Genomic DNA, 115,343 nt, shown 5'->3' on the forward strand with positions numbered 1-115,343 from the left:
CTATGATAATTTTTAAATCTCGACTATATTTTGACATAAAAAGACCCCCAGTTAGTGGTTGTCCAACTATTGGGGGTCACTTCAATACGCGCTTTTTATTATTAACGTAATGGCATTTCTGATTGAACTACTTTAATCGGTTTGCTTCTGGTTTTAGATTGAGAAGTTCTCACATGGTTTGTGATCCACAATTTATGGTGAGGTTGACATTGAGGACCTAAATAGATCTTTTCAAGATAATCTTCTATTTTGCCATAATTAACAAATAGACTATTTGCATAAGCATAATCTTTCGGTGCTTGTATTAACTCATCAGCAATATTGGTAATATAAAACATCCGACATTCATCTTCATCCTCAAAGGCGGCATGCTTGACTAAGCATGAGATAGGCATCAATGCTAAAGCAATCAATTGATCCAAATTAGTTATTTTTTCGATTATCTCTTTTTGCTTAGGTTCTTCAGGATTTTTCAAAGAATGAATAATTTCTTCAATTTGCTGTAATTTTTTTCTAACTGTATTTATTTTTGCTTCTTCATTTAGCGAGTCTAAATAATTATTCCACTTAGCATCAATATTTTCAGCAGAATCACTTTGATGTTCTAAATAAAAGGAGTACTTGTTACGTTTAGCAATACTAATGTAACCATTTTTTGGATCAAAATAGAGACAACGGAATAATGGCAAAGAACCAACAGAAGATGTAATATTTTTTTCAGTAACAATTTCAGAGTTTTTTAGGTCTGAATTTTCGTTTAAATTATTCTCGGTTTTATCGTTCTTATGATTCAAATTATCATTTGAATTATCTAATCCCATAGTTGCCACTACGCTTTTAGCTGAATCATTTATTGGTAAACCTAAAGCAGTATTATTGAACAAATGATTAATACTCTCAGGATTAATACTTCTATTAATATCATCACCAAAAAACTTTTTATTAAAAACCAAACTAACACTTGAACCGACAATATTGTTTTCATTACCATAAAGCCTGAATTGATTTAATGAATTATGATTAAATGAAAAACTAGATAAAAAAGTTTTGATTTCATTATCTTTTTCAGTCTTAACACCTAACGAGTCAGTTAAAACTTTGTTTTCAGTTGGATCATTCATAAAATCCACCACATTTAAACGAAAATCACTTGGTTTATTTTTATTTTTTAAAAGGTTAAATAACACTTCTGGTTTTGTATAATGAGCCACTTGCCGTTCAAATATTAGTCCATCATTATTTTCAGATTCATTTAAATTAAACTCTACAAGTAGTTCTTTTTGTATGTGAAGTGTTAATTCTCTAATATCACAAATTTTAGCAACAAGATTATCCCTTTGTTTTTTTTCAAATATTGATGAATCTTTATTGCTAATCACAGATAACATCATTTGAGCAACAATATAAATTCCAAAAATATCATCATAATAAACCACATTTTGATAATACTCTTCCGCTGATTTTAATTTAACTTTTGTTTTGTTAAAGAAAACATTATCACCTAATATCCATTGTACATAAGAATATATTATTGGATTATTTTGCTTTCCAATATTCAAATAACAGCGTTCGGCCTTCTCAATATTATGTTGATTTTGGTAAATATCACCTAAATAAAATTGTGCAAATTCATATATCCCTGGATTATCCTCCTTTTCAACATTAAAATAAAAATATTCAGCTAGTTCAATATGTTGTTTATTTTGATAAATAACACCTAAATTAAATTGTGCCACAGCATATGCCACTGAATTATCTTGCTTTTCAATACTTGAATAATATTCTTCCGCCCGATTATAATTATTATATTCATATTGGTAAATAATCCCTAAATATAATTGTGCTTGAGCATATGCCTTTGGATTGTCTTTCTTTTTAACATTTATATAATATTGTTCAGCTTTCTCAATATTATTGTTTTCATTCTGGCAAATAATACCTAGATTCAATTGTGCTTGAGCATATGCCTCTGGATTATCTTGCTTTTCAACATTTATATAACATTGTTCAGCCTTCTCAATGTTATTGTTTTCATTCTGGCAAATAATACCTAGATTCAATTGTGCTTGAGCATATGCCTCTGGATTATCATCCTTTTTAACCTTTAAATAATAGTGCTCAGCCTGCTTAATGTTATGTTTTTCTTTTCGGTAAATATCACCTAATTTACATTGTGCTTGAGCATATAACTTAGGATTATCTTGCTTTTTAACATTTAAATAACATTGTTCAGCCATCTCAATGTTATACTTTACTGTTTGGTAGATAACACCTAATTTACATTGTGCTTGAGCATATACCTTAGGATTATCTTCCTTTTTAACATTTAAATAACATTGTTCAGCCATCTCAATGTTAAATTTTGCTTCTAGATAGATAAAACCTAAATTCAATTGTGCATTAGCATATATTTCTGGATTATCCGCCTGTTTAATATTTAAAAGATGTTTTATCGCTTGCTGCCAATCTTTTTTATATTCGTAATAAATTGTACCCAATTCAAATTGAGCTTGTGCATATTCCTCATCACCATCTTGACCATCTTTCCGAGTAATTTTTTTGAGTTGTTCAATTTCCTGTTCAATTTCTGCTTCTGTTTTTTGTTGTTCCATTCCAATTCCTTTTTTTATTATTTTTATAGTCAATTAATAGTATTTAAGGTGTTACACTGTTAATAACATTAGGTATACTTTTTGTATCATTTGATTTTATCAATAGTTAAATAAAATACGAAAACATTTTGTTAATAGGTTTTATTTTAAACAATTTTGTTATAAATATGTTTATAAGAAGAATCAATGCAAGAAGCTATTTTAATTTCATACAGTTATGTAAACTAATAATTTGTCAAAGTACCTTATAGCGATTAAAATGATTTACACTTTTAAATTATCCCTAAAAACCAGAGAATTTAACTTATGCCTATATTTTATCTTCTTATTGTAGTGATTGTTTTACTTGCTGTAGTAACTGTTTTTAAAGCCATTACCATTGTGCCACAAGGATACCAATATACTATTGAGCGTTTTGGTAAATATACTCACACTCTTGAACCGGGTTTAAATATTATTATTCCTTTTATGGATGGTGTAGGTCGTAAAATCAATATGATGGAACAAGTGCTTGATATTCCATCTCAAGAAGTCATTTCTAAAGATAATGCTAATGTGCAAATTGATGCAGTTTGCTTTATTCAAGTCCAAGATGCCGCAAGAGCCGCTTATCAAGTCAATCAACTTGAACGTGCAGTAATTAATCTTATGATGACCAACATTCGTACCGTACTTGGTAGTATGGAGCTTGATGAGATGTTATCACAACGTGATCACATTAACTCAAAATTACTGAGTATTGTTGATGATGCAACCAGTCCTTGGGGCATTAAAATTACCCGTATTGAAATCCGAGATGTGCGCCCACCGGCAGAATTGATTGCAGCCATGAATGCACAAATGAAAGCTGAACGTAATAAGCGTGCTGAAATTCTAGAAGCTGAGGGGATCCGACAAGCTGCTATTTTACGTTCCGAGGGTGAAAAACAGTCAGAAATTTTAAAAGCCGAGGGTGAAAAGCAAGCCGCATTTTTACAAGCTGAGGCTCGTGAACGTGCCGCAGAAGCGGAAGCAAAAGCAACACAAATGGTTTCGGATGCGATTGCCGCTGGTAATATTAATGCAATTAACTATTTTGTTGCCCAAAAATATACTGAGGCATTACAACAGATCGGCGCTTCAGATAACAGTAAAGTGGTAATGATGCCACTTGACGCTTCATCGCTGATGGGAAGCATTGGCGGTATTGCGGAATTAATTAAAAATTCTAAATAATCCGTATTAAAGTAAGGTTAAGTAACATAAATTTCCTAGCTGATAACCAATTAGCTAGGGGATAATTGAAAAATATATTTCAATCAATAAATGAAAGGTAAAACCAATGTCTGATTTTTTAATGGTTATTTATGATTCTCCTCACTGGGTATTTATTGCTTTAGGCGGTCTTTTGCTGATTGCTGAACTATTAGGAACGGGCGGATATGCACTCTGGAGTGGAATTGCAGCCATTGCTGTTGGTTTAATCGCTTGGATTTTACCTTTATCTTGGCCTATTTTATGGATCCTTTTTTCTATTTTCACTCTTACTTCAGCTTATATTTGGTGGGTTGTATTAAAAAAACGAGATCACAATCAATCACGAAAAAATCAGATCAATCAACCTCAACAGGAGTTAATTGGCATTAAAACGGTTGTTACCGATGCGATTATTAATGGTTCAGGGCGAGTTAAAATTAAAGATGGGACTTGGTCAGCAAGATGTGATAAAGATCTCGATGTTGGTCAATCAGTTGAGGTTATTTCAATTAATGGTTTAACTTTGCATGTAAAACCATTAAATCATGAGTGATACTGTATTGGTTGAATTAATCAGAAACAATTTAATTACAATACGCGTCATTGACGCGTTTTTTTATGGTCATAATCGCAAAATACTCAATAATTAAAACGAGTATTTGTTCGGTAAAATTCTCTTAATTCATACATTCGAAACTAAATATTATTATGTTATTTTGATAATTAAATCCCGATGCCCTAGACAAGAATATCCTCATTAATTGCCTAAGATGAAGCCTAGTGTTTTAAATTATTAGACTAAAAATGATATTTTTTATAACGAATAATTTAAAACTGATATATAAATTTATCTTTGGGTTTGGGTCACTAAAAAATTGGTATTGGTATTGGTATTGGTATTTTAAGTAGTCGATTCCGTTAAAAGTTGTTCTAATATTTCATAAACAAGTAATACCCGTTTAGGGGTAATTGTTTGATTTGGCCTGTAAAGATAAAATGACCATATTTCATTTTCGTAATTATCGAACACAACGACCAGCTCTCCTGAGTCAAGATAATGCTGGCAATCTTGGCGAGCAATCGGCGCAAAAATTCGACCTGCTAATGTAGCTTGCAGTAAGCTCTTTAAATCGGTAGTAACGACACAAGGATTGACCAGAGGTATTGGCAAATCACCTATAATCCAATCCCATGCTTTACCAGTACTTGAATTAAAAATATTCCCTACAGGAAATTTTTGTGCCAATTCAAATATATCTTTTGGCAAACCTGTTTGGGTGATAAGTTTAGGTGATACAACAATCGGCTCTTGCATAACATAGATTTTTCTAGCAATCCAATGTTCGTTGGGCGTTTTACTAATGCGAATACCGATATCGATTTGGTCGTCTACAGCTTTAAGAATTTCAAAATCCGTCCGCCATTCGATATTAATCTGTGGATATGGAGCCAGTGCGGTCAATAATTGGTATAGAATTCGGTCGAAATATGGATACGGTGGTAAAGTGATTCGAACTGTACCACGTAATTCATCTTTTGCATTTTTGGGCAAACCAAATAACTGCTCTTCTTCCTGCAAAAAATGCACCGCTTTAGGTATAAACTTCTCGGCAAAATCAGTCAACGTAATGCTTCGGGTATTTCGCTTAAATAGTGGTTCGCCCAAATCATTTTCTAATTCGGCAATCATTCGGGTGATCACCTGTGGTGAAACAGAAAATTGCGCAGCGGTTTTTTTAAAACTCAATACTTCTGCCGCTACTACAAAATATTTCAACGCATCTAAACGATTCAATTCATGATCTCATTTTTTGGAATTGTGTTTTCTTATTTTAGTCATTTTAAGAGATCATTCAGTAGATTACAATGTAATCGATAGCTTTATAAAAAAGGTGAATTGCTAATAAAACATAATGGATAAGGATTCAATTATGAACACATTAATTTCTCGACGTAATTTTTTAAAATTGTCTGCCACTGTCGGAGTAGGTATGGTGTCTGCTCATACTGCCTCAATTATCCCAACCGCCCAAATGAAATATCATTACACAGGCGGTAATGTAAAAACAAAAGCCTACGCCGCTTTTGATGAATCGGGAGAACTGCGTCCATGGGAGTTTGAACGTCGCCCTGTAGGAGATAATGATATATTAATCGAAATCAAATACGCTAGCATTTGTCATTCAGATATTCATCAAGAAAAAGGCGACTGGGGCAAAATGACCTATCCGCAAGTACCGGGTCATGAGATCGTGGGCATTGTTGTTGCCGTAGGGAAAAATGTGACCAAATTTAAAATAGGTGATCGTGCAGGTGTGGGCTGCATGGTTGATTCTTGTTTAGAATGTGAAAGCTGTAAAAATGGTTTAGAACAACATTGTGACAATGATCAAACGCTATTCACCTATGGCAATCCAGACAACCGTGAGCCAACCTCAATCACTCAAGGCGGTTATTCCAGTCACATTGTAGTACGCGATCATTTTGCGGTACATATTCCTGAAAACATTAAACTACAAGAAGCCGCACCATTATTGTGTGCTGGCATAACAACATATTCGCCATTGATGAAATACAAAATTAATAAGGGTGATAAAGTCGGCGTTGTCGGCATTGGAGGTTTAGGGCACTTAGCTGTGAAAATTGCTATTGCCAAAGGAGCCAAAGTCTATGCCTTTACTACGACGGCTGAAAAAGAACAAGATATCCGTAAACTTGGTGTGGAAGAAGTGATTGTAGTTGATGATCTTAGTAAATTACAACCTTATAAAGGCAAATTAGATTATATGATTGCTACCGTGCCAGAACAGTTTGATGCAGCACAATACGCGGCAACTGTGAAACCATTTGGCTATTTTACCGTGGTCGGAATGGGGAAAAATTTTATGCTTGATATTAATAATATTGTATTGTCACAGTCACGGGTAAATTTTAATGCTTCAATGATTGGCGGTATTGCTGAAACTCAAGAGCTTTTGGAGTTCTGTTCTCAAACAGGAGTGCGCCCACAAATTCAAATGATCAGTGCAAATCAAATTAATCAAGCGTGGAAAGATGTGGTAGCGAAAAAAGCACGCTTCCGTTATGTGATTGATGCCGCCACCATTTAGATTAAATTAGTAAATTAAAGGTAAAACGTATCATCAAACATCATTAGAACCAAAAGTCGTATTAAATGAACGGCTTTTGGTTTGAGGATACAAAGATACTGCTTTCCGATAGTATAAAGCTTCACGAAAAAAGCAAGAAAAGTTCACATCATTGGCAAGATTTTTGATGTTGCCTTTATCCTGATGAGTTAATAATCATTAAATCAAAAATTGACGATATCTTTCTAAAAAATAGAGCTGTCTCTATTACATGCAAGATAGGATTAGGTAACGAGCAAAAGCTGTCAACATGGAAATCTTTCCAATAAAACCAAATTAGGGAAAAGTAAATAGCAATCTATTTTTCAATCCGTAAATTTATTTATAAAAAATGCTCATCAACCGATATTGATTGATGAGCATAAAATGAAAATTAATTATTTATCACTACCATTAGGATGCCTGATTAATAGAACATCCTAATGATGATTAACTAATGTGACATAGACGTTTTTACACCACCTTCTGGAATAGGTACATAAGCGGTTTCTTTATCGGTTCTATGTTTGTTATTACGAACTTTTAAAGCTGTCTTAATACCAAAGAAGATAATGCTATAAACAACAACCAAGAATAGAATGCTTAAGCCTGCATTAGTATAATTGTTGATTACAATATGGTGCATGTTATCAATTTGCTGTTGCGTTAATGAACCGCCCTCAGCGATACGACGTTTATACTCGCTTGCTAAATAGAAGAATCCTTCTAATTGCGGATCATTGCTGAATAATTTCAATGCTAATGCCCATGTTGTACAAATTAATAACCATATTGCTGGAATAACTGTTACCCAGACATATTGGGCTCGTTTCATCTTAATTAATACAACAGTTGCAAGCACAAGCGCAACAGCCGCTAACATTTGGTTAGAGATACCAAATAATGGCCATAAGCTCTTAACACCACCTAATGGATCGACAACGCCTTGATAGAGTAAATAACCCCATAAACCAACACAACCTAATGTACCAATAAAGCCTGCTACAAGTGAATCTGTTTTTTTCAAGAATGGTACAAAGTTACCTAATAAGTCTTGTAACATGAAGCGACCAGATCGCGTACCTGCATCTAATGCAGTAAGGATAAACAGTGCTTCAAATAAGATCCCAAAATGATACCAAAAGCCCATATTGGCACCCGGAAGAATTTGATGGAATACATGAGCAATCCCCACTGCTAACGTTGGTGCACCACCAGCACGATTTAACACAGATGGTTCACCAATATCTTTTGCCGTTTGTAGGATTTCTTCAGGTGAAATAACAAATCCCCAAGAACTTACCGTTGCAGCAGCATGTGTTGTGACATCCTTTAATTGTGCCAAAATCACTGGTGCTTCATCAGTCCCAAGTTTATGCAAATCTGGCATGGTGATACCTAACGCCGCTGGCGGAGTATTCATTGCAAAATAGAGGCCCGGTTCAATAATTGATGCTGCAACTAAAGCCATCATTGCCACGAAAGATTCCATTAACATTGCACCATAACCAATAAAACGTGCGTCGTTTTCATTAGCCAATAATTTCGGCGTAGTACCTGATGAAATCAGTGCATGGAATCCCGAAACCGCACCACAAGCTATGGTAATAAATAAGAATGGAAACAACGAACCTTTCCAAACAGGACCCATGCCATCGACATATTGAGTAACATCTGGCATTTTTAAATTAGGATTTAAAATAACAATACCTATTGCTAGACCAACAATTACTCCAATTTTTAAGAAAGTCGCTAAATAATCGCGCGGTGCTAAAATTAACCATACAGGTAACATGGCAGAAACTAAAGCATAACCCACAAGAACAAAGGTGATAGTGGTCGCCTTGAAGGTTAATGCCGGTCCCCAATAAGGATCACTAGCAATAACGCCACCAAACCATATTGATAAGATTAATAACACAATACCAATAACTGAAACTTCTAGAACTCGTCCCGGCCTTAGGAATCGCATATAAATACCCATAAATAAGGCAATTGGTACAGTTGAACAGACGGTAAACACCCCCCAAGGACTTTCAGCTAATGCATTAACAACAATTAATGCTAATACGGCTAGTATAATTAACATAATTAAAAAACAACCAAACAAAGCAATGGTTCCCGGAAAAGGCCCCATCTCTTCTTTAATCATTTCACCCAATGATGAACCATTACGGCGTGAAGATAAGAATAGAACCATAAAGTCTTGCACCGCACCAGCAAAAACGACCCCAGCAAGTAGCCAAAGTGTTCCCGGTAAATAACCTACTTGTGCAGCAAGAACAGGACCGACAAGAGGACCGGCACCTGCAATAGCAGCGAAATGGTGACCAAACAAGACATATTTATTCGTTGGCACAAAGTTTAAACCATCATTATTAATAACTGCCGGAGTTGCGCGAGTCGGATCGAGTTGCATGACTTTTGAGGCGATATACAAACTGTAATAACGATATGCAACAAGGTAAATTGATACCGAAGCGGCAACAATCCAAAGTGCACTAACATGTTCACCACGCCTTAAGGCAACAACAGCAAGGCAACATGCTCCAATAAGGGCCAAGATTAGCCATGGAATATGCTTAAAGACTTTATTATTCATAATAATTCTCTTTATAAGTTTAAAATTAATTAGTTTGATACTTTAGTCCATCAAAACAGATGCTATTTAACGATTGTTACGAATGATTAATAAAAAATTTTTAACATTACTCAAAGATTAAATCCACATAATTTCAATGGATTAATATATCAACTAACGGTCCATTTACGTTCGAGAATATAGTAATTTTTAACTTGTAAAAATAGTAATAATATTTAAGTTTCAGGTTAGATTAAGACTATGAGTGGTCAAAATTAGACACTAAGCGGTAAAACATTTTTGGCAAAACATCTACCCGTGAAATATGCTTATATCCAATTGTTATAGACCTAACTTTTCTTTAAGGCATTTTAAATAACGGCGACTGACAGGAACAGATATATCATTGATAAAAATGACATCCACACCGCCTGCATCATTAAAACGGATTTCTTTCAGTTTTTTTAAATTAACTAGGTATTGCCGATGACAACGTATTAAAGGTGTTTTGTCTTCAAGTGTTTTTAAGGTTAACTCAGTAAAATATTCATTATTGGATTGATTAAAAACATAAATTCCGCTGATTTTCGATGAAACATAAAAGACATCCTCCAAATTTAACAAGTAAATTCGATTATGACCAACACATGGAATGTATTTTAAACCCTGATTCACTTCTTTTAATTGGTTTGTATTTCCTAATAAACATTGGTGATGTAAACGATATAGAGTTTTATTTAATCTTTCTTGTTCAACTGGTTTAAGTAAATAATCAAAAGCTTGTTCCTCAAATGCTTTGATAGCAAATTCGCCATAAGCTGTTAAAAATACGATCCTAGGCTTTGTTTGTGGATCAAGCATAGATAACATTTCAAAACCGTTTATTTTGGGCATTTGAATATCCAAAAAAACAACATCTGGTTGCAGCCGATGAATTTCACGAATTGCTTCCATAGCATTATTACATTCAGCAATAATAGATATTTCAGGATCAGTTTCTAATAAGCAACGTAAATTTTCGCGTGCGGGTAATTCATCATCGACAATAATAACTTTTAACATTGAACATTCGTATCCTTTTGCAAAGGCAAGGTTAACATTACTTTAGTATACTTATCTGGTTCACATTCTATATTGATACCATATTTTTCACCATAACGAATCTTAATTCGTTTATCGACAAGATTAAGTCCTAATCCTTTATTATCTTTTTTATTTTCACAGTAATTACCAGCATTATCAATTACTTCTAATATTATCGATTGGCTGTAGGCGTGAGCGCGAATAATTACTTTACCTATACCTATCAATTGTGAAGTACCATGTTTTATCGCATTTTCAACAATGGGTTGTAGTGAAAATGCCGGCAATTGTACAAATTCTAATTCGGCTGGAATATCAAATTCGATAGTCAACTGCTCCATAAATCGCATTTTTTCAATTTGTAAGTAAGCATTAACATGCTCAAGTTCATCTTTTAAAGAGGCTATCTCTTCAGTTCTTTTTAAGTTTTTTCTAAAAAAAGTAGACAGATTTTGAACTAATTGCGAGGCCTGCGTTTTGTCACGACGTATGACGGCAAGCAAAGTATTTAACGCATTAAATAAAAAGTGAGGATTCACTTGCGCATGCAGTAATTTAATTTCAGTTTTAGACAGCAGTTGTTTATAGTGTTCATTTTGACCAGCTAAAATTTGTGCGGACAGCAGGCTAGCGATACCTTCGCCAAGCGTTCGATTGATTGAACTAAATAAGGTATTTTTTGCCTCATACAATTTAATTGTACCAACAACGGTATTGTTTTCACCTCGAAGTGGTATAACCAAAGTTGAGCCTAAACGACAATTTTTACTTATTGAACATTGATAAGGTTGATGAACCCCATCAAGATATTGTACTTCATTTTTTTCAATCGCCTCTAAAGTGCTATTGGATGTTATTAACGTGCCAGGTTTATGATGATCATCTCCAATACCAATAAAAGCTAATATTTTTTCTCGATCGGTGATCGACACCGCGCCTATATCAAGTTGTTGATAAATAATTTCAGCAACTTTGGTACTATTATGTTGATTAAAACCATCACGTAATAAACCTTCGGTGCTGACAGCAATTTTTAATGCTTTAGCTGAGAAAGCCGAAGTATATCTTTCAAATATTGCCCGTCTATCTAATAAAATCCGCATAAACATCGCAGCGCCAATACTGTTGGCAACAATCATGGGAGCCGCAATACTTCTGATAGCGTGCGAAACAACATCAAAAGGTCGAGAGATGACAAGCACTAACACCATTTCAAGTGATTCTACCAATAATCCTAAAATACCCACTATAAAAGGATTATAAATAAGATCCACCCGTCCTTTTTTCATTAATACATAGTGGAGCAGACCACTTAATAGACCCGTTAAAATTGTTGATAACATACAACTTTCGGCAGTAATGCCACCCATCAAATAGCGATGGAATCCACCAGTGATGCCCACAAGAAACCCAACTATAGGCCCACCAAGGAGTCCACCCAAAATAGCGCCTATAGCACGGGTATTAGCAATCGTATCTTCAATATGTAAGCCGAAATAGCTTCCCATAATACAAAATAAAGAAAAGATAAAATAGCAAACTAATTTGTGAGGTAAATGCACAGTAACTTGCATAAGAGGAATAACAATAGGTGTTTTACTTAGTAAATAAGCAATCACTAAGTAAACACACATTTGTTGTAGTAGCTGTAATACAAGATCAAATTCAAACATAATATTGCTACCAAATCGAAACCATCAAAAATTTCGATAAAAAATTACTGACTTATTTGTCTAATAAAGTAAACGTCTTTTTATTATGAGTTGTCGAGTCAGAGCCAATGAACACATTAAATTTACCAAGTTCGGCAACATATTGCATTTTATCATGTTATATTTAATTACAAATTTTATTTGTCCTTTTTCATGCGGTTTTAAAGTAATATTTTCAAAACCAACAAGTTGTTTGACTAGACGGCTCACCGACGCCGTTATGTCTTGTAGATACAATTGTACGGTTTGGATTCCTAGTTTATCAACAATGTTTTCAATATTAGCGGTTACAACTATTTCACTGTTCTTTGTCATCTCTGTGCTGGATAGAACAAAATCAATGTTGAAATCGGTGTAACTCAAACCAAAACCAAATGGAAATAATGGTTCGTTAGAGCTGTCAAAGTAGGAAGTTGTATATTTACCCATGTTTTTAGTCCCCCTTGGTCGCCCAGTGTTTGAATGGCTGTAATAAACGGGGATCTGTTCAATATTATAAGGAAAAGACATAGGTAATTGACCTGAAGGATTATAATCACCAAACAATACATCCGTGATAGCATTACCGCCTTCTGCGCTTAAATATCAAGTATAGCATAAGCTTGGTATATTCGTTGAATAAAATCTTATTCTATACCGAGTTGATTTTCATATTTAAGGCGCTTTAACTATAATTATTTTAATTTTTCATACTAAAACGTAGTGTTAACCTCAAACTTTTTGACAATAATAAATTGAATAGTTTAAAGGTTAACTTTGCCGACTAATGTCGACAAAAATAGATGTTAATTTTGATTAATCCCTAAAATTAGTAAACTGGAATGGTTGTCCAAATTCTCCATTTCGAACTAAAGCCATAGTGGCTTGTAAATCATCTCGAGATTTACCTGTAACACGAACTTGCTCACCTTGTACTTGAGCCTGCACTTTTATTTTACTATCTTTGATAGCCTTTACAATTTTCTTAGCTAACTCTTTATCAATCCCTTGTTTAAGCTTGACAGTAATGCTGTATAATTTTCCACTGTGTTCCATCTCCTCTGGGATTTCTAAAGCACCACCATCAATACCACGCTTGGCTAACTTATCACGTAAAATATCCAGCAACTGTTGTACTTGGAAGTCAGATTGACTCGTTGCCTTGATCGTTTCATTTTTTTCATTTAATTCAAACGATGCTTCAACGTTTTTGAAATCCCAACGGGTTGCCAACTCTCGCGTAGCATTTTCGACACCGTTTTTAACCTCAGGCATTTGGATTTCAGAGACAATATCAAAAGAAGGCATAGACTCTCCTCTTAGAGTGATTATAAATATGATTAAATTTAAGAATGAATAAAATATTTGCCGCCTTTCTAATGAGGCGGCATATAAAGACGATGGCAGCTAAATTAATCGATGGTACGTAGTAGCTCGTTAATACCTACTTTACCTAAAGTTTTTGCATCAACTTTTTTAACAATTACTGCACAATATAAGCTATATTTGCCATCTTTGGTTGGTAAGTTACCGGATACCACCACTGAACCAGCTGGTACGCGACCGTAATGGACTTCGCCTGTTGCACGATCATAGATTTTAGTGCTTTGACCAATAAATACGCCCATTGAAATTACGCTACCTTCTTCAACTATTACACCTTCAACGATTTCACTACGAGCACCGATAAAACAGTTATCTTCAATAATTGTTGGGTTAGCTTGTAATGGTTCTAACACACCACCGATACCTACACCACCAGATAAATGAACATTTTTACCAATTTGCGCACAAGATCCAACGGTTACCCATGTATCAACCATTGTGCCTTCATCAACGTATGCACCAATGTTGACATAAGAGGGCATTAACACGGTATTGCGTGCCACATAAGCACCTTTACGCGCAATCGCGGATGGTACAACACGAAAACCTTCTTGTTGGAATCGCGCTTCATCATATTCAGCAAATTTTAACGGTACCTTGTCGTAATAGTTGGTTGCGCCACCATCAATAAGTTGGTTTTCATTAATACGGAAAGAGAGCAACACCGCTTTTTTTAACCATTGATGAGTCACCCAATCACCATTAATTTTTTCTGCAACACGCATTTTACCGCTGTCTAATAAAGCGATACATTGATTAATTGCGTCACGTGTTACTGTATCAACATTTGAAGGAGTGATTTCCGCGCGGCGTTCAAAGGCTGCGTCGATAATAGTTTGTAATTGTTGCATCTCGAATTTCCTTTACTTATAAGTCCGTTAGTAAATATAAAATGGATAAACAGTATAATATAATCTGTCTTGCTTTTTAAGTGGTTTGTCAACACGAGTAAGCTCAGCAAGAAAAAAATAAACTTTATTTGGAATAAATTACACAAAATTTTCCTAACTAAAAAACATTTGTTGAGTAAATTGTAGAATCATCCATATCCATTTTAAGCACAAAACTATTATGCATACTCAAGGATTTTCATTACTCGAACTTTTGATAATTATAGGTATTAGCTCAATTGTTGCAACGGTGGGAATTCATCATTGGAAAGCAATTGCACTTCGTAATGAATTAGTTTCAACAACACAACAATTAGCTTACTTTTTAAATGAAGTTCAAGTTAAAGCTTATACTGAAAATCAAAATTATAAACTTTTTGTTTTTTCATCCCCGTGGTGTTTAACAATTACCTCAGAAGAACGCCCTGCATCATGTAAACAAGGTGAATTACATTTTATCAAACCGAATAATTCTGTAGAAATTACTGGATTAACTGAGAAAAAACTTATTTACTTTTGGGGAAGACGCAATATGGCACAATCATTTTCCTTAGAACTCTCTAATGAGATTGGTAAAAGTAAGGTTTTTGTTTCCTACCGTGGACGCATTCGATTTTGCCAGTTGAACAGTTATTTACCTAGTTTACCACCATGTTAAAAGAGTTAGGATTTTCATTACTTGAAATGCTAATCAGCATTACTTTAACAAGCTTGATTATTATTAGTGCAACCTCTTTTTATTATCAATTACAACAAAATACATTGTATTATTATCAAATAACGCATTTACAACAAGCTGTTGAGCAAGCATTAATTGGTTTATCAAAAGACATCAAACGAGCGGGATTTATCGCCGATGATCCGCATAAAATGAAAAATAATGCCCTAGAGATTGTGAACGCTCAAAATTGTATGATTATCCGATATGACAGTGAAATCCGCCATGATTGGGTCTACGATCCTTGGAACTTGAACAATTCTGATATTTTTACCTATCGCTTTAAAAATAATAATGTTGAATACAGAACAGGCGCAGTGAATTGCAAAGAAACTAAGTGGGAAAAATTATTTGACCCTGCTGAAATTAAAGTTACGAAATTCGACATTAAACACAAAAATAACACCATTGAATTATCGATAGGAGCAGAATTAAAAAAACAGAAACACATTAAATATCAGGTGACTAAAATAATCAAAAATGAAAACCTATCTAATACTGAATCAAAATAATGAAAACGGATTTAGCGCGATTATAATGGTCGTTATTTTAATGGTCATTGGATTACTATTATTAACTGGTTTTAATCAACTATTGATTTCCTGGCATAAAACTATTGCTATGGAAACTCGCTATTACAAACGATTCAATCAAGCCTGTTCGGCATTAAATTGGGCGTTAACGCAAGATTGGCAAACACCAACTGATCAGTGGCAATGCTTAAAAGACACAAAATACCAATTAAAAGCTTGTGTAAAAAAATCACAATTAAAAGTGGATAATTATCAACTTTTGCGAGGCGAGGCTGACGATTTCTTTTTATATTCTCTTGCACATTTTAAGGGGACAAAACTGGTTGTAGAAAAAGGTCATTGGTTAGATTACTGTCCAGAAAAAAGGAGTGGTGATTGTGAATAATAAAAATAGTATGGGTTTTAGTTTAATTGAATTAATGATAGCAAGTTTACTATTTTCAATAATTATTCTTGGTTTTACAGGTTTCCAAAAAACACTTATTCATCAGCATCATTATCTTTCTAATCGGTTACAAGCAGAACAAATAGCGTTTGAACTCCTTGAAAGTTATCCGGATATTGCTAACCATATCATTCCAAATGGTTGGCAATATACGCTACAAAGTGATCCATACAATAGTAGATGCAAAATGGTTTTAGTTACTGTTACACCGAACAATCTTAAATCAGTAAAACAAAAACGGCTATTTTGTAATTAATTATCGATATTAAATACTGAAAATATTGAAATTATACATCATCAGATGAGCAATTTAACCAATCATGTAGCAGTTGTAAAACTTGTTGTGTTTTTTCAGCATGTACATTATGACCAGCACCTTCTATCGTAACAATTTTAGCATTAGGAAATTGAGCATAGATAGTATCTTGATATTTGTCGGCTAAATAAACCGAATTCCCTCCACGAATAAATAAAATTGGTTTTAAACATGGCGAACTTGATGGTATGGTTTGCCAGTCGCAAATGTTAGCATATTGATCATTGATAGTTTGTAAATTAAATAACCAATGTTGGTTTTTGTAAGATTTTAATAAAAATAAACAAGTCGCTTCGCTAAGACCGGCTTCTTGCATAACTGCCATAATTTGCTTTCTATCGGTGATTTGGTTATTAAGGCAATACATTAAAGTTCTTAATATAATGGCATTGGGCGAACTGCTATATTTTACTGGTGCAATATCAATTACAACGATTTTTTGGATGAGCTGCGGTATGACTTGTGATAATTGCATCGCTACTTTGCCCCCCATAGAGTGACCAATTAAAATGATATCTTTTAATTGAAGTTCATGACAAAGATCAGCTACATCTTGCGCCATAGCGGGATAATTTATTTGATCAGACCAAGGAGATTGCCCATGATTGCGCAAATCAACTTGAATGGTTTGATAATCAGATACCAGATCTTTAGCTAACATATTTAAATTATCTAAACTACCAAATACACCATGCAGAAAAACAATTGGCTGCCCTATACCTTGCAATTTATAATTTAATTTCATATTCCAACTTAGTCTTTTATAGTTAAATATTAATATTATATAGTTATTGCTAAAGTCACCAACTATTAATTCAATAACAATAATCTCTATAACTATGATAAAATCTTGAAACAATTTTTTAAAAGTGTTAAATCGTATGTTTCAAAATAATCCGCTACTTGCACAACTAAAGCAAGAACTTCATCAACAAACACCTCGTATTGAAGGTACCGTCCGAGCCCATGAAAAAGGATTTGGTTTTTTAGATGTTGATAATAAAACCAGTTATTTCATTACTGCAAATAAAATGAAAACCGTATGCAATGGCGATAAAGTATCTGGAACAGTAATTGAAAATGGTGATAAAAAGGTTTTTGAACCAGAATCATTAATTGAAAGCCCCCTACAAAGATTTATAGGAAAAATAGGTTTTCAAGAGCGAACAATGGTTATTTATCCTGAAAACATGCCTGCAAATTTAGCCATCCGCTGTAAAATTAACAAACAAATTCAAGAAAAACTTAAAGAAGATGATTGGGTCGTTGCCAAATTGATTTCTCATCCTCTTGAAGAAGGTAAAAATAATTTTGTAGCGGAAATTACGCATTTTATTGCTGAAAATAGTTCAATCTATCTACCTTGGTTAAAAACTCTGGCCAGATATAATTTAGAAGATAATTCACCACAGCCGGACACATTAACAATTGATGAAAATGAACTGACTAATCGTCAAGATTTAACCGATATAGACTTTTTTACCATAGATAGTGAATATACAGAAGATATGGATGATGCTATTGCCGTTTCAAAGGACGAACAAGGTAATTACCAACTGAAAGTCGCTATTGCAGATCCAACTGCGTATATTTTACAAGACAGTCAACTTGATAAAATTGCTAAACAAAGAAATTTCACAACTTATTTACCCGATTTTAATATTCCAATGCTACCTAAAGAGTTAGCAAATGATCTTTGTTCTTTAAAAGAAAACCAAAAACGACCAGCGTTAGTATGCAATATTAATATTGATTCAAATGGTATAATAGATGAAAATAGTATCACTTTTATGCCCGCATTTATCGAATCAAAAGCGAAACTTTCTTATAATAATGTTTCAGATTTTTTAGAAAATAATGATGAATTGCTATCTAATAACGCAACCTTACCCGAACAACTCAATTTATTGTCATCCTTAGCAAAAACCAGAACCATTTGGCGACAAAACAATGCGTTAGTGTTTAAAGATAGCAATGATTATCGTTTTGTGCTTGATGAAAACCGTCATGTAAAATCCATCAATAAAGAATCTCGTCGAATTGCACGTCAAATTGTTGAAGAGGTCATGATCATCGCGAATCAAGCCTTAACTTTGCTATTAAATAATAAAATTGGATTTGGTATATTCAATATTCATTCAGGTTTTGATATTAAATTTATTGATCAAATTTTAAAAGTTTTAACCAATCATGGTATTGAAGGATTTGATAAAGAATCTTTATTATCTTTTGATGGGTATATCAAATTACGACGAATTATCGATAATGATGCGTTTTTAACGGCTCGGCTCCGCAAATGTCAAAGTCCTGCCGATTTTTCTATTCAACCACAACCTCATTTTGGCTTAGGATTAACTGCTTACGCAACTTGGACATCACCAATACGCAAATATGGAGATATGATTAATCATCGTTTAATCAAAAATTATTTACGTTCACAAACCTTGAATGAACCCGATAAAGAGCAGTTGAAAATCATGAATGAAAGGCGCAAATTATTACGTTATGCTGAACGTGATATCGCTGAAAATCTTTATGTTCAATATTTATCGGATAAAATTGGTAATAATTTTGTTGCTGAAATTGTCGATATCAACCGCGGCGGTGCTCGTCTACGTTTAACTGATATTGGTGCATTTGTATTTTTACCACTTTCAATGATTCACTCTAATCGAGAGGAAATAGTTTCAAGTCCTGAAGAGGGTGTCATTAAAATTAATAATAATATTTGCTATAAACTTTCAGATACTCTTACTGTGAAAATGCATCAAGTTAAGAAAGAGAATCAATCAATAATAGTAAAATTAGTTACAGATGAATAATTGAATTCAGAATTATCTTATTTTTTCAACAACCCCTAGTATTACATAGGGGTTTCCTAACTAATAATTAATGATATTTTAACGCTTAAACACTTTTTTTTCTTAACAATATCTGATATCTTTCTTCATCCATTAAAATATTTGTATCAACTAAAAAATAAGATTCAGAGGGTGCTATGTTATCAATTCATGGACATGAAGTCTTACAAATGATGGCTGGTAATAACTATACAGAATCATCTCTACTTGAAGCCATTGAAAAAAGGTTTGGCAAAAATGCTAAATTTCACACTTGCTCTGAAGCTAATATGAATGCTGAACAACTCATCTGCTTTTTAAAGTTAAAAGGTAAATTCAAACCTGATAATAATTCTGGATTTACAGTCAACGAAACAAAAATCTGTCGTCATTAACTCTATAAGATATTAGTGAATGTTCAGTATGCTTTTTTACACTTTTAAACTAATCGTATAGTGTATTTAATAGAATATGAGTATATAATTTCGCGCAGATCTAGCCTGCCCAAAAATTACAACTCGAAAAATATATTCATGGAATTTATATATGAAATTAAGTAATATTTTTATATGCACAATGGTTCCTATTTTTATTGCCAGTTGTGCGCATAAATCGGCTACACCAATTAAAATTGAAGAGCCACCACAGATTGAAATGGATCCATTATCTGTGCTAATGCAACAAACAGAATCGAATAACCCTTATGTGGTTAATGCAAAAGATCAATTACAAAAACTACTCCAATCACAAAATTTTAATGAATACATTTCTAATGAAGGTATTCTAAAGTGTGTCAACGACCCAAACCAATCAGCTTGTGTTTTAAATTTTTACCTTAATGAATACTATAATTTAAAATATAATATTCAAATTAAAAAAATCATTGAAGATAAACAAATTGAACACAAAATTGAATTAAGTAAAATCAATGCTACCCAAGCGAATATTGAAAAATATTGCGATCTTTCAGCAGATTTTACAGCAGCCATCTATACCAACAATAATAGTAAAATTTCTACTTTTCAAACTTTATTCAAAATGAATAAAGGAGACTTATCAATCTTGCATACTAAAATTCTTAAGGATAACTATTCTCACTTTTTGATTGACGAAAATCCAAGTATTCTTCAAGAGATGAAGACAGAATTTATGGAAAAGTGTGTGAATGATCCTAAAAATAACATTATCAATTATTTAAATATTTTCCGATAATCTTAATGCGAGTTTTTATGTATAATTTATTACCCATCAGTCAGTTCAGTAAAACAGCAACGTGCAAAATGCTTTGCATAGTTTCAGCTCTTTGTATTAGTTTTTCTTCATACGCTTTTTCATTTAATGATGTTGTGACTAAAGCAGAAAAGCTAGCAAAGAAAAGTTATGTACAACCCTCTAAAAATATCCCCAATGAATTAGCCTCGCTACAATTTGCTGATTATCAGAAAATTCAATTTAATCATGAAAAAGCTTATTGGAATGACAAAAAAACTCGTTTTAAATTAGAGTTCTATCATGAAGGGATGTATTTTGATACACCTGTCCAAATCAATGAAATTGTCAATAATCAGGTTAATGAAATTAAATTTGATCCGAGTTATTTTGATTTAAGTAAAGTCGGATTAGATCATCTAAACACGAAAAAACTTGGATTTGCCGGATTTAAAGTTCATTATCCAATAAACAACCCAACTAAAACCGATGATGAAATTTTTACAGCTCTTGGTGGTAGCTATTTCCGAGCAGTTGGAAAAGATCAACGATATGGTTTGTCCGCTCGAGGGTTAGCGATTGATACTGGTGAGATGACGGGTGAAGAGTTCCCTCGTTTTAAAGAATTTTGGATCGAAAGACCATCTCCTAAACAAAAACATTTAGTGATTTATGCTTTACTTGATTCACCTCGCGTAACGGGTGCTTATAAACTTATTTTAGTACCAAGTGTGGATACAACAATAACTGTACAAGCTAAAATATTTTTCCGCGATTCGGTGAAAAAACTTGGTATTGCACCGTTAACTAGCATGTATTTATTTGGCCCAAATCAGCCATCACCTTTATTAAATTATCGACCAGCAATGCATGACTCTAATGGGTTATCCATTTTATCAAACAGTGGTGAATGGATATGGCGACCATTAAATAATCCAAAACGGTTATCTTTTTCTTCATATAGTTTTGAAGATCCTAAAGGTTTTGGATTGATTCAACGAGATAACGGATTTGAAGATTACCAAGATCTTGATGATCATTATGAATTGCGTCCTAGCGTTTGGACAGAAATCTTAGGCAATTGGCAAAAAGGTCGGGTTGAACTGGTTGAAATCCCTACAGCAGATGAAACAAACGATAATATCGTTTCATTCTGGGTACCTGCAAAACAATATAAAGCTGGTGACAGTCTTGATGTTAGGTACCGATTACACTATTCATTAAATGAAAAGCAACGTTATCCCGATAATGTAGCTAGAGCAATTAGCACTCGATTATCATTAGGTGATATAAAACAAGCAAATTTAATTCGTAAACTTGATGGTTCGAACGCTTATATTATTGACTTTGCTGGTCCTAATTTATCAGAACAAGAGCCTGTTAAAGCAATATCAAGCATCAATAACGGATCTATTGTGAGCTGTGAAGTACAATATAATTCTGTAACAAAAGGTTGGCGAGTTCTTATTCGATTTAATGTTCAAGACAATAAAAAACCAACGGATATTCGCGTTCAATTAGCTTCAGAAAAAACGAATCAGATTTTATCTGAAACTTGGAGCGGTCAATATCCAGGGCAATAACGATAATAAGATAACATAATGAAAAAAGATTACTTTGCTACTCTTTCTGGCGCAGATAACTGGCGCCAGAAATCAAAAAACAATGGAATTGAGCCAAATAATACTGAATTTCTGAAATATCGCCTAAATCAAATTGGCGATACATCAAACTACATTGATGAAAGAAATCAGCAACCCAGTTATCCAAAAGTTGAACGCGTTTCGATTCAACCACAAAAATGGAACAAACGCTATAAAGCCAATTTCAAAGCTAAAGTTAATCTCATCGCGGTTATTCGTCGCTTAATAATGTTTGCACTAATTGTAATACAAACATATTTCGGGACTACCTATCTATCGACACTGTTACCTTATCAAAGCTGGGAAAAAATTAATTTCATGGCTAATTGGGCTAATAACCCTGAATTAGCCATATACAGTATTATTCCTTATATTATACAAGGTTTTATTATTTTCCTATTTGCTATTTTGTTTGCTTGGATTTCAATTGGTTTTTGGACAAGCGTTATGGGACTAATTTTAGCTGTAATAAGAAAAGACCGCTATACTATTGAAATCCCTAAAGATGCAGCAAAACACATTGATGTTAATCATCGTACTGCATTAGTTATGCCAATTTGTAATGAAGATGTAGCACGCGTTTTTGCTGGATTACAAGCGACCTATCAATCTTTGGTTGAAACTGGTCACGCGGATTGCTGTGATTTTTATATTTTAAGCGATACGAATGATCCCGATCTTTATGTAAATGAATTAAAAGCATGGGCAGATTTTAATGCTCAGAAAGATGATAATGGATGCAATATTTTTTACCGACATCGTAAACGTCGAGTAAAACGTAAAAGTGGTAACATTGATGATTTTTGTCGACGCTGGGGACATTTATATGAATATATGTTAATACTTGACGCCGACAGCATTATGACTGGTGATTGTATATTAAATATGATTGCCATGATGGAAATGACACCTAAAGCGGGCATATTACAGTCACCGCCAAAATCAGTTAGAATGAAGACGCTTTATGGTCGAATCCAACAATTTGCCAATCAGATTTACAGTGATATTTTTTGTGCAGGCACCCATTTTTGGCAACTTAGTGAAGCACAGTATTGGGGACACAATGCGATGATTCGCTTAAAACCTTTTATTGAACACTGTATTTTATCCCCACTACAAAAACGTAAAGGGCCGATTCATATTTTGTCACACGATCTTGTTGAAGCGACTTTAATGAGACGTGCAGGATATGGAGTTTGGATCGCCTATAATATGAATGGCAGTTACGAAGAGCTACCAGGCAATATGATTGAAGATCTAAAACGAGATAACCGTTGGTGTATGGGGAACTTAATTAATTTAAGATTGATTTTTAAAAGTGGTATAACTTTAACACACAGAGTTATGTTTTTAACGAGTGGAATGGCTTATATTTCATCTTTATTATGGTTAACATTTTTATTTTTCTCAACGCTGCTTTTATTAGTTTTTAATTTATCTGATCAACAATATTTTTTCCAACCTAACCAATTTTATCCGACATGGCCAAGATGGGATGAAAATTTGGCATTACAATTGTTATCTACGACGATGGTATTATTGTTTGCGCCTAAATTCTTTAGTTATGGCATTATCATTGCTAAAACAGGTGCCAAAGATGTGGGGGGGATTTTCAAGCTGACTCTATCAATATTCATCGAAATGTTCTGGTCGATGATACTCGCCCCAATACGCATGATATTCCATAGTAAGTTTGTGATAAAAGCATGGCTAGGCAGTAAAATTCAATGGAAATCCCCGTCAAGAAACGACGATGCTTTAACATGGGGTGAATCTTTCTATTTTTGTTGGCCTCTCTCTTTATTAGGCATTATTTGGCTTGGCGTGATTATTTGGTTAAATCCTCAGTTTACTTACTGGTATATTGCTATTCTAATTCCACTGACTATTTCGCCATTAGTGATTAGAATTTCAGGATTATCAAGCATTGGCATGAGCGCGAAAAAACTAGGTCTATTTTTAACTCCAGAGGAAACTCATCCAGCTAAAGCTGTGACCATGACGGGAGAATATCTAGTTAAAACGGAAGCTAACATCGTTGAACATGGTTTTATCATGGCATTGGTTGATCCTATTTACAATGCGTTAGCTTGCGCATTGTCCACTTCTCGCCATTTACCTAATATAAAAATTGAGCAAAGGCGTCTTGAGCTAATTGAGCAATTTAAACAAGCTGATTTAGAAAAAATCAATAAAGAACAACAGTTAGCAATTTTAGAAGATCCAATCATTCTTTCTGAGCTACATCAGCATGTTTGGCAGTTGCAAGAAATATACGACAATTTATTCACTTTATGGCAAAATGAACGTCAATAATAAAAAATAGGGCTTAAGCCCTATTTTTCTTCTTTTAGTAATTGATCAAAATCCATGGATATTTTTTATGACTTGGCAACCTTCCGCATCTATCAATAACCTACTTAAGCGCGCGAAAATTATTTCACAAGTACGACAATTTTTTACTGATCGCTGTATATTAGAAGTCGAAACGCCGACCTTGAGCCAATATGCCGTTACTGATGTGCATTTGAGTTCTTTCTCTACTACCTTTTTTAGACCGGGGGAATTCGACGAACAACTTGGGCGAAAGATGTCATTAATTACCAGTCCAGAATACCACATGAAGCGTTTATTAGCAGCGGGAAGTGGTCCAATCTATCAGATCTGTAAATGTTTTCGCAATCATGAGGAAATCAGCGATTTTCATAATCCTGAATTTACTATGCTTGAATGGTATCGTATTCAATTTGATATGATGCAAATGATTAATGAAGTTGATGATCTATTACAAACAATTTTAGATTGTGAACCAGCGGAACGTGTTTCTTATCAAAAAGCATTTCAACGTCACCTTAATATTGATCCATTAGAAGCAGATCAAGCAACGTTAGTTAACGCAGTTAATCAGCTCAATATCGGGATCAAAACAGAAGAGTTTGATAAAGATGGTTTATTGCAATGTTTATTTACTTTTGGCGTTGAACCCCATATTGGTCATGATAAACCGATTGCCGTATATAACTTCCCTGCTTCACAAGCAGCATTAGCTGCAATTAGCAGTGAAGATCATCGCGTTGCTGGGCGCTTTGAATTCTATTACAAAGGTGTTGAACTTGCTAATGGTTTTAAAGAATTAACAAACCCACAAGAACAAAGACTACGTTTTGAACAAAACAATCAAGATAGACTCAATTTGAATCTTCCTCAACAAGAAATCGATATTGAGCTATTAGCAGCAATGGAAAATGGTCTACCTGACTGCGCTGGAGTTGCGATAGGTTTAGATCGCTTAATCATGTTAGCGCTTGATTCAAAGAAACTAGATGATGTCATTTCATTTACCTTTGAAAGGGCTTAGTGATGATAAGTAATTTTGGTCTTACTGAGTGGGTCGCGATTATTCTTGGAATAGTGTCATTGATTTTATTAATTTTATTAGTTAAATCACAGCTAGTTATTAATAATTCAAACCAATTATTTAATTTACAATTTTCTCAGATAAGACAAGAGAATCAAACATTAACTAATGAATTAAATCAGCTTGAAAGTGAGTTAAACCAGTATCGTCAACAAAATATCGCGCAATTTGCGACTATTAGTGAACTAAAAACGCGTTTAGAAGAAACGCGTAATGCAGCCCATGAACGCCAGACAATACTTGAGCAAAGTGAACAACGACTTACAACTCAGTTTGAAAACTTAGCCAATCGTATATTCGAGCACAGTGGTAAAAAAATTGAACAACAAAACAAGCAAAGCCTTAATTTTTTATTATCACCATTAAAAGAACAATTGGAGAGCTTTAAAAAGCAAGTGCAAGATAGTTTTGGCGAGGAAGCAAAAGAACGCCATACGCTTACTTATGAGATTCGCAATTTACAGCAACTGAATCAACAAATGACTAAAGAGGCAACCAATCTCACTAATGCTTTAAAAGGTAACAATAAAATTCAAGGAAATTGGGGAGAGTTTATACTTAGCCAAATACTTGATAATTCGGGTTTAAGATTAGGTTATGAATATGATACACAGGTCAATTTAACCAATGAAAATAACCAACGTTTACAACCTGACGTCATTGTACATCTACCTCAAGGAGGTGATGTGGTTATTGATTCAAAAGTGACACTAGTAGCATATGAACGTTATTTCAATAATGATGAAGAAATTGTAAAAACCAAAGCATTATCCGATCATTTAACTTCAGTACGTAACCATTTAAAGCAGCTTAGTCAAAAAGATTATCATAAGTTAATTGGCATTAATTCATTAGATTATATATTAATGTTTATCCCTGTAGAGCCAGCATTTTTATGTGCTATTGATAGTGATCCATCTTTGATTAATGATGCGCTCAAAAATAACATTATGATTGTCAGCCCAACCACTCTTTTGGTTGCCTTACGTACGATTCATAATTTATGGCGTTATGAACACCAAAATCGTAATGCAGAGCTAATTGCAGATAAAGCAAGTAAATTGTATGATAAAGTCCGCGGTTTTGTTGAAGACATGGAAAACCTTGGTAGCACGCTTGATAAAGCTCAACAAACTTATCAAAACTCTCTTAATAAGCTCTCCAAAGGTCGCGGTAATATTATTGGTCAAATTGAGCGATTTCGTGAATTAGGCGTAGAAGTTAAAAAACCAATTAATCCAGACATTGCATTATTATCTGTAGATGAACTTAACCGAAATAAAGATTAAATATCTTACTGTGATGGCTAATCAATTAAATTAACGTTGTTGAATTTACGTTTTTTAAAGTACATTGTCGAAATTACATTATTAAATTTTGTCAAAAAGTTTCAGGTAATGCATACGTTTGAGTATAAAACATCTTAATTCACCATTATTGAAAATACGTGTATACTCATTTTGTACAACAAGGAATACAATATGGCTAAAAAACAAGTAACTGAACCTAGTTTTGAAGAAACACTTAAACAACTTGAAACCATTGTTTCACAATTAGAAAATGGTGATTTACCATTAGACGAAGCATTGAATGAGTTTGAAAAAGGTGTCAAATTAGCTAAATCAGGTCAAAAGCAATTACAACAAGCGGAACAACGCATTCAGATATTATTATCTGAAAATAGTGATGCAGAACTATCTGAATTTTTAACCGATAATAATGAATAATTTAAAACCATTACAAGAGCGAATCAATACGTTCTTAACGACATATATTGCTCAGTTCCCTTCTTCTAAATTGCAACAAGCTATGAACTATAGCTTGCTAGCTGGCGGTAAGCGAATCCGTCCAATACTGGTCTATTTAACTGGGCAAATGTTTGATTGTCCGTTATCAAAACTTGATGAAGCAGCGGCTGCAATTGAAATGATTCATACTTATTCATTAATTCATGATGATTTACCGGCTATGGATAATGATAACTTACGACGTGGAAAACCGACATGTCATATCCAATATGGACACGCTGAAGCGATACTTGCTGGTGATGCATTACAATCATTAGCGTTTAGTATATTATCTGAAAGCCAACATCTGGATAATCAAGTTAAAATTAATATGATTGCAGAACTTGCCAATGCTAGCGGATTAGCGGGTATGTGCTTAGGACAGTCACTTGATTTGCAAGCAGAGCACCAATCTATCACCCTTGAACATTTACAAAAAATCCACAACTATAAGACTGGAACATTAATTAACGCAGCGGTCCGATTAGGTGCATTTGCCAGTGGCGATATAAGTAAGCCTTACTATTCCTTGCTCGATAGCTATGCTCAAGCAATTGGACTCGCTTTTCAAATTCAGGATGACATTTTAGATGTCATTGGTGAACAAGCTATTATGGGCAAACCTAAAGGCTCCGATATTATACATGAGAAATCTACCTATCCTGCTTTATTAGGCTTACAAACAGCTATAGACATGACAAAACAGTTATATGATCAAGCTATCGATAGTCTCAACCAAATACCTTATAATAGCCAACCACTGCAAGATCTCGCTGGTTTTATTATAAATCGAAATAGTTAACACGATGACTTAATGATAAAAATGAATTTGGATAATTATCCCTTATTAAAAAAAATTAACTTTCCACAGGATCTACGATGTTATCCTCAATCTCAGCTGCCTGAAATTTGTCGTGAGTTAAGACAATTTTTGTTAAATTGTGTAAGTCAATCTAGTGGACATTTAGCATCAGGGCTGGGGGTGGTTGAATTAACAGTAGCACTGCATTATGTTTATCACACCCCTTTTGATAAAATTATTTGGGATGTTGGTCATCAAGCTTATCCACATAAAATTTTAACTGGCCGACGTGATCAAATGCTCACAATCCGGCAAAAAGGTGGGCTTCATCCATTCCCACATCGCAATGAAAGCGAATATGATGTTTTAACTACAGGCCATTCTTCAACTTCTATCAGCGCCGCTTTAGGTATTGCTATTAGTGAGCAAAAAAAACAATCTGGACAAAAGGTAGCGGCAATTATTGGGGATGGTGCACTTACCGCTGGTATGGCATTTGAAGCAATGAATCATGCCGGGCATATTAAACCCGACATGTTAGTGATTGTTAACGACAATGACATGTCAATTTCAGAAAATACGGGTGCACTTAACCAACATTTAGCCCAGATTCTTTCAAGTAAAACATACACTTCGTTCCGTGAAAGTGGCAAACGAGTGCTTGCTAATATTCCACCTTTAAAAGAATTATTTAAAAAAACCGAAGAACATTTAAAAGGTTTAGTGACACCAGCGATCTTATTTGAAGAACTTGGTTTTAATTATATTGGTCCTATTGATGGGCACGATGTTGAAAGTTTAGTAACCACTTTACAAAAAGTTCGGCAACTAAAAGGTCCCCAATTGCTTCATGTTATTACGCAGAAAGGCAAAGGTTACGCACCAGCAGAACAAAATCCAACTTTATGGCATGGTGTACCAAAATTTAATCCCAAAGATGGAATATTGCCAGAGACAAATAAAGTTATACCAACCTATTCTCAAGTTTTTGGTGATTGGTTGTGTGAAATGGCGCAAAATGATAAACAACTAATGGCTATCACTCCTGCAATGAGTGAAGGATCGGGTATGACCAAGTTTGCCAATCTTTATCCAGATCAATTTTTTGATGTCGCCATCGCTGAACAACATGCAGTTACACTTGCTGCGGGTTTTGCTATTAGTGGTTTAAAACCAATCGTAGCAATTTATTCAACTTTTTTACAACGTGCTTATGACCAAGTTATTCATGATGTTGCCATTCAAAACTTACCTGTTTTATTTGCTATAGATAGAGCAGGTATTGTTGGTGCCGACGGTGAAACGCATCAGGGCTCATTTGATTTAAGTTTTATGCGTTGCATACCTAATTTTGTCATAATGACGCCTAGTGATGAAAATGAGTGTCGACAAATGCTCTATACAGGTTATTTACATAATGGTCCTGTAGCAGTGCGATATCCTCGTGGTGAAGGTGTTGGAGTGCAATTAGAACCATTAACGCCCATACCAATAGGTGAATCAAAATTATGCATTGAAGGAGAAAACATAGCTTTACTCAATTTTGGCACATTACTACCTGAAGTTTTACAGGCGGGTAAAAAAATTAATGCTACAGTCATAGATATGCGTTTTGTTAAGCCATTAGATGAAAAAGTCCTTTTGCACATTAGCCAAACTCATAATATACTTGTCACTGTAGAAGAAAATAGTATTAAAGGCGGTGCTGGTAGTGGCGTCTGTGAATTTTTATTATCTAAAAAAATAAAATGTGATATTTTAAATATTGGATTACCAGATAAGTTTATTCCTCAAGGATCTCAAAATGAGATGAGAGATGAGATGGGATTAAACTGTGAACATATTATAGAAAAAATTAATGAATTTATAAATAAATAGGTTAAATATGGAAACTCAAGCTGTCACTATTCAAATTTTTGGACGTACATTAAAATTCAATTGTCCGGTTGATGAAGTTGACGCACTAACCAATGCCGCAAAAGATTTGGATGAGCGCTTATCTAATTTGCGTGAAAAATCTCCACAAATAGGTAGTGAGCAACTTATCATGACCGCAGCACTCAATATTTCTTACGAGTTAACTAAGGAAAAAGAAAAAAGTAACGAATTTAGCCATAGGCTAAAAATGCTACAACAATTGCTTGATTCTGCTTTGAATACCAACAATTAACGTTTTTATTTGTAAATTTGATAAAAACTTCCTTGTATCATTTGTTAAATTCTGTAATATTATATGCATCTCTGGGATGTTCGCGATGTGGGTTAGTCCCCTGAGCCGATACTCTTTATATTAGAATGATATGACTTTTGATTGGTGTGTAAGCCTTACTTGTAAGGAAACCTAAAAATCGAAACATGTTGTTCACCTTGAACCTTGGGTTCAAGGGTTACGACCCTAAACGACATCTTGGAGTGCTTTTATCTTGTTTTATTTCTACAGTGATAACTGATGAATATTAGACAGAATATACGTCAAAAAAGGCGTCAACTCTCCTTAACCGAACGCATTAATGCGCAAAATTCTATTTATCAACAAATCACTCAACATCAAAATATAAAATTAGCAAAAAATATAGCAATATTTCTATCATTTGATGGTGAAGTGGAAACGAAACCGATTATAGAATATCTATGGCAACAAAATAAGTCTGTCTATTTGCCTGTTATACACCCATTTGCTTCTTCGCATTTACTCTTTTTAAAATACACCCCACAAACATCTTTAATTAAAAACAAATTTAATATACTGCAACCAGCTTTAAATGTACTAAATGTATTACCATTCCAAAAATTAGATATTATTTTTACTCCACTGGTTGCTTTTGATGAAAGAGGTTATCGTATGGGTATGGGTGGAGGATATTATGATCGTATGTTAGCTAATTACCAAAGCCAGCAAATTCTGCCTATCGGTCTGGCGTTTGCCTGCCAAAAAGTACCTCATATTGATAATCAACCATGGGATGTCAAACTACCAGAAATCATCTACGCTTAATATTATCAATAATGGCAATAACCCAGTATGGTTAAGCATTATTGTGCAAACTTTTTTAATTCTTATCATTGATTTGCTGTTGAAATGATAAAAAGTAAGTAAGCAAACAAAATAACTATGCCGACAAAACTGAGTCGGCAAAGCTAAGTTGAAAAAGATAAGTTGAAAAAGCTAAGTCGGCATTTTTTACCTAAAAAGAGTTGTTATTTAACAATTTGTTTGAGTTCATCTAATAAACTTGAATAATTGACCTTTGCATAGTGGGTTACATCTACTTCAATCACTTGACCTAAAGCAAACTGATCATACTTTCTGGTTTGACAGATTTGATAAAATTGTTCTTTCGTCACTAAATCGTCGGCTAAATTGCGATCTTCAAGTTTATCACCATAGTGATAATGTTGCATAATATGACTCAAATGACGTTCTGGCGAGCGGTCGCGCAGGTAGCGACGTTGCCATAATATATCAAAGTCAGCAATTAAGCGAATTGTAACCACTTGATAATAATAGTGATCAGCAAATTCACTGAGTTGCTTTTTTTGCTTATCACTGAAAGGATATTCAGAAATGATGATCTTTTTACCTGCATCCATATACAGTTGCAACACACCATAATAAAAATGCCAGACTTTGTGTTCTAATGCCTCTTTTTCAGCTTTAGAATTAAAACCGATCGATTCGGCATACAAAACTTTAGCTTCATCGGGTGTTAATACAAAGCTGTCTTTAAATTGCTGTTGCAATTGTTTAACTAGATACGTTTTGCCTGTACATGGACAACCTGCCAGTAAAATTAAATATTTCTGCATATCAATGCACCTCAGTTAACACGACCATTCACATTAAGAAATAAACTCATTTTATGCTTCACAATTTCCTTTACTGCCTGATTAGCAGGAATAACATTGTGGCGTAATGATTTATTGACTTCAGTTTGTGCGAACTTATCTTTGGCCACTTGTGTCCAGTTAACTAATAACTCGGTACCTACATTAAATTTGCGAATACCATTATTAATCAATTCAGGGTAATCTTCTTCTTTAACACCTGTCCCACCATGAATAACCAACGGAATATTGACAAGAGAATAAATTTCTTTCAATAACGGAATATTCACTTCTGTTTTTGATTTAAATTGTCCATGATTAGTGCCAATCGCAACGGCTAGAGCATCAATACCCGTTGCTTTAACAAATTCTAACGCATCTTTAGGGTTAGTATAGACTTTGTCATTATCATCAACCTTAATCCCCTCTTCTGTGCCACCTATGGTGCCCAGCTCCCCTTCAACTGATACTCCACGCGCATGGGCATATTCAACAACCGCGCGCGTTTTTAATATGTTTTCTTTAAAAGGCAGTGAAGAACCATCAAACATGACTGAGGTAAAACCGCTGTCGATAGCTTGTTTAATATCATCAAAATTTTTGGCATGATCTAAGTGCAATACAGCATCGACTATCTCTTCATCTGCGATGGCTTTTACTGCATTTACCAAAACTTTATAGCCAATATAACGTGCCGTATCGACACTTGTTTGGATAATAATGGGGGCACCTACTTCTTTGGCTGCTCGAAGCATATCGGGTAACATTTCTAAATTATGTGTATTAAATGCACCTACGGTAAAATTAAGCTTTTGTGCTAATGAAGTGACAGCTTTTAAATTGGTATACATAATAATTTTCCTTTAATCTCGTAGAATCGTAACTTGTTTGGCGATATTACGCATGGAATCCATTTTATTCAGCCAAAAATCGATATCAGCCATTGACCCATGTGTTGCAGCCTCGGCGCGTTTTAGGTTATATAAACTCATTAAAATTTTATAACCCTCTCCAATTGATTTTTTATGTTGTAAACTGATTTCTAAATACTCAATCGCTAAATCAATACGTTCTAATTGGTAATACAACATTCCTGTTTTTTCGTATAAAACAGCCAAAAGTTTTGCATCGTCACTGTTCGCAATTTGTTGTTGCAATTGCTGAATCGATTGCTCAATTTGAACGATTTGTTCTGATGTTAAACTGGCTTTTATTTCGGTCTTGGGTTCTTCGACTTTTGGTTTGTTTTTTCTGAAGAAGCTAAACATAGCAATTATCCTTGTTAAAAGTGTTTCAAAATTGGACCTAACACCCACGCATAAAGTAATGCGACTGTAACGGTATCCACATCCGTTGCTGTAGCATTAACAAAGCCCATTTGCGTAAAAATAGTAACCAGCAGTGCAGGCAATAAGGTAATAAAAAAGCCATGTGCTATCCCGCCAATTAAAGCACCACGACGCCCACCAATCGCATTACCAAATATGCCTGCGGTTCCCCCTGCAAAAAAGTTAGTTAACATGCCAGGTAAGATCATCGCTAAACCAAAGAACGGCAGTGTTAACATCGCAATCACTGTACCAATTGAAGTAGTAATAAAACCTAAAATTACTGCATTTGGGCTATATGGAAAGAACACCGGACAATCAAGCGCTGGAATGGCATTTGGTACCACTTTCATGGCAATTCCCCTAAACGCTGGCACGATTTCACCCAGCAATAAGCGCACGCCTGCTAACAATACATAGATCCCTACCACAAAAATAATTGATTGTGTAAAGGCATAAATCACATAGTTTTGTGAGCCTGATAAAGTTGAGGCATATTGTTCACCCGCAAACAGTACAGTAATGACATAAAGTGGTACCATAACCACCATTACAGATAGATAAGTATCTTGTAAAAATTCGAATGACTTGGGCAATTTCATATCTTCAATTGAGCGTTTGTTCTCACCTTTTTCACCCACTACATAAGCAACACCCGCTTCAAATAGATAACCGATTGTACAAAAATGACCAAGAGCAATATCATTTGATCCTGTCACTTTATAGATAATTGGCTGCGCAATGGCTGGCATCATTACTGCAAAAATAGCACCAATTAAACCTCCCACTAAAATTAAAGCTATTCCAGAAAGGCCTGCTACACTACCAAATACGGTCGTCATGGTCGCCATCCACAAAATCGCCTGTCCAGTTAAAAAGATATACTTCCAACGAGTCAAACGAGCAATAAGAATATTGAAAATAAAGATCATCAAAAAGGTCAGTGCAATATCGCGACCTAAACCTAGTTGATTCATGGCTTGTCCATTTATGGCTTCAATGGATGGAATAATTCCCTGCATATCAAAACCGGCGGTAAAGATTTGACCAAAATAAGTCAAACTACCAACAATAATGCTTGAACCTGCATTTAACACCTGAAAGCCTAATAAGGTTTTTAGTGTTCCTGAAATAATTTGTCCGACTGATTTTTTTTGTAAAATAAGCCCAAGCATGGCGATTAAACTAATGGTTATTGAAGCCTGCGTTAAAATATTGTCGATAATAAAGTTAATCACATTCATAATATTCTCCTGTTATCGCGACTAAATCAGTCCTTTTTGCTGTAAAACGGGGCAAAGCTTTTCCTCAATTTCAACTTTGGAAACAATATTTCTAAGAAACACGATGGTGGTTTTATCGTTGATATTGAATTTGGCAAACTGTGGGCGAAAGTTTTCAGCCGTGATAATGATATCGGCATTCATCGCCGCAGCGGATGAAATATCAGTATGATCTAAATTAGCTTCAATACCTTTAGCTTTTAGCACGTCTTCGGTAGCCATTTGTGCAGCAAAACTACTGCCTAATCCTGCGCCACAAACAAATAAAATAGTTAAATTACTCATTTTCAATCCTCCTACGACTGAGTTGTTTAAGCCGATTTTGTTTCATTAAATAAAATTGTTTTAAATTCCTGTACCGATTGGCACGTGGTGAGTTGCGTAAGTTTTTGTTCATCATTAATCAACTCAATTAAGCTACGCATAATATTGAGATGAGAAAAAGAATCGATGGCTGCCAAACAAAATATAATTTTTACTGGCCCCATATCTGAGTTACCAAAATCCACAGGTTCACGCATCGTTACCACACTCACCCCTAATTGATTCACGCCATCTTCTGGTCGAGCATGTGCTAATGCTAAATCCTTTCCTATCACAATATACGGACCATATTGTTCAACCGAGCTAATCATGGCTTGGATATAGGATGGTAAGATGAAACTTTTTTTTAGTAGTGGTTCAGCAGCAGTAGTGATAGCTTGTCGCCAATCACGGCAATCTTGCTGTAATATGATGTCATCATCAGTCAAAATATCTTTCAACATAGGCTGAATTTTCCTTTTATTGATTTTAAGATTATTAATCGCTAAACACTTCTCAAGCCGGTTATAGATTGGTGCAGACACAACGCCACCACTTTCTTGAATTAAATTGACAAGAGAGTAAAAAAGATCAGTGGCATCATCTAAATGGTTGACAATTCGTTGGTTAGATCGATGTTTAGCTAGAAAATCGGTGATAATGGGATGATTTTTTTCTTTCAAAATGGGTTCTAACACCAATACGGGATGAGCCGAATGCTGTAACGGAAATGTAGAAAAAATTAAGTCATAATCAAGCTGATCTAATAGATCAAAATTATTTCGACCTAGAATGGCCAAAATATCAATATTAAAAAACTCTTTGAGTGTTTCAGCTAATAAATTAGAAGTCGCAATGCCATGATCACAAACAACCACTGCTTTAAAAAAATAGCTACGATCTTGGTTAATTGCACTAGCAAAAGCAGAAAAATGAATTGTTAAAAAGGCGATTTCATCGTCAGAAACTTTATGACTTAAATTTGCTTCAGGGCTTTGTATAAAGCGTTTAATTACGGTGTAAATTTCATCGTAATTTTGTTTAATATTATCAAGTAACGGATTAATAATGTGGATATTATTACTTACTCTGGCAATCAATCCTGCTAAGTGTTTACAAAGGTTTTCATAAAGTTGTTCTTGTTTGGTTGAAAATGGAATTTGTGTTTTTTCTTCAACATAATTCACCAATTTAATTGCCAATAACTGTGCATTTAACCACTCGACATAGTTATTAATATCTTTAGTGTTGAATGCTTCAAGCATGTAGATAATATATTGTTGTTCTTGTCGATTGGTTTGCAACTTTTCATGTTGGCAAACTAAATGAATAAATTTTGTGATTTGCCCCGATTCATGGTGTTTAAAATCGGCTCTAACCATAGTTAAATGATGTTGATGTTGATTGCGAATGACCCAAATGGCAGTAAAAATTACAATTTGTTGAACATAAATTTCATCATGAATTTGACTGATGGTTTTATGGGCAAGTTTTAATAGGTTTATAATCAGATTTTGAGGTACATACTTAAAGAGTAATTGCTGTATTAAACTCAGTTCATGTAATGGTTTATTCAATTCTAGATTACCATAGAATTGGTTAATTGCTTCATACATCATTAAACGAATAGAGCGCTCTAATCCTATGAGCTGCATTCCTTGTTTAGGCAAGCTGGTTAATTCAATATCGTATTTTTTTAATCGTGTTTTAAGTTTACGAATATCTTCATCTAATACACTTTTCGAAACAAAATAGATATTTTCTTTATGACATAAAATAGTTGGGCAGCTAGAAAAAGCAATGGATAACAACAAATCAAATTGGCGTTCATCCTTACTTAAAATGGGTGAAATAGATACCCCTAATAACGCATTATGGACTTGCTGTTTTTGTTCTTGTGTGGCATCAATGATAAAGCCTTTATTACGTACCGTTGAAATTTCGGGTAAACATCTTTTTTGTAAAAAAGCATTAATTTCATTAATTTCATTGCGTAGCGTTCGGGCACTAATTTGGAAATCTTCCGATAGCATTTCGACAGTTAAAGGATAGTCGATGGAAATAAATTTCTTAAATAATTCAATGGTTCTTGTTCGCATAAACTTATTCACCTATTTACTTCTTAAATGCAGTATAAGTGAGATAAATTTGCTTACCTAGTTGGTATTTTTGCAAATATAAATTGCAAAATTTACAGATTGGAAATAATCAAAGAAAGGAAATTAAGAAAAGATAAAAAATGAATCCTGCTTTAAGGATTCATTTAATTATTTTTTAGAAAATAACATTAACCATGTTTTTCTCGTTTTTCAATTGCGGTTATCAATGGGCGATGACATTTATAGATCATATCTGACGGAATCATGATCAGTTCAGCAATAGGTACTGTCCAATCAGGAATTTCTGTGTTGTCAGGATTTTTTTCATCAATGGGGACATCCACTGCAAAACGTTCAGTATTAGCAAATAATTGCTGTTTCTTCGCAATATCTTTATCGTCTGCATCACTAAGCATACGACAATTATCCAACACGGTTTGGGCAAAAACTTCTGGCCAGTTTTCGGGTACATTTTTTAACGTAACGAGTTCAGAAAGGTACCGAAGCATGTCACGAAATAACAACAAATAGACCATTTGTAAATTGCGACCTGATAAATTAGCCAGTTGTTCATCGTTCAATTTATCATTTATAACACTCGGTCCCCATTTAAAAAACAGGGTATCCTTATATTGGTTGATGATCGGTTTGATGGCTTTGTATTGCGTTTTTACCACATTATCAATTTCTCGTGAAATTTGCATAGTCGGATAACCAACATTATTACGACCATGAAGATCTCGCCCTGAAAGTGCTGGCATTTCTTTTTTGGTTGGTAATAGTTTTTTAAGCAATCCTAGCATATTACCCGCCCTTACTATTTACTCTTTTGGCGTACAATTTCAAATAAACAAACACCTGTTGCAACTGATACATTAAGCGAAGAGACAATGCCTGACATTGGAATACTGACTAATTCGTCACAATGTTCTTTCGTTAAACGACGCATGCCCTCACCTTCTGCACCCATCACCAAAGCCAGTGACGTCGGGGTCGATGATTTATAAAATTCAGTTTGATAAAGCGTTCTATCGGCTTCACCAGCAGTACCGACAATCCAAACTTGGTATTCATCTTGTAGCATTCGCATGGTACGGGCTAAATTAGTTACTCGCACAACAGGAACACTTTCTGCCGCACCGCACGCTACTTTTTGTGCGGTAGAATTAAGTGGTGCTGAGCGATCTTTTGGCACGATAATAAAACTTACACCAGCTGCATCAGCTGTACGAATACATGCCCCTAAATTATGAGGATCAGTCACACCATCTAAAATTAAGATGACAGGATTAGGTTGCTGTTCCATCAGTAGTGGAATATCGTTTTCATGATAACCACGGCTTGGTTTAACCATAGCTAGAATACCTTGATGGACACCATTTTTGGTTTTTTCATCCAACCACTGACGATTAGCTACTTTAACAGGCAACCCCAGTTGTTCCAATTGATGAATAAGGGCAATTAGACGTTTATCTTCACGCCCTTTAATAATAAATACTTCAATAATTCTTTCTGGTGAGCGCGCTAATAATGCTTCAATAGCGTGCATACCATAAACTGTTTCACTCATCTATTTGCTACTCTTCGTTTTTATTCGTTGTTTTTTACTTGTCGATTTCGATTTACTGTTTTTCTTAGTGTTATTTTTTGATTTAGTTTTAGTTTTTACAATCGCTTTCGCTTTTGTTTTGGTCTTAGTTTTACTTTGGGTTTTGCTTTGGGTTTTATTTTCAGCTTTAGTGCTAGCATTAGTACTTCTTTTCTTGCTGGATGATTTTTTCGCTTTTCGTTTAATGGGTAAATCAGCACTTAAATCGATTTTATCCTGTTTAGATCTATCTTTGGCTGTTTTGCCTTGACGTTTCGGCTTATTATTACTTCCCACTAACGAAAAATCAATTTTACGTTCTTCTGGATTCACATTATCGACTTTAACTTGTACTTTATCGCCCAAACGATATACGAAACGAGTATTTTCGCCGATAAGACGGTTGCGTGAGCCATCAAAATTATAATAATCATTTTCAAGTGAAGAGACATGAACTAAACCGTCAATAAACAAATCATCTAAACGAACAAAGAATCCAAAATTAACGACACTTGAAATAGTTCCATTAAAGACTTCACCAACATGATCTTGCATGTAATCACATTTAAGCCAATCCACAACATCGCGAACAGCTTCATCAGCTCGACGTTCTGTCATTGAGCAGTGTTCACCAAAGTAAAGCATTTCACTGGTACTATAACGATAACCACCCGTTTTGCTTGTTTTGTGATTTTGATCAGCTAAAATCCATTTAATGGCTCGATGTAAGAGTAAATCTGGATAACGACGAATAGGCGAAGTAAAGTGTGCGTACTCTTCAAGTGCTAAGCCAAAATGTCCACGATTTTCTGGATCATAAATAGCTTGTTTCATTGATCTTAAAATAACAGTTTGTAGCATATCATGATCTGGTCGCTCTTCAACAGCAACCATTAACTCAGCAATATCTTTTGGTTTAGGATTTGAACCACCTCCAAGTGATAACCCAAGTTCACTTAAGATACTGCGCAGATTATTCATACGCTCTTCATCAGGTTTATCATGTACACGGAATAAAGATGGTACATCAGCTTTAATCACGAATTTTGCAGCAGCTACATTCGCTAAGATCATACATTCTTCAATGATTTTATGAGCAACATTACGCTGGGTCAATTCGATACTTTCAATACGTTTATCGGCATTAAAAATAAATTTTGGTTCTTCGGACTCAAAACCTATCGCACCACGTGCAATACGAGCTTTATCAAGTACATTATAAAGACCTTGCAAGTTTTCAAGATGTGGGATTAAATCACGATAATGCTCACGTAATTCTTTATCACCATCTAAAATCTTAGCAACTTTGGTATAAGTCAATCTTGCATGCGAATTCATCACAGCTTCGTAAAATTCATAACCTGTTAGACGACCTTTATTTGATACAGTCATTTCACACACTAAACATAAGCGATCAACTTGCGGGTTTAACGAACAAAGCCCGTTAGATAACACTTCTGGTAACATAGGGATCACGCGAGATGGGAAATAGACTGATGTACCGCGTAAGCAGGCTTCTTTATCTAATGCTTTACCTGGACGAACGTAGTAACTTACATCTGCAATTGCGACCCATAAGCGATAACCTCCTCCACGATTTTTTTGGCAATAGACAGCATCATCAAAATCTCGAGCATCTTCGCCATCAATTGTAACCAAAGGTAATTCACGCAAATCCTTGCGTCCTTTTTTGGCATTTTCTGGAACTTGTTCGGTAAATTTGCTGGTCTCTTTTATAACAGCTTTCGGTAATTCATAAGGGATCTCGTGATTACGAAGCGCAATATCAATGGCAAGATTGGTTCCCATAATTTCACCAAGCACTTCTTTAATTATCCCTACCGCTTTTTGATGACGCTCTGGTCGTTGCTGTAATTCAACTACCACAACAGAGCCCATACGTACCGTACGATCAGGTTTGCCCACAATCAAAATATCAAAATTTAAACGACTGTCATCCGGCACTACAAAGCCGACACCTTGTTCGATAAAATATCGTCCAACAATAAAATTACTACGAGGCTCTAAAATTCGCACGACCCGTGCTTCGACTTTACCACGATATTGGGTTCCCAATGGTTGAGCTAAAATCACATCGCCTTGTAACACTTTTTTCATCTGTTCAGGTGATAAAAAATAATCCTCTGGATTACCTTCTACTCGCAAAAAACCAAAGCCATCACGGTGTGCAATTACACTTCCTTTAACCATATCAAATTTTTCAGGTAAGGCATAACATTTACGGCGAGTAAACACGACTTGTCCATCACGTTCCATCGCACGTAAACGACGATGCAAAGCCACTTTTTGCTCATCACTTTTAATCGCAACAGCTTGGGCAATTTTCTCTAAATTGGCAGGTTTTGCTTCTTTTTTAAGGTAATCTAAAATAAGTTCACGACTGGCAATTGGGGAATCATACTTTTCTGATTCTCTATCAAAAAAAGGATCTTTTATCATAAGTAACATCCTGTGATCTAATATTAATGCTAGCATAACACAGAGTGATATAACTTAAAATGAACATTCAATTTATCAAGAACAATCAGAGGATTCTTAATTCATTTTTAATTTTTATTAATAAATTATTAATATTGATAAACCCAAAAAGACAGATATCAAGCTTTATTACATTATACATTAACAGCAATTTACTATTCAGACGATAATTTAGGTCATAAAAAATTAAATGGTAAAAATGATTGGGCTAAAAAATTATCGAATGTATCTTCATAAAATAAAGCATGAGTTAGTTTCAATTAAATGTTATTTTCACTAAACTATTTTTATGTTAGCTATAATAATAACGATCCACATATTATATATAAATAGTCATTTTATTTACTAAAATAATATAAGCTATTTCAGTCTAGTGATAACTCTATTAACTCTTATAAAATCATTATTACCTATTTGCTTACTCTTTATTTTATTGCATCCAATTAATACCCAATTAATTGATATGTTTTCTTTTAGAATTTGAATTACATTAATTTCTGAATTTAAAAAATTTATTAACGAAATAGTTTTTGTTTTTTTAACCTTTCCAACACATACAGTTATATTAATTAAACAATTTTTTATATTCAATTTTCATCTGTATTATTGTGTTATCTTATTGATTTACAACATACTATGCATCAATATGATATTGATATAAAATTTAGTTATAACTTAGATAATAATTTCGAACATAAGGAAATACTGAAAAACATGAAAAAAACGATTGTTTTTATTTTAGAAAAAATTCTTTGGGCTTGTATAATATTACCAGGTTTGTTCGTTGCAGGCCTTGTAGACTATTCAGTAGAAAGTTGGCATGGCATATTTACTTCTAAGAACGTAAAATTGGCATCTTCTTCCTTTATGTTATCAATTATTACTGTATTTATAATATTTATTTGGGATAAACAATGTGAAAATTGGTTAAAATACTTATTTATCGCTATCTTTGTATGTATTATAGCGTCGTATTTACCTATTTTTTCACCTTCCGTCGCCTATTTTATTCGAGCCTATGGTATTTATAATATCGTTGTTATAGGAACGGTTTTAGCGCTTTTTGTGTTTTTTAGTCCTTGAGAAGTTTCCCATTACTTTAAAAGTTTAGACTTTTGATTAACGTTTTTGTTAATGAAAAGGCGTCCTAGGACGCCTTGAGTTATTAAATTTAGCTAATATTACTGTTTATAACTATGTTTTTCACGCTCAATGGCTCGATAACCTATATCATGGCGATAAAAACAGCCATGCCAACGAATATTATTAACTTGCTGATAAGCACGTTGTTGAGCCTCTAGGACTGTGTTACCTAAAGCGGTGACACAAAGAACGCGCCCACCTTTGGTAAACACTTGCCCTTTTTCAAAGCTAGTACCTGCATGGAATACTTTGCAATCTGAAGATGATTCGGTTGGTAATCCAATGATTTCATCTTGCGTATTATAGTCGCCAGGATAACCTCCTGCAGCCATTACAACACCTAATGCTGGTCTAGGATCCCATTTTGATTTTACGGTATCTAAGTTACCATCGACTGCCGCTAAACATAATTTGACTAAATCTGACTGCAAACGCATCATGATCGGTTGAGTTTCAGGATCACCAAAGCGACAGTTAAATTCAATAACTTTGGGATTACCCTCTTTATCAATCATTAAACCTGCATATAAAAAGCCAACATATACATTGCCCTCTTGTGCCATGCCATTGACTGTTGGGTAGATCACTTGATCCATGATTTTAGCAAAAACTTCATCGGTCACAACTGGTGCTGGCGAATACGCTCCCATTCCACCCGTATTAAGACCAGTATCACCATCGCCAACGCGTTTATGATCTTGACTGGTTGCCATTGGTTCAACATTTTTGCCATCCACCATAACAATAAAGCTGGCTTCTTCACCCTCTAAAAACTCTTCAATAACCACACGGTGTCCAGCATCACCAAAAGCATTGCCTGCCAACATATCGTTTACAGCAGCTTCGGCTTCTTCAAGTGTCATGGCAACAATAACACCTTTACCCGCAGCTAAACCATCAGCTTTAATCACAATTGGTGCGCCTTTCTCGCGAATATAGGCTAGTGCTGGCTCAAGTTCAGTAAAATTCTGATATTCGGCGGTTGGGATGTTATGCCGTGCTAAAAAATCTTTGGTAAAGGCTTTCGAACCTTCAAGTTGTGATGCCGATTTTGTTGGACCAAAGATTTTTAATCCAGCCTTTTGAAAGCTATCAACAACACCAATGACTAATGGAGCTTCAGGACCAACAATGGTAAGATCAATTTGCTCTTGCTGAGCAAAATTCAATAATCCGCTAACATCCGTCGCTTTAATGTTAATATTTTCCAGACCTGATTCAAGTGCAGTCCCTGCATTTCCTGGAGCGACAAAGACTTTTGATACTAATGGTGACTGTGCTATTTTCCAAGCTAACGCATGTTCGCGTCCACCATTCCCAATCACTAATACTTTCATAAAAGATCCTTTATATGCTTCTTCCTTAAGAAGATAACCAATGTAATTTTAATAAATATAAAACAAACTAGAAAAACGCATTAATGCCTAAAATGGCGCATGTTAGTAAAAATCATCGCAATATTATGTTCATTTGCAGCTTGAATGACTTCTTCATCACGAATTGATCCACCTGGTTGGATTACACAAGTTACCCCAGCCGCTGCAGCCGCATCAACACCATCACGAAATGGGAAAAATGCATCAGAAGCAACAACAGAACCGGCAACTTCTAAATTTTCGTCTTGCGCTTTAATACCAGCAATTTTAGCTGAGTACACACGACTCATTTGGCCAGCCCCAATACCGATGGTCATTTTATTTTTTGCATAAACAATCGCGTTCGATTTTACAAATTTAGCCACTTTCCAACAAAATAGAGCATCTGAAAGCTCTTGCTCAGTTGGTTGGCGCTTGGTAACAACAGTTAACTGCTCGGGTGTAATCATACCCAAATCACGCTCTTGCACTAATAAACCGCCATTAACTCGCTTAAAGTCTAAACTTGCTAACGATGACGTTGACCACTCACCACATTCAAGTACTCGTACATTCTTTTTAGCTTGAGTGATAGCTAATGCATCAGTACTAATTGACGGTGCAATAATCACTTCGACAAATTGTTTATCAATGATTGTTTGGGCTGTTTTTGCATCTAACTGTCGGTTAAAAGCAATAATTCCACCAAACGCGGAAGTTGGATCGGTTTTAAAAGCATTAAGATAGGCATTTAAAATGTTATCACTTACAGCAACACCACATGGGTTAGCATGTTTAACAATTACGCAAGCTGGTTCATCAAAGGATTTCACACATTCTAGCGCTGCATCTGTATCGGCAATATTATTATAGGATAATTCTTTACCTTGTAGCTGTTTAGCGGTAGCAATCGAAGCTTGCTCAAGATTTTCTTCAATATAAAAAGCGGCCTGTTGATGAGCATTCTCACCATATCGCATATCTTGTTTTTTAATGAATTGAAGATTTAAGGTTCGCGGAAACTCTCCTGCTGGTTTTTCGATTTCACCATAATATGGCGGAACAAGTTTGCCAAAATAGTTAGCAATCATGCCGTCATATTTAGCAGTATGTTCAAATGCTTTTATGGCTAAACTAAATCGATATTTGAAAGATAGGCAATTTTGCTGTTTATCCAGCATATCAATGATTGTGCTATAGTCTTGACAATCAACTACGATAGCAACATCTTTATTATTTTTTGCAGCGGATCGCACCATGGTGGGTCCACCGATATCAATGTTTTCTATCGCATCTTCTAAAGTACAATTGGCATTAGCAACCGTTTTAGCAAAAGGATATAAATTAACAACCACCATATCTATAGGATCGATCTGATGTTGCTGCATGACTTCGTCATCTATACCTCGACGTCCTAAAATGCCACCGTGTATTTTAGGATGTAGGGTTTTGACTCGTCCATCCATCATTTCAGGAAACCCCGTATAATTGGATACTTCGGTGACTAGAATATGGTTATCGATTAATAATTTGGCGGTACCACCAGTAGAAAGGAGTTCAATATTTCTTTCTGATAAGGCTTTGGCGAATTCAATAATTCCTGTTTTATCAGAAACACTAAGTAAAGCACGACGAATAGGACGAAACTGCTGCATGAAAAACTCCGAAATTTATATTCTAAATCCAAGTCTGTAAGTGGCTATTATATATAAAACGAGGAACGATGTTTAGTATTGACTTCTTAAAAAAAATCAAAACATTTGAATTATTTTATTTTGCAAGCGAATAATTAAATACACAACCTTTGTTAATTCCTGATAATTAGAGGTATCTTGATTTAAGATTTTTTACAACTATTGGGGTTGATATCATTTTTTTCATCCAAACACTACTTATGAATACTCAACTAAAATTAATCTACTTCCTTGATATTTTAATAGCTACAAAAAGTGACTTTCGATTATCTTAATATAGTTAAGTTTAGTAATTTTGATAACTATTAGAATTTAATTGCTTTTATGTTAGCTAAATTCAGCCTTATAAAAAATCTATAAGGACATTTACTTTAATACAATGCGAAAAAAGACAACGTTCCGCTCTCTGGTTACCGCATAAATAATTTTTGGTTTATTAAAATTTAATGCCTTATAGAAATGTAGCTACTTAGCTAAAATTTTTTAGCAATTCAGCTATTTTATTTATCATATAGATAAAGCGAATTGACACGTTGGATTTTTCGTTCATTTTGCTCTTGAGTACTATGACGATATTTTTGAGGGCTTAGTCCAATTCTTTTTTTGAAAATCCTCGAAAAATAAAGCTGATCATCAAATCCAATTGTTCGACTAATATCGGCAATATTCAGGTTAGTGGTTTGCAATAATAGTTTAGCACGATTTACGCGTTGCTCTTGTCGCCATTCACCAATCGACATACCAATCTGATCTTTAAAAATATGAGCAATTCGAGATGTCGACAAACAAACTTTTTGGGCAACAATGTCGAGCTTAAAGTTGTTTTCATCCAGTGTATCAATTAAATAGTTGCAAGCTTGCAGTACTCGTGTATCAATTTTAGGATGGTTAGTGCTTGATGTTTCTTGTGCACGACGTATTAAAAATTGCTCTAACATGCTCATTGCTAAATTTTCAGAATAAATTGTACTTGATTGCCCTACCTCGACGATTTTAATGAATAATTTTTCGAACTCATCTTTGACTTGCGTATTAGGACGATAAAAGCCTGTCTTTTTTATTCGATTCTCCCAAGTTAATAAAAACTTCCATGTTGATTTTGGTCTGAAATAGATCCAAAAATGGAACCAATTATTTTCATCTTCTTTTCGCCCATATAAATGAGGTTCTTTTGGTGGAAAAAGTACAAAATCTCCCGGATAACAGTTAAATGATTCATCGTTACGATAAATCGTTCCTTGCCCTGCATAAGTAAGATTAATAATGTAGCCATTTAGTCCATTTGGGCGGTCAATAAAGAAATCAAATTTTCCTTCTTTTTCAATCGGTGTTAGTCCAGAAACCAGATGGACATTAAATGAATAACCCGGTAATAAAGGGTCATTTTGTTGTTGATTTGTCATATGTCATCTCCTACTTTTCGAGATTTTTTTATTTTCACATAAAAAATTTTTTTGAGTAGTGACAATTGTGAGATCTTCATCACAAAACAAATTAGGTGTGCAAAATCGTCTATATTTATAGCAATAACACACCTACTTGTTCTATCCGAAATTAATTATTCTCCTAAAAACTCCATTTGATTTTTCTTAGAGGTGTTAGCGGATGAATAAAAAAATAACCATTGGATTAGATTTTGGTAGCGATTCTGTCAGAGCATTAGCTGTCGATTGCCAGAATGGAAAAGAATTAGCTACAGAAGTCGTTTATTACCCACGTTGGGCTAAAGGTCAGTTTTGTGATCCTAAAAAAAATCAATTTAGACATCATCCTCTTGATTATATTGAGTCAATGACTCAATCAATACAATCGGTTGTAAAACAACTTAAATCAGATGCACAAAATGTGGTTGCAATTGGTGTAGATTCAACTGGCTCTACGCCTGCCCCAATTGATGAAAATGGGGATGTTTTAGCTTTAAAACCAGAGTTTATGGATAATCCTAACGCGATGTTTATTTTATGGAAAGATCATACTTCAGTAAATGAAGCGGAAGAGATTAATAGCCTTTGCAAAAATGAACCTTATGCAAAATATTTAGAATATTGCGGTGGAGTATATTCTTCGGAATGGTTCTGGGCAAAAATTTTGCATATTTTTCGTCAAGATAGTGCCGTAAAAAATGCCTCTGCATCTTGGATTGAACTTTGTGATTGGGTCCCTGCTTTATTATCAGGAACGACCGCACCGAATGAGATAAAGCGTGGTAGGTGTGCTGCTGGTCATAAGTGTTTTTGGAGCGAAGAATGGAATGGCCTTCCTCCCTATGAATTTTTTGAAAAAATCGATCCACTTTTAGTTACTGCTTTACCTTATCCTTTATTTGAGAAAACTTATACTGCTGACAATAAAGTTGGAATTCTTACCCAAGAATGGGCTGAAAAATTAGGGTTACCACCAACAGTCGTTATTGCGGGTGGTGCATTCGATTGTCATATGGGTGCCGTTGGTGCGGGTGCAAAACCTTATACGTTAGTAAAAGTAATTGGTACTTCTACCTGCGATATTTTATTAGCTGAGCAAACTGTTATTGCTAATCGTTCAATTAAGGGTATTTGTGGCCAAGTTGATGGTAGTGTAATGCCCAATTTTATTGGTCTTGAAGCTGGTCAATCCGCTTTTGGCGATATATATGCATGGTTTCAAAAACTCGTGTGTTGGCCATTAGAAAAATTAATTTCAACTTCCCCAGAATTACAATCGACTGTACAAACTTTAAAACATAATCTTCTAAGCGATATTGCACAAGCTTGGGACGAAAATCCAAATTTAGATACTATCCCAATCACTCTTGATTGGTTCAATGGTCGAAGAACCCCTTACGCTAATCAACGAATTAAAGGTGTTATTACTAATTTAACTATTTCAACTGATGCAGCCACCTTATTTGGTAGTTTGATTTTATCAACTGCTTTCGGTGCAAGAGCCATTATGGAATGTTTTATTAATCAACATGTGCCAGTTAATGACATTGTAGCATTAGGGGGAATAGCTAAAAAGTCACCCATCATTATGCAAACTTGTGCTGATGTAATGAATAGACCACTAACTGTGGTGAGTTCAGAACAATGTTGTGCATTAGGCGCTGCAATATTTGCCGCCGTATCAGCCAATGTTTATACAGATATCCCAAGTGCTCAAAATAGGATGTCCAGTCAGCTCGAAACCACATTTACCCCTAATGAGAATAGGGTAGAAAAATATCAGGAATTATATGAAAAGTATTTAGTTTGGTCTGCATCGAGTGAACCTAACTATAACGCTTAGTTTTACCAACAATGTGAATAAATTCTAAAGGAGTCCATTATGTTTGTTTATGAAGAAGCTGAAATTTGGTTTGTTGCTGGTAGTCAACACCTTTATGGACCAGAAGCACTTGAACAAATAAAAAAGAATATCCAACAGGTAACGGATTATTTTAATAAAGAAGCAAATTTACCAGTAAAGATTATTCTTAAACCACTTGCGACAAAACCTGACGATATATACAACCTTTGTCAGGACGTAAACTATTCTTCAAAATGTGTTGGATTAATAACGTGGTTACATACGTTTTCACCCGCTAAAATGTGGATTAATGGATTAAATCATTTACAAAAACCTCTTTTACAGCTTCATACTCAATTTAATGAAGTCGTTCCTTGGGATTCAATGGATATGGATTTTATGAATCTCAATCAAACTGCGCACGGTGGACGCGAATTTGGTTTTATTGGTTCTCGCATGCGCCAACCTCATTCTCTGGTAACGGGTTATTGGAAAGATAAAGATGTGCATGATCAAATTGCACGATGGATGAGAGTTTGCGTTGCAATTAATGCAGAAAAAACCATGAAAATTGTTAGATTTGGCGACAATATGCGGGAAGTTGCGGTAACAGAAGGTAATAAAGTTTCTGCACAAATTAAATTTGGTTATTCGGTCAATACCCATGCAGTTGGCGATTTAGTGTCAGTCATTAATTCAATTAATGACAGCCAAATCAATCAATTAATTGATGAATACGAAACACTTTATCAACTTACTCCTGTTGCACAAATTAATGGTGAAAAAAGACAAAATCTAATTGATGCAGCGAGAATTGAATTAGGAATTGAGCAATTCTTAAAACAAGGCAACTATTCTGGATTTACTACAACGTTTGAAGACTTATATGGTATGAAGCAATTACCCGGACTTGCCGTTCAGCGATTAATGGCTAAAGGTTATGGCTTTGCTGGTGAAGGGGATTGGAAAACCGCAGCCTTACTTAGCACTATGAAATTAATGGCTAAAGGTCTTACTGGTGGTACTGCATTTATGGAAGATTATACCTATGATTTTACTAAAGGTAATGAATTAGTTGTCGGTTCACATATGTTAGAAGTTTGCCCATCAATTATAGATGATGGTGTAAAACCTTTGTTAGATATCCAACATTTAGGTATTGGCAATAAAGCTGATCCTGCACGGCTTATTTTTCCATCAAAGCCAGGTTTAGCCATAAATGCAAGTTTGATCGATATCGGTAATCGTTTCAGATTAGTCGCCAATGAGATCGAAACAATTAAACAGCCTTATACACTACCCAATTTACCTGTAGCTTGTGCAGTTTGGAAACCAAAACCATCACTTAATGTATCTGCTGAAGCATGGATTTTAGCGGGTGCTGCACATCATTCAGTTTATACCCAAGCACTTTCAATGGACTACTTTAGACTTTATGCACAACTGCACAATATTGAATTATTAGTTATTGATGGTGACACGCGAATTAATGATTTTAGAAATGAATTACGTTGGAATGAGATTGCGTATTGTAATCCTTATGCTTGATAACTTCATTTTAATTTAATAATTGGAAATATTTTTTTCCAATTATTTCCAAAATTACAGAATAAAAGGGTAAAAAACATGAGTATAAATACGCTTTTAGCGACGAATGAAATAGCAAAAGATTCTGCCAAAAAGATGACTTTCTTAATTGGCTTTTCTGCTGCAATGGCGGGATTATTGTTTGGTTTGGATATTGGTGTTATTGCAGGAGCTTTACCATTCATCACAATTCAATTTGAATTAACGACTCAACTACAAGAATGGGTAGTAAGTTCTATGATGTTGGGTGCCGCTTTAGGAGCATTGTCTAATGGGTGGTTATCTTTTTATTTAGGAAGAAAGTATAGTTTATTAGCGGGAGCCTTGTTTTTTATTGTAAGTTGCTTTGGATCTGCTTTAGCGCCTAATGTAGAAGTCCTGCTAGTTTGGCGAGTTATTTTAGGTTTTGCCGTTGGCATCGCATCATACACCGCACCACTTTATCTTTCTGAAATGGCTCCAGAAAATATTCGAGGAAAAATGATTGCCGCTTATCAGCTTCTGGTTACAGTTGGTATTTTGGTAGCTTTTTTATCTGATACTTATTTTAGTTACACGGGTAATTGGCGAATGATGCTGGGTATTATTTCTGTACCAGCAATTATTTTATTTATTGTTGTTATTTTTCTGCCTAATAGTCCTAGATGGTTGGCATCAAAAGGACGATTAAATGAAACTGAGCAGGTTTTAAAGTCTATCCGTAGCGACCCTGAAAAAATTAAGCAAGAGTTTAATGATATTAAAGACAGTTTAAAAGAAAAACAGGAAGGATGGACACTGTTTAAGGTAAACAAAAATGTTCGCCGAACAGTTTATCTTGGTATGGCTTTACAAGCGATGCAACAGTTTACCGGAATGAATATCATTATGTATTACGCACCTAAAATTTTTAGCCTTGCAGGCTTTGAAAGCACACAACAACAAATGATTGCAACAATAATTGTCGGGTTGACCTTTGTATTAGCAACATTTATTGCGATTTTTACGGTTGATAAACTGGGCCGAAAACCAATTCTAAAAGTTGGATTTGGTATTATGGCTTTAGGTACTTTGATATTAGGTATTTGTTTGCAACTTATTGAAAATGGTAATGCATCATCACTCACATCCTATGCAGCAGTGGGTATGGCGATTATGTGTATTGGTGGTTATGCAATGAGTGCGGCACCTGTTGTGTGGATTTTATGTTCTGAAATACAACCCCTTAAAAGTCGTGATTTTGGTGTAACTTGTTCTACAGCCACAAACTGGATCTCAAATATGATTATTGGCGCAACGTTCCTTACATTATTAAATAATATTGGTGTCGCACAAACATTTTGGTTATATACCGGCATGAATGTTTTATTCATTTTCATTGTTATTTTCTTCGTGCCTGAGACAAAAAATATTTCCCTTGAGCGTATCGAAAAAAATCTGATGTTAGGTAAGAAATTGTGTCATATCGGTGATGAACAATAATTAATCCATTAAGGACAATGCTGATTGGTATTGTCCTATATGAACAATCGTTTTTTCTATTCATTATTAAACAGGATGCTTGGTATGTTTACTCAATTAAAAGAACGCGTTTTAGCCGCAAATTTATTATTACCTTATTATCAACTTGTAACCTTTACATGGGGAAATGTATCAGAAATTGATAGAAATAATGGTGTCATTGCCATTAAGCCATCTGGCGTTCCTTATGATGAACTGACAACAGAAGACATTGTCATAATTGATCTTGATGGAAATAAAATTGAAGGTAAACTAAATCCTTCAAGCGATACCCAAACGCATATTGAACTTTATAAAACATTTGAACAAATTGGCGGAGTTATTCACACTCATTCCCGTAATGCAACAATTTGGTCACAAGCTGGTTTAGATATTCCTGCTTTAGGAACTACTCATGCAGATTATTTTTATGGTGATATTCCTTGTACTCGCTTATTAACACCAACTGAAATAACTAATAATTATGAACTCAATACGGGGAAAGTCATAATTGAGGAGTTTAATAAACGCAATATTGATGTTATGGCAATACCTAGTGTGCTTGTGTCTGGGCATGGTCCTTTTGGATGGGGAAAAAATGCTGATGACGCCGTACATAATGCGGTTGTTTTAGAAGAAATTGCTGCTATGGCATTAGCAACTCGCAATTTGAATATCGGTATTAAAATCCAACAAGAATTATTGGATAAACACTATTATCGTAAGCATGGTAAAAATGCCTATTATGGGCAATCATAAAACTATTAAAAATTAGGTTTAGTAAAAGTTATACTATTTAAAAATATCAGCCATCCGCCAAACATCTTTGTTTGGCATTCTTACCTTAAACAGTCGTTAAGATTAAGTGTTAAAATATCCAGTATAATTTTATCAATATAGTCCTCATTAAATTCAGTTTCATTTGGATCATCACTTATAATTACAATGAACTCATCAAATAACGTAATCAAACTTACCTTATTGTTTATGTTAGCAAACTAAAAACGTTATACTTTCACGTGGTATAAAATTTTTAGATTAGTCTATAATCCATTTAATTTATAACTTTTTGGAGCCTTTATAAAAGTAAAACTTATTTATTTGAGAATATCCTTAAATTACTTAAGACATTAGGATTAACTAACTAAATAATATTAGAGTTAATTTAAAAGAGATAAATTCACTGACAATTTTGAAAATACCATATCATAAAATAACGATTACTAAATTTAGTTAGTAAAATATTGAAATATTCCTTTTTATTTTAGGTTCAATCGTTAGCGTTAATTGAATTTATAAATAATTTATTCTCTAAACTAATTATTTACCCATATTAAATATTAAACCCAAATAATTATTTAAATATTTGGGTTTAAGAATTTGATATCAATTATTAAAGTATATAAATATTAGATTTCCTCACTTCTAAATTTACCATTAGATAAATCCCGTTCAACTTCACTATAGATTGATTCAAGTTTATAAAAACACAAAATAGCGATATTAATTAACGCGAGAATAAAAGGAAAGTATATAAATAAAAACTCAATCACAGATAGAACTTCATTTGTTTGCTGTACATCACCGCCACTGATGAATCCGAAAGCGCCGAGTATCCAACCAATACTAGCGGTACCCATCCCCATACCTAATGTCTGACCTAATGTTCCTGCACTAAATAAAATCCCTTGGATTCTTAATTTAGTGATCCATTCACCATAATCGATAGTATCTGCTAAAAAGGCAAACATAGTTGCACCAACTCCACAAAAACCAATACTTCGAACAACTGTAGATATAATAATATATAGCGCATTTTGTTTATCAATTAATGGAATTAAACAAGCAATGCAACAAACAATAAGCCCAAATAATGCAAGGTTTCTTTTACCAAAATGACGAAGAAGATATGGAATGATAAGTAAAGTCAATAAACTAGGAATATATTGAGCCATACTTATGTAAGACATATAGTAAACATCTTCTAAAATATATTTTGAATAGTAAACACTTACAGTTGAAAGTGCAGTTAAACTGGTAAAAGTTATAAACAAATAGAAAAATATCATAATCCAATATTTGTTTTTTAGCATAGCTTTTAACACTTGATCCAATTTTATATTGCTATCATTATCTTCTTTGATTGGCTTAATTCTTTCTCTAACATTTAATCCAGTAATAATTAAACAAATTGCAGTAAAGAACCCAAAGATAGCAAATAAAATTATCCAAGACACTTTAGTATTGCCAAAATATCCAACAATTGGGAGAGTAAAAACCCCAACAGTTAGAGATCCTAACGTAGAAAGTCCATTTCTAAATACACTTAACACACCTCTTTCATAAATACTTCTTGTAATAAGAGCAAGTAATGAGCCATAAGCAATATTGTTTGCAGTAAATAAAATATTAGCTAATAAATAAGTTATGCATACATACCATATTTTTACATTATCACTCGCTTCTGGAATTGTTGACATTAAAAATGCAGATAATCCAAAAGGAATAGCTGTAAATAGAACCCATGGCCTTGCCTTGCCATATTTAGTATTTGTTTTATCAATTTTTATACCAACAAAAACACATAAAATACCATCTATAACACGAGCAAAAAACATCAAAGAGCCGACTAGAATGGCAGAAACACCGACAACCTCAGTATAAAAATATGCCAAAAAGGTTACCATTAAAGTATAAGTTAAATTTGTACCATAATCGCCTAGACCAAAAGAAAATCTTTCCTTGAATTTAATTTTTTCTGAATCGATATCAGAATTATTTATAAAACTATTCATGATTAGTTCCCAACAAAATAATAGCTAAATCCCAATCTTTTAATACAAATTTGTCGTTATATTTTAAAATTGAACCGGTTAATAAATTAAGTCCGCTTTTTTCAGTAAAACAAACATTTATAGGGTTAGAAGAATAATTAAAGTAAAATCTAATTTTTTCTTTTTTATAATTGATACCATTTTTAATAATTAGTGGAAAGCTATCCTGGCATTTAAGATCTGCCAATTTTTCCTCATTAAAAATATATTCATAAATTTTTTGTAGTACAGAAGTACTTATATTGCAACCTATATAAGTGGCAGAACCGCGCCCATACCGATTACTAGTAACTGCTGCATATTTTCCCCAATATGGATGTTGATACTTGGCTAAAATTTTTGTATTAACATCTGGCTCAATCAGCTCCATCCAATCATTTATCTTGCAATCACAATTGGCCAGATCGATCTCGTCAGATATCAAACTTACATTATTAGGTTCAACGAATAGTTGATATGAAATCCCGCAAGCTTCTGAAATAATGCCAGGTTGAACAACAGTTCTCACCTTCATATTTTCATTTGCAAAACCAGATTTAAATGAATAAATTACATTTCCGCCATTTAGAACATAATTATTTAATTGCTCTAATTTAAGGTCACTAACACTATAAAGAAGTGGGATTATTAGAAGATCGTAATTAAATATAGAGTCATCATCAATTGAAAGAATATCTACCTCTATATTCATTTTATATAAGGTATCGTAATAAGCACGAAAAATATCGTTATATTGATGTAATGAATCCCTATTAAATTGATGACCATGCCAAGGATGCCAATCAATAGCTGTTAAACACTCATTACTTACAATAATTGCTACTCGGTTATATTTTTTTATTTCACGTAAATGCTTTGATAAAATCTTTAACTCATTACCTACAATAGAAGCTTCTTCATAGATTGGATTTGGCTGTAAATCATGACTTAAAATTCCTTTCCAATATGTTTCAAATGAGTTATGAATTGAATGCCAGTGCCAATAACCAATTAAGCTTGCACCACTAGCAATATGGCTATACGCTTGTAAACGTAACTGACCGGGATAAGGAGTCCAGTTTTTGAATGCTTGAGCTTGTGTTTCTAATACAAGGTAATTTTTTTTCTTGGTGCTACGAGCTACATCTCCTGAAAATGCAATTTCAATACCTGTTAACTGATCTTGACTAGGATGGTAAACATCAACACCAGTTATATCTAAAATTTCAGATGTATCAAAATGATTTACTTCAGATTGAATTCCATATGACCATGTTCTCCATTCAAAATCAAAATTATGAGTCAAAAATTGTTTTTCTGATTTATATTCATTAATAATATTAGCTTGCCATTGCAAAAATTTTTTTACTAATTTACGCTGAAATTTCTGAAACTCAGCACCTAAACTAGCATTTATTGTTCCAACTGTTGATGGAAAATCTTCCCATGCATCGATTCTATTGCTCCAATAATCTAAACCAAACTCATGATTTAATTTTAATAAATCACCTGCAAATTTTTCTTTCAAATACTTAACGAAATCTATTTGTATGTTATCTCCACAAACATCATAATATTTAGTTTCATTATCAATCTGGAATCCAATAACGGCAGGATGATTAGCTACGGCTTGCATTAGTTTTCTTATAAGACGTTCGGCATAAAATAGATAAGCTGGATGCGTAATATCCATTTTTTGACGATGACCATATTTATTACGACCATTTGGCGTTATAGCCATAACTTCTGGATATTTCTTTTCAAGCCAAGCTGGAATAGCATAAGTAGGAGTTCCAATAATTACATCAATGTTATTTTGATACATCTTATCAAGTACTATAAGAATAGAACTAAAATCAAAAACTCCTTCTTGTTTTTCAAAAGTACTCCAAGTACTTTCTGCGATACGCACATAGTTTATTCCTGCATCTAACATTAATTTAATGTCTTTATCTAATCTTTCTTCTGGTAAATATTCTCGATAATAAGCAACCCCATAATAAATTTTATCCATAGTTTATATCTCTCTTTTTTGTTAAATTAGCTATTATTTTTTATGATAATTAAGCATTCTATTTAAACATATGAATAATCATGCTATTAATATGGAATTATTTGCTTGCTAATATAAAATGAGGGATACATCACACTATTAAATCATAACCATTCCTTTTCATTTGTTTATTGCAATATTCAAAACAACTTATATTTAGGATTGATTATTTGCTATAAATTTGGATGTATTATTGATGCTTCATGAAGTTAGTTTATTAGTTGATTAATAAATTTTGATAATTTGGAGATTATTATATTTTTTAGGTTTTTTGAAGTTATTTATCCATTATATGGATTTGAATGGATTGAATTTTTTAATATTTAAAGATATTTCAATTCAGTTTTAAATAGATGAATTTATCAAAAATCAGGTATCTTATGATACCTGACTTTCAAATTTTAAGATTAAATGCAGTAATTAATCATCACTATAACCTAAGCTACGCAACGCGCGCTCATCATCGGCCCAACCCGCTTTAACTTTAACCCAAAGCTCTAAATGTACTTTGTTGTCAAAAAATGATTGCATATCTTTGCGGGCTTCTATACCAATTTTTTTGATTTTTTCACCTTTGTTGCCAATGACCATTTTCTTTTGACCATCTCTTTCAACTAATATTAAGCCGTTGATACGATACATTCCATTACGTTCATCAACTTTGAATTGCTCAATTTCGACAGTGACTGAGTATGGCAACTCATCACCTAAAAAACGCATTAACTTTTCACGAATAATTTCGGAAGCCATAAATCGTTGAGATCGATCGGTAATATAATCTTCAGGAAAATGATGTTCGCCTTCTGGCAAATGTTTTTTGACAATTTTCCTGATAATATCAACGCCATCACCTTTTTCAGCGCTAATTGGCACTACATCAAGAAAATTAACTTTTTGGCTAATTTCTTGAATATGCGGTAATAATTGAGTTTTGTCGATAACGTTGTCAATTTTATTAATTACCAACAATACTGGGCATTTGCAATCTTTAAGCTTGTTGGCAACCATTTCATCGTCATCATTCCAATGTGTACCTTCAACGACAAAGATTACTAATTCGACATCACCAATTGAGCTACTTGCAGCACGATTCATTAAACGATTAATCGCTCTTTTTTCTTCGATGTGTAAGCCGGGAGTATCAATATAAATAACCTGATCATTATCTTGAGTATCAATACCAACAATACGGTGACGTGTTGTTTGCGCTTTACGCGATGTTATAGAAACTTTTTGGCCTAGTAGTTGATTTAATAATGTTGATTTACCTACATTTGGTCGACCTACTATGGCGACAAATCCACAATGTTGTGTTGTTTTTGTCATTTTATACCTAATTGATTAAGTGCTTCTTGAGCAGCTGCTTGCTCGGCTTTGCGACGGCTTAGACCTCGCCCTAAATATTCACGGCTATCATTCTCAAGTTTGCATTGAATTAAGAATTCTTGCTCATGATTATCACCTGTTACTTCAAGAATTAAATAACATGGGCGCTCACAATGGATGCCTTGCAGATATTCTTGTAAGCGTGTTTTAGCATCTTTCTGTTTAATACCGGGTTGAATTTGATTCAATCGAGTTTGATACCACGTCAAAATTAAGCGTCGTACCGTTTCGATATTGCTATCTAAATAAATAGCACCAATAATAGCTTCTACGGCATCAGAAATAATCGAGTCACGACGAAACCCGCCACTTTTTAATTCGCCTTGACCAAGAATAAGGTAATCACCTAATTTAAATTCTTTACCCATTTCAGCCAGTGTTTGCCCACAAACAAGTGTTGCACGCATTTGACTCAAATCACCCTCATCTTGTTTGACAAAACGTTCATACAGTTCATTAGCAATCACAAAGCTTAAAATTGAATCACCTAAAAACTCTAAACGTTCATTATGCAATTTGTTAGCACTTCGATGAGTCAGTGCCAATTCTAATAAAGATAAATTATTAAATTGGTAACCAATTGATTGTTGTATTTGATTAAACTTTTTCATTATCATTGCAATTAATGTATACCACCAATACGGCTAAATCGGATGCCTGTAGGCCATTCATCTGGTTGTTTCTCAAAACTGATCCAAATTGCTGTTGCGCGACCAACAAAATTCTGTTCAGGTACAAAGCCAAAATAACGACTGTCACCACTATTATCTCGATTATCACCCATCATAAAATAGTGATCTTTAGGTACTATCCATGTAGCAATTGGTTGTCCATTTTGGCGATAAAAATAATTAGGATCCTCATGCGAACCTAGAGTGGTTAAAATTTCATGAGGTCTATCGCCTAACGTCTCTTGCTGTATATTCATATTAAGTAAGAAAACAGATTGAGAATTGACAATACCTTTATCTGCACATTGCTCTAATGTATAAAAATTCGGACTTGTTTTAAACTCTTGATGCACTTCTTTCCAATTGCTTGGTTGAGGTTGCGTATAATGTAAGTCTAATGGTTCAGATTTCTGCCCACCCACACAATTTGCATCATTAGTTTGACAAGCAGGATAAATCAGTACTTTCTTCTCTTTAACGAGATATACTATTTTATCGCCTGGCATTCCAACCACCCTTTTAATCAAATCCATTTGAGGATTATTTGGATGTTTAAATACAGCGACATCACCTCGTTTAGGGTGGCCTGTAGAAATTAATACTGTATTAGTAATAGGATCTCTTAATCCATAAGAATACTTTTGAACTGCAATAAAATCACCAATAAGTAAAGTTTGCATCATTGAACCTGATGGTATTTGAAACGGTTCAAATAAAAATGAACGAATCACAAATACAACAAATAAAACAGGGAAGAACGATGATATACTTTCAACCCAAGCTTTTGGTTTACCTACTTCTGCAAGTATTTTTCCATCTATTTCGCCATTATGTTGCTTGCGAATCTCTTCTACTTTTCGTTGTCTTGCTGGTTTCCACCTAAATTTTTCTAAAAACCAGAAGATTGCAGTAATCAATGTCGCTACTGTTAATATGATGGCAAACGTTCCAGCCATTTTTTACCTCTTTAACTGATTAATCTTTTCCCACATGTAAAATGGCTAAAAACGCTTCTTGTGGTAACTCAACATTACCAACTTGTTTCATACGTTTTTTACCTTCTTTTTGCTTCTGTAAAAGTTTCTTTTTACGGCTAACATCACCGCCATAGCATTTGGCTAAGACGTTTTTACGTAATTGTTTAACCGTTGAACGAGCAATAATATGATTACCAATAGCGGCTTGAATAGCGATATCAAATTGTTGACGAGGAATGAGGTCTTTCATTTTTTCCACTAATTCTCGTCCACGATAAGGTGCATTATCTCTGTGAGTAATTAAGGCTAATGCATCAACACGTTCACCATTAATTAATACATCTAATCGCACCATATCAGCAATTTGGAATCGTTTAAAACTATAATCCAATGAAGCGTAACCGCGAGAAGTAGATTTTAATTTATCAAAAAAGTCTAAAACTACTTCTGTCATTGGAATTTCGTAAGTCAATGCAACTTGATTACCGTGATAAACCATATTAGTTTGCACACCACGTTTCTCAACACATAACGTGATTACATTACCTAAATAGTTCTGTGGAACCAATATATTACATTCGGCAATTGGTTCTCGTAGTTCTTGAATATTGTTTACCGCTGGAAGTTTAGAAGGACTATCAACGTAAATAATTTCATTTGAAGTTGTTAAAACTTCATAAACTACTGTTGGCGCTGTGGTAATAAGATCAAGATTATATTCGCGCTCCAAACGCTCTTGTATGATCTCCATATGTAATAACCCAAGGAAACCACATCGAAAACCAAATCCTAAAGCGCCAGAATTTTCTGGTTCATAAAATAGTGATGCGTCATTTAAACTTAATTTGCCCAATGCATCACGGAAAGCTTCATAATCATCAGAACTTGTTGGAAATAAACCAGCATAAACTTGCGGTTTAACCTTTTTAAAACCAGGTAATGGTTTATCTGCTGGACTTTTAGCTAAAGTTAAAGTATCCCCTACTGGCGCACCTAAAATATCTTTAATGGCACAAACCACCCAGCCAACTTCACCACAATTTAAAGTATCTTTATCAACTTGTTTAGGCGTAAAAATACCAAGACGGTCAACATTATAAGTCATACCGGTGCTCATAACTTTAATTTTATCGCCTTTGTGTAATTCGCCATTTTTGATACGAATTAAAGATACGACCCCTAAATAGTTATCAAACCATGAGTCAATAATAAGTGCTTGTAGTGGTGCATTTGAATCCCCCTCTGGTGGTGGAATATCTTTTACTAATTGCTCCAATACATCCGCCACGCCTACCCCTGTTTTGGCAGAACAACGAACCGCATTACTTGCATCAATACCGACAATATCTTCAATTTCTTCAGCTACACGCTCAGGTTCTGCCGCAGGTAAATCAATTTTATTAAGTACGGGAACAACTTCTAAATTCATATCTAAAGCCGTATAGCAATTTGCAAGAGTTTGAGCTTCAACGCCTTGTCCTGCATCAACAACTAATAGTGCGCCTTCACATGCTGCAAGTGAGCGAGAAACTTCATAAGAAAAGTCTACATGTCCAGGTGTATCGATAAAATTAAGCTGATATGTTTGACCATCATTTGCATGGTAATCTAATGTAACACTTTGCGCTTTAATTGTAATACCACGTTCACGTTCAAGATCCATTGAATCAAGAACTTGCGCTTCCATTTCACGATCAGAAAGCCCTCCACAAATTTGGATAATGCGATCTGAAAGCGTTGATTTACCATGGTCAATATGAGCAATGATTGAAAAATTGCGGATATTTTTATTCATATCAATAAATTATATTTTATGTTTTAGTTATATACTGTTAATTACCCGGAATGTTATTACCAAAAATAACAGGTTAGATAATCACGAAAAATAGAAAAGGCACATTTTACACATTAATAACCGCGAAGCATAGTGTTATCGAAAGTTTTGCGATTATTTCTCAACAATATTTTGGGCAATACGCTCAATAGTAACTTTAGGTAGATTACCAATAATAACAATATTTTTATTATTAATATTTGTCGAAAAAATAGTCCGATCACCTTGCGTAATAAGCTGATTTAGCTGGCTTGATTGTTCCGAAGATACATTAACGGTAAATGAAAAAACACCATCAGAAAACAATTTAGTGGCAATATCAGAATTATAAAAATTAACATTATAGGCCGCAATTTCTTTAAATCCTCTAGGTAACCATGCTAAGCGCCAAACTTCTAATATGTCATTTTGTTTTTCAATTGATAATAAGATAGGATAATTGCGACTGTCTATATATTCTTTAATCTCTTTTGGATCGAATTTTTCGTCTAAATTAACCACTTTTTGTTGACTTATGATTTCACCATTTTGATCAAGCAAGTCAATTCGAAGAGGCAAAAAATTTTCATCATCAATCCAAATAATATAACTATAACGATCTTTGTCTTTAGCAATCATTTTTACTAATTGCGCACTACGATTAGCTGTTCTGGTTTTACCTAATAAAATAAAATCATAAACATCAACCAATTGGTTGAAATCATTATAAATCACATCGGGAAAAGCTTCAGTAATACGTGGACTAGTAATAGAAAAAGAGGCACTATCTGGTTGAAAATAACTCGTTACACCATTGTTCAAAATAATTTCTTTTGCGGGGCCTTCAAGATAAAGCAATTGAGCTTTGATATCATTTTGCTTTTCTGATCCTAAATGAGAATATTCATAAGTGGTAACGTATTGATCTTTATCTTGAGAAAGCAAATGAATTTGGTAAGTATTAGTTTTAACAGCTTTGTGCATACTATTCATCAATAGTAGCGCTTTATCGTTATTTTCCGGATAGACAGATAAAGTAAATAGCATCAAGAACAGAGTAACGATAAATTTTATACTCTGTTTGAGTTTAGATGTATTTAAATAAAATAAACAATTCATAAAATATTAATGAGCATTTAGTCTTTTTTGTAACTCATAATCCTGTACAAGCAATCTAATTTTATCATATTGTCTTTTTTCGAGTAATTGTTGGTCGTTATGTTGTTGGATACCACCAACAGGGGCAACATTGACTCCAACCGGTAAAGTATTCAGTGTTGGAGCGCCATTTATATTATTTGATTGCCCTTGCTGATATTGAACACCAGCAATAATTGCTAACGTAACACAAGCCGCCAATCCAACTTGACTGACTTTTGCCACTGCATCTTTTACTCGATCCCAAAATAGATTTTCAGCTTTTGGTATAGTGACTTCATGTGGGGTTGGCTGATCTGCCATTTCAAAATATAAGTTTTCATCAGCAATAGCCTGAGCAACTTGTTTTGAAATATCTAAAGTTAACGTACTACTGTGCAGCTCACCACGCATAGCGGATCTTACAACATGGTAGCGATGCCAACATGACTGTAAATCTTCATCTTTTGATACAGCATCAATGAAATAATCATCTTTAAGCTCACCATCCATAAGGGATGAAAGTTGCTGTTTCTGTTCTGTTTGCATAGTAGATACCTTAATTTTATAGCTACTTTAAATTAAATGATTTAATCAGTTATTAATGGTTTAATCTTTTCATCAATAATATCACGAGCTCTAAAAATACGTGATCTTACTGTACCAACAGGTGTACTCATAATTTCGGCAATTTCTTCATAACTTAAACCATCAATTTCGCGCAATGTAATGGCAGTTTTTAAATCATCGGGTAATGCTTCAATTGCTTCAAATACCACTTTTCCAACTTCTTTTGAAAGTGCTAAACTTTCTGGATTATCAATATCTCTTAAAGATTCTGCACCGTCATAACTTTCAGCTTCACTTGCATCAATGTCTGATGATGGAGGCCGACGTCCCTGAGAAATTAGATAATTTTTTGCTGTATTAACCGCTATTCTGTACAACCATGTATAAAATATACTTTCACCTTTAAATAGGCTTAAAGATCGGTAAGCCTTAATAAAAGTCTCTTGCACAACATCTGGAACTTCAGAAGCTGAAACGTAGCGAGAAACCAAATGAGCGAGTTTATTTTGATAACGAACAACAAGCAAATTGAACGCATTTTTATCCCCATTTAATACGCGATCAACTAATACTTGGTCTGTTATTTGCTCCCCCATTAAAGGCCAACCCTCACTATGTTAATAACTGCTTGTGGCCCAAAAATGTGCTTACTAACAGTTAGATTGTTAAATTCGTAAAAAGTTCCCATTTATTTTAATAGAAATATAAGTTTTTTTCATATCAAAATACCTTTAAAACATTTTTTACAACAAAGAATATTAATTTTATTGAACTTTTTATAAAATGACTTAACTTTACAGATCAGTTTTAATTCAATAAGTAGATCTCTCGTTCACCAGCATTATTATAAGTAATTTGATAAAATTGCGGTAGATTGAAATTGACAGAACTACTCGTAGTAAAAGTAAATCTATCATCAGATAAAACATAAAAATCATTAATTGCTTTGACCATATTTTCTCTATTGCCGTTACAATTTCGATATATTTCTATTTGATTATGTTCATTTAAAATATAGAGATCAAACCCAATGTCAGTATCTTCGAAAAAGAACTGAATTACACCTTGGTAGGCTACACTGTCTATTTCTTTAGGCAGTTCATTTGTTTCATCTAATATATTTAATGGTCTTCCTTGAGCCTTATTATTAGACACTGCACCGTAAAAATCAATGGTATTTTCAAATTGATGAAGTGAGACACCAAGTCGTTCAAAAAATAGATACCAAGATGCGCCATCAATTCTTAAAGGTTTAACTTGCGTTAAATTATTTATCGTAGAACTTAATCGCAGTTCAATGCAATCATCCATCAACTTTTTTATTTGTTGTCTAATTTGGCTATTTAAACATTGACTGTAACAAAATATTTCCATTGAATTTGGTAAATCAGCATCTTTATGCATTCGGTTAAGTAACGCTTTAATAGCTTCAAGAACACATAATTTACCATTAAAATGTAAAACACGAATTTCATTCCAAGAATTACGGTATAGTAAGTCTATTGATCCAACTAAGCTTAATTCATTTTCACCATAATTTAATACATTCGAATTAAATTCATCTTCTAAGTTTAAATTAGATGTAGGATCGTTTTCGAGATTTAAAATGATGGCTAAGTGACGTATCTCACAGGGTCCATAAAGTTGTTCTTCCGTTGCGGTTGGAACATTAATAGGAAAATATGCTTTTAGATCTTGAATGAATTTGGTTATTTTAGTCTTATCCCGATCTTCACCATTATGATAATAAAACTCTGTTGAGTCATAAATCATATTATTAAAATAACACCAACTAACTAATTTAACCAAATATTTACTATATTCTATATATTGGTGACCAATAATGTCATTTAAAACTGGCTTTTGTTTATACACATACCAACCCGAGCGATTTATTCTATCTTCTTTAACATAAATAAAAGTAAGTGTATCTTCTTGTAAATTATTAGAAATATTGAGTTTTAATGTGGTGATTTTACCAGGCAATACTTCAAAAGAAGCATAAAGTTTACGTGTTAATATCGCTAAGTCTTGTGGGCTAATTAGTGAATCTAAATTATTACGACGACCAAAATTTAGTAAATTGCGATAACCTGTCATCATAGTCTGTAATAATATTTCGTGTATTTCACGAACTTGTTCTATCTTCCAAGTATTACTGGCATCTAATTTAGCAATGAACTCTTTACTCCATCCCCATTGTTTCACTAAATCATCAAGAACTTTTCGACGCCACGATGGCAAGCTAGTTGGAACAGATAATTGTTCATTAACTTTTAGATAAAAACACGTTCTAATCAGTTCTAATCGTGCAAAATCTTCAATTTCAACTAAGTAATGAGTTAACCTTTGCAAAAGCATATAGTACGAATCTAAATAGCAACCTTGATAAATTTCTGCCTTTTGAATGTAACTTCGCATCTCATAAGCGATTGGTTTATTTTCAGGGTAAATCCATGAATAAGCTTCGAGTAATAAAGTTTTCAATACGGCTTTAAATGGCGAATCAATACTTTTATAAAGTTGCCATAAGCTAGCACCAAAATATTCTTCTGCAGATAATCCAGTTAATGAACCAAAATCGATCCATTCATCACGTATGATAATATTCTGTTCAATTAATGCTTGAACACACTTTTCATAAGTCGGATATTTGGTGTTATTGATAGTTAAATCGCTAGGCACTGCAAACCACAATAATAATTTACCTGCCAATAAGTTAGCCGAACGATAAAACTCCTCTAACAATAATATATGTTGTGCCGAACCACAATTTTCACCGATTAAACATTCATGATGTTTATTGATAAAGCGATCTACATCTACAACAAATAAGGTTAATTTAATCCCTAATTCTTTTGCCCATTGCTCAATTAAACGACATTTTTTTTGTAAAGATGACTTTCGATCTGCTGATAAATTATTTTCAATACAAATCCAAATATCCAAATCTGATGCAACTGATTGTCCAATTGAACATGTACTTCCCATTGAATACAGGGCGGAAATGTCAGATTTGACAGTTGTTAATGGAGCAATGAAATTAAAATCATTTTGTAATTGAGTAGAAACAGTTTCAGAAATTTCATAACAAGCAATACCCATAGGCGTATCTTCATTTAGATAGCCTGGAAGTTTAGGATCATGAAAGTGAAAAAGAGCCGGCAGAAACGAAAAAACACGTTGAAATTCTTCTGACATAGCATTCAGAGCACGTTCATGTTTCAATAAAGCAAGATCTTTAAGTTGTTTTTTTATGTTGTTAATATAATATTGCATGGCATTATTCAAGTAAAACACGTGTACTACTAACAAACAATTTCAATCTAACATTTTCTTATTATAACGTAAATAGAACGTTAAATTAAAAACAAAATAAATATTATGATCACATTAGAAAAAATAACGGATATTTTGAGAACAACTAAGCATGCTAAACAAATCAATAATAAAGCCGCAGTGTTAATTCCAATTGTAAAAGTAGATAATCAATTACACTTGTTATTCCAAATTAGATCCCATAAACTCAAATGGCAACCTGGTGATATCTGTTTTCCTGGTGGTAAAGTTGAAATTGAAGATATAAATCCAGAACAAACCGCGAAAAGAGAAACATGTGAAGAACTAGGACTTTCAATTAATGAAATTACTATTTTAGGTCAGTTGCCAAAATTTATTGCCACATTAGGGATGATAATTTATCCATTTGTAGGTAAAATTGATTCTATCGATGATTTAAAGCTAAACTTTGACGAAGTTGAAAGTATTTTTACTGTTCCGCTTGAATGGTTTAAAAACAATCAGCCTTTACATGCTACAATGCAAGTTGGGCATAAACCAGATAATGATTTTCCTTATAACTTATTACCCAATCGTTCAAAAGATTGGCAAAAAAGATCTGAACATTTAGTTTACTTTTATCACTATAATAATTATATTATCTGGGGTCTAACCGCTCAAATAATAAAACAATTCATTAATATTATTCAATATAAGTAATATAATATTAAAAAATTAGCTAACGAATTTAAAAAGTATTTTTACTTAAATCAACGTTCTTCAGTAAGCGTTTATTTTTAACGCAATGTTTCTATAAGTTTCATTTATTACTATATATTTCTTTAGTGAGTATCATTAAATCCAAATAGTTTAAAACAAACAGTTCTTTTATTTCTTAGATAAAAATTTATGGCCAAACGTAATTAATAATAGGTAGATATAGACATAAAAATCTTAAAGTTTGATGGTGTATAAATATCTTTAAATTATGTTTTATATTTGCAAATTAAAAAAAGCGTTAAATATTAACTTTAGTTTTAATAATTTAAAAATGAAGGAAATGATCATGAAACGTTTAAACAAATTATCTATTACTCTTGCTCTTTTATTATCATTACCTGTTGCTAGTGTTTATGCAGCAGATGCTTTAACCTCTCAAGAAGCAAAAAACTTAATTCCACTTAAAGAAATTTCTGTAACGGGTAGATATTTACAAGCTGAAAATGCAGCAGATGATATTTCTCGAGCAGCTGATGAAGCTGGCGCTAAGTATTATCATATTAAAGCAATTGAGAATGCAATGACTAATAACTCAGCCGATAGCGCTGTTGTTTACGCTGATATTTATCAATCTAACCAACCTGTTGCAGTGGAAAAAAAAGAAGTGACACAAAATGGTGTTGTTCTTTATCCACGAGCTAAAGCGCTTTATTATCTTCCATTTGAAGTTATCAAATTTAAAGGTAATTACAATAATACTGCCGAAATAACGAATGATGCGAGTAAATTAGCCGCAGAAAAGAATGCATATGCTTTTTATGTTTTCTCTATTGCGCCTTCTGATATCAAAAATCAGGCACAAGAAGTCGATGTTGCATTATATAAAAAAGATGCAGTAGTAAGAGATTTCATTGTTTCTAAAGCAATAGAAGGTGAGGATGCTTACGAAATCACGAGTGATGCGTTTAAAACAATGACACCTTATGAAACGATTAGTTTTCATGGTTCATTCAACAATACAGCCGAAATCAGCGCTGAGGCTCAAAAATATGCAATTGCTAATGATGCACACTTTTATTATGTGAAAGAAATAACAACAAATCCAGCCAGTACAATACAAACCGTTTATGTAAATTTATATAGATAATAAGTTAATTTTTTATATAACTTTCTACGTGAAATAGCCATTTACCCACGTGGAAAGTTATCTTATTCACTCCTCATTAAAAGTATATCAATTGAATTTAAAATGATATTTTTTGCTAGATATTTTGTGGTCTATTTGTTGACTACTATTTTAATTATTATATAGTTTTTTGATGCTAAAAGCTTCCATATTATACCTCTTTGGTTTTGCCCGAACCATAATTATTAAATGCATACCATTCAAATCTTCTGCTTAATATGTCAAATACAATGATCCACTAAAATTTGTTTAAGTAAATACTATCTGATTTACGATTATCAGGAGTTATAACATTTGGAAATGCATTAATTAGTTTTCATCATCATAATGTTTATACCTCAACTTCTTTAACAAAAGATATAACAACATTAAAGAAAATAAATCGTTCTTTTGAATATGTTTAATTAAATTTTAATAATTATATTAAAAAGAGTTTTTATAATTTCTATTTTAAATCAATGGTAAATTGTTAAAATTAAGTTGATGATATATAATTTTTTGCGTTACCTAATAAATTTATTACAAATATTTTAAAGGATTAAAAAATGTCTAATCAAGTTGTTCCTTATGTCGATAGAGCAGTACAGGTATTAAATAAAATCGGCATTATACTTAAACCTCAAACCGATGCCCCAATTTTAAAATTACTGGATAATGTTACTGAGATTGATAAAAACCGAGTTATGTCGATAGCACGTACTTTGCAACAACAAGGCGCATTTAATGAAGTAGTACGAGATCAAATTGATGGTGTTGAAGTATCACAGCGCTATACCAAAATAGTTAATCATTTTGATAGTATTCGTACTGATATGGAAAAAATGATAGGTTGGCTTGATGATGGTCGATTAGACTTTTTGGAAAGAATCAAAATTGGTTGGATGAAACTTAAACGCGGATCAATTCCAGATCGTTTCAATCTTATCAAATCTACTTACTTAGAAGTATCAAAAGAAACAGGTAATCAGGTCGAACGTGAACGTATTATTTTAAATGCTTATCAGGATTTTAGATTTGGATTAAAACAAGCACAAATTACCGCCGAAGAATTAGTCAATATGGCAACAGCCCGCCTTGAAGATTGTAAAAATAAATTATCATTAGCCATTGCCGATGTAGATAATTTCAATTCTGATGATCATGTTGCTCGAGCACGTTTAGAACTCATTAGAGATGAAGCATTACGTAATGTTCAACAAGAAGATAGTCGTTATCAAATTATTTTGGATTTAGCCAATAATTTAACCGTATCTTATAATTCAGCCGAAGCAGTATTTGCCCGTTTACAACAAACAACTTCAGTAAAAGAACGAGTATATCAACAAAGTGTTAACTTTTTTTCAACGAATGAAATTGTGTTTACTGCTTTAAGTGCTTCAATAACCTCTTTAACTGGTTTAAGTGAAAGTACTAAAACCTTAGAAGCCTTGAAAGATGGTATGAATAAAGGTATTGAAAGTATAGCATCTGCTGGTAATAAACAATTAGATGAAGCTTTACGAGCTGGGTATGGTTCTACTATTAAAGCCGATTCGTTACGTTCTTTAGTTGAAGCGATCGTTAATTATCAAGAATCAAGCCAACAGCTAATTAGCGAATTACGAAATGAATCAATTGAAAATGCAAAAGAAATAGATCGTATTGTTGAAGATGGAAAACAACGCTTTAACAATATTATTCTAAAGGTTAATAGTTAATGTCGGAAATTAAGCTTAGTGAACAATTAGGAGCGATGGCAATAATTGATGAGCTTTATCAAAAACAGCAATTATTACTTGAGCATCTTGATCGCAATGTTTTGCGGGATAAATTGAAAGAAAACATAAAAAATTACTATCAAACCAAAGGACAATTTATTGATGATAGTCTTATAGAAAAAGGAATTAATCTTTGGTTTGATAAACGTTTGCGGTTTAATGTACCTAAACGTAATTGGTTTATGCATTTTCTTGCTTTATGTTATATTAAAAGAAACATTGTATTTTCTATTATATATATTATTTTATTCGTTTTAACGTTAATTAACTTTGCAGAAGTAACGATTACAAAAAAAATAAAAAGTAATATTGATAGTACTTATAACCATATTTTATCCGCAAAAAGTAGTTTAAATGATTTAAATAGAAAATTTCTTGAAATTGATAAGCATTCTGTCAATTTTGCCCAAGTTCCAATAAAAAAATTAAAAAACTCAATTATTGATCTGCTTAACCAAGATAATATTTCTTCTATAGTAAAACCTGGGGCAGATCTATCTTCAATAGCGCAAAAAGATAAAGATATACTTAAATATTTAAAAGAGACTGACTACTCAATCAAAACTAAATTATCCGAAGTCACTTCGCAAATAACACAATTGCAAGAATTAATTGAAACGGATAAGAAATTAACTAAATTAATCCAAAATCAAGAATTTACTGATGCTAGTAAAAAATACCCTATTTTACAAAATATTGTCGATTCTATTATTGATAGCCTTAATCAAGGTCAAACAAATATCGATACTAATCGGATTGAAACACTTTATTCTTCAATTGAACGTGCAGAATTTCTTGAAAAGAAAATTGAGTCTGATACGAAACAGTTACTAGAATTAAGCGTACCTAAATCAGATATGGATCCCATTATTGCGCTTCAAACTTCATTACTTGCTGATTTAAAAGATTTAAATTTTGAAAATGTTGAAAATTATCAAACAATGATGGCTTACTACATTAAACTAGCACAAACTAATTTAATGTTGACCATCGTTGACCATCCAGATCATAAATCTGGGGTTGAACGCACACATGAGAATACTAATGGTAAATCTTGGTATTTAATTGTCCAAGCATTAACATCAACTGGTAAGCCAACATCAATATGGGTAAAAAGCATCGAAACCGGTGAAACCAAATTAGTAGAGATGTTTGGTCAACAAGTTACCTTAAAAGCATTTAATGCCGTTAAAGAGGATAAAATAAATGATGGGCATATTGATAATAATAAACTTTGTGCTAAACCAAAAGGACGTTTAACGTTTAACTGTCCAAATTCAGTTAAATCAGGCAGGATTTTAGAGTGGTAAACCATGCAGACAAGAACAATTGAAAGCACCATTAATCAAAAAGCTCGGACAACTAAGGCTTCTTTGGACTCAGCCAATCAAGAATTACATGATACACATGAAAAATTACTTGATTTAAAGACTCAACAAGCAAATATTTATAATAAAATTGCGACTATCTATTTATTAGAATCACCTGAAAATAACGATATTAAAATACAAAAAATTATTGACCAGTTACAAAATGTTTTAAAGCAATTAAAAAGCAAATCTTACAGTTTAGACAAAAAAATTGATAAGCAGCAGATAAAATTAACAGAAATTTTGATAAGATTAGATGAACTTACAACCGAAAAAACGCTACAACTTGAGAAAGATCCCGATTATCTATCGCTATTTGATCGCTTTACTATCGAAAAAGAACGCTTTGATAAAGAAACTGAAAACTTTGAAGCGTCTCAAAGCGAGTTTTCAGAAAAACTTGTTCAATATAACGAAAATCGGTATTTTAATTATTTAATTAAGCGGAACTATGGTGAAAATAATTACAAAGCTTTTTGGATCTTAAAAAACCTAGATGCATGGTTAGCAAGATTTGTTAATTTTTCTCCAAATTACAAAAATTATAAATTAATCAATTCATTACTAAATGAATCAAAATTACGTTACGAAAATCAAACAAGATCTTATGAATTAGCATTAAAACAAAAAGAACAGAAAGAACATAGTGTTGAAACTGTTTTGAAAATACCAGCGATAAGAGTTGAATTAGCAGAAATTGAGCAAGATTTAGCGAATCTAGAGCAAGAAAAACAAGAAAATTATAATGTTTTAAATGAAACACAAACAGGAAAAAGCCTCGAGTTTAAAAGACTCTCTTTGCAACTTGCTGAGTTTTTAAAACATAAGTCTTTTGATAGACTTCAGCAGCTAACCTTACAAACAAAAACTAAAGGAGATGATATATTACTTAAAAAGCTCTATGAAATAGAGAAACAGATAAAGCAATCTGAGAATCATATTGTTCATCTTCGTAATACAACTTCAGATTTAATGAAAACCTATGAGCGTTTTAATGAAACACTTGATCTTTTTAAGGAATACAATATTTCCAGTTTTTTATATGAATATAGGATATCTTCGTATAATCTGAATGAACTATTAAATAAATTATTAAACAATGATGTTTTTCCAATTACCATTGTTGAGACACTACTTAGCTATAGAGTACGAATAAAAATCGAAAGAAGAACTTCGGTACATCAAAGCAGTATCGGATCATTATTGAGCTATTCATCAAAATCATCTTCTTGGGGGTCTTCATACCGTAGTAGTTCTTCATCCAGTAGTAGTTCATCATCAAGTCGCGGTAGTTACTCATCAAGTTCATCGTCAGGTGGTGGAGGATATAAAACGACAGACAGTTTTTAAATCTAGGTATGAGCTTTTTTATAATATATTCATTATTCACGTTCTATCGTGGATAATGATTAATTTTACAAATCTCTGTTTTGTCGGCAATTTATATACTATTTGCATATAAATTACTTATTAGAAATACATAAATCAATATGAAAATAATACTGATTACTTAATACTTATCTATATTCGATTTGGGTCATATTATTTGATTACTTATACTATATTTTGGTTTTATACGCATCTAACATTTTTCCACTAGGTTACTAATTTATTCTGACTTGATAATTAATATAGTACTTCTGTTAAATAATTATAGAAAAATTGCGATATAAAAGTTCTATAATAACGACAAATAGATTTTATCTAATCAATCATAAATTCTATAGGAATTTGAGCTAATTTTTTACTTGTGTAGGAACAAAGACTTTTAATTATTCTTTTCTAACGCTTAGATTTCACACTAATTGAGCCTAAATTTATTTTGAGATTACCATTTTTCGATCTTTAATTTTTTCATTATTGAGTATCTGATGGCATTCTACAGCCTATTGATATTTTATTTCACCATAAATGAAAGACATCACTTTATGGTCAAAAAATTCAACATTACCAAGAAAATTATGTTTTATCGACTATTGGAATTAAACTAACAATGTTCAAGGTGTTTTTAATTTCAAAGTAGATAAACATAGACTTTATACAACTATTTTTAGTTTAGTTATCTTAACCCAACACTGTAACGATTAAGTTAATACAAGCTTTTTGACTAAATGGAATTAGGTAATCATAATTTATATTATTAACCATACATTAGTAATAAATGTTCATAAATATAAATTGCATTTAAAAGGAGAAGAACAAGGATAATCAATATCAAATCAATGTATCTGTTAGAGCAACTAAATAGTTACAAAAAAATATGAATTAATGCTATTTATGGACTCAAATAATATTGTGAAAGAGTTGACCAAATATAAGAAAGGAATGCATATTTATGGCTGGGGTACAAGGATTCGAACCTTGGAATGGCGGAATCAGAATCCGCTGCCTTACCGCTTGGCTATACCCCATTATAAAAAAATATATGGTACGGGTAGTGAGATTTGAACTCGCACACCTTTCGGAACTAGAATCTGAATCTAGCGCGTCTACCAATTCCGCCATACCCGTATTGAACTATTGATAAAATAGTATATATCAGATTTAAAAATTTTAATATATTATACAGGATAAAATGGCTGGGGTACCAGGATTCGAACCTGGGCATGGCGGGATCAAAACCCGCTGCCTTACCGCTTGGCTATACCCCAATAAAAGATAATTATTAAGATTAAATGGTACGGATGAAGAGGCTTGAACTCACAACCTTGCGGCGCCAGAACTTAAATCTGGGCATCTACCAATTTCGCCACACCCGTATAAATAATCAATAAAGAGGTATAAACCTAAAAAATTAAACGGACTAAAGCATCTTAAAAAATTACGCAGAATGGAATGGCTGGGGTACCAGGATTCGAACCTGGGCATGGCGGGATCAAAACCCGCTGCCTTACCGCTTGGCTATACCCCAATAAAGGATTAATATTAAGATTAAATGGTGCGGGTGGAGAGACTTGAACTCACACACCTTGCGGCGCCAGAACCTAAATCTGGTGCGTCTACCAATTTCGCCACACCCGCACTGAATACTTCCGGTAAAAGTACTACCTAATCTTAATGGTGGCTACGACGGGATTCGAACCTGTGACCCCATCATTATGAGTGATGTGCTCTAACCAGCTGAGCTACGTAGCCATCTCATTCGCAACGTCATAACCAACACTGCGAGGCGCATTATGCTTAAGTTCCGGCAAATCGTCAACACTTTTTTTTAGATATTTTGAAAAAAAGTTACGATCGATTAAGATGCAATCAAATCCGGTTTAATAACAATTCAATTCGCCTTTTTTGTAGTTCAATTTGAATTTCTTTTCCAGTAAACCCATCGGAAATAATTTTTTGCACATTAACACTATTAGCTAGTTTATAAGCATTTTCTAAATATTGTGCTTGAGGAAAGGATGCAGTTTTAGCTAAAGCCTCGCTTGCCATAATCAATTGAGAAAGATGTTGTGGATTACGCCATACATCAATTTTATTTAGTAAACAGATAATTTGTTCAGCTGTGAGTGTTTGCACAGACAGGACATCTTTATAGTATTGCTTAACCATTATGGCAAGCTTAGTATAATTATTGGGTGATTTGACTTTGCTACATAAATCTTCAACTGCATGCCTAGTAGATAATTGCGAACAAAGAACACTAAAACGGATGGTTAAATCGTTAGTTAATGAAACAGAGTGTTTTAAAGCATCAATAACCGTATCGGATAAGACTAATGATGGAAACAATATAGCAAGTGCCCCACATTGTTCCAAAACTTGAAAATAGATTTGAGGATCTAAAGTAAATAAGGCTTTTTCAGTCTCTTTCCAAACACGTTCTGGGGTTAGATAACTAATTTCTCCAGCTAAAACCATATCTTTCATAAGATTCATTGTTTCTGTTGCAACAACAAAACCTAATTGATGATAACGTGCAGCAAAACGCGCGACTCGCAAAACTCGTAAAGGGTCTTCACGGAAAGCTGGCGAGACATGGCGTAACAGCTTACGTTTGATATCTTCAACGCCATGGTAAGGATCAATAATATTATTTTCTTCATCCATAGCAATAGCATTGATGGTAAGATCTCGTCGGATAAGATCTTGTTCTAAAGTAATGTCTTTACTGAAATCACAAATAAATCCAGTATAGCCATTACCTGCTTTGCGTTCTGTCCTCGCTAACGCATATTCTTCTTTTGTAACTGGATGTAAAAATACAGGGAAATCTTTACCGACCTGTTGATAGCCTAAAGATAATAATTCCTCAGGCGTTGCTCCAACAACAACCCAATCACGGTCCGCGCTCAGTAATCCTAACAATCTATCCCGAACACCCCCTCCAACTAGATAGATTTGAGACATTAACGCATCCAACGATCTTTTTTACGACGAGGCATTATCATTGGTAAAATTAGACCTAATACTAGACCTCCACCAGCAACAAGACCGCCATAAGTAAACCATGTAAGAATAAGATCGAGTCGTTTATCATCAACTTGATTTAACATCGAATCTATTTGAGTTCTCTGCTGTTTGACTTGTTTATCAAGATCGGCATTTTTATTTTGAAGAGTTTCAATTAATTCTTCTGCAGATTGCAATTTTTGCTCATATTCATTTACGATTTTTCGTTGATTTTCATCAACATTATTCACTTTATCTTGATATTCGGCTAATTTTGCTTCTAACTCGGGAAGGCGTTCTCGATAACTTGGCTCATCATTAAGTTTATTGGTCTCAATCCACCCTATCTTACCATTACTAATTTGGATTCTTGTGTATTTACCATCGTCACTTTTTTCAAGAGAAGTCACTTTTTGACCAGTTTTAACCGCGCCAGAGAAACCATAATTAGCACTAGGACCACGACGTAAGTAGATATCTATATCATCTGTCACATATTTATCTGCAGCATTAGCATTAAACACAAAACCAAGAAAAGAAATTATAATAATATTATGTTTTTTCATCATATTTAACTCAATCCATCCATTTTTTAACCATAATAACATAAAAAAATAACTTTTCGCACATTCATTTCACAATATATGTTTCTACAAAATAACTAGCAACACAAAAAATGAAATCGATTACATTTTTTGTGAGATCTTAATCACAAATTAAAAAAATAATCATTTTATTTTAATAGAAATGTAATTATTTTAGATAGATAAAGAACCACAATCTTGGAGTCATTATGAACTATCGTCTTAACAATAACAACATAGATGTCCTATTTCGTACAACACCTTATGCTGAACTTAGCTATTTTGGTAAACGCTTACAAAACATTCAACTCGAAAATCTGGAAATGTTAACCCCCGCTGTTCCAAACGCTCGTATTGATGTTGACGTACCGTTTACTTTATGCCCAGAAGAAGGTTTGGGTAATTTTAGTACACCGGGACTTGAAGGTCATCGCAATGGTAAAGATTGGTCTCCTGTTTTTTTCACCAAAGAAGTTATTCAAACAGAAAATGAAATCACCATTATTAGTGAAGATAATATTGCTAACCTACGTTTCACCAGCCATTTTATTTTAGATAACAGTGGTGTATTACAATGCCAAAATAGTTTAATTAATTTAGGCAATGAACCTTATCAGGTCAATCGCTTATCAATCACTCTTCCCATTCCAGAAAGAGCACAAGAATTAATGGCCTTTAGTGGACGTTGGATTAAGGAGTTCTTTCCTCATCGTACTAAAATCGAACATTGTGGTTATTTGCAAGAAAACCGTCGTGGACGTACTTCACATGAGTATTTTCCGGGGATGGTAGTTGGTACCGATGGTTTTAAAGAACAATCCGGTGAAGTATGGGGTGTTCATTTAGGTTGGAGTGGAAATCATCGAATTCAGGTAGCGGTAAAAAGTAATGGAAAACGTTTTATTCAGGCCGAAGCCTTATATATGGCAGGTGAAATTACATTAGCTAAAGACGAGTCAATTTCAACTCCTTGGTTGTATGCAACTTATAGTGATCAAGGCTTGAATGAGATGAGTCAGCACTTCCATGATTTTTTACGTGGCAACATTATTAAATTTAGTCAAAATAAACCACGCCCAGTCCATCTTAATACTTGGGAAGGTATCTTTTTTGATCATAATCCGGACTATATTATACAAATGGCAACTAAGGCTGCACATATGGGGGTTGAACGATTTATTATTGATGATGGCTGGTTTGGTAAACGTGACGATGATTATCAAGGGTTGGGAGATTGGTATTTGGATAAACGAAAATATCCAAACGGCTTAGAACCCGTGATTAAACATATTAAAGATTTGGGCATGGAATTTGGTATTTGGGTCGAGCCAGAGATGATTAATAAAAATTCCGATCTTTATCGCGCTCACCCAGATTGGTTACTAGAACTGCATGGTTATAATCAACCTGAAGGTCGTCATCAATATTTACTTGATTTACAAAATCCAGCGGTTTTTGAGTATTTACTTGAAAGATTAACATGGTTGCTTGGAAGCTATGACATTGACTATATAAAATGGGATATGAATCGTGAAATTGTGCAAGCAGGCCACAATGGTAATCCAGCCATTGTTGGACAAACTGAAGCGTTATATCGTCTAATTGATATTTTACAAGAAAAATTCCCTCATGTTGAAATTGAATCTTGCTCTTCCGGTGGAGGACGTATTGATTATGAAATATTAAAACGTACTCAACGTTTCTGGACTTCAGACTCTAACGATGCATTAGATCGACAGATCATTCAGCGTGGTATGAGTTACTTCTTCCCTCCGGAGGTAATGGGTGCTCACATTGGGGGTGCCTTATGTCATACTACATTCCGCGAATTACATATGAATTTACGTGGTTTGACTGCACTGTTTGGTCATATGGGTGTTGAACTTGATCCTGTTAAAGAATCTGAAAAAGAACAAAAAGCCTTTTCTCATTATATTAATTTACACAAACAATTGCGTTCACTATTACATAGTGGTAATAGTGTTCGTTTAGATGTCGATGATCCTCGCGCGATGCAAAGTTATGGGGTTGTAAGCAAAGATCAAAAAGAAGCTGCGTTTATTATTGCCCAATTAGCATTACCAACTTATGCATTGAGCGGTAATTTACGTTTAACAGGATTGTTAACGGATAAGCAATATCAAATAGAAATTCTTGATATGCCGGACAATATTGATCCTAAAATCAGTGGTCATGCAATGAAAATATTACCACTATGGATGAAAACTCAAACAACACTTTCTGGCGATTGGTTAATGAATATAGGATTACCATTACCGGTGCTTGATCCTGCAACAGCTATGCTTATCAAGATCACATCCAAATAAATCAAAAAAACACAAAAATCATAAAATTTTTTAACAATAAGGGGAATGAAAGCATTCATTCTCCTTTATAACATATTGAATTTGAAACGATTCAGCTAATAATACAATGATTGGCAAATAAAAATTTTTCCATTATTATAAGGTGTTATCTCATATATTCAGGGTCTAACCGACTGAATTAGCTAAAAGATATAAACAAAAATATTTCAAGTATAGGTTCCCTTCCCTCTTTGCGAACCATTTTTGCTTTAATCGTTGGTAAACTACAATATTTTAAATGGATAAACTTTAAGTAATATAGATATAAATTATTAGTAATAATATCAAATTAAAAAGGAGTTTTATGGCGACAATAAAAGATGTTGCACAATTAGCCAATGTTTCGGTTGCAACAGTATCTCGTGTTATCAATAATGCAAACAATGTTAGCAATAATAAGCGTGAGATTGTAAAAACTGCTATGGAAAAATTAAATTATTATCCAGATGCAAACGCTCGTGCGTTATCTCAGCAAAATTCAAAAACCATTGGTATTGTTGTCGCAGACGTTTCAGATCCTTTTTTTGGTGCAATGGTCAGTGCAGTTGAAAAAGTAGCTTACCGAACCGGACATTTTTTATTGATTGGTAATGGTTATCACGATGAAAATAAAGAATATAATGCTATAACTCAATTAATTGAGCATCGTTGCTCTTCGTTGGTTGTCCATGCAAAAATGCTTTCCGACAGTACTTTAATAAGATTGATGGAGCAAGTACCTGGAATGGTATTAATTAATCGTATAGTGAAAGGTTTTGAGAAACGCTGCATTGCACTCGATGACCGTTATGGTTCTTACTTAGCTGTTAAACATTTAATACAACATGGCCATACCAACATTGGTTATTTGTGTTCAAACCATGATATATCAGATTCATCCGACCGCTTACAAGGCTATAAAGATGCGCTATTAGAACATAATATTGACATAAACGATAATTTGATTGCTATTTCTTCACCAAATGAAATAGGTGGTGAACAAGCTATGATGTCTCTTTTAGAGCGTAATCAACAAATTACTGCTATTGCTTGCTACAATGACTCTATGGCTGCGGGCGCTATTTCTGTATTATATGATAATGATATAAAAATTCCGTCAGATATTTCGATTATTGGTTTTGATGATTTATTACTTGCTCGGTATTTACATCCTAAACTGACAACCATCCGCTATCCATTGCAAACTATGGCAGAGCAAGCGGCGGAACTCGCATTGCGATTAGCAAAAGAAGAAGTTTTACCTGCCAATTTAATTAATGTTTTTACTCCAACTTTAACTAAGCGATATTCTGTTACCCAAATTAAATGATCGGTATTGGTTTAAAAACTAAATTAAAAAAATGTCGAAAACCCTAAAAATTATGTGTTTCCGACATTTAGCTATTTTTTCAGATAAAATTATTTAAAACCAAACTTCAGTTTGCACGCCAAAGCTAATTTGATTATCCTTACCATTAAAGTCAAATTTACTGATCTCATTTTGCAAAGATTCTATATATGAGACATAGAAACGTATATCAGGTCTTGATGTCAAAATGCTTTCACCAACTTTAAATGAGTGGAAAATAGTTGTTTTAAAACCTTCTTCATCATAGCTTTTGCCTTTAACTTTATTTTTTTGTCTAAAGTAACCTAATTCGATGCCACTTTGATTGTAGTTGTCCCATATATAAGCAGGTCTTATGGCTGATTTGAAACTCGAAAAATCAGTATGAGCCAAATTGAGGTCATAGGAATAAACATCTGTTCCTGTTGTAAGCGCGAGTGCATGGGCGATAATCACTTTATCGGCTAAATAAGCCTCACCTTCAGATACCAATCGGTAAGCTTTTCCTCCTGTATGTGTACCGATGTAATCATTATCAGAATTGGCTGCAAATTCAGGGTTATTAGTATTAATATTAGCTAATTGTGACGCAACAGAATTGGTCGCAGTTTGTAAAGTCCATTGATTAAATCCACCAAAAAAATTATTTTGTCTTAAAACAAAACTTCCTAACCAAGCATTTTTTACACTAACACTGTCCTGAATTTTGGATTTATTGGGGGCAGAATAACGACCATTAATTGCAAGAGTGGCATCTTGCCATAAAGGAATATCTCGATAGCGAAACTCGATTTCATTTAAGTCGACTTCTTCCCGTTTAGTTACGGTTTGTATCTCAGTATTACCATTATTTGTAACTTCAATTTTTTTAACTTGTTTGACATTAACATCCGCTCGTACCAAAGCTAAATCAAGTTTACCCACGCCAATTCCAAGATCTTCAATACCAATACCACCACCTGCAGGTGTTTTTTGAGTTTTCCAGTCTAACATTTGGATTTCATTATAAGGAAGTGAATGTTTACCTACCCATAAATTTGCATCAGGAAATCCTGGCACAAATCCTTTGGTAGATAAGTAAATATCAGAAAACTGCATAATATTGTCATCTTGAGTATTGAATAAACCAGCTGCTTTATTGGTAGCTACATTACCATCAATCATAACAATGGCATCCACTCTATGACCATCTTCATCATACACTTTTTGTTTAAAGACAAGATCGTACCAACCACCATACTCATTACCAAACCGACCTAATGCCCCTTCAGCATAATTTTTAGGCTTGCCATTTTGGGAGGTAGACCAGCCACCACGAAAATAACCATTGAATGAAAAACCGATTTCGTCTTTGATGTAATCTTTAAACTCTGACAGAGTAAAAGAGTTTTTAAGTGATTTGGTTTGCGATGTTGGGGCTGCATTATCACTTTGCTTAGTATCGTTAACTATGACAATTTGATTGTCTACTGCCGGTTGTTGTTGAATAACAGACTTGGAATTAATATTGGTTTGAGTGTGATTTTGGGTTTGTTTAGATGCTGGTGTTTGGGTTGAAGTTTTAGCTAAAGCAACACTCTGATTTTTCAGCGCCTTTTGTTGATTATTTATTACAATCTGTTGTTGTTGAATATTCTTATTTAATTCTGCTAGCTGTTTATTAGACTCGATCACTTGCTTTTTTAAATCTATAGATTCTTCAGAAAGTGCCAATAATTTTTGTTCTAACATCGATATTCTTGCCTCTAACTCTTCTTGAGTAGCAGCAAAAGAGTTTTGTATAGAACACAAGCCAAGTAAAGTAATTAAAACAATTCGTTTAGGTTTGACGTTTAATGCTGCCTTAGTTAAATATTTCATTTTTTCTACTCATTATTTTATATATATTTAAGAATCTCAAAAATTTGAGACAAAAAAAAACCTAAAAAATAGTGATAACTATTCTTTAGGTTTTGCCCATAATCTTACGGTAGCAATCCAATGCTTAATAAATAAGCTTATTTAATATAACTAATAAAATTGATCGTTAACAATATAAATATACATATATGTGACATGTATCACATTAATATTTAATTAATAATTAAATTTCCCATTTTTGAAGAAAAACACAAAAATACAAGTGTAATCGATTACATAAAGTGTTAAATTGATCACTTAAATAAAAAAATAAATTATTTATAATAAATTAAAAAATGCTACTTCAAACTAAATAAAAGGAGAAAATAATGAATCCTTGTTTCAGTGAAATCATCAACCGGTCGGATTGGAATAACTTATCTATATTAAGCATTAATCGACTTAATACACATCCTAAATTTAATAGCTGGCGAGATAAACAACAAGCAAAAAATAATGGTGATTCAGACGCAATCTTATCGCTCAATGGTGATTGGTTTTTTAGTTATTTTAATAACCCAAAACAAGTACCAGAATCGTGGTTGGATAAAGAACTCGATAATACCACTATTCCTGTTCCATCAAATTGGCAATTTCATGGCTACGATGCGCCGGTTTATACAAATATTCGTTACCCTTTTCCTTATAATCCTCCTTTTGTTCCTGAAGATAACCCAACGGGTTGTTATTCGAGGTACTTTAATATTGATAAAAAATGGTTAAATAAAGGTGATACTAGAATTATATTTGATGGGGTCAGTGCCGCATTTCATCTTTGGTGCAATGGTAAATGGGTTGGCTATTCACAAGATAGCCGTATTGCAGCTGAATTTGACTTAACTCCTTTTTTAAAGAAAGGTGAAAACCGAATAGCAGTGCTAGTTTTAAAATGGTGCGATGGCAGTTATCTTGAAGATCAAGATATGTGGCGATTAAGTGGCATTTTCCGTGGTGTCTCACTACTTAATAAACCTAAATCACATTTACAAGATATTCAAGTTAAAACAATGCTTGATGCTTGCTATCAAAATGCTACCTTATCCTTGCAAATTGATGTTAAGCATCAAGACGATATTGAGATGCTCAATGTAGACATTGAATTATGGCAAAAAGATAAACTAGTTCTTGAACAATCGCAATCAATTGGAACTTCTGATATTGATGAAAAAGGTGGTTACAATGACCGAGTAGTTTGCCATATTCCAGTGACCAAACCACAATTATGGAGTGCTGAAACGCCAAATCTTTATCGGCTTGTTATCAGCTTGAATCATACTAATACAGGCTTAGTTGAATCTGAAGCTTATAACATTGGTTTCCGAACTGTAGAAATCAAACATGGGCAACTTTGTTTGAATAATAAACCACTAATCATTAAGGGAACGAATCGTCATGAATTTTATCCTGATATGGGATACGCGGTTACCGAACAAGCTATGCTTCATGATATAAAATTAATCAAACAACACAATTTTAATGCTGTGCGTTGTAGCCATTATCCTAATGATCCACGTTGGTATGAGCTTTGTGATGAATATGGCCTTTATGTAGTAGATGAGGCAAATATTGAGTCACATGGGATGTTCCCAATGTCACGTTTGTCTGATGACCCTAACTGGTTGGCTTCATATAGTGAACGAGTAACTCGTATGGTTCAACGCGATCGCAATCACCCATCTATAATCATTTGGTCACTTGGTAATGAATCAGGGCATGGTGCAAATCACGATGCGCTTTATAGTTGGATCAAAAGTAATGATCCAACCCGCCCAGTCCAATATGAAGGAGGAGGCGCTAATACAGCTGCAACTGATATTATTTGTCCTATGTATGCACGAGTAGATCAAGATCAACCCCATCCAAATGTTCCTAAATGGTCTATAAAAAAATGGATTTCTATGCCTGATGAAAAACGCCCGCTTATTTTATGTGAATATGCCCACGCTATGGGTAACAGTTTAGGTACTTTTTATAAATATTGGCAGGCTTTTCGGCAATATCCTAGATTACAAGGTGGTTTTATTTGGGAATGGGCAGATCATGGTATTCGTTGCCATAATCAATCAGATGAAAGTTATTGGGCTTATGGCGGTGATTTTGGTGAAGCCTATCACGATAGACAATTTTGTTTAGATGGTTTAGTTTTTCCTGACCGCAAACCACATCCAAGTTTAATTGAAGCCAAAAAAGTGCAACAGCCATTTCAATTCAAACTTGTCAGCCAAAAACCGCTTATTATTGAAGTAACTAGTGAGTATTTATTCCGTACTACAGACAATGAAATACTATATTGGGAACTGCTGCTTGATGGTAAAAATCAACAAAATGGTAAACTTAAACTTAATATTAAGCCTAACGATACAATTGAACTAAAAATTACTGACGACATAGGTAATAATATTAATAAAGAAAATTTACACTTATCGCTTAAAGTCATTCAAAACAGAGCCACCACATGGTCTCCAGCAAAGCATATTGTGGCTTGGGAACAATTCAAATTAATTAATAGTTTTATTCCGCAATTGGCATTAAGTAAAAATAAAAAATTACTAAAATTAACTGAAAATGACAATGAATTTATTGTCAATTGGAAAAATCAAAGTTGGCAAATTAACAAAAAATCAGGACAGCTGAGCCAATGGGTTAAAAATAAGAAACCATTGTTAGCCAGCGCACTGACTGATCAGTTTATTCGAGCACCAATTGATAACGATATTGGTATCAGTAGTGGTTTTGATTGCAATCCTTTTGCATGGGTTGAACGGTGGAAAGCTGCTGGCTATTTCGATTTGAGCCATCAGTGTTTAGGAATTAAAGCATCACAAACAGATGATTATATAATTATTGAAGCACTTCATGCTTATAGTGTGAAAAAACGCAAAGTCATTCAAAGTAAATGGTTACATCAATTTGATCAGGATGGAAACTTGACGATAACAGTAGAAGTCGATATTGCGAATGATATGCCTGCACCGGCCCGTATTGGTTTGACGTATCAATTGAAAGAGATACCAAAACAGATAAACTGGCTTGGATTAGGTCCACATGAAAACTATCCTGATCGAAAAACTTCTGCAATTTTTGGTGATTGGTCATTACCATTTGCCGAACTTTATACGCCTTATATTTATCCTTGTGAAAATGGCTTACGTTGTGATGTCAAACAATTAATTCTTAATGATATGATAATTACAGGTCATCAATTTAAATTTAATATTAATCAATATGGTACTAAACAGTTGATGGAAAAAACACATCGTCATTTATTAGTGCCTCAAACATGCGCCTACGTCAGTATAGATGCTTATCATATGGGCATTGGTGGTGATGATTCTTGGACACCAAATGTACATCCAGAATTTTTATTAACGGATAAACATTATCACTATCAATTGATTTTTAAATGCTAACAAACAGAAATTATTTGACTAAAATAAGGCACGATTTAATCGTGCCTGAATGTTAGTTAATTAAAGAGTTAATGCCTAATGGCCTTCAAATAATTGATCGAGTTTTTCTATAAATTCTTGCTGAGGTCGATGATAAAAAATACCCTGTTCAGGCATACCCCGTAAAAAGAGATAATATACCCCACCAAAATGGGTCTGATATTGATAATTGGATATCCTGCTTCTCAAAAATCGATGTAATGCCAAACTATAAAGTTGATATTGTAGATCATAACGATGTTCTATCATCACTTTTTTCAGTGCATTTTGCCCATAATGATCAATATTATCACCTAACCAATTTGACTTATAATCGACCACATAATATTTACCTTCAAATTCAAAGACTAAATCAATAAATCCTTTCAACATACCTTGCACAGAATCAAAGGATAATTCAGAACGTGATTGAGATAAATCATCATATTTCTTGCACAAAGAATCTAATTGCTGACAAGTTACAGATTGGCGTATAGGTAAATAAAATTGTAACTCGTTAATACATCTACCCATTAATATGTTTGATAATATTAATCCTGACTGACCCAATTCAGTCGCCAATACTTGTCTCATCCAATTGGCAACAATGCTATTCCAGTTAGAATCAAGATTGAGCTTTTTCACCATCTCAGTACATAATTCATCAATGTTATCGGATGAAATATGTTCCATAATACTGTGCATTAAAGTACCCACATATGCCCCTTTAGGGAAATGGTGAATGTCATATTGCAATTCTACAAGTTCTTCACTAGTGGATTTAAATTGCGGCTCATCCCAATCATTAATGATATCAAGATTATAGTTCAATAAGGTATTTTGATGTTGCTGTAATTCAGTATAACTGGTTACTCGCCAACAATTTGAAAGCTTACGTGTAAAAACATTAGCAGATAGTGTTGGAACCGATAACATAGGAGGAACATAGCGTTCACCATTAATTGGCAATTCGACATCAATTAAGTTTGCCATATTACCAATAGCTCTTAAGTCATTTTTTAAAAGATGATTAATAGCTGACTGACTTTTTTTCAAAGAAGCAAGACCGATGCTACAATGATATACCGAGCGCGTCATAGCGACATACAATAAACGTAAATCCTCAGCAAGACGTTCATCTTCTATTTGTTGCTTAATTTCATCCGTCAATAACCATGCATAAGTTAACTTATAGTCATTATCTTTATCATGATAAAATTGACTGTCAGGTGATCGATACAGTGAGATAAAAGGCAACCAAACAATAGGAAACTCTAGCCCTTTTGATTTATGGATTGTAATAATTTTAACTAAGTTTTCATCACTCTCAAGACGCTGCTCGTGATTTTCTAAATTAAGATCTGGGCTGACTATTTGTTTGGTTAACCAACGAACTAAAGCATGAGGACTGTCTAACTCATCCGCAGCTTCTTGAAGCAATTCTCCTAGATGCATTATATTGGTTAAAGTTCGTTCACCATCTTGGCGTGCTAAGATATTTTCAGCTAAATGACGTCGTTTCATCATTCGGCGTAACATGACTAAAACGCCATAATGTAGCCAAATTGCTTGGTATTGCTTAAATTCTTCAACCAAACTTTCCCACTTATCTTGGTCATCAGTAATTTGCTCAAGTTCAGTCATTGTTTGACCAAACAGTGATGTCATTAAGGCTAAGCGCAGTGTTGATTCGTTTTCGGGCATTAACACGGCTTGCAATAGGTTAAGTACATCTTTTGCGTCCGTTGATGAAAAAACACTACTATGATTTGATAAGTAAACACTTTTAACGCCCAACAATGCTAATTTTTGTCTGATGATTTCAGCTTCACGTCCTGTTCGCACTAAAACAGCAATATCTGCCGTCATTACCGGACGTTGTTTTTCCTGATTATCTACTAGTATTGAAGAACTCGACAATAAAGTCACAATCTGCTTTGCACAACAACTTGCCATATATTCTTGATAATCAGCATTTGTTGAAATTTCCTGAGGTAATAGATAAGCCGTTAATGCGGAGACTTCTTGAGCGTCTAACAACAATGCTTTTTTTTGATTTCTTTCTGCCACCTGCATTGGTAAAAAAGGAATCTCATCAAACACAAATGGGTTATCATGATTAGCAAATAGCTGATTAACCGCATTCACCATTGTTGCAGAAGAACGATGATTTACATCCATCGTATAATGATTTTCACCCGTCGATCGTTTAGCCTCTAAATAAGTGAAAATATCAGCACCGCGAAAACTATATATAGCTTGCTTTGGATCACCAATAAATAACAATCCACGATCGGACTGCTGGCTATCATAAATACGATTAAATATTTGATATTGTAATGGATCGGTATCTTGGAATTCATCAATTAAGGCAACACAATATTGTGACGCAATACTTTTCGCCAGTCGTTTGCCATTTTTTACAAACAGAGCTCGATTAAGTTGCCAAATAAGATCATCAAAACTTATAGCGCCATTTTTTAGTTTTTCCTTATAGATCCCTTTTTGAATGATACCAACAATATCCATTAAGATTTGACTACGTAAATTAAGGGGTTGTTGATAAAGTGACTCGATTTTTTCGAAAATAGAGTGACAAGGAGCACATTTTCCATCTTTGGTTTTTTCGTTTAATACTGATTGACGAAACTTTTCAAGTTCATTAGGTAATTCAAACGTTTGTGTTGCTTTGCTTGCCCATGTCGATACTTTATTTAACCAATTGGGTAAATTTCGGCTACTATAAGATTGTTTACTCACACCAGATTGAGTAATAATTTCGCTCAAATCAACAACAGCAATCAACCAATCTTGTTTAATCTCTTCTATTTTTTTATGATTTTTTTCATAAAAAGCTTCAATCGTTGCTCTGATATCAGGATTTGATTCATCATCATCCTCGGCACCTAATCCCAAGTAAGGGTTAATATCTCTCAATAATGTGGCAGGATCTTTCCAAGTATCAATAATAAGATAAGCAAGCGATTTATCTAATGGCGTGAAATAATGACGCCAAAAGTCTTGTACTACACGTAATTGCAATTGATATTCATCGGCTATTAACTTTTGTTCGAATAATACTCCTGATTCAAATGCATGGCTGGTTAATATTCGTTGGCAAAAACTATGAATAGTATAGATCGCCGCTTCATCCATTGCCTGTTGAGCATCAGTAAGCTTTTGCACTGCTGACTGGCGATCATCAATTAAATCAATTAATTTTTGATAAATAGGATCTTGATGATGTCCTTGGATTAAACCAAGTCTTAATTCTTGTATATTTTGACGAATACGTGAGCGTAATTCTTGCGTTGCTGCTTTAGTAAAAGTTACAACAAGAATTTGGCTAACATCAAGAGGCTTTGGATAACTATTTTGCCCAATACCAAGTAACAGCCTTAAATAGATAAAGGCGAGTGAATAAGTTTTACCCGTTCCTGCCGATGCTTCAATTAAACTTCGACCGGTTAAAGGTAAATCAAAAAGGTTAAGTTTTTTTACTACGCTTGATGAAACCATTCAAGCTTTCCAGAAGCATCTAAGGATAGCTCCACACAAGCAATTGCAGCAGTTGGAAACATAGGTGGCGAAACATGCGGACAAAGTTCATTAACAAGATATCCCACTAATGGTAGATGTGAGACAACAATTACATTATTAACACCATTGGTTACTAGCATCGTTAATGTATCAGCTATATAAGATGCGCTACCGCCTGGAACTAAAAATTTGTCGGTTGTCACTTTTGCAACACTGACCTGTGATGATAATTCTGTTAACGTCTGTTGTGCTCGTAAATAGGGGCTGACTAAACCTAAATCAAAATGGAAATTTTGCTCCTTGAGCCAAATTCCAGCTTGTTTTGCTTGTTCAATACCATAATCAGTCAAGGTTCGACTTGCATCGGATGAAGCAGAAAATCCCGCTTCACCATGTCTCATAATACAAACTTTCATCAATCTTTTATTAGCGTAATTTTAATTGGAAGATCATGCATTCTGCACCGCAGCAAAAAGTAAATGTTGCAGATAATTTAAAACCATCATTAACTTTTTCTATATTACTATTAATTTCACAAGGTTCCGTTTCAACAGCTTTGGCAGCTTGTGTCAATGATGCTAATTTAGCTTGGGCTTCTGATTCTGTTGCAAAGACATGCTCATACTCAGCGCTGCAATCTTCATTGTCAATAATAGTACCAACATCTACACAACAACACGCTGGGGTTTCATTCGCTTTACATTTGTTTAAAGAATCTGTCATGCTATACCTCTATTTACCGATTAATTTTACACATAGTATACTCTTAATCATAACTAAGGGCAAAATGTAAAAAGCTTTATTATAACTCAAACTTTTGGGGTATATTAGAACCTTATTTTTATTTTTCTCAATCAATTAAATAATATAATGCAGCAAAATAATCACGTCCGAAAAATGGCGATTTTAGTTGCCGCAACGTTCTTCATGGAAAATCTGGACGCGACGGTAATCACCACTGCAATACCTGCAATGGCAAAATCATTTTTAACTAATCCACAAGATTTATCTATTGGTATTAGCGCTTATATGTTAGCGCTTACAATTGGTTTACCTGCAAGTGGCTGGATAGCAAATCGTTTTACAGCGTATCGGACTTTCTCCATTTCGATTGTATTATTCATGTTAGCGTCAATATTGTGTGCTTTATCGACCAGTCTGACCATGTTTACCATCGCAAGGTTAATTCAAGGATTAGGTGGATCTTTAATGGTACCAGTAGGCAGAACTGTTGTATTAAGTCGAACCGAAAAACAGCATCTGGTTAGCACAATTTCGATTCTAGTTTGGCCCGGCTTAATTGCGCCATTGATGGGACCAATTATTGGTGGATTCTTTGCTCAATATTTCACTTGGCATTGGATATTTATTCTTAATATTCCCTTAGGTTTTATCGCTCTGTTTTTCGCTCATCGACTGTTACCCAAAGAGCAACCTGAAAAGCGTACATTTGATAGTGTGGGCTTTATCGCTTGTGGTTTAGGCTTATTACTGTTTGTTTATGGGCTAGAAATGGTTTCTCATTCAAATCATAGCCTCTGGCTGGGTCTTGCCATTTCTTTTGTCGGTAGTTTAGTATTAATCTTTGCCTATTATCATCTTACGCATACGCAGTGCCCATTAATCAGCCTGTACGCGTTTTCAAAACGCACATTTAGAATGACCTTTTTTGGCGGTTCATTAATACGAATTGGTTTAAACAGTGCACCATTTATCTTACCTCTTATGTTTCAAGTCGGCTTTGGATGGTCGCCATTAACCGCTGGTTCGTTACTACTTTCACTATTTGCAGGCAATATTATCCTTAAAACCGTTAATACTCCATTAATACACAAGTTTGGATTCCGTAAAATTCTTATCGTTAATGGTTTGTTACTGTCATTTAGTTTTGTATTATGTGCTCTTTTCACACCAGAAACACCAATCATATGGATTATATTGGTTCTATTCTTTTCAGGTGGTGCGCGTTCTATCCAATTTACCACAATCACAACACTTAGTTTTTCAGAAATTGATAAAAACGAAATACAAAGCACCAACATCTTATCAACCATTTTTCAACAATTAAATAACGTACTGGGTATTGTTTTAAGTGCGTTATTTCTATTTATTGCTTCCAACTATAATGGGCATAGCCAAACGGGTTTAATGGTTGAAGATTTTCAATTAGCGCTGTTTATGGTGGCAGGAATGACTTTACTGGCGATGATTGACTTCATTACTTTACCTACAAATGCAGGCAACAATCTAAAAGAAAAACAATAAAAAAAACCTCTACCATAAAGATAGAGGTTTGCAACAATCAAAACTAAAAAGTATTAACACTAAAATGTATTAAAACTTAGGCGCTGCTGGACGACCACGTTTTTTAGGTGAACTTTTGTTATCACCAGCATCAGATTTAGTACTTTTACGACCACGCTTAGTTTCCGAAGTATTACCACTAACTAAGCTCATTTTCATCGGTTGGTTAAGTACTCTTACCTTTTCAAAATGTTTTAAGATATCTTTTGGCATACCTTTTGGTAACTCAACAGTTGAGTAAGTTTCATAGAGCTTAATATTACCAATGTAGCGACTACTGATATCTGCTTCATTTGCAATTGCACCTACAATATGACGTACTTCAACACCGTTTTCTTTACCCACTTCAATACGGTACATATCCATTTCACCAACATCACGGCGTTCTCGACGTTTTGGCGTTTCACGATTATCACCACGTAAACGGCGCTCACCTCCACGATTATCGCGATCGCGCATTTCACGTGACGGCTTAAATACCGGGTCTGGTGGTAAAATTAATGGACGTTCACCTTGAGCTAATTTTAATAACGCTGTAGCAATCGTTTCAAGATCAGCTCCACTATCAGCTTGTATTTGCGCTAACAAGGTTTGATATTGTGGTAAATCACTACTTTCAAGTTGTTTTTGAACTTGTTCAGTAAACTTCGCTAAGCGACGCGCTTCAAGCAGATCTTTTGATGGTAAGTCCACTTCTGGAATAGTTTTCTTAATTGTTTGCTCAATATTTTTAAGTAAACGACGTTCGCGGCTATCAACAAATAAAATTGCACGACCGGCACGACCTGCTCGCCCTGTTCGTCCGATACGGTGAACATAAGATTCTGAATCTAAGGTGATATCATAGTTGATAACTAAGCTGATACGCTCAACATCTAAACCACGAGCTGCAACGTCGGTTGCAATTAAAATATCTAAACGACCATTACGTAATCGATCTAATGTTTGTTCACGTAATTGTTGTGTCATATCACCGTTTAAAGCAGCACAGCTGTAACCATGTTTTTCGAGCACTTCTGCAACATCTAAAGTCGCTGATTTTGTACGAACAAAAATAATTGCCGCATCAAAATCTTCAGCTTCTAAAAAGCGAACAATCGCTTCATTTTTTCGCATACCACGAACAAGCCAATAGCTCTGTTCAATATCTGGTGCAGTTTGGTTAGTGCCTTTGATTTGTACTTCTTTAGGATTATGCATAAATCGTTTAGTAATACGACGAATTGGCGCAGGCATTGTCGCTGAAAATAGTGCTGTTTGATGATCTTCAGGAATTGTCGCCATGATGCTTTCAACATCATCAATAAAGCCCATTCTTAGCATTTCATCAGCTTCATCTAGCACTAATCCTTTAAGATTAGAAAGATCTAACGTTTTACGATTTAAATGATCAAGTAAACGTCCTGGTGTACCGACCACAATTTGAGGTCCTTGCTTTAATGCTCTCAATTGAACGTCATAACGTTGACCACCATATAATGCTAATACTTTTATTCCTTTCATATATTTTGAATATTCTGTGCAAGCATCAGCAACTTGAATCGCAAGTTCACGCGTTGGCGCTAAAACTAAAAGTTGTGGTGCTTTTAGGTTTGCATCAATATTCATTAAAAAAGGAATTGAAAATGCAGCGGTTTTACCACTACCTGTTTGTGCCATACCCAATACATCGTTACCTGCTAATAATAGAGGAATACATTCAGATTGGATTGGTGATGGTTTGCTAAAACCAAGATCATTTAATGCGTTAAGGATATCCTCAGATAAACCAAGGTCAATAAAAGAAATTTCTTTTGTCATGTAAACTCGCTTAAAAATTTTGAATATACAAACTTACTTTTGGTTAACCAAATTAAGCATTTTGATCAACGAATGACAGTAATCGTTAAATTATTACTGTTTCAAACAAAGAAAGTTTATATAAATTTATGCCAGCTCACTAAATTGAAAATTTACAACTCACCCCAATAACTAACTGCCGATATTGACTCAACTACAATCCAATGTATATAAAATAAATAAATTTAAAGTTAAATGATATTTATTTAAAAGATGATAAAACTAACTGTATTATCAAATGTTGAGAATATATTTTTTGGCAAATCAGAACTACGCTATAACAATATTTTCACTTTTAAACTGGCATGACCCATGTTACTTTTCATTTTCTTCAAGTAACTTCATTTCATAGAGCGCCTGTTGATGTTCAACAAAGTTATAAATATTATTAGCTAAAGCATATTTAAATAACATTTTAGCACGCTCGTTATTACCTTTACTTTGATAATATTTACCTAAATAAAAGTAGGCTTCGCAAAGACGTTCGGCTAACTGCCGGTTACTTTCAACGCCTTGTTGAAGATTTTGCATTAACTTAGATTCATTAATCTTACCTAAATAAAATGCAATAATATCGCTACTATAAATCGTTTTATCATTTATTAGATCATAACGTTTTTGTAGCTTATTTTGTGCAGCTTCATTATCTATCTCTCTGTCAATCAAATAAAGCCATAAAATTCTGATCGGTTCATTCACATCAAATTGATAGAATTGATATGCATCGCGTTCTGCTGATTGATAATGGCCAGTACGGTATAAAGTAATGGCACGATTTAAATAAGCATAAACATATGTTGGATCAAGTTCAATTGTCGTATTAAAGGACATTAAGGCATTGTCAAAATCCCCTTCACGTAAAGCATAAGTTCCCATGAAATTATAAATGTCTGGAATTTCAGGATTGAATTCCATCAAATAACTAAAATCACTTTGTGCAAATGCTTTAAAGCCTAGTGAATCGTAGACAACGCCACGTTGAAATATAAGCTGTATCCGCGTTACTGCATCAATATCTTTTTGAGATAACTGTTGACTAATCTGTGCAATTTTCAATTCATCATCATACGAAACTTGCTCAGGAACAGCAAGTAAAGGCTGAGAATTAGAACAACCTGACATAAGAATAATCGCTAATGAAAAGCTTAGAATTCTCATCAGGTTGAACTGTCTCATCTTAACTCCTAGTGAATAATTTTTTATTCGGAAGTTTGAGCTGTTTCTGTCGTTGGTTCAACAGCATCTTTCATGCTCAAACGAATTCGACCTTGTCGATCAATTTCTAAAACTTTAACATTCACTTCTTGTCCGACTTTTAGATAATCAGAAACTTTTTCAACGCGATGGTCGGCGATTTGTGACACATGGACAAGACCTTCTTTACCACCGATAATTGAAACGAAAGCACCAAAATCAACAATTCGTGTTACTTTACCTGTATAAATTTTGCCAAGTTCAACTTCAGCAACTAAATTGTTAATGCGCTCCATTGCATCTTTCGCTTTATTACTGTCTGAAGCAGCAATTTTAACAGTACCATCATCAGCGATTTCAATGGTAGTGCCGGTCTCTTCGGTCAAGGCTCTAATGGTTGCGCCACCTTTACCAATGATATCGCGAATTTTATCCGGATTGACGTTCATAGTATAAATACGCGGTGCAAATTCTGAAATCTCTTGACGAGGTTTATTAATCGCTTGTTCCATCACACCTAAAATGTGTAAACGAGCGCCTTTTGCTTGATTAAGCGCAATTTGCATAATTTCTTTAGTGATACCTTCAATCTTGATATCCATTTGCAACGCACTCACACCTTCACGAGTACCCGCTACTTTAAAGTCCATATCACCAAGATGATCTTCATCACCTAAAATATCAGATAAAACAACAAATTTATCACCTTCTTTCACTAGACCCATTGCGATTCCAGCTACAGATGATTTAATTGGTACACCCGCATCCATAAGAGCTAATGACGCACCACATACAGAAGCCATTGAAGATGAACCATTTGATTCTGTAATTTCAGAAACGACACGAACAGTGTAAGGGAACTCTTCAATGCTTGGCATTACTGCTGCAACACCACGTTTAGCTAAACGACCATGACCAATTTCACGACGTTTTGGCGAACCAACCATACCCGTTTCACCAACTGAATATGGAGGGAAGTTATAATGCAATAAGAAGCGTTCAGTGTATTCACCAGTTAACTCATCAATAATTTGAGCATCACGTTCAGTACCTAAAGTGGCTGTTACTAATGCTTGAGTTTCACCGCGAGTAAATAGTGCACTACCGTGAGTTCTTGGTAATACATTTGTACGAATATCAAGCGCACGAATCATATCTTTTTCACGACCATCGATACGTGGTTCACCAGCAATAACGCGTTGACGAACGATTTGACTTTCTAAATCAACAATAATATTGATGACTTTGTTTTCATCAAGTTCTTCGTCTTGTGCTTTAAGGGCCGCAAGCACATCTTCTTTAATTGTATCGATTTGAGCATAGCGCGCTTGTTTTTCAGTAATTCGATAAGCTTCACCTAAGCGGTCTTTTGCTAATTCAGAAACGGCATTATAAAGCGCTTCATCTTTAACTGGTGCAACCCAATCCCATTTTTCGCAATTAGCTTTGGCGACAAACTCATTAATATTATCAATGACAACTTGTTGTTGGTCATGACCAAATACGACCGCTGCTAACATTTGATCTTCAGTTAATAAATCAGCTTCAGATTCAACCATTAATACCGCACTTTTAGTACCAGCAACCACTAAGTCTAAACGGCTTGTTGCTAGCTCTTTTACTGATGGATTTAAAACAAATTCATCATTAATAAAGCCCACACGTGCAGCACCAATTGGTCCATGGAAAGGCACGCCAGATAAGCATAGTGCAGCAGAAGCACCAATCATCGCAACCAAATCAGGGCTAACATCTGGGTTAACTGATACGACTGTTGCAATGATTTGAATCTCATTAACAAAACCTTCTGGAAATAATGGACGAAGTGGACGGTCGATTAAACGAGCAATTAAAGTTTCACCTTCACTTGGGCGACCTTCACGTTTAAAAAATCCACCTGGAATACGTCCAGCAGCATAAGTACGTTCTTGGTAGTTAACTGTTAAAGGGAAAAAGTCTTGACCTTCTTTAACTTTTTTATCAGCAACAACAGTTACAAATACAGCCGTGTCATCCATATTAACCATTACGGCAGCAGTTGCTTGACGAGCCATAATGCCTGTTTCTAAAGTAACGGTATGACGGCCATATTGAAATTTTTGATATGTCGGATTAAACAAAATAATGTCCTCTTGTAGTAATTTTGTTGAAGTTTAATATTTTGATAGAGAGCAGCACAACTTAAGTTATGATACTGACTTCAACAATGTGGGGATAATCAACAAAAGATTATTTCACTGTCACGACTAATGACAAATCTATAAATTATAGAGCTCTCATTAGTCGCGCGAAACATGAGATATAATCTTTTACTTTTGAGCTCAGCATTATATCAGAGCCCTAATTTTTCACAACGAAAAAGAGGCCTAAGCCTCTTTTCAAGTAGATTATAAATTAGCGACGTAAACCTAATTTTTGAATCAATTGGCTATAACGATCGAAATCTTTACGACGTAAATAATCTAATAATTTACGACGGCTAGATACCATGCGTAACAAACCACGACGGCTATGGTGATCTTTCTTATGTTCAGAAAAATGACCTTGTAAGTCATTAATACGTGCAGTTAAAAGTGCAACTTGAACTTCAGTTGAACCAGTGTCGTTAGTACCACGACCAAAGTCGGCAACGATTTTCGCTTTAGCTTCTACAGTTAGAGACATAATAAACCTCTTAAATTAACATAAAATATGGAATGACCGATCTCTAATTCAGACACTCCTCGATATTCATATATTAGATATATGAATCGTGCGCAATTATACTAGAATTTACTGAAATAGCAATTTGATTTGTTCCTTTTGCATTAGTATTACTTGAGAGTAAAGCCATATTCTTCTTGAATGAGTTTTTTAAGTGCTTCAATGTAATTTTGTGCCGACATACTCAATTGTACTTTTTGAGATGTGATCCATCCTACTAAGATTTTTTCTTTGACTTTGAGCGGTATAGATAAAATATCAGAGCCATTTAAATCCTTGCTCAATACTCCAGTACTTATAGTATAACCATTCAGGCCATGTAGTAGATTGAATAAAGTTGCTCTATCGCTAACATGGATACTTTTTTTATGGTATTCCGTACTCAAAATCTCTTCCGAAAAATAAAACGAATTATACTCACCTTGTTCAAACGATAAGTAAGGATACTCTTCTAAATCATTTAAAGTTAGCGATTTCATATCAGATAAAGGATGATTGGTGCTAATAAATACGTGAGGATCTGCTTCAAATAATGGGTTAAACGTTAGCCGATGTTCTTTCAATAAACGCAAGATCACCTTTTGGTTAAAATCGTTAATATATAAGATGCCAACTTCACTACGTAAATTAGCCACATCAGTAATAATATCGTAAGTTCGGGTTTCTCTTAAGGTAAATTCATATTCATCTGTGTGATTTTTTTTAATCAAATTAACAAATGCATTTACCGCAAAAGCATAATGCTGAGTTGAAATGCTACACAGCTGTTTAGAGGGCTCTTTTTTAGCATAGTGCTGTTCTAATAGTTCAGCTTGATCCAAAACTTGTTTAGCATACCCTAAAAACTCTACACCATCAGTTGAAAGTGAAACCCCTTTTGATGTTCGAACAAAAATCTCAATACCAAATTCAGCCTCTAACTCTTTTACTGCGGTTGATAAACTCGGTTGAGTAATATATAAATTTTTAGCCGCTTCATTAATTGAACCTGAGCGAGCAATTTCTAAAATATAACGTAATTGTTGTAATTTCATAACATCAAATAGATTATCGTCAAAAGTAAAATAGGTTAAATTAAACAAGCTTTATAATTATTTGCTTATCTAAAATATCCTATACATCATAACTTGCATAGCAAAAATTGTATGTAATGAATTTTATGCCATTTGATTTAAACTTTAGATAATCTTTATCAAAAGATGATTCGATAGAACGTATGAAACATACTATTAATAAATTTTTACTGAAACATAGGCGTGACCTCAAACTTTTTTACAAAAAATAAATAATAGTTAAAAATGAGACTGATAAACGCCGTATTTTTTAAATTAATTATCTGATTTATCTTATTTTATTATTGTTATCCGTTAATAACTGAATTTAATAAAAGTTTTTACTGAAACGTAGGCATGACCTCAAACTTTTTTACAAAAAAATAAATAACAGTTAAAAACGAGACTGATAAATGCTGTATTTTTTATATCAATTATTTGATTTATATTATTATTGTTATCAGTTAATAACTGAATTTAATAAAAGTTTTTTGCTGAAACATAGGCATGACCTCAAATTTTTTTACAATGGTTCTAAATAGATATATATTGTGAAAAATAAATATTTTCGGCTTATATCATATTTAACTCCGATGACATTATAAAATTATAAGATCGCTTAAAAAACACAAAAAAGTTGGTGCAAATTTGCATGTCACTATTTTAATAATAAAACAATAAATTATAATTGGTCTGTTACCTATACACATGGGAATAAACCGAGCTGGCTTTGAATGCGGTTAAAAATAATAGCCAGTTCTCTGGGATAAACTCTGGGTTTTATTTAATGTATTCGCTCCCTATTTTATAAGCTAGAAACTCGTCAATTTGTTTTAAATAACAACTTGTAATATAGACTACGGTAAATTTCATTTATTATTTGCAGTAAAGTTTAAAAAATAGTATTGAGAAATTAGAGTAAAAGACAGGATTTAAGAATAATATTGGTTAATTTTAGATTTTTTATTTTTTCGGAAGTTTATTGTTCTAATAATTTATTTAAAATCAATCGACATTTCAATATTAAAACAAGTTAAAAAAGCTGAGTTTATAAACATAATCGCTTTTGCGATTATTGTAGTAAGTTTGTTACTACTTAAATCGCAAACTAATCTTATATAAATTCTGCAATATCTCTTTTTTTGCTGTTATACAGGATTCAACAATTTGAACGACACTTTCTAAAAGAAATTTTCATAAATCAGTTTAATGCTCATAATAGTAGAAACCGTAATAAGCATTGGTCTTATTAATTTACGCCCTTTAGCAATAACCATTTTAGCGCCTAATCTTGCTCCAATAAACTGACCAACCAGCATGACAAGACCAATCGACCATACCACTTGCCCGCCCATAATAAAAAATAGTAATCCAGCTAAATTTGAGGTGAAGTTAAGTACTTTAGTGTGGGCGGTAGCTTTGGTTAGATTAAATCCTGCCAATGTAATATATGCTAAAGCATAAAATGACCCGGCACCTGGTCCAAAAAAGCCATCATAAAAACCAATACCTAATGCAGGAATAAGAGCAAATTGGAGAACAGAAAAACGACTTTTACGATCACTTTCTCCAATCGTTGGGGATAATAAAAAATATAACCCTACACTAATCGTTAATATTGGCAGCAATAATTTCAAAAAATCGGTTTGGATATGCATTACCGATATTGTACCGATGGCTGAACCAACAAAAGCCGCTACAATTGCCCATTTTTGTTGGTTTAAATCAACCATCCTTTGCCGTATAAAATAGAGGCTCGCAGAAAATGAACCACCACAACTTTGCAATTTGTTGGTGGCTAATGCACTTGCTGGTGATAAACCAACCGCCAATAATGCTGGTACGGTTAATAATCCTCCACCACCAGCAATTGAATCGATAAATCCAGCTAAAGCAGCAATAGCAAATAATAATAAAAGTAGTTCATAACTCATAATTCATTTACATCATTACACTGAGCGCGATAACGAAGATAGTGATCCATTAAAACAATAGCGACCATTGCTTCAGCAATTGGCACGGCTCTTATACCTACGCATGGATCATGCCTGCCATGTGTTGATACTTCAACACTTTCACCATGAATATTAATTGATTGACCAGCAATTTCAATACTCGGCGTCGGTTTTAATGCAATACTGGCTAAAATAGTTTGCCCTGAGCTAATTCCACCCAAAATACCACCGGCATGATTAGATAAAAAACCTTGTGGCGTTATTTCATCACGGTTTTCACTACCACGTTTATTGATAACATCAAAACCATCACCAATTTCTACACCTTTTACGGCATTAATACTCATGAGCGCATGAGCTAGTTCGGCATCTAATCTATCAAAAACAGGCTCACCTAAACCAACAGGTACATTTTCAGCAACAATACAAACTTTAGCACCGATTGAATCACCTTCTTTTTTTAATGATCTTAGTAATTGATCTAGCTCATCAAGTTTACTTTCATCAGCACAAAAAAATGGGTTTTGTTCAACTTGTTGCCAATCTTTTAATTGACATTTTATCTCACCCATTTGAGCTAGATAGCCACGAATGGTAATCCCTAATTTTTCATGCAAATATTTTTTTGCTATTGCACCTGCCGCAACTCGCATAGCAGTTTCACGCGCGGAAGAACGCCCCCCTCCTCGATAATCACGAATCCCATATTTATGTTGATAAGTGTAATCAGCATGACTCGGTCTAAAAATATCCTTAATTTGGCTGTAGTCTTGTGAACGTTGATCGGTATTTTCGATCAATAGGCCGATACTGGTTCCCGTTGTTACTCCATCAAAAACGCCTGATAAGATTTTTACTTGGTCAGCTTCACGCCTTTGAGTGGTATAACGCGATGAACCAGGACGACGACGATCAAGATCATATTGCATATCTGATTCAGTCAAAGCAAGACCAGGCGGAACGCCATCAACAACACAACCTAGCGCAATGCCATGTGACTCTCCAAATGTTGTAACTTTGAATAATTTTCCAATTGAGTTTCCAGCCATAATAATTTTTCCGTATATTAAAAACAGCTTATTTAAAACAGTGTTGATATTGAATTAATTCTTCACGCGTGATAGAAAAAACACCTAATCCGCCACGTTCAAATTCCAACCAATTAAAAGGAACTTGAGGATATTGTTCTTGTAAGCTAACCCAGCTATTTCCTACTTCACAAACTAATATTCCTTGTGGTGATAGATAATTAATTGCATCACTTAAAATTCGTTTAACGATGTCTAAACCATCAAATCCGGCTTCAAGTGCTAATTTTGGTTCATAGGAAAATTCATCAGGCAAATCGTCCATATCTTCATTATCAACATAAGGAGGATTAGTAACAATAAGATCATATTGTTTTGCTGGAATATCATTGAATAAATCAGATAGCATTGGTGTAACTCGAAAATTCATTTCGTGCAAGTCAATATTTTGTTGTGCTACATCCAACGCTTCTAATGAAATATCAGTGATGTCAACTTGTGCCTCAGGAAAAGCATAAGCACAAGCAATACCAATACAGCCGCTACCTGTACAGAGATCTAAAATCTGTTGGGGTGGCTGTGATAATAAAGATTGGAAATGATTATCAATTAATTCACCAATCGGAGAACGTGGAATCAATACACGTTCATCAATGTAAAAACTGTGTCCACAAAACCAAGCTTGATTAGTTAAATATGGCGTTGGCACTCGATCACTAATCCGTTTTTGGATAATATCGAAAAGCTCTTGTTTTTCGTCATTGGTAAGATTTGCAGAATAAAATTCGGTAGGAATAAACAATGATAAACCCAAAGTGGCTAAGATAAGTTGTTTAGCTTCATCGATAGGATTATCTGTTCCGTGACCTAAGAAAACATCTGATAGACTAAGTTGTGATGATGTCCAGCGTATAAAATCCTGAACCGTGCGTAAGTTTTCCATAATGGCTCCAATGATTAAGGAGAGGGAAGGTATTACTCGTCACTTCCGTTCACATTATAATGAGGAAATGCACTAAATTAATATTGAAAGTGACTAATAACAATCACGATGAGCAAAAAGGCTTTCCACTTCCAATAACTAAAAATTAATATGGCGGTGAGGAAGGGATTCGAACCCTTGATACGTTGCCGTATACACACTTTCCAGGCGTGCTCCTTCAACCACTCGGACACCTCACCATCTATTTACAACCTGCTTTAGAAGAGCAGGTTGCATACTATAATAATCCCAAGCGAATTAATCAAGCTTTTTTAATTCATGCAAACAATGGCGCCAAACACAATCAAAACCGATACAATTGCAGTTGCAGTCATTAAAGCGTATTTCAAATCTGTACACATGTTTATTATCTCCAATCGTTTTAATATTTATTCATCTAGTTTTTAATAGGTGATCTAAGTGAAATAATCTCTTGAGTTAATTTTTTATCTTCAATATTTGGGTATTTAGATATCAAATCCAACAATATTTCAACTGATTCGTTTAGATAAGCATCGGGTTGCTTATAATCTTTAGGTAAATCTTCTAATTTAGTAATAGGAGGTTTGCCTTCTCGAGCTAAACGTTCATTCATTCTTTTTAAATCGCGATTTTCATAACTTTTTTGTTCTGCTTCACGATTCTTTTTATTGAGAGACACAATATATCGACGATCCTTTTTATCATTAAGCTCTTTAATATCCTGATCAATATAGACAAACTCTGGATTATTTGAAATTCGTGCTAAATGTTCTGATTTCAAATAAGGCAATATTGGTTTTATATTAGTTAGAGTTAAATATTCAGATGATGGAATTTTATCCCACGGCATAGCGTTATCTAAGAAACGTTCACCGGTTTCATCGTCATATTTAGTTTTACTCATTTCAATATCAGGCTCGACACCTTTAAGTTGTGTACTATCACCATTGATACGATAAAATTTTTGCACGGTATACTGAATACCACCAAGCTCAGGCCAATTAGGATGAAGTCTAGCATCAGTTTGATAAGCAATATTTCGAGAGGTTTGCACCGTCCCTTTACCATAAGTTGTTTCACCAACTATTACAGCTCGACCATAATCTTGCAATGCCGCGGCAAATATCTCGGAAGCAGAAGCACTATAACGATTAACCATTACAACAATCGGGCCTGTATATTCGATGCCTTTATTTTTATCATCATAAACAATAACTTTTTGAAGATTATCACGAACTTGAACAACTGGTCCATAATCTATAAAAAGTCCTGTCAAAGAGATAACTTCAGCTAACGAACCACCACCATTATTACGTAAATCGATAACCAGACCTTGTAACTTAGCTTTATTGGCTTCCAACAAAAGTGATTCAACTTTGTCGGTTAAACCCATATAAAAACTTGGTATATCAATAACACCAACTTTTCCTCTTTGATTATCAACAATATTTAATTTTGCTTCACGATCTTCAAAGTGAATCTTATCTCGAGTAAGCTCAATAACTTTTGATTTGCTGTTATTACCGGCAGGTAATATTTCGAGTTTAACCACTGTTCCTTTAGGACCACGAATTTTGTCAACGATATCATCTAAACGCCAACCAATTACATCTTCTATTGGAGAATTACTTTGCCCAACACCAATGATTTTATCACCAACGGCAATCGATTTACTTTTCTCAGCCGGACCACCAGTAACAAAAGACATGATTACTGTATAATCATCTTCTTGGCTAAGCGTTGCACCGATACCTTCAAAAGATAAACTCATTTCAGAATCAAAATCACGCTTTTTACGTGGCGCTAAATAACTGGTATGAGGATCAATTTCACGCGCAAGTGCATTCATAAATACTTGAAAAGCATCTTCATTATTTGATTGTTCAATGGTTTTTAAAACTCGGTTATAACGTTTGGTTAACGTTTCTCGAATTTGAGTTTCATTTTTTCCAGATAAAGATAAACTAAGTTCATCATATTTAACGCGCTTATCCCAATAAGAGTCGAGCTCTTTTTCAGTGGTTGGCCAAGATATATCTTCACGATTAAAATCAATTTCATCGTTAGTAGAAAAATCCATTGGGGATTGTAAAACTTTAAGCGCATACTTATAACGTTCATAACGTTTATACATTGCAAGATTATAAATATCGTAAGCAGTTTTTAAATTACCATCTAATAATTCTTGACCTAATAACTCTTGCCGATTGCGAAAAGTATCGACATCACTTTGAATAAATATCGCTTTACTACCATCTAACATTTTAAAATAGCGATCAAAAATTTTAGCTGAAAATGCACCGTCTAATGCAAAGTTACGATAATGAGCTTGAGTAAAAAAGTTCGTTACTCGCTTAGCTACGACTTGATGAACATCATCCTGTTTAAGTACTGGTAATGATTCCATGTCAGGCTGTTTGGCATGAACACTCAAACTTAAAATACATAATGCAAGGCTTAATTTAATAGTGCCTTTGAGTAATTTATTCATTCAAATTCTCTATTTAGTAATAATATGTTCTGGTTTAACAGTTAATTCCATTCCAGAGCCAACATTTACTTTGATATGCTCTTTTTCAATATTAATGATTTGTACTCTTAACGGTTTATTGCCTAATATTACTTTAACATAGTCACCCACTTTTAAAGTTTTAGCTTTTTTCACAGGGGGACGTGGATTTTTACGTTTTTCTTTTTGTGTCCGTTCTTTTAAACGCTCTTTTGCTTTCTGCTTACTTTCTTTTAGCTGTTGTTGGGCATATTCCATTTGTTCTTTGCTTATAATCTCATCTGGATTTCCATCTAAATCAATACGATGAGCACCTTCTTTAATGCTGTATAAATAACGCCAACTCATTGTATAAGCGCGTAAAGCAACGCGAAGTTTTGTTTTACTTAGTGCTTCACTATCCAATCGTGAAAGGATATCTTGAAAAATTCCAATTTTTAGAGGTTTCGCTTCACCTTCGAGAGTAAAACAATTTGGAAATTGTTGAGTTAAATATGCAATAATATCTTTACTATTTGTTAATTGAAACTGACTTTCCATTGTTTATTCCATAGCAACTAAATTGATTTTTTACTAGCGTTAGAGTATATCGCAGCTTGGGCAATAACACTAACTATCTTTTTTATGTTTATTGATAAAACTTATAAAATCTTTAATACCATTTCGCATCAACCATGATATAACAATTGACTTTTCATCAACAGATAACTGTTCAAATGCTGTCATCCATATTTGCAATGGGTCAATTGGCGGAACAACATAAGTTGCACTTTCTTCCTCAAGATACAATGCTCTTTTGACACTAAGAGGTAAGCTATTTATATGATATTCTAAAGCCTTTCCTCGAACACCTGTTCTTTTGCGTGCAGTCCAATTTTCAGATCTTGCTTTACGATTAACACCTTGTATCGTTGATGGCATCCCGGCAATACTTAATAGCTCTTTTGATGAGAACCATTCTTTCATTTTTATTATCCCATTTCAACACAATAAGAAAAAAATACAGAAATTAAAGAAACTTTGATACAATAAATAAGAAACAAGAAATCATAAATAACTATAGTTAGATTATAAACTTACTTGTTTTAGTAACATCAAAGCATAACATAGATATACAAGGTTATAAACAAAGAGGAAATAAAAAATGAAAATAAATTCTAGTGATTGGCATCCTGCAGACATTATTGCCGCACTAAAAAAGAAGGGGACAACTCTTGCTAATCTATCTCGACAATCAGGTCTAAGTTCATCAACGCTTAGTAATGCTTTAGCTCGACCTTGGACAAAAGGAGAGTTCATTATTGCCCAAGCGCTAGATTTAGAGCCTAATGAAATTTGGCCAAGCCGTTATATTGATTCAATCACCAACGAACCGATAAAACGCGTATTACGACTTACAACCACCACAAAGAAGAAGAAAAAACGAAAATCAACGAGTAAACGAAAAAAAATTAATAAAGAATGATGAAACTATGGAAACATATAGAAATAAAATATTTTCTATATTCATTATAGATTAAATTTTAGTTGATCTTGAACGTTACCAAACATATGGTATCATTCACATACATGGAGAAAAAACATTAATTATCAGGCTACAATATAATGAAAAATGTTAAGAAGTTCTTTATCGCTTTATTCTTAATAATAATATTATCGAGTTGTTCACAAAATAATTTTATAGAACAAGGTACACCACTAAGTAAAGACAAAGTTAGTAGTATAGTTGAAGGTTCAACAACTGAGTCACAAATAATATCATTATTTGGTGAACCAGTAAGTAAGAAAGTGATTAATTCTGATGAAGTACAATGGACATACAAATATATTAGAAAGATTTCAACCAGCCATTTAATTATTGGCGAAACCCAATCTAATACTATTAGCGGAACACTGGAAGTTATCATTTCGAAAGGTGTTGTAACTTGGTATAATTATAATGAAAATCATGAACAAAAAAGATGGTAGTTAAACTTACTTTATCTAATACCGATAGCACATTGTTATAATGTGCTATTAGAGTGAGCAAGTTAATTAATTGATGCATCATCAAGTATGATCCTACCTTTTCCGGCAATATCTGTATAAAAAAGTATATACTTTATCCACCTGCCTATTCAAAAACCGACATTACTGGACAAAATCATACATTAAGTTATACTCATTGATGAAATTAACCAGACAATCGCTGCTTTGTTGTAGTCCTTTGTAAAAAGGAGACAAACAGAGGGGAGGAAAGTCCGGGCTCCATAGGGCAGAGTGCCAGGTAACGCCTGGGGGATGTTGGCGTGAGCAAACATTCACGACTAGTGCAACAGAAAGTATACCGCCGATGACTTATTTATAAGTACAGGTAAGGGTGAAAGGGTGCGGTAAGAGCGCACCGCGCAACTGGTAACAGTTGTGGCACGGTAAACTCCACTCGGAGCAAGGTCAAATAGGGATTCATTGGCGCGGCCCGCGTTGAATCCGGGTAGACTGCTTGAGCTAATGCGTGAGTATTAGCCTAGAGGAATGATTGTCCACGACAGAACCCGGCTTATCGGTTAATTTCGCCCTCTTCTTTATAAATTTATCTTTAATATTAAAATTGCTTCTTCTTTGCAGACCAACGTTTAAATGCTAGCCATAAAGAGAAAATTAATCCTAATACCAATAGAAAAACTGGAATCAACATAAGAAGAGACATTATTTGTTTTTCATATTTATTAAAGAATGGAGATAAACCAAATAAATAACCTAATGTTACAATTAAGAAAATCCATAATGTCGCACTGATCCAGTTATAAATATGAAATTTTCGACTATGCAGTCCTGATAATCCCGCCATCATTGGTAATAATGTACGTACAAAAGCAATAAATCGCCCAATAAATAGAGCTTGCAATCCATATTTATGAAATAACATTTCTGATTTTTTATGATATTTTTCAGGAATATGCTCCATCCAGCCCTGTACTAGCTTAGTGTTGCCCAACCAAAGACCTTGTATATAACCTAACCAAGTACCTAAAGCAGCTCCTGCAATTAAAATAACATTTATTAAACCAAAATGAAAAACATCAAGACTAATCAATACACCAGTTAAGAATAATAAACTATCGCCCGGTAAAAATGCTGCGGGTAATACACCATTTTCTAATAAGATGACAACAAATAACATACCATAAAGCGTCCAAAGCACATTAGGATTTGATAAAGTTGCAATATCCATATTAATAAAAGCATGATAAAGATTGATGATTGTTTCCATCTATTTAATTTCCCATTTTATTTATAGTTTTTAATTATTAATCGTTCCACCAACGGTTAAATTATTCACTTTTAAAGTGGGCTGTCCTACACCTACCGGAACACTTTGTCCTGCTTTACCACAAATACCAACACCTGAATCTAATGTGAGATCATTCCCTACCATCGATATTTGTTGCATGGTTTCAATGCCGGAACCAATTAATGTTGCGCCCTTAACTGGCGTAGTTATTTTTCCTTTTTCAATTAAATAGGCTTCTGATGTTGAAAATACAAACTTACCAGAAGTGATATCAACCTGACCTCCCGAAAAATTAGGTGCATAAAGGCCATAGTCAACGCTATTGATAATATCGTCGAAAGTTGATTCCCCTGCTAACATATAAGTGTTAGTCATTCTTGGCATAGGTAAGCATGCATATCCTTCACGACGACCATTGCCGGTTGAATGTGTGTTCATCAATTTAGCATTAGTCTTATCAAACATATAACCTTTTAAAATACCATTTTCGATAAGAACGGTTTTTTGACTTACGGTACCTTCGTCATCAATTGATAATGACCCCCTGCGATTTTCAATTGTTCCATCATCTACAATGGTACAGAGTTCTGACGTGACTTTTTCACCAATTTTTCCTGAGAATACCGAGCTGTTTTTGCGATTAAAATCACCTTCTAAACCATGCCCTACCGCTTCATGAAGTAGTACTCCTGGCCAACCCGCACCTAAAATTACAGGCATTGTACCTGCTGGGGCAGCTTTAGCTGACAATGAAACTAATGCTAATCTCACTGCTTCTCGAGTATAACTATCAGCAAAGCTTTCAGACGTTTTAGGATTAATATTTAAAAAATACTCATAACCAAAACGACCCCCACCGCCACTACCACCACGCTCACGTTTCCCGTCTTTTTCGACAATGACCGATACAGATAAACGTACTAATGGACGGACATCGGCGCATAGTGTACCATCAGTACCTGCAATCAAAATATCTTCATAACTACCAGTTAAACTGGCTGATACTTCAATTACATTTTTGTCAATTGACCTTGCTAACTGATCAATGTGTCGTAACAATGCAATCTTTTGCTCTTGAGAAAAAGAGTTAATTGGATTGATTGATGCATATATTGGTACCGTTTTAGCCGTTTTAAAAGGTGTGACAACAATTGGCGTTTGCTGTTTAGTGATTGAATTGGCTGCTAATACACTCTGCTCTAAACGATTTAAAGAGAACTGATCAGTATAAGCAAAACCGGTTTTTTCGCCAACAACTGCACGAACGCCAACACCTTGATCACGATGGAACGAAGCATTTTTAATAATGCTATCTTCCAGTACCCAGCTTTCATAATAACCAGATAAAAAGTATAAATCACCAAAATCAATTTGTCTTGAACTTAACATATCAAGCAAATGTGAAATATCACGTTGGCTTAAGTTATTAGGGTTGAGTAGCCGTTCACTCACTTGAGTTACTATCATAAATTCCTTAAATGTTAATTTATAATGCTATATTTTTGATATAAATCCATTATTATGTTATTTTTATACTGAAACGTATGTTTAACCTGAAACTTTTTTACACGTTATTGCTTTACATTAATACCACATCATATTGTTCTTGAATATAAAGTGGTTCAATTTTCACTTCAACTCTTTTACCAACAAAGACTTCAACTTCAGCAAGTGCATGTGATTCATCAATCGTTAAAGCATTCGCAACAGCAGATGACGCATAGACTAAAAAATATTCAGAACGATGAGCTTTATACACTCTAACAATTTCACGTAAAATTTCATTGCAAACAGTTTCAACTGATTTAACTATTCCTCGCCCCTTACAAGCTGGACATTCTTCACATAAAATATGCCCAATACTTTCACGAGTTCGTTTACGTGTCATTTCTACTAATCCCAATGTAGAAAATGAATTAATTGTCGTTCTGGCTCGATCTTTCGATAAAAAATCCTGCAATGATTGTAATACACGTTCTCGATGCAAATTTTCTTGCATATCGATAAAATCAATAATAATAATACCACCTAAATTGCGTAATCTTAATTGACGCGCAATAGCAATGGTTGCCTCTATATTAGTGTTAAAGATTGTCTCTTCTAAATTTCGATGACCAACAAATGCACCAGTATTAATATCAATTGTTGTCATGGCTTCGGTTTGGTCAATAATTAAATAACCACCCGATTTCAGTTTAACTTTGCGGTCTAATGCTCGTTGAATCTCATTTTCAGTATCATATAGATCAAATATTGGGATATTACCACGATAATGAAAGAGTTTATTAGTGACTTCAGGCATAAACTCTTGAGTAAAATCGACGAGAAGATCGTAAGTCAATTTAGAATCAACTAAAATACGTTCGATTGGATCACCAACAAAGTCTCTTAACACTCGCTGTGATAAAGCTAACTCACCATAAACTAGATTTTTACTGGTAGGACGAGCCATTCGTTCTTGAATTTTAGCCCATAGCCGTTTTAAAAAATTTGCATCTTGCTCAAGCTCATGAGCATTTGCACCCTCGGCAGCAGTTCTAACAATAAAACCACCGTCTGGGGTTACATATTGTTCAACAATATGTTTTAGCCTTTGACGCTCTTCTTCACTTTCTATGCGTTGAGAAGTAGCTACATGTGCAGAATTTTGACCTGGCATCAACACTAAATAACGTGATGGTAAAGTAATATCAGTTGTGAGTCGAGCGCCCTTAGTTCCTAAGGGATCTTTAACAACTTGTACCATTAAATCTTGTCCTTGACGGACTAGTTCAGAAATATCTTTTACTTGGAATTGCTCTTGTTCTGAATCTGACACACATTCAGTATGTGGCATGATATCTGATGCATGTAAAAATGCAGCCTTTTCAAGTCCAATATCGACAAATGCGGCCTGCATACCAGGTAAAATACGAATAATTTTTCCTTTATAAATATTACCGACAATACCTCGACGTGATTCACGATCAACGTGAATTTCTTGCAATACACCATCTTCAATATAAGCAACTCGTGTTTCAGACGGAGTTACGTTCATTAATAATTCAACAGACATACAGAAATATTCCCCTAATTAATTGCAAAGTTTTGTTTTATGCTTTGCAATAGCAGATATATCCATATCCATAAAAAGCCATCAACACAACTTGATAATAGTATATAAGGTGACATAGTAATTGTATGATAAATACTTACCTGAAATATAAAGATTAAAGCATTATAACATACCGAAATACCAAATAAGATAAAAGCCTGTTGCCATAAAGCTAAATTACTCAATAATTGGTATTTGAATACAAGTAAATAGGCAATTAAAGAATAGATGAAAGCATGTACACCTAATATTGTTCCCGAACATAAATCTATTATTAAACCGAAAACAAATGCAGTACCTATGCCAATCTGATAAGGAAGAGTAATTAACCAATAAGCGATAATTAATAAAAACAAATGTGGTTTAAATATATCATATGAAGGTGACCAAGGTATAATTTGAAAAAATAAGCCTATTAACAAAGTTAACCAAATAATTAATATGCTATTACGAGCCCTCATGTTTTACTCCTTGATCTCCCCATAGTAATAATAGATAGCGTAAACGTTTTAGATCGGCTGTCGGCGTTGCTGAAATAACCGGAGTTGAATCGCTAATATCAAGTTTGACAGAACTTACTACTGCAACAGGATAACCCTCAGGAAAACGACCATCTAGTCCAGAAGTTACTAATATGTCACCGACTTTGATATCAACATTATTTGGTAAAAAATCGAGCGTTAAATCATTACTGCATCCATTACCTACTGCCACCATAGAAATATCATTTCTTAATATTTGTACAGGTATTGCATGTTGATAATCACAAACTAAAATTGCCCGACTGGTTTTTTGAGCTGTTTCATAAATTTGTCCAACGATACCTTTATCATCAACGACAGGTTGACCAATATAAACACCGTCATTTTTACCTTTATTAATAACTACCTGATAAACATAAGGATCTGTATCAGCTAATATAACTTGAGCTGCCATTTTATGTTCATCATGTCTTAAAGGCGATCCTAGCAATTCTCTTAATCGATCGTTTTCATGTCTAAGATGCTCAAGCAATAACAGGTCTGTCTTTTTTTCAAGCAGTATATTATTTAAATTTGCATTTTCTTTTTCTAACGCTTCACGTGTCTTTGACATCTCATAAAGTGTGTCATAAGTCGCTTTTGGTGCATTTGAAATGTAATACAATGGCGAAATCATTGTATCTAAATAGTAACGAACCTCTTTAAACGGACGATAATTTAAATCTAATATTATCAATATAATAGATAATAGCAAAGATATAAATAACTGCACACTAAGAGGAGAACGTTTAGAAAAAAGTAATTTCATTATCCAGTACTTACCTGTTATATGCTTAAAATCTAATTAATTCAAGATATGACTCCGCCGACTATGTCGGCGGAAAAAGTGAAATGTTTATTAATTATCGATTTCATAAAAATTAAATTAATCAATAACTAGACAATAATTACTCTTCACTAAAGAGATCTCCTCCCTCCATATCAACCATATCAAGAGCTTTGCCACCACCTCGTGCTACACATGTAAGAGGATCTTCAGCAACAACCACATGAATACCGGTTTCAGCCGCTAGTAATTTATCAATATTACGTAATAGAGCACCACCGCCAGTTAACACCATACCATGTTCTGAAATATCGGAGGCCAGTTCAGGAGGACACTGTTCTAATGCAACTTTAACGGCACTTACGATACCACTTAGCGGTTCTTGAAGCGCTTCTAGAATTTCATTGGAATTTAAAGTAAAGCTACGAGGCACACCTTCGGCAAGATTTCGACCACGCACTTCAATCTCAAGAACTTCATCCCCTGGATACGCGCTTCCAATAACATGTTTAATTCGCTCAGCGGTTGCTTCACCAATTAACGCACCATAATTACGACGAACATAATTGATAATTGCCTCATCAAAACGGTCACCACCAATTCTTGCCGATGCAGAATAGACAACACCATTTAACGAAATAACAGCAACTTCAGTGGTACCACCGCCAATATCAACCACCATTGAACCAGTTGGCGATGAAACGGGTAAATCAGCACCAATAGCTGCTGCCATCGGCTCTTCAATTAAGTAAACTTCACGGGCACCTGCTCCTAATGCAGACTCACGGATAGCACGACGCTCAACTTGTGTTGCACCAACTGGCACACAAACTAAAACGCGAGGACTTGGTCTTAAAAAGCTATGACTATGCACTTGACGAATAAAATACTGTAACATCTTTTCAGTCACGGAAAAGTCAGCGATTACACCATCTTTCATTGGTCTAATCGCAGCAATATTGCCTGGAGTACGTCCTAACATCTGTTTCGCAGCCTGCCCAACAGCAGCGACACTTTTAGGTGTGCCTGTGCGATCTTGACGAATAGCGACAACTGAAGGTTCGTTTAGTACAATACCTTGACCTTTTACATAAATAAGGGTGTTAGCTGTACCTAAATCAATCGATAGATCATTTGAAAACAAGCCACGAACTTTTTTGAACATAATAAAAACTCTTCCTAGAAATAATCTTGTTTAAGTGTTAGTGAGTACTTGAAGCAAACTATAGGATAAAATACTTAATTTTAATTTTATATCGTATAAAATAGTATTCTAGTTATTTTTTAAAACCTGTTTGCTTCAATAACAATTAGGTTTATATATTGTATCGCAATTCTAAAATAATACCTAGAAAATAGTATAATAACAGTTTGTAAAGGAGAGATATATAATGACAAAATCTATTTTACAGTGTATGCTTCCGCGTTAATGTTGAGTTACTGCCTTATTATCACTTTAAAAGATTACTTTTTAGATATTAAGGATGCATTAAATTAATTGTTACTTATATCAAATAAACACGGTGTAATTCATGGATATACGCAAAATTAAAAAATTAATTGAATTAGTTGAAGAGTCAGGTATTTCAGAAATTGAAATCTCTGAAGGTGAAGAATCGGTTCGAATTAGTCGATCAATACCTACAACAAACTATTCAGCGCCAATACAAAACATTCAAATCCCTCAAGCAGCACCAGTTGTTGTTGCTCCTAACTCAGTTAGTGAAAGTGTGGCTGAAGCGGATCCTATTGCTCCAGCTCCAACAGGTACAACTATAAAATCACCAATGGTTGGAACGTTTTATCGCACGCCAAGCCCAGAGTCGAAAGCTTTTGTAGAAGTTGGTCAAACTGTCAATGTCGGTGATGTACTTTGTATCGTTGAAGCGATGAAAATGATGAACCAAATTGAATCTGAAAAAGCGGGTACAATTAAAGCTATTTTAGTTGAGAATGGTCAACCTGTTGAATTTGATCAGCCACTATTCATCATTGAGTAATATTAACTTATTTATAAGATTAAGAGATCGAATATGCTTGATAAAATTCTTATTGCTAACCGTGGAGAAATTGCTCTACGTATCCTACGAGCATGTAAAGAACTTGGAATTAAAACTGTCGCTGTTCATTCTTCGGCAGATAAAGATTTAAAACATGTATTACTTGCAGACGAAACTGTCTGTATTGGTCCAGCAGCTTCCGCTAAAAGCTACCTCAATATCCCCGCATTAATTTCTGCCGCCGAAGTTACTGGTGCAGCAGCAATTCATCCTGGATATGGTTTTTTATCAGAAAACGCTGACTTCGCCGAGCAAGTGGAACGTTCTGGATTTGTTTTTATTGGACCAAAACCTGAGACTATACGGTTAATGGGTGATAAAGTGTCAGCAATTCATGCCATGAAAAAAGCTGGCGTACCTTGTGTACCGGGTTCTGATGGTCCTTTAAGTAATGATATTGAAAATAATAAGCAGATCGCTAAACAAATAGGCTATCCGGTTATTATCAAAGCGTCCGGTGGTGGCGGTGGTCGTGGTATGCGTATTGTTCGGGAAGAAAAAGATCTTGAACAAGCAATTAAAATGACCAAATTAGAAGCAAAAACCGCTTTCAATAATGATATGGTTTATATGGAAAAATTCCTTGAAAATCCTCGTCATATTGAGATCCAAGTGCTTTCTGATGGTCAAGGTCATGCTATTTATTTAGGTGAACGTGATTGTTCAATGCAAAGACGTCACCAAAAAGTTGTTGAAGAAGCACCAGCGGTTGGCATTACCTCTAAAATGCGCAAATTCATTGGTGAACGCTGTGTTAATGCATGCATTGAAATTGGTTATCGTGGTGCAGGAACATTTGAATTCTTATTTGAAAATGGTGAATTTTATTTCATTGAAATGAATACGCGTATTCAGGTTGAACATCCAGTTACTGAAATGATAACAGGTGTGGATTTGATTAGAGAACAGATCTTAATTGCCGCAGGCAAACCTCTATCAATCAAACAAAGTGATATTGAAATCAAAGGTCATGCTATTGAATGCCGTATAAATGCCGAAGATCCTAAAACATTTATGCCTTCG

At 34.0% G+C, this 115,343-nt stretch carries 91 protein-coding genes, 8 tRNA genes, 2 other RNA genes and 1 pseudogene (1 of these 102 running past the window's edge); 39 read left to right on the forward strand and 63 right to left on the reverse strand.

Annotated elements, in window-relative coordinates:
* Positions 1–101: 101 nt before the first annotated feature.
* On the reverse strand, positions 102–2,612 hold the full coding sequence (locus tag H3S88_RS03880; RefSeq protein ID WP_198227122.1) for a sel1 repeat family protein: 2,511 nt from the start codon (positions 2,610–2,612) through the stop codon (positions 102–104).
* A gap of 306 nt (positions 2,613–2,918) precedes the next feature.
* Here H3S88_RS03880 and H3S88_RS03885 point away from each other — a divergent pair, with 306 nt between their 5' ends.
* Complete coding sequence (locus tag H3S88_RS03885) at positions 2,919–3,827, forward strand: SPFH domain-containing protein (RefSeq protein ID WP_198227120.1); 909 nt, start codon at positions 2,919–2,921, stop codon at positions 3,825–3,827.
* Positions 3,828–3,933: 106 nt separating this feature from the next.
* A complete protein-coding gene (locus tag H3S88_RS03890) occupies positions 3,934–4,401 on the forward strand; it encodes an NfeD family protein (protein WP_198227118.1) in 468 nt (155 codons plus the stop codon).
* A gap of 348 nt (positions 4,402–4,749) precedes the next feature.
* Here the strand turns inward: H3S88_RS03890 and H3S88_RS03895 are convergent, their stop codons facing one another.
* Positions 4,750–5,643: a LysR family transcriptional regulator gene (locus H3S88_RS03895; RefSeq protein ID WP_198227116.1), complete on the reverse strand. Its 894-nt coding sequence runs from the start codon at positions 5,641–5,643 to the stop codon at positions 4,750–4,752.
* A 136-nt stretch (positions 5,644–5,779) separates the two neighbouring features.
* Between H3S88_RS03895 and H3S88_RS03900 the strand changes: the two genes are divergently transcribed.
* A complete protein-coding gene (locus tag H3S88_RS03900) occupies positions 5,780–6,958 on the forward strand; it encodes an NAD(P)-dependent alcohol dehydrogenase (protein WP_198227114.1) in 1,179 nt (392 codons plus the stop codon).
* A gap of 472 nt (positions 6,959–7,430) precedes the next feature.
* Here H3S88_RS03900 and H3S88_RS03905 read toward each other — a convergent pair whose 3' ends face one another.
* The 7 genes and pseudogenes from H3S88_RS03905 to dapD all read right to left on the reverse strand — a co-directional run bounded on the left by H3S88_RS03905 (position 7,431) and on the right by dapD (position 14,568).
* Entirely contained in the window at positions 7,431–9,578 is a 2,148-nt protein-coding gene (locus H3S88_RS03905) for a carbon starvation CstA family protein (protein WP_232352445.1), read from the reverse strand.
* A gap of 321 nt (positions 9,579–9,899) precedes the next feature.
* The gene (btsR, locus tag H3S88_RS03910) at positions 9,900–10,619 is read right to left on the reverse strand and encodes a two-component system response regulator BtsR (RefSeq protein WP_198227112.1); all 720 of its coding nucleotides are present in this window, start codon (positions 10,617–10,619) and stop codon (positions 9,900–9,902) included.
* Positions 10,613–12,313, reverse strand: a complete 1,701-nt coding sequence (locus tag H3S88_RS03915) for a sensor histidine kinase (protein WP_198227110.1) — start codon at positions 12,311–12,313, stop codon at positions 10,613–10,615. Before H3S88_RS03915 ends, btsR begins: the two co-directional genes overlap by 7 nt.
* Positions 12,314–12,373: 60 nt before the next feature.
* A complete protein-coding gene (locus H3S88_RS13335) occupies positions 12,374–12,667 on the reverse strand; it encodes a fibronectin type III-like domain-contianing protein (RefSeq protein ID WP_255519156.1) in 294 nt (97 codons plus the stop codon).
* Between the two features lie 51 nt (positions 12,668–12,718).
* Positions 12,719–12,919: pseudogene (locus tag H3S88_RS13340) on the reverse strand (glycoside hydrolase family 3 C-terminal domain-containing protein); the annotation flags it as partial.
* Between the two features lie 228 nt (positions 12,920–13,147).
* Positions 13,148–13,639, reverse strand: a complete 492-nt coding sequence (locus H3S88_RS03925) for a YajQ family cyclic di-GMP-binding protein (protein ID WP_025316067.1) — start codon at positions 13,637–13,639, stop codon at positions 13,148–13,150.
* 104 nt (positions 13,640–13,743) lie between these two features.
* Positions 13,744–14,568, reverse strand: coding sequence for a 2,3,4,5-tetrahydropyridine-2,6-dicarboxylate N-succinyltransferase (dapD, locus tag H3S88_RS03930; protein ID WP_198227106.1), 825 nt, complete (start codon positions 14,566–14,568; stop codon positions 13,744–13,746).
* A gap of 220 nt (positions 14,569–14,788) precedes the next feature.
* Between dapD and H3S88_RS03935 the strand changes: the two genes are divergently transcribed.
* Genes H3S88_RS03935 through H3S88_RS03950 form a run of 4 tightly spaced genes read left to right on the forward strand, consistent with a single transcriptional unit; the run spans position 14,789 to position 16,559 of the window.
* Positions 14,789–15,265, forward strand: coding sequence for a prepilin-type N-terminal cleavage/methylation domain-containing protein (locus H3S88_RS03935; protein ID WP_198227105.1), 477 nt, complete (start codon positions 14,789–14,791; stop codon positions 15,263–15,265).
* Complete coding sequence (locus H3S88_RS03940; protein ID WP_198227103.1) at positions 15,259–15,837, forward strand: prepilin peptidase-dependent protein; 579 nt, start codon at positions 15,259–15,261, stop codon at positions 15,835–15,837. The genes H3S88_RS03935 and H3S88_RS03940 overlap by 7 nt, the downstream gene beginning before the upstream one ends.
* The gene (locus H3S88_RS03945; protein WP_198227101.1) at positions 15,806–16,243 is read left to right on the forward strand and encodes a DUF2509 family protein; all 438 of its coding nucleotides are present in this window, start codon (positions 15,806–15,808) and stop codon (positions 16,241–16,243) included. The genes H3S88_RS03940 and H3S88_RS03945 overlap by 32 nt, the downstream gene beginning before the upstream one ends.
* Entirely contained in the window at positions 16,236–16,559 is a 324-nt protein-coding gene (locus tag H3S88_RS03950; protein ID WP_086326307.1) for a prepilin-type N-terminal cleavage/methylation domain-containing protein, read from the forward strand. The genes H3S88_RS03945 and H3S88_RS03950 overlap by 8 nt, the downstream gene beginning before the upstream one ends.
* 31 nt (positions 16,560–16,590) lie before the next feature.
* On the opposite strand, the gene H3S88_RS03955 is transcribed toward H3S88_RS03950, so the two are convergent.
* Positions 16,591–17,364, reverse strand: coding sequence for an alpha/beta fold hydrolase (locus H3S88_RS03955; RefSeq protein WP_198227099.1), 774 nt, complete (start codon positions 17,362–17,364; stop codon positions 16,591–16,593).
* A 136-nt stretch (positions 17,365–17,500) separates the two neighbouring features.
* On the opposite strand from H3S88_RS03955, the gene H3S88_RS03960 reads away from it, so the two are divergent.
* From H3S88_RS03960 to H3S88_RS04020, 13 genes are all read left to right on the forward strand, one after another.
* Positions 17,501–19,441 carry an exoribonuclease II gene (locus H3S88_RS03960; protein ID WP_198227097.1) on the forward strand — a complete coding sequence of 647 codons (1,941 nt, stop codon included), beginning with the start codon at positions 17,501–17,503 and terminating at the stop codon, positions 19,439–19,441.
* 176 nt (positions 19,442–19,617) lie between these two features.
* A complete protein-coding gene (locus H3S88_RS03965) occupies positions 19,618–19,854 on the forward strand; it encodes a YecH family metal-binding protein (protein ID WP_086327761.1) in 237 nt (78 codons plus the stop codon).
* A gap of 151 nt (positions 19,855–20,005) precedes the next feature.
* Positions 20,006–20,671, forward strand: a complete 666-nt coding sequence (locus H3S88_RS03970) for a hypothetical protein (protein WP_198227095.1) — start codon at positions 20,006–20,008, stop codon at positions 20,669–20,671.
* A gap of 17 nt (positions 20,672–20,688) precedes the next feature.
* On the forward strand, positions 20,689–22,251 hold the full coding sequence (locus H3S88_RS03975; RefSeq protein WP_198227093.1) for a glucan biosynthesis protein G: 1,563 nt from the start codon (positions 20,689–20,691) through the stop codon (positions 22,249–22,251).
* 18 nt (positions 22,252–22,269) lie between these two features.
* Positions 22,270–24,627 carry a glucans biosynthesis glucosyltransferase MdoH gene (mdoH, locus tag H3S88_RS03980; protein ID WP_198227091.1) on the forward strand — a complete coding sequence of 786 codons (2,358 nt, stop codon included), beginning with the start codon at positions 22,270–22,272 and terminating at the stop codon, positions 24,625–24,627.
* 67 nt (positions 24,628–24,694) lie between these two features.
* A complete protein-coding gene (epmA, locus tag H3S88_RS03985) occupies positions 24,695–25,669 on the forward strand; it encodes an elongation factor P--(R)-beta-lysine ligase (protein ID WP_144091578.1) in 975 nt (324 codons plus the stop codon).
* 2 nt (positions 25,670–25,671) lie between these two features.
* On the forward strand, positions 25,672–27,018 hold the full coding sequence (gene rmuC, locus H3S88_RS03990; protein ID WP_198227088.1) for a DNA recombination protein RmuC: 1,347 nt from the start codon (positions 25,672–25,674) through the stop codon (positions 27,016–27,018).
* Positions 27,019–27,210: 192 nt separating this feature from the next.
* Positions 27,211–27,456 (forward strand): exodeoxyribonuclease VII small subunit, encoded by a 246-nt coding sequence (gene xseB / locus H3S88_RS03995; protein ID WP_065738748.1) that lies wholly within the window; start codon positions 27,211–27,213, stop codon positions 27,454–27,456.
* The gene (ispA, locus tag H3S88_RS04000; protein WP_198227086.1) at positions 27,449–28,318 is read left to right on the forward strand and encodes a (2E,6E)-farnesyl diphosphate synthase; all 870 of its coding nucleotides are present in this window, start codon (positions 27,449–27,451) and stop codon (positions 28,316–28,318) included. Before xseB ends, ispA begins: the two co-directional genes overlap by 8 nt.
* Before the next feature lie 15 nt (positions 28,319–28,333).
* Positions 28,334–30,196 (forward strand): 1-deoxy-D-xylulose-5-phosphate synthase, encoded by a 1,863-nt coding sequence (gene dxs / locus H3S88_RS04005; protein ID WP_198227136.1) that lies wholly within the window; start codon positions 28,334–28,336, stop codon positions 30,194–30,196.
* Between the two features lie 7 nt (positions 30,197–30,203).
* Positions 30,204–30,488 (forward strand): cell division protein ZapA, encoded by a 285-nt coding sequence (gene zapA / locus H3S88_RS04010; RefSeq protein ID WP_065738746.1) that lies wholly within the window; start codon positions 30,204–30,206, stop codon positions 30,486–30,488.
* Between the two features lie 65 nt (positions 30,489–30,553).
* Positions 30,554–30,735: non-coding RNA, 6S RNA (gene ssrS / locus H3S88_RS04015), on the forward strand.
* A gap of 32 nt (positions 30,736–30,767) precedes the next feature.
* Positions 30,768–31,313, forward strand: a complete 546-nt coding sequence (locus H3S88_RS04020) for a 5-formyltetrahydrofolate cyclo-ligase (RefSeq protein ID WP_144091575.1) — start codon at positions 30,768–30,770, stop codon at positions 31,311–31,313.
* A 203-nt stretch (positions 31,314–31,516) separates the two neighbouring features.
* Here the strand turns inward: H3S88_RS04020 and H3S88_RS04025 are convergent, their stop codons facing one another.
* The 9 genes from H3S88_RS04025 to rnr form a co-directional block, all read right to left on the reverse strand.
* On the reverse strand, positions 31,517–32,125 hold the full coding sequence (locus tag H3S88_RS04025; RefSeq protein ID WP_144091574.1) for an AAA family ATPase: 609 nt from the start codon (positions 32,123–32,125) through the stop codon (positions 31,517–31,519).
* 11 nt (positions 32,126–32,136) lie between these two features.
* Positions 32,137–32,994 (reverse strand): class II fructose-bisphosphate aldolase, encoded by an 858-nt coding sequence (locus tag H3S88_RS04030; RefSeq protein WP_144091573.1) that lies wholly within the window; start codon positions 32,992–32,994, stop codon positions 32,137–32,139.
* A 12-nt stretch (positions 32,995–33,006) separates the two neighbouring features.
* Complete coding sequence (locus H3S88_RS04035) at positions 33,007–33,411, reverse strand: tetratricopeptide repeat protein (RefSeq protein ID WP_144091572.1); 405 nt, start codon at positions 33,409–33,411, stop codon at positions 33,007–33,009.
* A 14-nt stretch (positions 33,412–33,425) separates the two neighbouring features.
* Complete coding sequence (locus tag H3S88_RS04040; RefSeq protein ID WP_065738741.1) at positions 33,426–34,715, reverse strand: PTS sugar transporter subunit IIC; 1,290 nt, start codon at positions 34,713–34,715, stop codon at positions 33,426–33,428.
* Positions 34,716–34,736: 21 nt separating this feature from the next.
* Complete coding sequence (locus H3S88_RS04045; protein ID WP_065738740.1) at positions 34,737–35,039, reverse strand: PTS sugar transporter subunit IIB; 303 nt, start codon at positions 35,037–35,039, stop codon at positions 34,737–34,739.
* A gap of 26 nt (positions 35,040–35,065) precedes the next feature.
* On the reverse strand, positions 35,066–37,156 hold the full coding sequence (locus H3S88_RS04050; RefSeq protein WP_144091571.1) for a transcription antiterminator: 2,091 nt from the start codon (positions 37,154–37,156) through the stop codon (positions 35,066–35,068).
* A gap of 188 nt (positions 37,157–37,344) precedes the next feature.
* The gene (locus tag H3S88_RS04055) at positions 37,345–37,959 is read right to left on the reverse strand and encodes a hypothetical protein (RefSeq protein WP_144091570.1); all 615 of its coding nucleotides are present in this window, start codon (positions 37,957–37,959) and stop codon (positions 37,345–37,347) included.
* Between the two features lie 14 nt (positions 37,960–37,973).
* Complete coding sequence (rlmB, locus tag H3S88_RS04060) at positions 37,974–38,726, reverse strand: 23S rRNA (guanosine(2251)-2'-O)-methyltransferase RlmB (RefSeq protein ID WP_086308866.1); 753 nt, start codon at positions 38,724–38,726, stop codon at positions 37,974–37,976.
* Positions 38,727–41,204 (reverse strand): ribonuclease R, encoded by a 2,478-nt coding sequence (gene rnr, locus H3S88_RS04065; protein ID WP_198227084.1) that lies wholly within the window; start codon positions 41,202–41,204, stop codon positions 38,727–38,729.
* A 753-nt stretch (positions 41,205–41,957) separates the two neighbouring features.
* On the opposite strand from rnr, the gene H3S88_RS04070 reads away from it, so the two are divergent.
* On the forward strand, positions 41,958–42,326 hold the full coding sequence (locus H3S88_RS04070; protein WP_143422779.1) for a hypothetical protein: 369 nt from the start codon (positions 41,958–41,960) through the stop codon (positions 42,324–42,326).
* A gap of 98 nt (positions 42,327–42,424) precedes the next feature.
* On the opposite strand, the gene purD is transcribed toward H3S88_RS04070, so the two are convergent.
* The 3 genes from purD to araC form a co-directional block, all read right to left on the reverse strand.
* Complete coding sequence (gene purD / locus H3S88_RS04075) at positions 42,425–43,723, reverse strand: phosphoribosylamine--glycine ligase (protein ID WP_086326220.1); 1,299 nt, start codon at positions 43,721–43,723, stop codon at positions 42,425–42,427.
* A gap of 80 nt (positions 43,724–43,803) precedes the next feature.
* A complete protein-coding gene (gene purH, locus H3S88_RS04080; protein WP_198227082.1) occupies positions 43,804–45,396 on the reverse strand; it encodes a bifunctional phosphoribosylaminoimidazolecarboxamide formyltransferase/IMP cyclohydrolase in 1,593 nt (530 codons plus the stop codon).
* A gap of 539 nt (positions 45,397–45,935) precedes the next feature.
* Positions 45,936–46,838, reverse strand: a complete 903-nt coding sequence (gene araC / locus H3S88_RS04085; protein WP_144091565.1) for an arabinose operon transcriptional regulator AraC — start codon at positions 46,836–46,838, stop codon at positions 45,936–45,938.
* A 202-nt stretch (positions 46,839–47,040) separates the two neighbouring features.
* Here araC and H3S88_RS04090 point away from each other — a divergent pair, with 202 nt between their 5' ends.
* The 4 genes from H3S88_RS04090 to H3S88_RS04105 all read left to right on the forward strand — a co-directional run bounded on the left by H3S88_RS04090 (position 47,041) and on the right by H3S88_RS04105 (position 52,527).
* On the forward strand, positions 47,041–48,702 hold the full coding sequence (locus H3S88_RS04090) for a ribulokinase (protein ID WP_198227080.1): 1,662 nt from the start codon (positions 47,041–47,043) through the stop codon (positions 48,700–48,702).
* 39 nt (positions 48,703–48,741) lie between these two features.
* Positions 48,742–50,250, forward strand: coding sequence for an L-arabinose isomerase (gene araA / locus H3S88_RS04095; protein WP_144091563.1), 1,509 nt, complete (start codon positions 48,742–48,744; stop codon positions 50,248–50,250).
* A gap of 135 nt (positions 50,251–50,385) precedes the next feature.
* Positions 50,386–51,750 carry a sugar porter family MFS transporter gene (locus H3S88_RS04100; RefSeq protein WP_232352453.1) on the forward strand — a complete coding sequence of 455 codons (1,365 nt, stop codon included), beginning with the start codon at positions 50,386–50,388 and terminating at the stop codon, positions 51,748–51,750.
* Positions 51,751–51,834: 84 nt separating this feature from the next.
* Complete coding sequence (locus H3S88_RS04105; RefSeq protein ID WP_198227076.1) at positions 51,835–52,527, forward strand: L-ribulose-5-phosphate 4-epimerase; 693 nt, start codon at positions 51,835–51,837, stop codon at positions 52,525–52,527.
* 650 nt (positions 52,528–53,177) lie between these two features.
* On the opposite strand, the gene H3S88_RS04110 is transcribed toward H3S88_RS04105, so the two are convergent.
* The 10 genes from H3S88_RS04110 to H3S88_RS04155 all read right to left on the reverse strand — a co-directional run bounded on the left by H3S88_RS04110 (position 53,178) and on the right by H3S88_RS04155 (position 66,488).
* On the reverse strand, positions 53,178–54,563 hold the full coding sequence (locus tag H3S88_RS04110) for an MFS transporter (RefSeq protein WP_186279218.1): 1,386 nt from the start codon (positions 54,561–54,563) through the stop codon (positions 53,178–53,180).
* Positions 54,556–56,595 carry a beta-galactosidase gene (locus tag H3S88_RS04115; protein ID WP_144091559.1) on the reverse strand — a complete coding sequence of 680 codons (2,040 nt, stop codon included), beginning with the start codon at positions 56,593–56,595 and terminating at the stop codon, positions 54,556–54,558. The genes H3S88_RS04110 and H3S88_RS04115 overlap by 8 nt, the downstream gene beginning before the upstream one ends.
* Before the next feature lie 459 nt (positions 56,596–57,054).
* Positions 57,055–57,960: a GTPase Era gene (gene era, locus H3S88_RS04120; RefSeq protein ID WP_065738727.1), complete on the reverse strand. Its 906-nt coding sequence runs from the start codon at positions 57,958–57,960 to the stop codon at positions 57,055–57,057.
* Positions 57,957–58,634: a ribonuclease III gene (rnc, locus tag H3S88_RS04125; protein ID WP_370528571.1), complete on the reverse strand. Its 678-nt coding sequence runs from the start codon at positions 58,632–58,634 to the stop codon at positions 57,957–57,959. Before rnc ends, era begins: the two co-directional genes overlap by 4 nt.
* A gap of 8 nt (positions 58,635–58,642) precedes the next feature.
* On the reverse strand, positions 58,643–59,647 hold the full coding sequence (gene lepB, locus H3S88_RS04130) for a signal peptidase I (protein WP_086326227.1): 1,005 nt from the start codon (positions 59,645–59,647) through the stop codon (positions 58,643–58,645).
* 19 nt (positions 59,648–59,666) lie between these two features.
* Positions 59,667–61,463 (reverse strand): translation elongation factor 4, encoded by a 1,797-nt coding sequence (lepA, locus tag H3S88_RS04135; RefSeq protein WP_065738724.1) that lies wholly within the window; start codon positions 61,461–61,463, stop codon positions 59,667–59,669.
* A gap of 153 nt (positions 61,464–61,616) precedes the next feature.
* Positions 61,617–62,474 carry a MucB/RseB C-terminal domain-containing protein gene (locus H3S88_RS04140; RefSeq protein ID WP_232354026.1) on the reverse strand — a complete coding sequence of 286 codons (858 nt, stop codon included), beginning with the start codon at positions 62,472–62,474 and terminating at the stop codon, positions 61,617–61,619.
* A 132-nt stretch (positions 62,475–62,606) separates the two neighbouring features.
* Positions 62,607–63,167: an RseA family anti-sigma factor gene (locus H3S88_RS04145; protein WP_086326228.1), complete on the reverse strand. Its 561-nt coding sequence runs from the start codon at positions 63,165–63,167 to the stop codon at positions 62,607–62,609.
* 41 nt (positions 63,168–63,208) lie between these two features.
* The gene (gene rpoE, locus H3S88_RS04150) at positions 63,209–63,784 is read right to left on the reverse strand and encodes an RNA polymerase sigma factor RpoE (protein WP_086309220.1); all 576 of its coding nucleotides are present in this window, start codon (positions 63,782–63,784) and stop codon (positions 63,209–63,211) included.
* Between the two features lie 211 nt (positions 63,785–63,995).
* Positions 63,996–66,488: a class I adenylate cyclase gene (locus H3S88_RS04155; RefSeq protein ID WP_143422867.1), complete on the reverse strand. Its 2,493-nt coding sequence runs from the start codon at positions 66,486–66,488 to the stop codon at positions 63,996–63,998.
* An 84-nt stretch (positions 66,489–66,572) separates the two neighbouring features.
* On the opposite strand from H3S88_RS04155, the gene H3S88_RS04160 reads away from it, so the two are divergent.
* The 5 genes from H3S88_RS04160 (at position 66,573) to H3S88_RS04180 (ending at position 72,850) form a co-directional block, all read left to right on the forward strand.
* Positions 66,573–67,187 carry a CoA pyrophosphatase gene (locus tag H3S88_RS04160; RefSeq protein WP_086327434.1) on the forward strand — a complete coding sequence of 205 codons (615 nt, stop codon included), beginning with the start codon at positions 66,573–66,575 and terminating at the stop codon, positions 67,185–67,187.
* Positions 67,188–67,533: 346 nt separating this feature from the next.
* Positions 67,534–68,334, forward strand: coding sequence for a YdgH/BhsA/McbA-like domain containing protein (locus tag H3S88_RS04165; RefSeq protein ID WP_172398387.1), 801 nt, complete (start codon positions 67,534–67,536; stop codon positions 68,332–68,334).
* 584 nt (positions 68,335–68,918) lie between these two features.
* On the forward strand, positions 68,919–70,070 hold the full coding sequence (locus H3S88_RS04170; protein ID WP_039129465.1) for a hypothetical protein: 1,152 nt from the start codon (positions 68,919–68,921) through the stop codon (positions 70,068–70,070).
* A complete protein-coding gene (locus H3S88_RS04175; RefSeq protein WP_144091556.1) occupies positions 70,070–71,440 on the forward strand; it encodes a DUF6384 family protein in 1,371 nt (456 codons plus the stop codon). The genes H3S88_RS04170 and H3S88_RS04175 overlap by 1 nt, the downstream gene beginning before the upstream one ends.
* A 3-nt stretch (positions 71,441–71,443) precedes the next feature.
* Positions 71,444–72,850: a hypothetical protein gene (locus tag H3S88_RS04180; protein ID WP_198227072.1), complete on the forward strand. Its 1,407-nt coding sequence runs from the start codon at positions 71,444–71,446 to the stop codon at positions 72,848–72,850.
* Positions 72,851–73,836: 986 nt separating this feature from the next.
* Here H3S88_RS04180 and H3S88_RS04185 read toward each other — a convergent pair.
* From H3S88_RS04185 to H3S88_RS04225, 9 genes are all read right to left on the reverse strand, one after another.
* Positions 73,837–73,911, reverse strand: a tRNA-Gln gene (locus H3S88_RS04185).
* Positions 73,912–73,926: 15 nt separating this feature from the next.
* Positions 73,927–74,011, reverse strand: a tRNA-Leu gene (locus H3S88_RS04190).
* Between the two features lie 65 nt (positions 74,012–74,076).
* Positions 74,077–74,151 (reverse strand) — tRNA-Gln (locus tag H3S88_RS04195).
* Between the two features lie 25 nt (positions 74,152–74,176).
* A tRNA-Leu gene (locus H3S88_RS04200) sits at positions 74,177–74,259 on the reverse strand.
* A gap of 77 nt (positions 74,260–74,336) precedes the next feature.
* Positions 74,337–74,411, reverse strand: a tRNA-Gln gene (locus H3S88_RS04205).
* A 25-nt stretch (positions 74,412–74,436) separates the two neighbouring features.
* Positions 74,437–74,521: transfer RNA gene (locus tag H3S88_RS04210), tRNA-Leu, on the reverse strand.
* Positions 74,522–74,558: 37 nt separating this feature from the next.
* Positions 74,559–74,635, reverse strand: a tRNA-Met gene (locus H3S88_RS04215).
* Positions 74,636–74,752: 117 nt separating this feature from the next.
* On the reverse strand, positions 74,753–75,850 hold the full coding sequence (locus tag H3S88_RS04220; RefSeq protein ID WP_198227070.1) for a multifunctional CCA tRNA nucleotidyl transferase/2'3'-cyclic phosphodiesterase/2'nucleotidase/phosphatase: 1,098 nt from the start codon (positions 75,848–75,850) through the stop codon (positions 74,753–74,755).
* A complete protein-coding gene (locus H3S88_RS04225) occupies positions 75,850–76,500 on the reverse strand; it encodes a TIGR04211 family SH3 domain-containing protein (RefSeq protein WP_086308160.1) in 651 nt (216 codons plus the stop codon). The genes H3S88_RS04220 and H3S88_RS04225 overlap by 1 nt, the downstream gene beginning before the upstream one ends.
* 185 nt (positions 76,501–76,685) lie before the next feature.
* Between H3S88_RS04225 and H3S88_RS04230 the strand changes: the two genes are divergently transcribed.
* Together H3S88_RS04230 and H3S88_RS04235 are read left to right on the forward strand one after the other, a co-directional pair.
* Positions 76,686–78,803: an alpha-galactosidase gene (locus H3S88_RS04230; protein ID WP_198227068.1), complete on the forward strand. Its 2,118-nt coding sequence runs from the start codon at positions 76,686–76,688 to the stop codon at positions 78,801–78,803.
* A 343-nt stretch (positions 78,804–79,146) separates the two neighbouring features.
* Positions 79,147–80,151 (forward strand): substrate-binding domain-containing protein, encoded by a 1,005-nt coding sequence (locus tag H3S88_RS04235; protein ID WP_198227066.1) that lies wholly within the window; start codon positions 79,147–79,149, stop codon positions 80,149–80,151.
* A 93-nt stretch (positions 80,152–80,244) separates the two neighbouring features.
* Here the strand turns inward: H3S88_RS04235 and H3S88_RS04240 are convergent, their stop codons facing one another.
* Positions 80,245–82,029, reverse strand: coding sequence for a carbohydrate porin (locus H3S88_RS04240; protein ID WP_198227064.1), 1,785 nt, complete (start codon positions 82,027–82,029; stop codon positions 80,245–80,247).
* A 368-nt stretch (positions 82,030–82,397) separates the two neighbouring features.
* Here H3S88_RS04240 and H3S88_RS04245 point away from each other — a divergent pair, with 368 nt between their 5' ends.
* Complete coding sequence (locus H3S88_RS04245; protein WP_198227062.1) at positions 82,398–85,478, forward strand: beta-galactosidase; 3,081 nt, start codon at positions 82,398–82,400, stop codon at positions 85,476–85,478.
* A gap of 75 nt (positions 85,479–85,553) precedes the next feature.
* Here H3S88_RS04245 and recB read toward each other — a convergent pair whose 3' ends face one another.
* From recB to H3S88_RS04260, 3 genes are read right to left on the reverse strand one after another with little or no spacing between them, the layout of a single operon-like run.
* On the reverse strand, positions 85,554–89,015 hold the full coding sequence (gene recB, locus H3S88_RS04250; RefSeq protein ID WP_198227060.1) for an exodeoxyribonuclease V subunit beta: 3,462 nt from the start codon (positions 89,013–89,015) through the stop codon (positions 85,554–85,556).
* Entirely contained in the window at positions 88,997–89,437 is a 441-nt protein-coding gene (gene sixA / locus H3S88_RS04255) for a phosphohistidine phosphatase SixA (RefSeq protein WP_198227058.1), read from the reverse strand. Before sixA ends, recB begins: the two co-directional genes overlap by 19 nt.
* Before the next feature lie 25 nt (positions 89,438–89,462).
* Positions 89,463–89,759 (reverse strand): YfcZ/YiiS family protein, encoded by a 297-nt coding sequence (locus H3S88_RS04260; RefSeq protein ID WP_086271811.1) that lies wholly within the window; start codon positions 89,757–89,759, stop codon positions 89,463–89,465.
* 147 nt (positions 89,760–89,906) lie between these two features.
* On the opposite strand from H3S88_RS04260, the gene H3S88_RS04265 reads away from it, so the two are divergent.
* A complete protein-coding gene (locus tag H3S88_RS04265) occupies positions 89,907–91,301 on the forward strand; it encodes an MFS transporter (protein ID WP_198227056.1) in 1,395 nt (464 codons plus the stop codon).
* Positions 91,302–91,370: 69 nt separating this feature from the next.
* On the opposite strand, the gene H3S88_RS04270 is transcribed toward H3S88_RS04265, so the two are convergent.
* The 12 genes from H3S88_RS04270 to H3S88_RS04325 all read right to left on the reverse strand — a co-directional run bounded on the left by H3S88_RS04270 (position 91,371) and on the right by H3S88_RS04325 (position 105,550).
* Positions 91,371–93,140, reverse strand: coding sequence for a DEAD/DEAH family ATP-dependent RNA helicase (locus tag H3S88_RS04270; RefSeq protein WP_198227054.1), 1,770 nt, complete (start codon positions 93,138–93,140; stop codon positions 91,371–91,373).
* A gap of 354 nt (positions 93,141–93,494) precedes the next feature.
* Positions 93,495–94,355 (reverse strand): lipoprotein NlpI, encoded by an 861-nt coding sequence (gene nlpI / locus H3S88_RS04275; protein WP_086327164.1) that lies wholly within the window; start codon positions 94,353–94,355, stop codon positions 93,495–93,497.
* A 23-nt stretch (positions 94,356–94,378) separates the two neighbouring features.
* A complete protein-coding gene (gene pnp, locus H3S88_RS04280; RefSeq protein ID WP_086327163.1) occupies positions 94,379–96,493 on the reverse strand; it encodes a polyribonucleotide nucleotidyltransferase in 2,115 nt (704 codons plus the stop codon).
* Between the two features lie 274 nt (positions 96,494–96,767).
* Entirely contained in the window at positions 96,768–97,037 is a 270-nt protein-coding gene (gene rpsO / locus H3S88_RS04285) for a 30S ribosomal protein S15 (protein ID WP_025316125.1), read from the reverse strand.
* Between the two features lie 149 nt (positions 97,038–97,186).
* Positions 97,187–98,110 carry a LysR family transcriptional regulator gene (locus tag H3S88_RS04290; protein ID WP_065739151.1) on the reverse strand — a complete coding sequence of 308 codons (924 nt, stop codon included), beginning with the start codon at positions 98,108–98,110 and terminating at the stop codon, positions 97,187–97,189.
* 1,199 nt (positions 98,111–99,309) lie between these two features.
* Positions 99,310–100,062, reverse strand: coding sequence for a TSUP family transporter (locus tag H3S88_RS04295; RefSeq protein ID WP_198227052.1), 753 nt, complete (start codon positions 100,060–100,062; stop codon positions 99,310–99,312).
* On the reverse strand, positions 100,059–101,132 hold the full coding sequence (gene aroC, locus H3S88_RS04300; RefSeq protein WP_086308149.1) for a chorismate synthase: 1,074 nt from the start codon (positions 101,130–101,132) through the stop codon (positions 100,059–100,061). Before aroC ends, H3S88_RS04295 begins: the two co-directional genes overlap by 4 nt.
* A 28-nt stretch (positions 101,133–101,160) precedes the next feature.
* A complete protein-coding gene (gene prmB / locus H3S88_RS04305) occupies positions 101,161–102,054 on the reverse strand; it encodes a 50S ribosomal protein L3 N(5)-glutamine methyltransferase (RefSeq protein WP_198227050.1) in 894 nt (297 codons plus the stop codon).
* Positions 102,055–102,205: 151 nt separating this feature from the next.
* Positions 102,206–102,293 (reverse strand) — tRNA-Ser (locus H3S88_RS04310).
* 197 nt (positions 102,294–102,490) lie between these two features.
* Complete coding sequence (prc, locus tag H3S88_RS04315) at positions 102,491–104,566, reverse strand: carboxy terminal-processing peptidase (RefSeq protein ID WP_198227048.1); 2,076 nt, start codon at positions 104,564–104,566, stop codon at positions 102,491–102,493.
* Between the two features lie 9 nt (positions 104,567–104,575).
* Positions 104,576–105,124, reverse strand: coding sequence for an RNA chaperone ProQ (gene proQ / locus H3S88_RS04320; protein ID WP_198227046.1), 549 nt, complete (start codon positions 105,122–105,124; stop codon positions 104,576–104,578).
* Positions 105,125–105,193: 69 nt separating this feature from the next.
* Positions 105,194–105,550 (reverse strand): DNA-binding protein, encoded by a 357-nt coding sequence (locus H3S88_RS04325; RefSeq protein ID WP_198227044.1) that lies wholly within the window; start codon positions 105,548–105,550, stop codon positions 105,194–105,196.
* A gap of 178 nt (positions 105,551–105,728) precedes the next feature.
* Here H3S88_RS04325 and H3S88_RS04330 point away from each other — a divergent pair, with 178 nt between their 5' ends.
* The 3 genes from H3S88_RS04330 (at position 105,729) to rnpB (ending at position 107,142) form a co-directional block, all read left to right on the forward strand.
* The gene (locus tag H3S88_RS04330; protein ID WP_198227042.1) at positions 105,729–106,049 is read left to right on the forward strand and encodes a helix-turn-helix transcriptional regulator; all 321 of its coding nucleotides are present in this window, start codon (positions 105,729–105,731) and stop codon (positions 106,047–106,049) included.
* A 140-nt stretch (positions 106,050–106,189) separates the two neighbouring features.
* Entirely contained in the window at positions 106,190–106,552 is a 363-nt protein-coding gene (locus tag H3S88_RS04335) for an outer membrane protein assembly factor BamE (RefSeq protein WP_198227039.1), read from the forward strand.
* Positions 106,553–106,753: 201 nt separating this feature from the next.
* Positions 106,754–107,142: RNase P RNA component class A (gene rnpB / locus H3S88_RS04340), an RNA gene on the forward strand.
* A 26-nt stretch (positions 107,143–107,168) separates the two neighbouring features.
* Here the strand turns inward: rnpB and H3S88_RS04345 are convergent.
* The 6 genes from H3S88_RS04345 to H3S88_RS04370 all read right to left on the reverse strand — a co-directional run bounded on the left by H3S88_RS04345 (position 107,169) and on the right by H3S88_RS04370 (position 113,425).
* Entirely contained in the window at positions 107,169–107,837 is a 669-nt protein-coding gene (locus tag H3S88_RS04345) for a DedA family protein (protein WP_198227037.1), read from the reverse strand.
* Between the two features lie 30 nt (positions 107,838–107,867).
* Positions 107,868–109,325, reverse strand: coding sequence for a metalloprotease TldD (tldD, locus tag H3S88_RS04350; protein ID WP_198227035.1), 1,458 nt, complete (start codon positions 109,323–109,325; stop codon positions 107,868–107,870).
* A 112-nt stretch (positions 109,326–109,437) separates the two neighbouring features.
* Entirely contained in the window at positions 109,438–110,913 is a 1,476-nt protein-coding gene (rng, locus tag H3S88_RS04355; protein WP_198227033.1) for a ribonuclease G, read from the reverse strand.
* Positions 110,914–110,927: 14 nt separating this feature from the next.
* On the reverse strand, positions 110,928–111,413 hold the full coding sequence (mreD, locus tag H3S88_RS04360; protein ID WP_198227031.1) for a rod shape-determining protein MreD: 486 nt from the start codon (positions 111,411–111,413) through the stop codon (positions 110,928–110,930).
* Positions 111,400–112,242, reverse strand: a complete 843-nt coding sequence (gene mreC, locus H3S88_RS04365; RefSeq protein WP_065738691.1) for a rod shape-determining protein MreC — start codon at positions 112,240–112,242, stop codon at positions 111,400–111,402. The genes mreD and mreC overlap by 14 nt, the downstream gene beginning before the upstream one ends.
* Positions 112,243–112,381: 139 nt before the next feature.
* Positions 112,382–113,425, reverse strand: a complete 1,044-nt coding sequence (locus H3S88_RS04370) for a rod shape-determining protein (RefSeq protein WP_198227029.1) — start codon at positions 113,423–113,425, stop codon at positions 112,382–112,384.
* A gap of 367 nt (positions 113,426–113,792) precedes the next feature.
* Here H3S88_RS04370 and accB point away from each other — a divergent pair, with 367 nt between their 5' ends.
* Together accB and accC are read left to right on the forward strand one after the other, a co-directional pair.
* Positions 113,793–114,260 carry an acetyl-CoA carboxylase biotin carboxyl carrier protein gene (accB, locus tag H3S88_RS04375; RefSeq protein WP_039127285.1) on the forward strand — a complete coding sequence of 156 codons (468 nt, stop codon included), beginning with the start codon at positions 113,793–113,795 and terminating at the stop codon, positions 114,258–114,260.
* A gap of 33 nt (positions 114,261–114,293) precedes the next feature.
* On the forward strand, positions 114,294–115,343 hold the 5' portion of the coding sequence (accC, locus tag H3S88_RS04380; protein WP_039127287.1) for an acetyl-CoA carboxylase biotin carboxylase subunit. The gene runs 297 nt beyond the window's last position; only the first 1,050 of its 1,347 coding nucleotides appear in the window; the start codon lies at positions 114,294–114,296; its stop codon lies off the right edge, out of view.

This window comes from Gilliamella sp. B14448G11, from assembly GCF_016101765.1.
Lineage (GTDB): Bacteria > Pseudomonadota > Gammaproteobacteria > Enterobacterales > Orbaceae > Gilliamella > Gilliamella apicola_N.

Coding starts and splice junctions, on each gene's coding strand:
- H3S88_RS03880 (WP_198227122.1), bottom strand. CDS start 2,612: ATGGAACAACAAAAAACAGAAGCAGAAATTGAACAGGAAATTGAACAA.
- H3S88_RS03885 (WP_198227120.1), top strand. CDS start 2,919: ATGCCTATATTTTATCTTCTTATTGTAGTGATTGTTTTACTTGCTGTA.
- H3S88_RS03890 (WP_198227118.1), top strand. CDS start 3,934: ATGTCTGATTTTTTAATGGTTATTTATGATTCTCCTCACTGGGTATTT.
- H3S88_RS03900 (WP_198227114.1), top strand. CDS start 5,780: ATGAACACATTAATTTCTCGACGTAATTTTTTAAAATTGTCTGCCACT.
- H3S88_RS03905 (WP_232352445.1), bottom strand. CDS start 9,578: ATGAATAATAAAGTCTTTAAGCATATTCCATGGCTAATCTTGGCCCTT.
- btsR (WP_198227112.1), bottom strand. CDS start 10,619: ATGTTAAAAGTTATTATTGTCGATGATGAATTACCCGCACGCGAAAAT.
- H3S88_RS03915 (WP_198227110.1), bottom strand. CDS start 12,313: ATGTTTGAATTTGATCTTGTATTACAGCTACTACAACAAATGTGTGTT.
- H3S88_RS13335 (WP_255519156.1), bottom strand. CDS start 12,667: ATGACAAAGAACAGTGAAATAGTTGTAACCGCTAATATTGAAAACATT.
- H3S88_RS03925 (WP_025316067.1), bottom strand. CDS start 13,639: ATGCCTTCTTTTGATATTGTCTCTGAAATCCAAATGCCTGAGGTTAAA.
- dapD (WP_198227106.1), bottom strand. CDS start 14,568: ATGCAACAATTACAAACTATTATCGACGCAGCCTTTGAACGCCGCGCG.
- H3S88_RS03935 (WP_198227105.1), top strand. CDS start 14,789: ATGCATACTCAAGGATTTTCATTACTCGAACTTTTGATAATTATAGGT.
- H3S88_RS03940 (WP_198227103.1), top strand. CDS start 15,259: ATGTTAAAAGAGTTAGGATTTTCATTACTTGAAATGCTAATCAGCATT.
- H3S88_RS03945 (WP_198227101.1), top strand. CDS start 15,806: ATGAAAACCTATCTAATACTGAATCAAAATAATGAAAACGGATTTAGC.
- H3S88_RS03955 (WP_198227099.1), bottom strand. CDS start 17,364: ATGAAATTAAATTATAAATTGCAAGGTATAGGGCAGCCAATTGTTTTT.
- H3S88_RS03960 (WP_198227097.1), top strand. CDS start 17,501: ATGTTTCAAAATAATCCGCTACTTGCACAACTAAAGCAAGAACTTCAT.
- H3S88_RS03965 (WP_086327761.1), top strand. CDS start 19,618: ATGTTATCAATTCATGGACATGAAGTCTTACAAATGATGGCTGGTAAT.
- H3S88_RS03970 (WP_198227095.1), top strand. CDS start 20,006: ATGAAATTAAGTAATATTTTTATATGCACAATGGTTCCTATTTTTATT.
- H3S88_RS03975 (WP_198227093.1), top strand. CDS start 20,689: ATGTATAATTTATTACCCATCAGTCAGTTCAGTAAAACAGCAACGTGC.
- mdoH (WP_198227091.1), top strand. CDS start 22,270: ATGAAAAAAGATTACTTTGCTACTCTTTCTGGCGCAGATAACTGGCGC.
- epmA (WP_144091578.1), top strand. CDS start 24,695: ATGACTTGGCAACCTTCCGCATCTATCAATAACCTACTTAAGCGCGCG.
- rmuC (WP_198227088.1), top strand. CDS start 25,672: ATGATAAGTAATTTTGGTCTTACTGAGTGGGTCGCGATTATTCTTGGA.
- xseB (WP_065738748.1), top strand. CDS start 27,211: ATGGCTAAAAAACAAGTAACTGAACCTAGTTTTGAAGAAACACTTAAA.
- ispA (WP_198227086.1), top strand. CDS start 27,449: ATGAATAATTTAAAACCATTACAAGAGCGAATCAATACGTTCTTAACG.
- zapA (WP_065738746.1), top strand. CDS start 30,204: ATGGAAACTCAAGCTGTCACTATTCAAATTTTTGGACGTACATTAAAA.
- H3S88_RS04020 (WP_144091575.1), top strand. CDS start 30,768: ATGAATATTAGACAGAATATACGTCAAAAAAGGCGTCAACTCTCCTTA.
- H3S88_RS04025 (WP_144091574.1), bottom strand. CDS start 32,125: ATGCAGAAATATTTAATTTTACTGGCAGGTTGTCCATGTACAGGCAAA.
- H3S88_RS04030 (WP_144091573.1), bottom strand. CDS start 32,994: ATGTATACCAATTTAAAAGCTGTCACTTCATTAGCACAAAAGCTTAAT.
- H3S88_RS04035 (WP_144091572.1), bottom strand. CDS start 33,411: ATGTTTAGCTTCTTCAGAAAAAACAAACCAAAAGTCGAAGAACCCAAG.
- H3S88_RS04040 (WP_065738741.1), bottom strand. CDS start 34,715: ATGAATGTGATTAACTTTATTATCGACAATATTTTAACGCAGGCTTCA.
- H3S88_RS04045 (WP_065738740.1), bottom strand. CDS start 35,039: ATGAGTAATTTAACTATTTTATTTGTTTGTGGCGCAGGATTAGGCAGT.
- H3S88_RS04050 (WP_144091571.1), bottom strand. CDS start 37,156: ATGCGAACAAGAACCATTGAATTATTTAAGAAATTTATTTCCATCGAC.
- H3S88_RS04055 (WP_144091570.1), bottom strand. CDS start 37,959: ATGCTAGGATTGCTTAAAAAACTATTACCAACCAAAAAAGAAATGCCA.
- rlmB (WP_086308866.1), bottom strand. CDS start 38,726: ATGAGTGAAACAGTTTATGGTATGCACGCTATTGAAGCATTATTAGCG.
- rnr (WP_198227084.1), bottom strand. CDS start 41,204: ATGATAAAAGATCCTTTTTTTGATAGAGAATCAGAAAAGTATGATTCC.
- H3S88_RS04070 (WP_143422779.1), top strand. CDS start 41,958: ATGAAAAAAACGATTGTTTTTATTTTAGAAAAAATTCTTTGGGCTTGT.
- purD (WP_086326220.1), bottom strand. CDS start 43,723: ATGAAAGTATTAGTGATTGGGAATGGTGGACGCGAACATGCGTTAGCT.
- purH (WP_198227082.1), bottom strand. CDS start 45,396: ATGCAGCAGTTTCGTCCTATTCGTCGTGCTTTACTTAGTGTTTCTGAT.
- araC (WP_144091565.1), bottom strand. CDS start 46,838: ATGACAAATCAACAACAAAATGACCCTTTATTACCGGGTTATTCATTT.
- H3S88_RS04090 (WP_198227080.1), top strand. CDS start 47,041: ATGAATAAAAAAATAACCATTGGATTAGATTTTGGTAGCGATTCTGTC.
- araA (WP_144091563.1), top strand. CDS start 48,742: ATGTTTGTTTATGAAGAAGCTGAAATTTGGTTTGTTGCTGGTAGTCAA.
- H3S88_RS04100 (WP_232352453.1), top strand. CDS start 50,386: ATGACTTTCTTAATTGGCTTTTCTGCTGCAATGGCGGGATTATTGTTT.
- H3S88_RS04105 (WP_198227076.1), top strand. CDS start 51,835: ATGTTTACTCAATTAAAAGAACGCGTTTTAGCCGCAAATTTATTATTA.
- H3S88_RS04110 (WP_186279218.1), bottom strand. CDS start 54,563: ATGAATAGTTTTATAAATAATTCTGATATCGATTCAGAAAAAATTAAA.
- H3S88_RS04115 (WP_144091559.1), bottom strand. CDS start 56,595: ATGGATAAAATTTATTATGGGGTTGCTTATTATCGAGAATATTTACCA.
- era (WP_065738727.1), bottom strand. CDS start 57,960: ATGACAAAAACAACACAACATTGTGGATTTGTCGCCATAGTAGGTCGA.
- lepB (WP_086326227.1), bottom strand. CDS start 59,647: ATGGCTGGAACGTTTGCCATCATATTAACAGTAGCGACATTGATTACT.
- lepA (WP_065738724.1), bottom strand. CDS start 61,463: ATGAATAAAAATATCCGCAATTTTTCAATCATTGCTCATATTGACCAT.
- H3S88_RS04140 (WP_232354026.1), bottom strand. CDS start 62,474: ATGAATAGTATGCACAAAGCTGTTAAAACTAATACTTACCAAATTCAT.
- H3S88_RS04145 (WP_086326228.1), bottom strand. CDS start 63,167: ATGCAAACAGAACAGAAACAGCAACTTTCATCCCTTATGGATGGTGAG.
- rpoE (WP_086309220.1), bottom strand. CDS start 63,784: ATGGGGGAGCAAATAACAGACCAAGTATTAGTTGATCGCGTATTAAAT.
- H3S88_RS04160 (WP_086327434.1), top strand. CDS start 66,573: ATGATCACATTAGAAAAAATAACGGATATTTTGAGAACAACTAAGCAT.
- H3S88_RS04165 (WP_172398387.1), top strand. CDS start 67,534: ATGAAACGTTTAAACAAATTATCTATTACTCTTGCTCTTTTATTATCA.
- H3S88_RS04170 (WP_039129465.1), top strand. CDS start 68,919: ATGTCTAATCAAGTTGTTCCTTATGTCGATAGAGCAGTACAGGTATTA.
- H3S88_RS04175 (WP_144091556.1), top strand. CDS start 70,070: ATGTCGGAAATTAAGCTTAGTGAACAATTAGGAGCGATGGCAATAATT.
- H3S88_RS04180 (WP_198227072.1), top strand. CDS start 71,444: ATGCAGACAAGAACAATTGAAAGCACCATTAATCAAAAAGCTCGGACA.
- H3S88_RS04220 (WP_198227070.1), bottom strand. CDS start 75,850: ATGTCTCAAATCTATCTAGTTGGAGGGGGTGTTCGGGATAGATTGTTA.
- H3S88_RS04225 (WP_086308160.1), bottom strand. CDS start 76,500: ATGTTATTATGGTTAAAAAATGGATGGATTGAGTTAAATATGATGAAA.
- H3S88_RS04230 (WP_198227068.1), top strand. CDS start 76,686: ATGAACTATCGTCTTAACAATAACAACATAGATGTCCTATTTCGTACA.
- H3S88_RS04235 (WP_198227066.1), top strand. CDS start 79,147: ATGGCGACAATAAAAGATGTTGCACAATTAGCCAATGTTTCGGTTGCA.
- H3S88_RS04240 (WP_198227064.1), bottom strand. CDS start 82,029: ATGAAATATTTAACTAAGGCAGCATTAAACGTCAAACCTAAACGAATT.
- H3S88_RS04245 (WP_198227062.1), top strand. CDS start 82,398: ATGAATCCTTGTTTCAGTGAAATCATCAACCGGTCGGATTGGAATAAC.
- recB (WP_198227060.1), bottom strand. CDS start 89,015: ATGGTTTCATCAAGCGTAGTAAAAAAACTTAACCTTTTTGATTTACCT.
- sixA (WP_198227058.1), bottom strand. CDS start 89,437: ATGAGACATGGTGAAGCGGGATTTTCTGCTTCATCCGATGCAAGTCGA.
- H3S88_RS04260 (WP_086271811.1), bottom strand. CDS start 89,759: ATGACAGATTCTTTAAACAAATGTAAAGCGAATGAAACCCCAGCGTGT.
- H3S88_RS04265 (WP_198227056.1), top strand. CDS start 89,907: ATGCAGCAAAATAATCACGTCCGAAAAATGGCGATTTTAGTTGCCGCA.
- H3S88_RS04270 (WP_198227054.1), bottom strand. CDS start 93,140: ATGACAAAAGAAATTTCTTTTATTGACCTTGGTTTATCTGAGGATATC.
- nlpI (WP_086327164.1), bottom strand. CDS start 94,355: ATGAGACAGTTCAACCTGATGAGAATTCTAAGCTTTTCATTAGCGATT.
- rpsO (WP_025316125.1), bottom strand. CDS start 97,037: ATGTCTCTAACTGTAGAAGCTAAAGCGAAAATCGTTGCCGACTTTGGT.
- H3S88_RS04290 (WP_065739151.1), bottom strand. CDS start 98,110: ATGAAATTACAACAATTACGTTATATTTTAGAAATTGCTCGCTCAGGT.
- H3S88_RS04295 (WP_198227052.1), bottom strand. CDS start 100,062: ATGAGTTATGAACTACTTTTATTATTATTTGCTATTGCTGCTTTAGCT.
- aroC (WP_086308149.1), bottom strand. CDS start 101,132: ATGGCTGGAAACTCAATTGGAAAATTATTCAAAGTTACAACATTTGGA.
- prmB (WP_198227050.1), bottom strand. CDS start 102,054: ATGGAAAACTTACGCACGGTTCAGGATTTTATACGCTGGACATCATCA.
- prc (WP_198227048.1), bottom strand. CDS start 104,566: ATGAATAAATTACTCAAAGGCACTATTAAATTAAGCCTTGCATTATGT.
- proQ (WP_198227046.1), bottom strand. CDS start 105,124: ATGGAAAGTCAGTTTCAATTAACAAATAGTAAAGATATTATTGCATAT.
- H3S88_RS04325 (WP_198227044.1), bottom strand. CDS start 105,550: ATGAAAGAATGGTTCTCATCAAAAGAGCTATTAAGTATTGCCGGGATG.
- H3S88_RS04330 (WP_198227042.1), top strand. CDS start 105,729: ATGAAAATAAATTCTAGTGATTGGCATCCTGCAGACATTATTGCCGCA.
- H3S88_RS04335 (WP_198227039.1), top strand. CDS start 106,190: ATGAAAAATGTTAAGAAGTTCTTTATCGCTTTATTCTTAATAATAATA.
- H3S88_RS04345 (WP_198227037.1), bottom strand. CDS start 107,837: ATGGAAACAATCATCAATCTTTATCATGCTTTTATTAATATGGATATT.
- tldD (WP_198227035.1), bottom strand. CDS start 109,325: ATGATAGTAACTCAAGTGAGTGAACGGCTACTCAACCCTAATAACTTA.
- rng (WP_198227033.1), bottom strand. CDS start 110,913: ATGTCTGTTGAATTATTAATGAACGTAACTCCGTCTGAAACACGAGTT.
- mreD (WP_198227031.1), bottom strand. CDS start 111,413: ATGAGGGCTCGTAATAGCATATTAATTATTTGGTTAACTTTGTTAATA.
- mreC (WP_065738691.1), bottom strand. CDS start 112,242: ATGAAATTACTTTTTTCTAAACGTTCTCCTCTTAGTGTGCAGTTATTT.
- H3S88_RS04370 (WP_198227029.1), bottom strand. CDS start 113,425: ATGTTCAAAAAAGTTCGTGGCTTGTTTTCAAATGATCTATCGATTGAT.
- accB (WP_039127285.1), top strand. CDS start 113,793: ATGGATATACGCAAAATTAAAAAATTAATTGAATTAGTTGAAGAGTCA.